Raw genomic sequence first — 113,879 nt, 5'->3', positions numbered from 1 at the left:
CCGCCGCAGCCGCTCGAACATCTCGTACGGCACGCCGCGCGCGTACGTGGACGGCAGAAAGACGCTCTCCACACCCATGAGCCCAGCGTGCATGATGTCCCCGTGACACCTGAAGACGGCGACGCGATTCTCCGGGACTACTTCGCCCCCTGGATCCAGGACCTCGGGCTGCGCGTGGAGGAGGTGGGCGAACGCCACGCGGTGGTCCGCCTGCCCTGGTCCGAGGCGCTGACCAGGGCGGGCGGCGGGCTGTGCGGGCAGGCCATGATGGCCGCCGCCGACACCGCGACCGTCGTGGCCGTCTCCTCGGCCAGGGGCGGATTCGTGCCCATGACCACGGTCCAGCAGTCCACCACCTTCCAGCGGCCGGTGACGGGCAAGGATCTGCTCGTCCACGTCCGCATCACCAAGCTGGGCAAGACGCTGGCGTTCTCGGAGATCACCCTGACACCGGACGGCGCCACCGACCCGGCGGCGCAGGCGAGCACGGTGTACGCGATCCTCGGTTAGCCGACGGCGGCGCGGGTGAGGGCGATGGCCACGCCGTACGCCAGGCCCATGACGGCCACCTCGGCCGTCGCCCACAGGACCACCGAGGTGGCACGGCGGGCGGCGACGCCGGGCAGCAGGCGGCGGCGGATGTGCGCGGCCAGAGGCACGAGCAGCGCGGTCAGGGCCACCTTGGTCACGACCAGCAGGCCGTATTCGGTGGTGAGGATCGCGCCCGGCAGTTCCACGCCCGGGGTCAGGGCCAGGGTGCCCAGCCCGCTGACCAGGCCGGAGGCCGACACCAGCAGCAGCGCCACCGTGGCCAGCCGGGAGAAGCGGGGCAGCGCCGTCGCCAGCAGGTCGCGGTGGGGTGCCAGGAACACCATGCTCGCCAGCAATCCGCCGGTCCACGCGGCGGCGCCGAGCACGTGCAGTTCCATCGAGATCATGATCGGGTCGTGCCAGACCGAGTCGACCGCGTGCCCGGTCACCGGGATCGGCAGCAGGCCGAACATCGCCACCACGATCCGCAGCTCCGCCGGCACCTTCTCCCCGAACCGCACCGCCATCAGCCCGATCCCCGCCGCGGCCAGCGCGCACGCGGCGCTGAACAGCAGCCCCTGACCGGTGCCCACGCCGTCCACGTAGCCGGCGATCATGCCCAGGGCCGGGACGCCGCCCGGGTTCAGTTCGGCGGTCTGGAAGACGATGGTCACCAGCGCGCAGATCGCCCACGCCCAGGCGGCGGTGACCGTCAGCGGGCGTACCCGGCGCAGCACCGGCTCCGTGGCCTCCGGGTCGTCGAAGCCGAGCAGTTTCGGCAGCAGGCTCAGCCCCACGGTGGCCACGGCGAAGACGTCCAGCAGCACCCGCGCCACCGGCAGCCCGAACGCCACCACCGGCCCCGGCAGCACGATCCCCGGCACCGCCTCCTGCGCGGTCACCGTACCGGCCACGACCGCGGAGGCGACGGCGGCCAGCACGAACACCCCTGCCACCCCGCGCGCCCCGGCCGCGCGCGTCGCCGTGCCGCTCATCCGCGGCGGTCCCCGCCGGTCCCGGACGCCGGGCCGCGGCGCAGGGCGATGACCGTGCCGACGGCCAGCAGCACCAGGGCGCCGCCGATCCAGAGCACCGCCATGCCCGCGCCGCCGTTGGCCGCCGCCTCGGCCGCCTGCGCGCTGAGGCCCCCCTGAGCCGCGTCCGCACCGGGCGGGGAGCCGGGCTGAGCGGTCGTGGAGCCCGCAGGGAGGTTCAGGGTGAAACGGACCTGCCCCGACACCGGATGCCCGTCGGCCGACAGGATCCGGTATCCGATCACATAGGCCCCGCTCCGCCCCGGCAGCTCGGCCAGGGACACGGTCACCCTCTCCTTGGCCACCGCCGCCTTGCGGGCGGGAATCGTCCCGGCAGGCCCGGTGAGCCCGATCTGCGCGTAGCCCTGCCGTACCGGCTGGTCGAAGACGAGCGTGAGGCGCCGCGGCGCGGCGGTGAGGGTCGTGCCGTCACCCGGATCGCTGGAGACCAGCACGTTGTGCGCCTGCGCTGGAGCGATCCAGCCGCCGACCGCCGCACAGGCGAGCAGCAGGACCGTGAGAAGCCGCCTCACCGATCTTGACCTTCCGTCGAACCCACTCAAACCCGTCTATGGTCCCACCTATGGATGACCTGTTCGGCGGAGCCGCCCCCTACTACGCCAAGCACCGCGCCGACCACGGCGCCGCGGCGATCGACCTGCTGGCCTCGGTGTTCGGCGCGGAGGCCACGGTCCTGGACCTGGGCTGCGGCCCCGGCACGCTGGCGATCCCGCTGTCGGCGCGGGTGAAACGGGTGCTGGCGGTGGATCCGGCGCCGGACATGCTGGCGGAGGGCGAACGGCTGGCGGCCGGCCGGACGAACATCCAGTGGCTGCGCGGCGACTCCGGGCACCTGCGGGACCTGCCGGTCTTCGACCACGTGGTGATGGGCCGCTCCTTTCACTGGATGGATCGCGAGGCGGTGCTGGCGGATCTGGACGACCTGCTGCCGCCCGGCGGGGTGGTGGCGCTGGTGGGCCCGACGCGGGACAAGGAGAACCTGGCCTGGGAGGCGGTGGCGGCCCGGGTGCGCAGGGAGTTCGGGATGGGCGGGCTGAGCGCGCCGGGCTCGTTCCAGGTCAGCGGCAGGCATCATGACGACGTGCTGGCGGATTCGCCGTTCCGAGTGGTGGAGCCGGTGCTGTTCACCGCGCGGCTGGAGCGGGATCTGGACGACGTGGTGGGGTTGCAGCTGTCCTATTCGTACTCGGCCCCGGCCAGGCTCGGCGATCGGCGTGAGGCGTACGTGCGGGCGATGCGGGAGGCGCTGCTGGCGGCGAACCCGTCGGGGCGCTGGGTCGAGGACATCAAGACCCAGGTGCTCCTCGCCCGCCGCCCGTGAGCGGACATGCTCTAAAGTACGGCGAAGCGAACCGCAATTGGCAAAGGACCGGTGGCGATGAAGGTGCTCAGCGGAGCCATGCACTACTTCAGGACGCTGCCTGAGCAGTGGCCGGACCGGCTGGGCAAGCTCCGGGCGATGGGCGTGGACACGGTCGAGACCTACGTGCCGTGGAACCTGCACGAGCCGCACCCGGGCACGTTCGTCTTCACCGGCCTGGCCGACATGGAGGGCTTCTTCCGCGCCGCCGGCGAGGCCGGGCTCCAGGTGATCGTGCGGCCGGGGCCGTACATCTGCGCGGAGTGGGAGAACGGCGGCCTGCCGGCGTGGCTGCCCGGGCCGTTGCGCTGCCACGACCCGCGCTTCCTGGAGCCGGTGGACCGCTTCTTTGACGAGGTGATCCCGCGCATCGCCGCCCATCAGGCGACCAGGGGCGGCAACGTGGTGATGGTGCAGGTGGAGAACGAGTACGGCTCCTACGGCACCGACCCCGTCTACCTGCGGCACCTGGCCGACGGGCTGGTGCGCCGGGGCATCGAGGTGCCGTTGTTCACCTCCGACGGCGCCACCGACCTCATGCTGACCGGCGGCACCCTGCCCGGCGTCCTGGCCACGGCGAACTTCGGCAGCGGCGCCGAGCGGCAGTTCGGCGTGCTGGCCCGGCACCGGCCGCAGGACGAGCCGTTCTGCATGGAGTTCTGGAACGGCTGGTTCGACCACTTCGGCGAGCCGCACCACACCCGCGATCCGCAGGACGCCGCGCGGGCGCTGGAGGAGATCCTGGAGCGCGGCTCGGTCAACTTCTACATGGGGGTCGGCGGCACCAGTTTCGGCTTCTTCGCCGGCGCGAACACGGACGACGAGGGCGTCTACCAGCCGACGGTGACCTCCTACGACTACGACGCGCCGATTTCGGAGAGCGGGGAGCTGACGCCGAAGTTCTGGGCCTACCGCGAGGTGCTCGGCCGCTATGCCGAGTTGCCGCCGGTGCCGGAGAGCACCACCACAAGGCTCCCCGAGCAGCGGGTCGAGCTGGGCGGGCGGCTGGCGTTGCTCGACTGCCTGGACGTGCTGTCCACCGGGACCGTGCGCGCCGCGGCCACCCGGACCTTCGAGGAACTGGGCCAGGACTACGGCCTGGCCGTCTACCGCACCCGGATCCCGGGCCCGCGCGAGGACGCGCTCGAGGTGAGCGTGCGCGGCCTGCGCGACCGGGCGAACGTGCTGGTCGACGGTGTCGTGGCCGGGGTGCTGGAGCGCGACGGCGCGAGCGGGGTCGCGGTGAAGACCCCGGCCGGGGGCGCCGAGCTGACGCTGGTGGTGGAGGCGATGGGCCGGGTCAACTACGGCCCGCTGACCGGCGAGCGCAAGGGCATCCTGGACGGCGTCCGGCACGAGCGGCAGTACCTGTTTGGCTGGGAGATCGACCCGGTGCCGCTGGCGGACGTCTCCTGCCTGCCCTGGGACCGCGCGACGACCGCGCAGGGCCCCGCCTTCTACCGCGGCACCCTCCACGTGGTACGGCCGGCGGACGGCTTCCTGGCGTTGCCCGGCTGGGTCAAGGGGCACGTGTGGGTCAACGGCTTCCATCTCGGCCGTTACTGGGACAAGGGCCCGCAGGTGACGTTGTACGTGCCGTGGCCGTTGCTGCGCGAGGGCGCCAACGAGATCGTCGTGCTGGAGATGGACGGCGCTCCCGCGCACGCCTCGGTGGAGTTGCGCGGCGAGCCGCAGCTGTAGGCCGGTGTAGTCCGGCGCACCGGTCCCGGGCCGGGGCCCCGGGACCGGCTTCGCGCATGCACCCGCTCGTCCTGGTGGACCGGACCGGGGGCCTGTGGGACCGGCCGGCGGCCCGGTGAGCCGGAGGCGCCCCCAAGGTGGGCGGTGGGGGCGCCCCGGCATTTCCCTAGGTGGCGGCCTAGGGTGTCCGTGTCAGCCCTTGTTGGTGCCGCCGCGCTGGGCGCGGCGCAGGGGGAGCGACTGCCTGGCCAGCCTGCGCGAGAGCGCGCCGCCGGCGGCGGTGCGCTCGGTGGTGCCCCGCGCGGCCTCCCTGACCTTGGCGTACGGTTTCGGGGTCGCGGTGGGCGCGCTTTCGTCGCGTTTGCCGTCGTGTTGTTCGCGTGTCTGCCGGGATTTGGAACTCACCAGACCACCTTCCCCGGTTCACGTGTCCCAATATATTGCTATTTATCCGATTTGTCCGGACCCGAAACCCGCAACCTCCGAACCGCCAGCGTCGCCACCCGCACCGCGGCAGCCGGGGACAGCCGCATCCCCCGCCAGGCCGCCCGCCCCGACGCCGGAGCCACGATCAGCGCCCGGTTGCGCGCCACCCCGCGCAGCACGTCCCTGGCCAGCGCCTCCACCGGGTACAACCGGCCCTGGGCGCGCACCGCCGCCTCCCGCGCCCGGTTGCCGAGCGCGGTCTCCGGCAGCCCCGGGTTGGCGTGGTCGAGCAGCGGCGTGTCGGTGAACCCCGGGCACACCACGCTCACCCGCACGCCCCGCGCGGCCGCCTCGGCCCGCAGCGCCAGCGACAGCCCCACCACCGCGTGCTTGGTCGTCGTGTACGGCAGCATGAACGGGGCCGGCACCAGCCCGGCCAGCGACGCCGTGTTGACGATGTGCCCCGATCCCTGCTCCAGCATGATCGGATAGGCCGCGTGCACCCCGTGGACCACGCCGCGCAGGTTCACGTCGACGGCCTTCTCCCAGTGCGCGAGCGTGAGTTCCTCCGCGGCGCCGCCGATCGCGATGCCGGCGTTGTTGAAGACGAAGTCCAGCCGCCCGTGCTCCCGCTTCACCCGTCCGTAGAGCTGTGCCACCGCCGCGGCGTCGCACACGTCCAGCGGCGCGAAGGCGAGGCCGCACTCGGCCGCGACCTGCTTGCCCGCCGTCTCGTCCAGGTCGGCGACCGTGACCGCGACCCCGCGCAGGGACAGCTCGCGGGCCAGGGCGCGGCCGATGCCGGAGGCGCCACCGGTGATGACGGCCGTCTTCACGAGCGGGGTTCCCAGATGCCCATGACCTTCCAGATCCGCCGGGTGAGCGGGTTGATCAGGCCGACCTCGGAGCACAGCTCGCGGGTCTTGCCGACCGAGTCGCGGATCTCCGCCGAGGCGGCCGGGTTGCGCAGGTAGACCTCGCGCACCACGTGCGGCGGGATACCGAAGCGCCGGATCATCGGACCGGGCGGGGCCAGCATGATGCGGGCCATGATGCCCAGGATGATCGGGGAGATGACGCCCAGCAGCAGCCTGCGGTGGCGGGGCATGCGCGGCACCCGGTTGCGCAGGTAGTGGCGGGCGAAGGAGATGTGCCTGGCCTCCTCCGCGATGTGGATGCGCATGATGGTCTCTTCCAGCGGGTGGTGCTTCCTGTCGTCCTTGAGCACCTTGCGCTGCACGTGGTCGATGGGGTCCTCGCCGCCGAGCACGAAGACGAAGAACAGCTCGGTGGAGATCAGCGGGATCCAGGGCGCCACCTGGGCGATGAGGCTGAGCGGCCCCGGCATCCCGCGGACCGGCATCTTCGTGCGGTTGACGAACTCCTGGAACATCATCCCGTGATGTCCCTCTTCGATGGTCTCGTGGTAGACGTAGCGGAACTCGGGGGCGCCGTTCGGCAGGCGGTAGGCGTAGTTCAGCAGACCCCGTTTGAGCAGGTTCTCGAACTGCAGCCCGATCTTCATCGCGGTGGCCACCCGGAACAACCCGATCCTGGCCCGGACCTCGGGCGGCCGGGCCTGGTACCACGGATGCGCCCCGAGCTTGTCGACCGCGGGCAACTCCCAGCGGGGGTCGTCCTGGTCGATCAGGAACTCGGGGTCGTCCCAGGGGATGTCCTTGTAGGGCTCCCAATGCTTGTCGACCGACGCCTTGGAGAGGCGGTGGATGACCGCCTCGTAGGCGCTTCGGTCGGCGACCGTCTCGTCGCGTTCCCGGTCGGCGGTAGAGCTCGGTGCGGCTGTCATGGCAGGCACTCCTCTCCTCGCCTGGTAATTGTACGAACCATCCAATAGCGAGGGAAGAGTGACCCGGCTCACAAGGTGTCGAGGGTGAGTCCCACCTCCATCGCGGCAGCCGTACGGACCAGCAGGGTCACCTTGCGGCGGGAGATGAGCTTGTGGTGCACGTGCAGTTGCACGGCGAGGCCGTCGATCAGCGCGAAGATCCGCCAGCTCGACGCCTCGGGATCCACGCAGGCGAACTCGCCGCAGGCCACTCCGGACGCGATGATGTCCTTGAGCACGTTCCTGCCGTGCACGTCCATGCGGCGGGTGGTCGCTTCCAGCTCGGGGTTGCGCATCGACTCCGACCAGGCGTCGATCCAGATCCGCCAGCCCGCCGGCGAGGAGCCGGGGGAGCAGAGCCGGATCAGCGCGCGCAGCCGCTCCACGGGCGTCTGCGGGGAGCGCTCGATCTTGCCGATGGCGTCCAGGTGCTGCCGGGCGGCGTAGGCGAAAGCCTCCGCGATCAGCTGTTCCTTCGTCTCGAAGTGGTAGAACAGCAATGCCTGGCTGACACCCGCCGCTCTGGCGATGTCGACGGTCCTGGTATTGCCAAATCCTTGTGTCGCAATCACCTCACAGGCGGTCTTAAGTAGATCCTCGCGTCGTAATCGGCTGAAACCCCGTGTCACAGCCGAGAACTCTATTACCCTCGGTAATCATCAGCGAGTGGGAGTCTGACGACAAAACGGGCGCCGCGGTCGGAATCTTCGATCTTGAGCGTGCCCTGGTGGCTGTCGGCGATCTCGCGGGCGATGGGCAGGCCGAGGCCGGTTCCCCCGGCGTCGCGGTTGCGTGAGGCGTCCAGGCGGGTGAAGCGGCGGAAGACCACCTCGCGCTGCTCGGGCGCGATGCCCTCCCCGTCATCCTGCACCTCCAGTACGGCCTGGCCGCCCTCGGCCCGGACGCGCACCGTCACCGCCTCCTCGGCGTGCCGCTCGGCGTTGTCGAGAAGGTTGGTCAGCAGGCGGGCCAGCCGCAGCCGGTCACCCATCACCCGCACGCCCGGCGCCAGCCAGGTGAGCACCGGCTTGGACCTGGGCCGGTCCGACTCCGCCGCCGCCAGCTCGCCCAGGTCCACCGGCTCCCGGCGGCCCGGCGCCCCCGCCTCCAGCCTGGCCAGCGTGAGCAGGTCGGTGACGATGTTCTGCAGCCGGTCCAGGCTGCCCAGCACCTCGCGGCCGGTGCTCGGCCAGTCGGCGCTGTCGGGGTAGAGCAGGGCCTCCTCGATCTGGGCGCGCATGGCGGTGATGGGGCTGCGCAGGTCGTGGGAGGCGTCCGAGGCGAACCTGCGCTGCTGCTCGACGGCGTCCTCCAGCCGGTCGAGCGTGTCGTTGACGGTCATGGCCAGCTCGTCCAGCTCGTCGCGGTGGGCCGAGCGCGGCACCCTCCTGCCCAGGTCGGTCGCGGTGATCTCGGCCAGCTCGGTCCTGATGCCGGCGACCGGGCGCAGCGCCCTGCCGAGCGCCGCCCAGGCCACCACCGCGGAGGGCACCGTCAGCATGAGCGCCCCGGCCAGCACGCCCACGGCGTACAACGGGCTGATGTACCACGGGATGTCGGGGCCGAAGGCGTAGGTCATCCAGTAGGTGCCGTTCACGCTGACCCGGAAGCCGACCGTGCTCAGGCAGGGGCGATCGGGCAGCAGCGCGGTGCACGTGGTGGTCTGCACGCGGCCGTCGTCCTCGGTGGGCTTCAGGGTGGTCAGCGGCGTCAGCCCGTAGAGCTTCCTGCTGGCCTGCCGTACCTTGCCCTCGTTGTCGACCACCTGGATCAGGTCGATCCGCTCCGTGGGGGTGACCGCCTTGAGCTCGCCGACCGGGGCGTAGCGCTCGACGTTGAACGCGACCCGGCGGGCCGCCTGCCCCACCAGGTCGGTCATGTAGTCGCGCAGCACCACGTGCACCAGCGGCGTGACGAGCACCGCGACCAGCAGGTTGAGCACCAGCGCGTTGCCCGCCGCGACGGCCGTGATCCGGCTTCTCACCGACCATGAGGTGAACATCGCTCACGGCTCCCTGAGCGGCAGCGACAGCACGAACCGGGCGCCGCGGTCGGAGTCCTCGATGCTGAGCGTGCCGTGGTGGCTCACCGCGATCTCGCGGGCGATGGGCAGGCCGAGGCCGGTTCCTCCGGCGTCGCGGTTGCGTGAGGCGTCCAGGCGGGTGAAGCGGCGGAAGACCACCTCGCGCTGCTCGGGCGCGATGCCGGCGCCGTCGTCCACGACCTCGAGTACGGCGCGGCCGTCCTGGCGGCGCACGGTGATGGTGATGGTGCGTTCGGCGTGCCGTTCGGCGTTGTCGATGAGGTTGACCAGCAGGCGCGACAGCCGCAGCCGGTCGCCGGTGACGACGACGTCCGGGTCCAGCGAGGTGACGATCTTCCTGACCCGGGTGCGCACGGTCTCGGCGACGACCAGGTCGGCCAGGTCCACCGCTTCCTTGGCCCCGGCCGCCCCGGCGTCGAGCTTGGCCAGCGTGAGCAGGTCGGTGACGATGGCCTGCAGCCGGTCCAGGCTGCCGACGATCGCCTCGGCGGTGCGCGGCCAGTTGGCCGAGTCGGGGTAGAGCAGGGCCTCCTCGACCTGGGCGCGCATGGCGGTGATGGGGCTGCGCAGGTCGTGGGAGGCGTCGGAGGCGAACCTGCGCTGCTGCTCGACGGCGTCCTGCAGCCGGTCGAGCGTCTGGTTGGCGGTCATGGCGAGGGCGTGGATCTCGTCGTGGGTGGCCGGGACCGGCACCCGCTGGCCGAGGTCGTTGGCGGTGATGTCGGCCAGCTTCGCGCGGATGGCGTCCACCGGCGCCAGCGTGTTGGCCACCACCTTCCAGGTGCCGAAGGCGACGAACATGACGAGCGCGATCGAGATGCCGATGAGGAAGGCCAGCACCGCCGGATGCACGTACCAGGGCACGATCGGGCCGACGGTGTAGACGTACCAGTCGCCGTCGGGCTCGTAGACGCGGAACGTCGAGACGATCATGCAGTCGGCCGGGTAGGTGGCCAGGTCGCACTCCACCTGGGTGTTGCCGGAGTTGTCGGCGCTGGGCGTGGTGTGGGAGATGCGGGGCTGCCCCTTGAGGTTGGGCGAGGCGGAGACGACCTGGCCGGCGCTGTTGATCACCTGGATGGCGCCGCCGGGCTCGGGGGCGATCGTGGAGGGGAGCGTGCCCCGTTTGATCAGGTGGACCACGCGCAGCGCCGCGGTGACGACCTCGTTGGCCCGGTACTCCTCGGCGGTCTGCCGCACCGCCACCAGGACGAACGTGTTCACCACGAGGCACAGCGCGGCGATGGTGATGCTCGCGAAGAGCGTCAACCTGCCACGTACGGAACCCCGGAACCGCGCTATCACGTCCTCCCCCGGTAATCAGGTGATCACACTAGGTGCCTCCAGCCCTAATCAACGGAGATTCATCGATAAATCCGGACAAAACGACAACAGAGCAATGCTCTATGAATGCGTCTTCCGGCTGGTTAGAGTAAGTGAGCACTGATGCCAGGAGGCGATGTGAACCTTGACGAGTATCGGCGCGCGGCCCGGGCCTGGCTGGCGGAGAACGTGCGGGAGAACGACGACCCGAGGGCCTTCATGGCCAGGCTCCACGACGCCGGATACTCCGGCATCACCTGGCCGCGCGAGTGGGGCGGCCAAGGGCTGACCCAGGCCGAGGAACGCGCCTTCGCCGCCGAGGCCCGCCACCACACGCTGCCCACCTACGTCTTCTCGATCGGCCTGGGCATGTGCGGCCCCACCATCCTCGACCGCGGCAGCGACGAGCAGCGCGCCCGCTTCCTGCGCCCGCTCCTGCGCGGCGAGGAGATCTGGTGCCAGCTGTTCTCCGAGCCCGGCGCAGGCAGCGACGTGGCCAGCCTCCAGACCAGGGCCGAGCGCGACGGCGAAGGCTGGGTGGTCAACGGCCAGAAGGTCTGGACCTCGGTCGCCCAGCACGCCGACTGGGGCCTGCTGCTGGCCAGGACCGACGTGGACGTGCCCAAGCACAAGGGCCTGACCATGTTCGCCGTCGACATGCACCACCCGGGCGTCACCGTCAGGCCGCTGAAGGACATGACCGGCCACGCGCGGTTCAACGAGGTCTTCTTCGACGACGTCGCCATCCCCGACGCCGGCCGCATCGGCGAGGTCGACGACGGCTGGAGCGTCGCCGTCACGACCCTCCTGCACGAGCGGCTGTCGATCTCCGCCGGCGTCGGCATGAGCGGCCGGCGCGACAACCCCGCCTCCTTCGAGGCCCTGCGCGCCCGCCTCGACACCGGCGACCCCTACGTCCGCGACCAGCTCGTCGAGCTGCACATCCGCTCGCGCGCCCTGTCGCTGTTCAACCAGCGCCTGGCCCAGGAGACCAAGGCCGGCATCTTCCCCGGCGCCCGCGGCAGCGCCGCCAAGCTCCTGCTCGCCGAGCTGACCATGTTCCAGGCCGACCTCGCCACCTCCCTGGCCGGGCCCGACGCCGTCACCGACCCGGAATACTCCCAGGCCATCGCCCTGGCACCCGCCCTGGCCCTCGGCGGCGGCACCAACGAGATCATGCGCAACATCGTCGGCGAACGCGTCCTCGGCCTGCCGCCGGAACCACGCGTGGACAAGACCGTGCCCTTCAAGGACCTGAAGGTGGGGACGCAATCGTGAAACTCGTGCTCACCCAGGAGCAGCAGGACCTGCGCGCCGCCGTACGCTCCTTCCTCGCCGCGCACGCGCCGCTCGCCCAGGTCCGCCGCGACCTGGACAGCCCCGCCGGCTTCTCCCGCGAGATCTACGCGCGCCTGTCCGGGGAACTCGGCCTCACCGGCCTCATCGTCCCCGAGGAGTACGGCGGAGCCGCCGCCGGCCACGCCGAGCTCGCGGTCGTCCTGGAGGAGACCGGCGCCGCCCTGCTGCCCGGCCCGTTCCTGGCCACGACGTTCGCCGCCATCGCCCTGACCCGCGCCGGGGACAAGGAACTGCTGCCCGGGATCGCCGACGGCAGCCTGCTGGCCACCTACGCCGCCGACCCCGGTCACGTGCCCAATGGCATGGAGGCCGACGTCATCCTCCTGGAGAGCGGCACCGGCCTGCTCGCCTTCGAGGCCGCCGAGGTCACCAGGGAACCGCTGGAGACGCTCGACCTCACCCGGCGCCAGGCCCGGGTCACCGCGACCGGCGGCCGGGTCGTGACCGACGATCCGGCGACGCTCGCCGTCATCCGCGACCTGCACGCCGTCGCCCTGGCCGCCGAGCAGCTCGGCGTCATCAGGGCCACGCTGGACGCCATCGTCGCCTACGCCAAGGTCCGCGTCGCCTTCGGCCGCTACATCGGCTCCTACCAGGGCGTCAAGCACAAGCTGGCCGACCTGCACACCACGCTCGAACAGGCCGAGTCCATCGTGCGCCACGCCGCCTGGGCCGCCGACGACTCGCCCGCAGACCTGCCCGAGGCCGCCGCCCTCGCCCAGGCGTACCTCGGCCGCGCCTGCTTCGCGGCGGCCCGCGACAGCCTGCTGCTGCACGGCGGCATAGGTTTCACCTGGGAACACGACGCGCATCTGTACTACAAGCGTGCCAAGGCCGACGAAGTACTGCTGGGCCCGCCACGCCGCCACCGTGCCCGCCTGGCCGAGCTGCTGGAGCTGTGATGGACATCAGCGAACTTCCCGGCTTCTACGCCATCGCCGCCGCCGACCCCGGCCGCGTCGCCGTCATCGACGTGGACGGCACCGCCGTCAGCTACGGCGACCTGCTGGCCCGCGTCAACCAGGTCTCCCACGGCCTGCGCGCCCGCGGCCTGAACACCGGCGACGTGGTCGCCGGCATCCTGCGCAACGGCGCCGACCCGCTCGTCATGCTGATGGCCACCGGCCAGATCGGGCTGTACTACGTGCCGGTCAACTGGCATCTGACCGAGCCGGAAACCGACTACATCCTGCGCGACTGCGAGGCCAAGGTCGTGGTCAGGGAGGCCGCCGACGTCGCGGCGCTGGCGGAGGGACAGCCGTCAGGCGAGCCGGAGGAGCGCACGTCCGGGGCGGTCATGTGGTACACCTCCGGCACCACCGGCTTCCCCAAGGGCGTGCAGCGCCCGCTGGCCGGGGCCGAGCCGGAGGCCGTCGTCCCGCTGTACACGTGGTTCCTGGGCGAGGTGTGCGACCTGCGGCCCGGGGCCGGCGTGCACCTGGTGACCTCGCCGATGTACCACTCCTCGCCGTGCGGCCACAGCCAGTTCGCCCTGCACCTCGGCCACACGGTCGTCATCACGCCGCGCTTCGAGCCCGAGCCGATCCTGGCCCTGGTCGAGCAGTACAAGGTCACCAACGCGATGATGGTCCCGACGATGTTCCACCGGATGCTGCAGCTTCCCGAGGACGTCAGGCGGAAGTACGACCTGTCGTCGCTGGCCCAGGTCGTCCACACCGCCGCCGCCTGCCCCGTGGCGGTCAAGCAGGCCATCATGGACTGGTGGGGCCCGGTGCTGTACGAGTACTACGGCTCGACCGAGTCCACCGTCGCCTTCTTCGTCAAGCCGCACGACTGGCTGGCCAGGCCGGGCACCGTGGGCCGCCCGGCACCCACCTTCGAGGCTGTGATCCTGGACGAGACGGGCGGCGAACTCCCGCCCGGCGAACCCGGCATGATCTACGTCAAGTCCGCCATCAACACCTTCGAGTACCGCAAGGACCCGGCCAAGACCGCGGCCAGCATGCGCGGCGAATGGTACGCCCCCGGCGACATCGGCTACCTCGACGAGGACGGCTTCCTGTTCCTGTGCGACCGCCGCACCGACCTCATCGTCTCCGGCGGCGTCAACATCTACCCCGCCGAGATCGAGGCCGCCATCCTGGAACACCCCGCCGTGGCCGACGTCGCCGTCATCGGCGTCCCGGACGAGGAGTGGGGTCACAACGTCGTGGCCCTCGTCCAGCCCGGCGGCCCCGTCACCGCCGAGGCGCTTCTCGACCATCTCGGCCCGCGCCTGGCCCGCTTCAAGCACCCCAAGGTGATCGAGTTCCGCGAGACGCTGCCCCGCACGCCCACGGGGAAGTTGTCGCGCGGCAAGGTCAGGGAGGACTACCTGGCCGGCCGCTGAGGTCGGCGGACACGCTGATGCGGGTCACCCTCGGCACGGACCGGCCCGACCGGGTGCAGGTCACCCACACCGTCACGATGCGGGCCGACGACCCGGTCGCCGCGGCGGTCATGGACGGCGACCTGCGCGCGAAAGACTGGGTGGAGCAGCTGCTGTTCCGGGGTCCCGACCCGGAGCTCACCTACACGGCTCCGACGATCACCCGCCGCCCGAACGCGCCGGAGATCGTTCTCCGCATCGACGGCGTGCTGCCGGAGGGGGCCGACCAGCGGCTCACGTTCGTCGGCCTCAACCCGCTGACCAGGCCATCCCTGAACCCGGCCACGCATCCGCTGACCAGCCAGACCTTCAGGATGGAGGTCGCGGGCGGCACGATCGGCAAAGTCTCCGGCCGCCGGCCGGACGAGCAAGGCCCGGCCGTCGCCGCCTTCTCCGGTGAGCCAGTCGGCAAGGACCTGCGGATCGACCTCGCCCGCGCCGGCGTGGAACCCGAACAGCCCTCCGCCGACGAGCCGCGTACCGTTCTGGACGAGCTCACCGTCACGTTGTTCTCGAGCGCCATGACCGTGCCCTGGATCCTTCTCCTCGCCGTCATCGTCGCGGTCCTGACCCTGACCAACCCGCTCCAGGAAACCTGGACGTCGCTCGCCACCGCGCTCGCCGCCTAGGCGGCCTTCGCCTGGGTGCTGCCCCGATCCCGGCTGGAGACGGGCGCCCGCCTGGCCGCCGCCCCCGGCAGGGCCGGGTGACGGTACGGCAGGCCGCCTTCGCCTCCGGCGGGGGCTTCACCGCGGCCGAGAACGGGCTGGCGGCGCCGGCGTTCGGCCTGGTCGTGATCCTTCCCTTCGCCGCCTACACGCTCTGGATCCACCAGCTCTACTTCACGGACGTCACGGTGGCCCGCCTCCTCATCCTGGTGTCCTGGTCGGCCGGGCCCGCCCTGTGCGCCTACGTGTACGGCTACTTCTACCCCCTCCTGCGCGGCACCGGCCCCGTGACCAAGGCCCTGACCCTGTTCGCCGCCTACTTCCGCCGCTTCAGGTCCAGGCTCACCCCGGCGGCGACCGTCCTGGCGGCCGCCGCCACCGCCGCGGCCACCGCCCTGGCCGGGGCCGCGATCTCCTCCCTGCTGGAACGCCCGGCACCGCAACCGCCGTCCGCCGAACCCTCCGGCACACCCCCGCGCCGCTGAACGCACCCCAGCCCGCCCCTGCCCGGCTGGGAGGTGCGCCGCCTGCGGCCTGTCAGGCTGCCGCCGCAGTGCTGAAGGCGCGCTCGGCGTGCCGTACCGCGGTGATCGCGCCGAAGGCGAGCAGCCGCACCAGGCTCTCATCGGTGTGCGGCCAGGCGGCCACGTCCGCCTTGGTGATCCGGTACGGCGCCAGCGCGGCCAGCAGAGCGAGCCGGGTCGGCGGCACGGCGTCCGGGTCCAGGCCGGTCAGGGCGTCGGCCGGCCAGGAGCCGCCCAGCGGCGGCTGCCGGCCGTCCCAGCGGGCCACGGCCGCGGTCACGCGCTCCGGGTCGGGCAGCAGGCCGGCGCCGCGCCCGGCGGCCTCGGTCAGGGCGGTGTAGGCGGGACCGACGGGAGAGCCCGCCGCCCAGGAGGGGCCGCTGGGGGAGCCGGCCGCCTGGGCGGACCCCTCACCGGATCCGCCGCCGAGCAGGAGAGGGAGGCTCGCGCCGGGGTCGAGGAGGCGCCGCGCGGGCTTGGACAGGGCGCGGCCGCCCACGCTGCGGCCCACGCGGGTGTTCTGCAGCCCGCCCGGCAGCACGTCGGGCGTGTGCAGGATGGAGATCATGCGGTTGATGAAGTGGAAGGTCAACGCCGTGCCCAGGAGCTCGGGGGCGTCGGGCGCGTCGCGGGTCTCACCCAGCGCCCAGGCGTAGAGCGCGGCCCGGCGGGCGTCGCGCGGGCGGCCGCCGGAGGCCAGGGACTCGGCCAGGTCGTGCTCGCCGATCGCGTGCAGGAACATGGTGTGCGCGCCCACGCAGTAGGCGCACTCGTTCGCCTTCGACACCCCGAGCGCGACGATCTCCCGGTCCGTCCTGGACACGGGCCCGGCCATCAGCGACTCCCGCAACATCGCCCACCCGGCGGCGAGCAGTCCGGGCGCGGGTGACAGGGCGATCAGGGCGGGCATGCGCGCCAGGCCGACGTCGGCCCGCTGCTGCCGGTAGACGGCGGCGTCCGCGCCGGTGGCGGCCTTCGGCTCGACGGGAGTGATGTGCAGGAATCCCATGACCTACTCCGTTTCGATCAGGTGGCTGGGGCGCAGGACGCCTTCGGGGTCCCACGCCTTCTTGAGCTCGCGCAGGCGGGCGTGGTTGGCGGGGGTGAAGGCGGAGGCGGTCCTGGCCGGGTCCGGCTGGAAGTTCAGGAACGTGCCCCCGGTGGTGTGCGGCAGCTCGACCGCGGTGGAGGCCATGACGGAGAACGGCGCGTCGCGGTGCCCGGCGGGGCCGCCGGGCGCGGCCATCGCGCCGCCCCAGCGGCGGATCTCGACGCCGTCCGCCTCGGCGTCCAGGATCGCGGTGATCAGCTCGCCGGGCAGATCGGCGGCGAACTCGAAGCTGTTGCGCAGCGCCATCGGCGGGTGCTCGGGGGCCAGCGCGCGGGCCGCCTGCTCGAAGGGCTGCTCGGCGTATTCGCCGGCCAGCGCGGGCCCGGCGGCGGCCAGCAGCGGGGCCAGTGCCTTCTCGTGCTCGCCGATCGCGACCACGCGCACGCCCAGCATCCGGCCGCCGTCGGGCGTCCGGGCCACGAAGACCGCGGTGTTGAGCGTGTCGGGCTGTTCCCAGTCGCGGAAGGCGGCCAGCGTGTCCGCCGCCCGCTCGAAGGCGTGCATGGTGACGCCGGCGACGATCCGCTCGACGGGGAACAGGCGGAACTCCAGCCGGGTGACCACGCCGAAGTTGCCGCTGCCGCCGCGCAACGCCCAGAACAGGTCGGCGTGGCGGTCGGCGTCGGCCTCCAGGATCCGGCCGTCGGCGGTCACGACCTGGGCGGCGAGCACGTTGTCGGCGGCCAGGCCGTACCTGCGCGACAGCCAGCCGGCCCCGCCGCCCAGCGTGTAGCCGGTGACGCCGACCGACGGCGCGCCCGCGAGCGGGGCCAGGCCGTGCGCCGCCGCGGCGGGCAGCACGTCGTCCCACAGCGCCCCGGGCTCCACGATCGCCACCCGGCGCACCGGGTCCACCTCGACCCCGGCCATCCGGGAGGTCTTGAGCAGGAGGCCGCCGTCGCGGGGGACGAGCGTGCCGTGCCCGGTGGACTGTACGGCCAGCGGCAGGCCGTGGTCACGGGCGGCGGCCAGGGCGGCACGCACGTCCTCGGGGCCCAGGGCCTCGGCGATGATCGCGGGGTGCTGGTCGACGGCCTGGTTCCAGGCCCACCGGCCGTCGTCGTAACCGGAGCCGCCGGGCAGGTGGACGGGGCCGGAGAAGTTGTCGATTCGCATGCCTTCGACGATGGCCGGGCGATCGCCGCAGGTCGTCGTACGGGCGAACGCACTTGTGTACTCCCCGCGAAGTAGCACCCCCGGACGACGCGCTCGCGCGTGTTGTGGCGTAGTTTTCCGCCATGAGCAGGCCCGATCTCCTGATGGCGCCCATCGTGGCGGCCGTGATGGTGTCCAACGCAGCGATCAACGCGAAGGCGGGGCCGATCGGCTACGCGCTCCTGCTGGCCTCGGCGGTGGCGCTGCACTATCACCGGCGGGCCCCCAGGCTCGTGCTGGCCGCCACGACCGGCCTCGGCCTCGCCTACATCCTGGCCGTCGAGCCGGAGATGGTGGCCACCACGCCCGCGCTGATCGCGCTGAGCAGCGTGGTCAGGATCGGGCAGCGGCCGGTGGCGGCCGTGTCCGCGCTGACGCTCATCGTCGGCATGGTCGCGGCCAACCTGCTGGCCGGGCAGTCCGCGCTGACGGCGGTCAAGGGCGGCTTCCTGGTCATGGGCTGGTACGTCGCCGCGATGGCCATGGGCGTGGCCCTCCAGCAGGCCGACGAGCGGGCCACGGAGGCCGAGCGCACCCGTGAGGAGGCCGCCCTGCGCCGGGCCGAGCAGGAGCGGCTGCACATCGCCAGGGAACTGCACGACACGCTCACCCATGCGATCTCGGTCATCAAGGTGCAGGCGGGCGTCGCCGTCCATCTGGCGAAGAAGCGCGGCGAGGAGGTGCCCGCCTCGCTGCTGACGATCCAGGAGGCCAGCGGCGATGCGATGCGGGAGCTGCGCGCGACGCTGGAGGCGCTGCGCGACGAGACGGTGGCGCTGGCCAGGCTGCCCGGGCTGGTCGAGCGGACCCGCGCGGGCGGCCAGGACGTCCGGCTGACCGTCGGCGGGAAGCCGCGGCCGCTGCCGGAGGAGGTCGAGCAGGCCGCCTACCGGATCGTTCAGGAGGCGCTCACCAACGTGACCAAGCACGCGGGCGGGCAGGCCGCCGCCGACGTGGTCGTCAGCTACGGCAGCGCCGGGCTGGTCCTGCAGGTGGACGACGACGGGCCCGGCAAGTCGGACACGGTGCCGGGGGTCGGGCTGACCGGCATGCGCGAGCGGGTGAGCGCGCTGGGCGGCACGCTGGCGGCGGGGCCGCGGCCCGGAGGCGGGTTCAGCGTGCGGGCGGAGCTGCCCGCATGATCCGCGTCCTGCTGGCCGACGACCAGAAGCTCATCCGGGCGGGCTTCCGCGCGCTGCTGGAGGCCGAGGAGAACATCGAGGTCGTCGGCGAGGCCGCCAACGGGGAGGAGGCCCTGGCGCTGGCCGTCGAGCTGCTGCCGGACGTGGTGCTGCTCGACATCCAGATGCCGGTGATGGACGGCATCGAGGCCACCTCCCGCATCGCCGCCGACCCCGGCCTCGCCGCCGTGCACGTGGTGATCCTCACCAACTTCGGCCTCGACGAGTACGTCTTCGCCGCGCTGCGCGCCGGAGCGGCCGGGTTCCTGCTCAAGGACACCGATCCGGCCGACCTCGTGCATGCCGTCGGCGTGGTCATGCGCGGCGATGCGCTGCTGTCGCCGGGCATCACCCGGCGGCTGATCAGCGAGTTCGTCACCCGCCCTCCGCTGGCGCTGCCGCCGGGCGAGGCCGAGCTGCTGACCGCCCGCGAGCGCGAGGCCGTGGCGCTGGTGGCGCGCGGGCTGACCAACGCCGAGATCGCGCAGAACATGGTGGTCAGCCCGTTCACCGCCAAGACCCACGTGAGCCGGGCCATGACCAAGCTGGGCGCCCGCGACCGCGCCCAGCTCGTGGTCTTCGCCTACGAGAGCGGGCTGGTCAGGCCGAGGGGCTGAAGACCAGCTCGGGGGAGTGGCCGCGGCCCTCGCCCAGGTAGAAGCGGGCGGTCATGGTCCGCGCGGCCGTGTCGAACTGGGTGCTCCACAGCGTCCGCATCATCGGGTCGCCCGCCTGCTCCACCTCCCGCAGGCTCGCCCGCAGGTCGCCGGCGCTCATGATCGCGCCCTTGCTGCGCTCGTGCAGCCTGCGCAGGCGGGAGAAGGAGGCGAAGGAGCCCGGGGTGTCCTCGGGCAACGCGGCCGGGTCGGGGTGGAGCCGCAGCGGGTGGTTGGTCACGCACAGCGGCCCGTCCCCTGCCTCGGCGACGTGGTCGGGCCCCTCCCACACGAACGCCTGCCCGCTCGCGTCGGCGATCAGGTAGTGCAGCGGCATGCCGAAGTCGTACTGCTCGGTCCGCAGCAGCGCCGCCTTGGCCTGCTCGGCGCTCTCGCAGGTGTCCAGGAGGAAGCGGGGCAGCTGCACCGAGTTCACGCCCGGCTGCGGGGAGAGGTCCTCCGGCGGGGCGGCGCTCTCGAAGTCGGCGATCAGCAGCACCACGGCCAGCCCGGCCTCGTTGATGCCGTCCATGCAGCCGTCGAACTCCGACATCGTCAGGACCGTGCTGGCCAGTCCGTCGTCCGGCCGGCTGGTGATGACGTGCGGCCGGGAGGCCATCGCCAGCTCGCCGGGGACCGGCGGGCCGCCCATGATCTCGCTGGTGGTGAGGGTGAAGAAGTCGTAGTTGCGGCCGATCCTGCCGTGGCCGTCGGCCGAGCCCGCCGGCGGCACCCACAGCGCCGAACACGCCTGGGGCAGCATGCTGAGCCCGTCGAGCGTGAGCTCGTCCTGCTCGGGGTCGAGGCCGAGCGCCAGCGCGGCCCCGGTCATGCGGGCGTGGTGCTGTGGCCAGTGGGCGGCGAACCACGACCTGCGGGCCCGGCCGATCTCCGGGTCGCCGGGTGCCGGTCGCCAGCCGAGCCGCCGCGCCTCCTCGGCGAGCTGCCCGCCGATCTCGGCCTGCGAGCCGGAGACCTCGATGTGCCGGACGAGCTGGAAGTCGTCCCTGCTGCCTGCGATCTGGGTGATGTCCATGCCGGGACGATGCCGGGACGCCCTGACCGGCGGCTTACCGGTCGCTGACCGCCCTGCCGTACCGCTCGGCCAGTGTCCTGACCGCCTCGGCCAGCTCCGGCGGGTCCAGCACCTCGAAGTCGACGCCGAGGAAGCCGATCCAGGCGGCGATCCCCTCGAGGTTGTCCCCGCCCAGCCGCATCAGGCAGGTGCCGGCGTCCACCTCCTCGATCTCCAGGCCGTAGCCCAGGTCGCGGATCCGCTCGGCGGGCGCGCGCAGCAACACCGTCCCCCGGTGCTCCCACATGGCGGTGCTGATGCCCCTCTCGACGTATTCGGCCACGTCGCCGGGCAGGTCGCGCGGCGTGAACCGGGCCCCGGTGGCCGGGACCTTGAGCGTGATCCGGTCCACCCGGAACGTGCGCCAATCGGCCCGCTCCACGTCCCAGGCCATCAGATACCAGCGTCCGCGCCGGTGCACCAGCCGGTACGGCTCGGCCTCGCGCCGGCTGCCCGCCCCCTTGTGCCCGGTGTAGTCGAAGCGCAGGCGCTCGTGGTCGCGGGCGGCGTTGGCGATCGTGGTCAGCGTCTCGGGCGGCACCGACGGCGCCTCGCCGGGGATGTGCACGGTGTGGGTGTTGAGCGCGTTCACCCGGCGCCGCAGCCGCGACGGCAGCACCTGCTCCAGCTTGGCCAGGGCGCGCACCGAGGTCTCCTCGATCCCGGCCACGCCGCCGCCCGCCGCGCGCCCGAGGCCGACGGCGACCGCCACGGCCTCCTCGTCGTCGAGCAGCAGCGGCGGCAGCGCGGCCCCGGCGCCGAGCCGGTAGCCGCCGGCGACGCCCGGCGTGGCGTGGACCGGGTAGCCGAGCGTGCGCAGGCGCTCGACGTCGTTCCTGATGGTCCTGGTCGAGACTCCGAGCCGGCCGGCCAGCTCGGGGCCCGACCACTCCTTGTGCGCCTGGAGCAGGGAGAGCAGCTTGAGCAGGCGGGCCGAGGTTTCCAGCATGCCGTCAGTCTGCCCGCTATCGCGGAACGCGTGCTTCCGCATTCACCACGATCTTGCCGAGGAGGTGGCCGTTCTCGCTGTGCCGGTGGGCCGCCGCGGCCTCCTCCAGGGGATACTCGGCGGCGATCGGGAGCCGCACCCGCCCGATGTGCCCGGAAATCTCGTGAAGAGGTGTGGGATCGTCGGACCCGCTGGTGAATCGCGCCCCATACCGCCCCGCGCCCGGATCGGCCACGCTGACCACCTTGCCCGGATCACCGGTCAGCCTGACCGACGCCTCCACGACCTCGCGCCCCGAGGCGTCCAGCACCAGATCGACCCGCTCCCCGATCCGCTCCTCCAGCCCGTCACCGTAGCCGACCGGCCGCACCCCCAGCCCGCGCAGGTAGTCATGGTTCGCCTCGCTCGCCGTCCCGATCACCCGCAGCCCCGCGCCGATCGCGAGCTGCGCCGCCGCCAGCCCCACCCCGCCCGCGGCCGCGTGGATGAGCAACGTCTGCCCCGCCACCGGCTCGAGCAGCCCGAGCGCCCGCCGCGCCGTCTCCACCGCCACCGGCAGCGCCGCCGCCTCCACGTGGGTCAGCCCCTCCGGCTTGGGCGCCAGGTCATCCGGTACGGCCAGCACATGGTCGGCCAGCGCCCCCGTACCCCGGCCGACCACCTCCTGCCCCGCCCGCACCCCCGAGACCCCGGCCCCGGCCGCCTCGACCACCCCCGAGAACTCGATCCCCGTCCCCGCCGGACCCTCCAGCGGCGCCCCGAACATCCCCGAGCGGATCTTCCAGTCCACCGCGTTGACCCCGGCCGCCCTGACCGCCACCCGCACCTGCCCGGGCCCGGGAACGGGGATCGGCACCTCGTCCACCCGGAGCACGTCCGCCGCGCCGTACTCGGAGTACCGCACCGCCCGCGAGGTCGTCAGCAGCACCGCCTTGCCCACCAGCGCACGCGCCTCCAGCGCCGCGTGCGCCAGGTGCGCCTGATCCAGCGGTACGGCCAGCCCGATCGAGGGCGTGATCCCGGCGCTCATCGTCGCGGTCGCCAGCCGGTGGAACTCCTCCTCCCCGAACTGCACCTGCTCGACCCCGACCAGCCGCACCCCGCGCCGCCCGGCCTCCTCCGGCGAAACGGCGGCGAAGCCGCCACTGGGCACCCCGTAGGCGAACACCACGCCACCCCGGCGGGCCAGCGCGAAGGCGTCCGCCCCGACCTGCCCGCCCACACCATCGAAAACCACATCGAACCCGTCGGGCAGCCGCGCGGTGCCGGTGGCGGCACCCACCGGCTCATCCACGGCAGCGGTGCGCGCGGAGTAACCCACGGCAGCGGTGGGCGCGGGGGAGTCCACGGCACCGGTGAGCGCGGTGTAGTCCACGGCAGAGGCCGCGCCCAGCTCCAGGGCCCGCTCGCGCTTGGCGGCCCCGTGCGCGGCGGCCACCACGTGGGCCCCCGCCCGGACGGCCAGCTCCACCAGCGCCAGCCCGAGCGCCCCACCGGCCCCGGTCACCAGCACCCGGCTACCCGGCTTGAGCTCGGCGGCCGCGACGAGGCTGAGCGCCGCCGGCCCCACCTGGACGAGCGCGGCGGCCTCGGCCAGCCCGAGTGAATCGGGCACCACGACGGTGGTGGCAAGCGGCGCCACGGCCCGCTCGGCATACCCGCCGCCACCGGGCAGGAAGGCGGCCACCCGGCGCCCCGCCCACGAGGCGTCCACACCCGCACCGGTGGCCAGCACGACCCCGGCGACCCCGGTGCCGGGCACGTAGGGCGGCTCGGTGCCGAACCACTCCCGCCCCCACCCGGTGCGGAGCTGGGCGTCCAGCGACATCACGTCCACGGCGGAGACGCCGATCACGACCTCCCCCGCGCCGTCGGACACCGGGGCCGCCTGCCGCACCTGCAAAACCTCGGGCCCACCGAATCGGGTCACTTCGACGATGTTCATGCCGAGGAGTCTGCAACCTGAACCAAAGTCGAGGTCAAGCCGGCGCCGTGACGGCGGGGACCACGTCCGACGTGAGAAGCGATCCCCCCGATCGGCGGCGGCCGGCGTCGGCGGGTGGCGTGGGGGCGGCCTGCCGTACTTCTGAAAGACCCGCACGCTCAGACTCGGGGAACCCGCAAGCGGTCAGAAGAGCTTCCCCGCCTGCTGGATGAGGGTGAGCACCGTGAGGGAGCCGAAGAACAGGACCGACCACACCAGGGCGGCCAGCCGGTACGAGCGGACCTTGATCGCCTCCGGCAGCGCCCGCCGGTTCAGGATGATGAGCAGGATCGAGTACACGAACATCATCACCGCCGCGAAGCTGGCCGAGAACACCAGCAGGATCAGCGGCTGGTCGAAGCCCAGCAGCAGGATCGCGATCCCGATGACCGTCATCGACCACACCGTGAGGAAGTACACGCGGTTGACCGAGATGCCACGCTCGCGGAGATAGACGGTCTTGATGACGTCCGAGGCCAGCCGCGAGGTGTAGTCCACGATGCCCATCGCCGAGGCGAACAGCGACAGCGCCCCGATCACCCAGAACAACACCCCGAACCACGGCCCGACCACGCTCTGCAGCGTCTCGCCCTCGACCTTGAGGAAGGTGATGCTGTTGGCCAGCCCGTCCTTCCCGAACACCGTCGAGTACGCCAGCATCGACATGAGCGCGATCGTCACGAACGACACCAGCGCGAACGTCGAGCCCTGCTCCACGTTGGCGAAGCGCCACCAGCGCCGCCAGCGGGCGAGGTTCTCCTTGGTCGGCGCGAACTGGAAGCCGGTCGAGGCGGCCGCCTCCTCGTGCCCGGTGACCGGGCTGACCAGGCGCGGCACGTAGGCGCCCATGCCGAAGCCCTTGTCGCGGATCCAGTTGCTCTGGCACAGGTTCTGCCCGCCGCCGGCTCCCGCGTAGGCGATGGCGCCCATGAGCACCGCGAACTCCAGCGGCGGCACCGGGAAGCGCGCCCCGGCCGTCAGGCCCTTGCCCAGTTCCACCCAGGCGTCGGCGTTGATCGCGAACAGGATCGCGACCACGATCAGCGTCAGCACGAGCGCGATCTTGACGAAGATGACGCGTTCGAGGACCGTGTAGATCACCGGCGCCATCGTCAGCGCGAGGGCGATGACCAGCAGCATGCCGATCGCGATGTAGCGCACGCTGCCCGCGCCGCCGCCGGTCAGGTAGGTCACCATCGTGGCCGAGGTGGTCACCCAGCCCGGCCACAGGTTGGAGCCGAGCGTCATCGCCACGAAGACGATGCCCCAGTGCTTCCACATGCGGCTGAATCCGGTCAGCGCGGTCTCGCCGGTGGCCAGGGTGTACCGCTCGATCTCCATGTTGAGGAACCACTGGGTGACGATGCCGACCAGCGCTCCCCAGAGGAAGACGAGGCCGACCTGGGAGGCGATGTAGGGCCAGAGGATGAACTCGCCCGAGGCCAGCCCGACGCCGGCGCCGACGAGCCCGGGGCCGATCACCCGCCAGGTGGAGCGCGGTGGTTCCGGCAGGTCCCGCACGGTGACCGGGGGCAGGACCCGGTGGGGGACGGTGGGGGTGAAGTCCGTCATGACGCGACGTTAACCGGGATGTCCGGAATGGGACCTATTTAGTACATAATTTCCATCAGCCGTGAAGCCCGTCACCCGGGCGCCCGCGCCCATCAGCCCGCCCAGCACCTCACGCAGCGCCAGCCGCCACGCCTTCGCCGCCGCGGGATCCTCGCGCCGCAGCGTCTCGATGTCCGGCGGCGTCGCCACCAGCACCACCGGGCCGTCCGCCGCCGTCACCACCGGCCGCCCGTCCCGCTCGGCCACCCCCGCCACCGCCCCCTCCAGCGTGTACGGCTCGGCCGCCCGGTCCAGCCGCCACACCGCCAGCAACCGGTCGGACTCGTCGCCCTCGTTGATGGCGTCGGCCATGACCCCGTAGAAGCTCTCCAGGTACTCCTCGGGCCGGGCGCCCAGCTTGACCAGGTTGAACCGGGCGTTGCGCCGGACCAGCGGGTCGAAGGTCCAGGTGATCCTGGTGATGCCCCGGCCCAGCGCCCACGCGCGCTGGTGCCGCTTCAGCTCCACCCCGATGCCCTGGCCGGGCCGCGCCCCGGTCACGTGGGAGTGCAGCGCCCGGTCGGCCGTCGGCAGGCCCACCGACCCGCCGACCAGCTCGCCGCCGCGAAAGGCGCCGGCCACGTAGCCGCCGACGTGAGAGATCACCTTCATGAGCTCGACGGTCACCGGCGGATTGCCCGGCTCGGGGTGCCAGATCTCGTCGAACAGGCGGAACAGCTCGGCATACTCCGGCAGGGTGCCGAGCTCGCGAATCTCCAGGCTGGTCACGGCATGGACCCTAAGCCCCTGCCAGCACCGCGTTCACCAAGGCGCGCAGGAGTTCCATGCGGCCCGGCATCTCCTCGACCAGCACGTGCTCGTGATCGGCGTGCGCGCCGCCGCCCACGCCGCCGAGGCCGTCGAGCGTCGGGCAGCCGAGCCCGGCGGTGAAGTTGCCGTCCGAGGCCCCGCCCACGTGCGCGGAGGTCAGCGGCCGCGGGCTGAGCTCCTGGGCCAGCGCGAACAGCCGCTCCGACATGGCCGCCTCCAGCGGCGGCCGGTTGGGGCCGCCGGTGACCTCGATCCGCGTTCCGGGCGTGAGCGGGGCGAGGGCCCGCATGGCCTCGTCCACCCGGGCCTGCGCGGCCAGCGTCGAGACCCGCACGTCCACCGCGACCCTGGCCTGGGCCGGGACGGTGTTCACCGTCGAACCGCCGGACAACACCGTCGGCGTGACCGTGGTGGCCGCGGACCGGGGGAGTTCGCCGCCGTCCACGCTCGCGGCCAGCCGGGAGACGGCCAGGATCTGGTGGGCCAGCTCGATGCCGGCGTTGGCGCCGTTCCACGGCTCCAGGCCGGCGTGGGCGGCCGTGCCGTACACCTCCACGCGGTAGTCGGAGGTGCCCTTGCGGGCGGTCTTCAGCGCGCCGCCGTCGGCGCTGGCCTCCAGCACGAACGTGGCGGCCAGCCCGCGGGCGCTCTCCTCGATCAGCGGCCGTGAGGTCCGCGAGCCGACCTCCTCGTCACCGGTGACCAGCACGCAGACCCCGTCCAGGCGCGGCAGCCCGGCCAGCGCGTGGAACGTCTGCACCAGCCCGGCCTTCATGTCGAAGACGCCGGGGCCGCGCGCCACGCCGTCCACGACCGACCAGGGGTGCGTGCGCAGGGTTCCGATGGGCCAGACGGTGTCGTGGTGGCCGAGCAGCAGCACGCGCGGCTCGCCGAACGTCCAGCGCAGGTGGGTGACGCCGTCCACCACCAGCACGTCCGGCTCGGCGCCCAGGTGACGGGCGCCCATCGCGGCCACGACCTTGGCGCTGCGCGCGACCGCCTCCAGGTCGCTGGAGAACGATTCGCAGGTGACCAGCTCTTCGAGATCCTCGATCATGCCCGCAGTTCCCCCAGGAGGCGGTGGACGTTGCCACCGACGATCTTGATGATGTCCTTTTCCTGAAGGCCGCGCCGGATCAGGCCCTCGGTGACCAGCGGCAGCCCCTCCGGCCCCTCCAGGCCGGGGAAGGGCGCCATCGCGTCGATGCCGCGCGGGCTGGCATCCTCGCAGCACGGCGGGGTGAGGTCGCGCATGACCTCGTGGATGAAGTCGGGCCCGAGGCCGACGTGGTCGATCCCGGCCACCTCCGCGACGTGCTCGATGTGGTCGAGCAGCCGGTCCACGCTCACCTGGCCGGTGTCCTCGACGAGGAAGGCGGCCAGGAAGTTCACGCAGACCACGCCGCCGGTGGCCGCCACGCCGCGCAGCTGCTCGTCGGTGAGGTTGCGGTGGTGGTCGCGCAGCGCGCGGGCGCTGGAGTGCGTGGCCATGACCGGCTTCGTGGCCAGCTCCAGCACGTGCGCGACGCCGGAGGCGCCCAGGTGGGAGATGTCGAAGACGATGCCCAGGCGTTCCATCTCCTTGAGCGCCGCCACGCCGTGGGAGGTCAGGCCGCTGCCGGTGGCGTCCTCGCCGCTGCCGTCGGCCAACGGGGTGCGGCCCCAGTGCGCGATCGAGGCGATCCGGACACCCAGCCGGTGCACGGTCGAGATCAGCTCCACGCTGGCGTCCAGGCCGGGCATGCTCTCCAGCGCCAGCACGAGCGCGATCTTCCCGTCCGCGAGCGCGCGGTCGATCTCGGCTCCGGTACGGCACAGCGCCACGGCGTCGGCGTTGCCCTCGGCGAGCACGTGCGCACACTCGATCATGCGCAGCGTCTGCCTGAGCGCGCCCTCGGGGCGGTACTGGTCGTCGATGAAGACGGGCAGCACCTGCAGGTTCACCCCGCCGGCCTGCAGCTGGGGCAGCCACTGGCGGCGGAAGAACGAGGCCCAGCTCTCCGCCGGCCGCGCTGATACCGCCATCAGCAGGTCGTTGTGCGTGTCGGCCACGACCGCACGCTGGTGGAGGGATGTCATGCCCTCGACCGTATCGCGGCGGGTGGCCGAGATCACTTGTGCCGCGGGACAAAAACCCCTGATGGGGATAGGCCGCGCCTACGAACCCCGCTGCCCGAAGCGGTAGGCGGGCAGCGGCGGCAGCGCCGTGAGCCGGCGATAGAGCATGGTCGGCCCCGGCCAGTTGTTGGTCACCCTGCCCTCGGCCGTCTTGTACCAGCTCCGGCAGCCGTTGCCCCACACCATCCGCGCCATCGCCCGGTCGAGCTGCCGGGTCCACGCGGCCATCGCCTCCGGCCTGACCTCCATCGGCCCCCGGGTGGAGAGGTACGGCAGGCAGTTCATGACATGGTTCACCTGGCATTCGAGCATGAAGATGATCGAATTGTGGCCCAGGTTGGTGTTGGGCCCGTAGAGCAGGAACAGGTTCGGGAAGTTCGGCGCCGAGATGCCCAGGTAGGCTTCGGCGCCCCGTTCCCACTGCTCGTCCAGCCGCCTGCCGCCGCGGCCGGTGATCGCGATCGGGGCGAGGAGCTCGGTGCTCCGGAACCCGGTGCCGTAGATGATGGTGTCGGCCTCGCGCAGGCCCTCGGTGGTCTCCACGCCCTTGGCCGTGACGCGGACGATCGGGTCGGTGACCACGTCCACGTTCGCGCGGGTGAGGGCCGGGTAGAAGCGGCTGTCGATCACGACCCGCTTGCAGCCGGGCGGGTAGTCCGGGGTGAGCCTGGCGCGCAGGTCCGGATCGGGCACCTGGGTCCTGAGGTGGTCCAGGGCGCGCTTCTTCAGCAGGCCCTCGCTCCAGCCTCTGGCCAGCGCCGGGTAGAGCGTGCCCTCGGCGTACCGGTAGATCCACTCGCGGTAGGCGCGCTGTAATCCGGGGACGAAGTGCAGGGCCAGGCGGGTCAGAGGGCCGAAGGCGGCGTCGGGCTTGGGGATGACCCAGTTGGGGGTGCGCTGGAAGACGTCCAGGTGCGCGGCGCGCTCGGCGACCGGGGGGATGAACTGGGCGGCCGAGGAGCCGTTGCCGATGACCGCGACCCGGCGGCCGGTGAGATCGTGCGCGTGGTTCCAGCGGGCGGAGTGGAAGGAGACGCCGCCGAACTCCTCCATGCCCGGTATATCGGGAAATTTCGGGCGGTTGAGTTGGCCGACGCCGGCGACCAGGACGTCGAACTCCTCCCGGTGCTGGGTGGTGCCGTCGTGGAAGGTGAGGCGCCACTGGTCGTGGTCGAAGGTGGCGTGGGTGACGTCTGCACCGAACCGGATTTTTCGCCTGACACCGTATTTATCGGTGCAGTAATCCATGTAGGCAAGGATTTCCGGTTGGTCGGGATAGCGGCGGCTCCACGAGGTGTACTTCTCGAAGGAGAACGAATACAGATGCGAGGGAATGTCGCATCCCGCCCCCGGATAGGTATTGTCCCGCCAGGTGCCGCCCACCCGGTCGGCCTTCTCGAAGACGGTGTATGTCGTGATGCCCGCGCGCTCGAGCTGGATCGCCATGCACAACCCGCCGAATCCGGCTCCGATGATCGCGATCCTTGGTGACATATTGTCCTCCGCGTCAGGATTCACTTACATTACGACGAACCCAGTTCGGACGACACCCCCGTGGACAAGACGCCTGCCTCCAGCGCCGGGGCCGGTAGTCTGCGCAGCGTGACGCTGGCAGATGTGATCGGAAAGCTCGAGGCGGCCTACCCGCCCGCCACCGCCGAATCCTGGGACGCCGTCGGTCTCGTGTGCGGCGACCCCGGCGGGGAGGTGCGCAAAGTCCTGTTCGCGGTGGACCCGGTGGCCGTGGTCGCGGACGAGGCCATCGCCTGGGGAGCCGACCTCATCGTCACCCATCACCCCCTATACCTGCGCGGCACCACTACCGTCGCCGCCACCACTCCCAAGGGACGCTTGGTCCATACCCTCATCAAGCACGACATAGCCCTTTACACCGCCCACACCAATGCCGACGTCGCCAACCCCGGCGTCTCCGACGCGCTGGCCAGGGCCGTCGGCCTCACCGGCGACCTCGTGCCGCTCCGCCCCCTCCCCGACGACCCCTGGCGCGGACTCGGCCGCATCGGCGCCCTGCCGTACCCCATGACGCTCGGCGACTTCGCCGAGCAGGCGGCCGGCGGCCTGCCCAAGACCTCCTGGGGCATCCGCGTCGCGGGCGACCTGACCCGCCGGGTCTCGCGCGTGGCCGTCAGCGGCGGCGCCGGCGACTCCCTCCTCGGTACGGCTCGCGCCGCCGGCCTCGACGTCTTCCTGACCGCCGACCTCCGCCACCACCCGGCCAGCGAGTTCATGGAGGCCGACGGCCCCGCGCTCATCGACGCCGCCCACTGGGCCACCGAATGGCCATGGCTGGACAGCGCCGCGTCCATCCTGCGCGCCACGGGCGTTAACGTTGAGACGCGCGTCTCCGCCACGGTCACCGATGCTTGGACAAGAGGATATTGATCATGAAAGCAGCCCCTGAAGCACAGAAGCGACTGCTCGACCTGGCAGAGCTCGACTCCACGGCCGACCGGCTCGCCCACCGCCGCCGCACCCTGCCCGAGCTGGCCGAGATCGACGAGCAGACCAAGCGCTTCGCCAAACTCGCCACCGAGGCGATCGAAGCCGAGACCGCCGCCGGCGACCTGGCCCGCGAGCAGGCCAAGGCCGAGGCCGACGTCGACACCGTGCGCACCCGGGCCGAGCGGGACCAGAAACGCCTCGACTCCGGCGCCGTGACCTCGCCCAAGGACCTCGCCAGCCTGCAGTCCGAGATCACCTCGCTGCACCGCCGCCAGGGCGACCTCGAAGAAGTGGTCCTGGAGATCATGGAGCGCAGGGAGGCCGCCGACGCCAAGGTCGTCGACCTGGTCGCCCAGCGCGACGCCGTCTCCGCCACCCGCGCCGCCGCCGAGGACCGCCGTGACGCCGCCGTCGCCGAGATCGACAAGGAGGCCGCCGGCGTCAAGGACCGCCGCACCGGCGTCGCCGGCGACATCCCCGCCGACCTGCTCACCCTCTACACCAAACTGCGCGACCAGTACGGCGTCGCCGCCGCCATGCTCTACCGGGGCCAGTGCCAGGGCTGCAAGGTGTCGCTGTCCATCGCCGAGATGAACCGCATCAAGGCCGCCCCCCACGACGACGTGATCCGCTGCGAGGAGTGCCGCCGCATCCTGGTACGCACCGCAGAGTCCGGCCTGTGACCTCCTACATCGTCGAGGCCGACGGCGGCTCCCGTGGCAACCCGGGTCCCGCCGGTTACGGCGCCGTCGTGCTCGACGCCGCCGACCGCCAGGTACTGGCCGAGACGGCCGAGGCGATCGGCATCACCACCAACAACGTCGCCGAATACCGCGGGCTCATCGCCGGGCTCACCGAAGTGCTGCGGCTTGCGGGCGACGGGGCCGCGGTGGCGGTCCGCATGGACTCCAAGCTCGTCATCGAGCAGATGGCCGGGCGCTGGAAAATCAAGAACGAGGGCCTGCGCCCGCTGGCCCTGGAGGCGAACCGCCTCGTGGCGCGCCTGCGGGTCACCGAATGGACCTGGATCCCCAGGGAACGCAACAAACACGCCGACCGCCTGGCCAACGAGGCCATGGACGCCGCCGCCAAGGGCCTGCGGTGGCAGCCCGGCGGCCCGTCGGAGGAGACCGCGACCGGACCGGGCCGAGAGGAACACGAAGCGGCCGGCCAGGACGGCTTCGGCCAGACCGACCTCTTCGGGACCAACCCCGAAACCGGAGACCCCGGGGGCGGACGCGGCGCAGGTGAAGGCCCCGCGAACGGGAGGGGCGCTTCCGGGGACGGCTCCGCAGCGGGATCCGGTGCCGGTGAGGACGACTCGGCAACGGGACGCGGCGCCGGTGGGGGCGGCTACGCCGTACCTGGTGTGACTGGGGGAGCCGGGGCGGCGCGCAGGACCGGGGGTGAGGTGTCGGCGCCGGCGGCGTCCGCCGCGGCCGAGCAGACGCGCGCCCAGGGGACCGGCTGGGGTGCGGCCACGCGGGTGGCCACCTCGCTGCTGTTGCTGCGGCACGGCGAGACCCCGCTCTCCGTCGAGCGCCGCTTCTCCGGCCTGGGCGACGCCGAGCTGACCGCCAACGGAAGGGCCCAGGCGGCCGCCGCCGCGGACCGGCTGGCGCGGAAGCCGTACCGGCTGGACGTGATCGTCAGTTCCCCGCTCAAGCGCGCCCGCCAGACCGCCGAGGCGGTCGCGGCCCGGACGAACCTCACCGTCGAGGTGGACGAAGACCTCAGAGAGGCCGATTTCGGCGCCTGGGAGGGGCACACGTTCACCGAGATCCAGCGCCGCTGGCCGGACGAACTGGCCGCCTGGCTGGCCGACCCGTCGGTGGCGCCGCCGGACGGCGAGAGCTTCGCCGAGGCCGGCCGCCGCGTGCACCGCGTCCGGGACCGGCTGGTCGAGCAGCACCTGGGCAAGACGGTCCTGGTCGTCTCGCACGTGACGCCGATCAAGATGCTGCTCAGGTTCGCGCTGATGGCCCCGCCGGCCGCGGTGTACCGGATGCACCTGGACCTGGCCTGCCTGAACCTCATCGACTACTACGCCGACGGCAACGCCGTGGTGAAGGCGTTCAACGACACCGCGCACCTGCGCTGAGCCTGGGCGGACGCGCCGGACGCCGCCAGAAACGCCCGGCCCGTCCACCCAATGCCACCGTCCCCCTCGGACGACGGCGTGATCATCCCACCCCGGGCGGCTTGTCGCCTGGTTGAGGTTTGATAATCTCGCTGCCAGACGAGCCGGCCGGGCGGCCGCGTCGGACCCGCGAGGGCCCGCCGAGGAAGGTCCGGGCTCCACAGGGCAGGGTGGTCGGTAACGCCGACCCGGGGTGACCCGCGGGACAGTGCCACAGAAAACAGACCGCCTCCACTCACGTGGAGGTAAGGGTGAAACGGTGGTGTAAGAGACCACCAGCGCCCACGGTGACGTGGGCGGCTCGGTAAACCCCACCTGGAGCAAGGTCAAGAAGGGCGCTTCGCGAGAGGCGCCCGCGTGCGGCGCCTGAGGGCTGCCCGCCCGAGCCGCACGGGTAGACCGCTGGAGGCCGCCGGCAACGGCGGTCCTAGATGGATGGTCGCCCCCTCACACGAGGGACAGAACCCGGCCTACAGGCCGGCTCGTCGCAAGAAGCGAGCCCTCCGGCAGGCGACCGCCTCGCCGGAGGGCCGCTGTGGCCGCACGTCACGGTGTTCGCTCGCGGCGGGGATAGGTCGCCGCTATGGCCATGAGAACGAACGACGGCACATAGAACATCCCTATCGAGGCCAGGCCGAGGACGCACCAGACACCCAGGAGCGCCGCCGCGACGATCGCGGGCGTCCTGATCCGGCTTCCCCTGAAGGCGAGCGGCGCCAGGGCGATGACGACGGGGAGCAGGAGCATCGCGATGCTCTGCCAGCCCGAGACGCTCCCGAGGCCGGTGCGCACGGTTCCTTCGGGACCGGCCGCCGTATACAGGGGGGCGGCGAATGCGATAATCGAGGCCGCCAGTGCCAGAATCGCCGACGCGATGACCCATCGTGCCTCTGCCCGCATCGCCCGTCACCCCAATGATCGGATCAGCTGAATTCGAGCTGGTGATGCCGTGTCAGCAGGAAGCTGCAGCCGCTATCGGCGTAGGAATCAGTGTAACCGCTCATCTCGCCGGTCCACCAGCCGCGGACATAATTGCGCGGATAATATACGTGGGCGGCCGGGACGGCGATACCGCAGAACGCTTGATTAGCATAGTGCGTGTAGGATTCCGACCGGTGATCCGTGCATCCGTAGAGGTTTTGGAAGTTCTCGCCGAGCAGCGCCCAGCCCGTTCCGGACAGCCACTCGTAGTTGTATGAGGCCCATCCGGGATTTACGCAGTTCTCGTTGTTCCAGTCCCAGGAGACGGTGTTCTTGGTGGAGTTGACCGTCAGCCCGATCGGATCCGTCCACCAGGTCCTGAAATAGCCAGTGGTCCTGGTCCACCCGGCAGTCGACTTCTGTGCCGGACGAAGCTGCGAAGGCGCCGGTTCCTCGATCTTCGTGGGTTTGGCGGAACGTCCCTCCTTCGTCGCGACATCCGGCGAGGGCTGCGTCACGGGCGTCTTCGGCACGGCGTCTCCGCGGCGGACCGCCACTTCCAGCTGACAGGTCCTGAGATTGATCCGGGTCTCGTCGGCGCGGACGACCCGGTCGGCGGGTGTCGCCTTGAGTTCGACGGGAATCACGCATCCGTCGGCCCCGGTCCTCTTACCCGAGAGGATGACGAGTTCCGCCCCCGCCGGGGCGGGTGTCTTGGTCAGCCAGCCGTCCGCGTCCACGGCCGGTGGAGTCGGGGGCGTCGTGCCGGCGTTGGCCGCGGGGACGAAGCCGAGCCCCAGGAAAAGCAGGGCGATGCCCAGCGCGGATAAAAGGCGATGTGCTCCTGAACGCATTTACCCCTCCATAGGTCGAGCTGTCACGCTTTCGAGTGCAGCCCATGGGAGCGGTTCCGGTCAAGGGGGAAATGACAAACGGAAAGCCTGCCGCGAGAAACGCCAAGAAATGACGGACGTATTTCTTGATTCTTCAGTATAGAAGCGCCGTCTATATTTCGTCTCAAGAGCCAGCTCGCCGGCGTTCCCGGCCCGGATCCACGAGGTGATTCCTGCTGAGCGTTTCTTGCGCAAACCCCTCGGGGGGAGACGGAATGACCTTGGGGGTTGACGGGAGTCACGGCGAGGTGGAGTGTCGGTGTGCACGTGTCACGATCAACAAGGAAAGGAGCAAGCACCATGGGTACCGAAACGCAGGACGTGTCCGCACGGATCAAGGAACTCGCGGAAGGCAACGAGATCATCATCTCCCTCACCGCGGAACAGGCAAGCGCGCTCCTTGAACAGTGGGACGACAAGGACCCGACGGCCCCGGCCAAGATCAGGTTCGCCGTCGATGAGCAGAACGTCGCGGAGATCCACGTGGCCGCGTACCGCTACCGCGGCTCCAGCTGCTGCGTATGAGTGAACCCGCTCCCGGCGACCTGCTGCGAAGGGCGGGTGCTCTGGCCGGTCGTTGGCAGGGTGACGGCTTCCACGTCGAGAACTACCTCAGCGGGCGATCCGCGAGGATGTCCGGCGCGGTGGTCGATCTGCTCGACATGCTGGAGCAACCCGTCGGCTTCGCCGATCTGTGTGACAAGCTGGCTCACGTACCCGGGGTGAAGTCGCTGATCGGCAAGCTCGTCGCCGCCGACATCGTGGTGGTGTGCGGCGGCGCGGCCGACGTTCTGGACCGGCAGGTCGCCACGGCGTGGGTGTGGGACCCCTCCGCCCGGCACTTTCACTTCCACACCTCGCGCACCCGGTTCACCGAGGACCTGGCGGCCGAGGACCTGGCGCTCAAGGAGCGGGCCAAGGCGCACCCGCCGCCGTCGCCGTTCCTGAGTCGCGAAGGGGAACGAGCCGAGCTGCCCGACGCCTTCTCCGGGCGGCAGGGGGAGTTCTGGGACGTTCTGCGCCGCCGCCGCACCCACCGGGTCTTCGGGCCAGGGGCGGTCGAGCTGGCGGACCTGGCGACCGTGCTCGGCGCGACCTGGGGCGCCACCTCGGTGGTGACGGATCCGGAGGTGGGCAGCCATCTGCTGAAGACCAGCCCGTCGGGCGGGGCGCGGCATCCCACCGAGGTGTATGTCGTCGCCCGGTCGATCGGCGGGCTGGCCCCGGGCGTGTATCACTACGGGCCCGGCGAGCACGCCCTCACCCTGGTACGGCAGGGCGACCACACCGAGGAGATCGTCGAGGTGTGCGGCAGACAGCCGTGGATCGGCCAGGCTGCGGCCGTGTTCGTCATGACGGCGGTGATGGGCCGGAGCTCGTGGAAGTACCCGCAGGCGCACGCCTACCGGGTGCTCATGATGGACGCTGGCCACCTGGGCCAGACCTTCCACCTGGTGGTGACGGCGCTCGGGCTGGCGCCGTTCACCTCCGCGGCCATCCACACCCGCGATGCCCAGGAGCTCCTGGGCATCGACGGGGTGACGGAGTTCCCTGTCTACACCGCCGCGCTGGGCTCGCTGCCGGATTGACGGCGGCGCTTGGCGAAGCGCAGGTACAACGGCGGCGTCACGAACAGGTTCAGCAGCGTCGAGGTGACCAGCCCGCCCAGCACGACCACGGCCAGCGGGTGCTCGATCTCGTGCCCGGGGATGTTGCCCATGATGACCAGGGGCAGCACCGCGAGCCCGGCGGCCAGCGCGGTCATGAGGATCGGGGAGAGCCGCTCACGGGCTCCCCGCAGCACCAGGGCCGGTCCGAACGGTTCCTTCTCGTGGTCCTCCAGGTGCTGGAAGTGGTTGATCATCAGGATGCCGTTCCTGGCCGCGATGCCCATGACCGTGAAGAACCCGACCAGCGCGCCCAGCGAGACGATCCCGTCGCCGAGGTAGGCGGCCAGCACCCCGCCGACCAGCGCGACCGGCAGCGTGATGAGGCTCAGTACGGCCAGCCGCCAGCTGCGGAAGGACAGGTTCAGCAGGATCAGCACGACGACCAGCGCGATCGCCGCGTACCCGAGCAGGCGGGTCGTGGCGGCCTGCCGCTCGGCGTACTCCCCGAGCACTTCGGCGTGGAAGCCGCGGGGGAAGGCGACGCCGGCCAGGGCCGCCTCGACGTCGCGGGCCACGGCGCCGAGGTCGCGGTCGCGCACGTTGGCGCCGACGTCGATGCGGCGGGAGCCGCCTTCGCGCTCGATGACGTTGGGCGTCGACTTGATCTGGACGGAGGCCACGTCGCCGAGCCGTACCTTCTCGCCGCTCGGCGTGTCGACGGGCAGGTCCTTGATCGCCTCGGGGTTGGACCGGGAGGCAGGGACGCTCCAGACGCGCACGTCGTAGACGCGGCCTTCCCAGTAGGTGTCGCTGACTTCCTCGGTGGCGACCAGGGCGCCGGTGGCCCGCCGTACGTCACCCGGTTTGAGACCGTGCTTGCGGGCGGCCTCGAGGTCGACCTGGACCTCGATCTGGGGGATGTCCTTCTGCAGGGAGGTCTTGGCCTCGACGATGCCGCCGATCTTGGCGATGCGGTCCTGGACCTTGGCCGCGGTCTCGCGCAGGGTGGCCAGGTCGTCGCCGTAGATGCGCACCACGATCGTCTCGCTGGCGCCGGTCAGCACCTCCTTGATGCGTTCCTTCAGGTAGGTCTGCACGTCGCGCTGGAGGCCGGGGTAGCCGTCGACAACCTCCTGGATGGCGGCGACGGTCTTGTCGTAGTCGGCGGAGGGGTCGACGCTGACCCAGTTCTCGCCGAAGTACATGCCGACGACCTCGTCGGCGTTGACGGCCTGGCCGATGTGCGCGCCGAAGTTGCGCACGCCGGGGATGGCCCGCAGTTCCTTGCTGGCCGCGGTGCTGATGCGGACCATCTCGGGGTGCGAGGTGCCCGGCGCGGTCAGCCAGTGCATGAGGAAGTCGCGCTCCTTGAAGGAGGGGAGCAGCGACTGCCCGAGGAACGGCAGGACGGCCAGCCCAGCGGCCATGACGGCGGCCACTGTAGCGTAGGCCCAGCCGGGCCGCCGGACGGTCCGGGTCAGCGCCCGCTGGTAGCCGTTCTGCAGCCAGACGACCAGGGGCGACTGCCGGCGTTCCACGGCGGCCTTGCCGAGCAGCATGAGCGCCATGGCCGGGGTCACGGTGAGCGCCACGAGCAGGGAGGCGCCGACCGCGAGTGCGTAGGAGACGGTCAGCGGGTTGAAGAAGGCGCCGGCGAGTCCGTCGAGGAAGAGGACGGGGACCGCCGCCGCGATGATGATGAGCGTGGCGTAGATGATCGGCGAGCGCACCTCCATGGAGGCGTCCAGGATCACCCGCGCGGTCGATCCGCCCGTGCCGGCGGCCCGGTGCAGGCGCAGGCGGCGCATGATGTTCTCGACGTCGATGATGGCGTCGTCCACGACGACGCCCAGGGCGATCACCAGCCCCGCGAGAATCATCGTGTTGACCGTGTCGCCGCGCCATTGCAGGACCAGGACGGCGGCCATGAGCGAGATCGGGATGGTGATCAGGCTGATCACCGCGGCCCGCCACTCGAAGAGGAACGCGCCGATGATCAGCACGACCAGGAGGAAGCCGAGCAGCAGCGAGAGGTTCAGGTTGCCGAGCGCTACCTCGACGAACGTGGCCGGCCGGAAGATGGTCGTGTCGATCGCCACGTCCGGCAGGCCCGGCTTGAGCTGGGCGATGGCCGCCTCGACGCCCTTGGTCACCTCGAGGGTGTTGCCCCATGGCAGCTTCTCGACGATGAGCATGAGCCCTTCGCCGTCGTTGATGACCGCGTCGCCGATCAGTGGCTGGTGGCCCTCGATGACGTCGGCCACGTCGCTGAGCGGCACCACTTTTCCGTCGTTGTTGGTGACCGGGATCTTGGTGATGTCCTGGCCGGTGGTGATCGGCAGCACGTGCCTGATGGGCAGGCGGCTCTCGGGTGTCTCCACCCAGCCGCCGGTGCCGACCATGGTGCCGTTGGTGTGCCTGAGCAGGCCGGCGTCCAGCGCGTCGCCGGAAGCGGTCATCACCTGGTCGAGGGTGACGTCCTTGGCCTTCATCCGCTCCGGGTCCACCTGGACGAGCGTCATCTGCTGGCGCTGGCCCCAGATCGCCACGTTGGCCACGCCCGGCACCTTCAGGAGCCGGTTGCGGATGGTCCAGAAGGAGATCATGGACAGCTGGATGACGGAGTGCTTCGGCGACGAGATGCCGATCTTCATGACCCGGCTGGTGGAGGAGAGCGGCTGCAGGATCGTGGGCGGGGACGCCCAGCTCGGGATCGTGGGCGTGATCGTGGCCAGCCGTTCCTGGACGAGCTGGCGGGCCTTGATGAGATCGGTGCCCGGTTTGAAGATCATGAGTACGGACGACAGCTGCGGCACCGACTTGGACCGGAGCACGTCCAGCCCCTCGATGCCGTTGAGCGTCTCCTCCAGCGGCACGGTGATGAGGCTCTCTACCTCGCCCGCGGTCAGGCCGATGCAGGCGGTCTGCACCTCGACCCGCGGCGGGGCGAATTCGGGGAAGACGTCCACCGGCATGTCCCGAAGCTGGCCGGCCCCGAACAGCATCATCCCGGCGGCCAGCGCGAGCACGATATAGCGGAACCGGAGGCTCGATCCGACGATCCAACGCATCATCTCGAGTCCGCCCTACTTCCCGATGCCCAGTTCGGCGCCGAACAACTCGGCGGCGCCGTCGGCCACGACCCGCGTGCCGGCGTCCGGCCCCGCCGTGAGGTGGGCGACGCCGCCCTTCAAGGACCCGACGATGACGCTCGCCCGCTGGAACACGCCCTCGGCCGAGCTGACGAACACCCACGCCTTGCCCTTGGTGTCATAGACCACCGCGGAGTACGGCACGGCCAGCATGTTCGCCGGCCCCGGCTGAGCGGGGACCAGCCGGATGCCGAGGCGCTCGACCGCCTTGTCCGTCAGGGTGAGCTTGCTCAGGTCGGAACCGTCCAGCTTCTCCACCTTCGCGGGCTCGACCTTGGGCCCGGCCAGCGCCTTCTCCGTGCCGGCGCATCCGGAGGCGGCCAGGCAGGCGGCCAGCAGTGTGGTGGTGAGCAAGCGCTTCATGCCCGCCCCACCTCCACGAGCTCCCGCAGATCGGCGTCGGGATCGGGCCGCGGTTGTCGTGGCGCCAGGCTGAGATACAGCCCGGGCAGCACCACCAGGCCCCACACCGCCGTGGTGACCAGGCCGCCGAGCACCCCGATCGCCAGCGGCCTGGCCGCCTCATGCCCCGGCACGCTGCCCAGGGCGATGAGCGGCAGCACGGCCACCGCGACCGCGGCCATCGTGGTGATCACCGGCAGCAGGCTCTCGCCCGCGCCGCGCAGCACGTGCTCGGCCGTGACGACCCCGCCGTTCCCGGCCGCCAGCCGCCGGAAGCCGGTGAACATCACCAGCGCCAGCCGTACCGCCAGCGCCAGGACGGCCGGCAGCGCGAGCACCACGCTCAGCGACAGCACGCCGTCGCCCAGGAGGGCGACGACCGCGGCGCCGGACAGCGCGGCCGGCAGGGTCAGCACGACGAGCGCGGCCATCCGCCAGCTCGACATCGCCGCCTGCAGCAGCAGCACGATCGCCACCAGCGCGGCCAGGCCGGGCCACAGGAGCGCCGCCCAGTTCACCTCGCCCTGGTCGCCGGCGTCGAGCACCTCGGCGTGGAACTCCATGGGGAAGGCCAGCCGGCGCACGACGTTCCCGACGTCCTGGATGACCGCGTCCCTGCCGCGTCCCGACAGCTCGGCGACCACGTCGTAGTAGCGTGCGGTCGCCTCGTGCTTGAAGACGTTCTGGTTGGCCTGGACCCGGACCTGGGCCACCTCGGACAGCGGGACCTGCTTGCCGTCCGGGGTGTCGATCCGGATCTGGCCGATGCTGCCGAGGCTCTGCCGGGTGCCCGGGGCGCCGACCACGATGACCTCGAAGACCTTCTGGTTCTCGAAGAGGCTGCCGACCTCGATGCCCTGCATCCAGGTGGCCGCGGCCCGCCGTACGTCGCCGGGTTTGAGGCCCTTCTGCTGCGCGGCGGCGATGTTCACCTCGACCTCGGCGGTGGGCTCCTTCGGCTGGAGTTGCACCCGCGGGCCGGTGACTCCGGGGACGGCGCCGATCGCCGCCTTCACCTTCTCGGCCTCGGCCTGGAGCAACGTGAGGTCCTGGCCGTAGACGCGCACGGCCACCTCGCCGCCGGAGGGGGCGCGCACGCCGACGACGCTCTCGTCGTGGTAGCTGCGCACCTGCCGGTCGAAGCCGGGGTGCCGGCTCACCACGTCGCCGATCGCGGCGACGGTTCTCTCGTACGGCGCGGCGGGGGTGAGCCCGACCCACAGGATGCCCGAGTTGATGCCCACCACCTGGTCGGAGGCGATGGCGCGGCCCACGTGCCCGGCCACGCCGCGCACGCCGGGGATGGCCCTGAGCTCGCTTCTGACCTGCTCTCCCGCCTTGACCATGGCCGGTTGGGAGGTGCCGGGCGGCGCCTCCCACCGGATGAGCAGGTCGCGGTCCTGGAAGACGGGCATCAGCGTGGCCCCCGCCCGCGGCGCGATCGCGAAGGCGGCGGTGCCCAGGCCGGCGAGCAGCAGGACACCGGCCACGGCGTAGGCGATGGCAGGCCGCGGAACGCTCCATCCGAGCACGCGCCGGTAGAGCCGGTGCGCCCGGTTCTCGCGCGGCACCGCCGTACGCCGGAGGAGCAGGGAGGCCAGCGCGGGCGTGACCGTGAGCGCCGTGAGCAGGGAGGCGGCGACGGCGAGCAGGTAGGACAGGGTCAGCGGCCCGAAGAAGCGCCCGGCGAGGCCGGGCACGAGCAACGCCGGCGCCGCGGCGGCCAGCGCGATGAGCGTCGCGTAGAGCAAGGGAGAGCGCAGCGCCAGCACCGCGTCGAGGACGGACTGACCTTCGGGGCGGTGCGTCACGTTGTGCACGCCGGTGACCGCGTCGTGCACGACCACGGCCAGTGCGACCACCAGCCCGGCGAGCACGAGCGTGTTGAGCGGCTCGCCGCGCCCTTGCAGCACCAGCAGGGCGGCGACCAGCGACACGGGCACGGTGATCAGCGTGATCAGGGCGGCCCGCCAGCTCAGCAGGGCCGCGCCGACGATGAGCACGAGCAGCCCGAGACCCACCGACAGCGACAGCGCGAGGTTGGCGCGGGCGGACTCCACGAAGGTGGCCGGGCGGTAGATGCCCGAGTCGAGCTTCATGCCGGAAAGGCCGGGGCCGAGCGCGGCCAGCGCCTCCTCGACGCCCTTGGTGACCTGCAGCGTGTCGGTGCCGGGGAACTTCTCCACCACGAGCATGAGCGTCTTGCCGTCACCGGCGAGGCTGTCGCCGATCAGCGGCTGGTGGTCCTCGACCACGGTGCCCACGTCGCCGAGCGTGACGTCGCGGACGGGCTCGTCGTCCTCGCCGGGTTCGACGGGTACCTTGGCCAGGTCCTGGGCGGTCTTGATGGGGGAGATGTGCTGGATGCCGAGCCGCTGCTGCGGGGTGTCGATGAAGCCGCCGGAGCCGGGGGTCGAGGCCTTGACGAAGCTCAGCGGCGAGGACCACAACGCGTTGCCCGTCGTGGAGATGACCTGGTTGAGCGTGACGCCGTGCCGGGCCAGCCGGTCGGGGTCCACCTGGACCTGCAGCTGGCGTTCGCGCTGTCCCCAGATGGCCACGTTGGCCACCCCGGGCACGCCCATCAGCCGGGGCTTGATGTTCCACCTGGCCAGGACGGACATCTCGATGAGGGAGAGGTTCGCGGCCGACAGGCCGACGATCGCCACCCGGTTGGCCGACGACAGTGGTTGCAGCATGGTGGGCGGCTTGGAGACGTTGGGCAGGATGCCCGCATGGCCGAGCCGTTCCTGGACCATCTGCCGGGCCTTCAGCAGGTCGGTGCCCGGCTCGAAGATCATCTCGATGGACGACAGGCCGGCGACCGAGTTCGAGCGGATCTCGTCCAGCCAGGCCACGCCGTTGAGCAGGTTCACCTCCAGCGGCACGGTGATGAGCTGCTCCACCTCGTAGGCGGACAGGCCCAGTGCCTCGGTCTGCACCTCGACGTAGACGGGCGAGAACTCGGGCAGCGCCTCGATCGAGGAATCGCGTAATTGCCCGGCCCCCACGACCAGCAGGGCCAGCGCGGCGATCACCACCAGGCCGCGAAACTTCATACTCAGGTTGACTAGCCAGCGCATCGCGGGATGCCCCCTTTTCCTGTGACGGGTTACCGCGGTATTTGACGCACTACGAAAAAAATCGCTCACCACATAAACCCGCACAGACCCCCTGTACGCCCCCTCACGGCTTGCAATCGCAATTCTGTGCGACCGCTATGCCGTGTCAAGTCCCCCGAAAAGGGGACACGAGATCTGGTCAAGCCATATCCTCGCGTGTGCGCCGCGTGCGAAGGACGCATACGGTCCGCGAACCCGGCACGTCAGAAACGGCCGGATAATGACATTTCTGAAACGTGTTTCAGGAATGGGTGCGGTATCGCCGTCCGAATCGCCCGCGCCGCCCAGCCGGAATGTGGCCGCATCCGGACTCCGGCTACCCTGAGGCGCATGATTCGACCCGCGACACCCGGCGACGTCCCCGAGATCCTGGCCATGGTCCGCGAACTCGCCGACTACGAGAACGCCCCCCAGGAAGTACGCAGCACCGAGGCGCAACTGCACCAGGCGCTCTTCGGCGAACGGCCGGCGGCCTTCGCGCACGTGGCCGAGCACGACGGGCGGGCGGCCGGGTTCGCGTTGTGGTTCCTGAACTTCTCCACCTGGCGGGGGAAGCACGGCATCTACCTGGAAGACCTCTTCGTCCGTCCGCGCTACCGCGGCGAGGGGTACGGCAGGGCGCTGCTGGCCGAGCTGGCGGCGATCTGCGTGGAGCGGGGCTACCAGCGCCTGGAGTGGTCGGTGCTGGACTGGAACGAGCCGGCCATCGGCTTCTACAAGAGCCTCGGCGCCATCCCCATGGACGAGTGGACGGTGTACCGGCTGACCGACGAGCCCCTGCGGGCCCTGGCCGGGCGGTAGGAACGAGGGGCGGGGGCATCGGCAACCCCGCCCCTCCGAGTCCCTGGGAGTCGGGACGCCCTCACGCTAGGACCGCGGGACGACCCCCGTCTGCGGAGGATTACGCAGAACGGGCCTCCCACGCGGCGAGCAACTCGCGCTCCCGCTCCGGTGCCATGCCGTGCACCATCTTGGTCCCGTAGACGCGCTGGTCCTCGGGGATCTGCCGCAGCCACTCCCACGTGTCGCGCACGGTCTCCGCGATCGGCCGCGCGCGCAGGCCGGCGGCCTCGGCCCGGCCCGTGGGGGCGGTCCAGAAGCTGCCCATGCTCGCCGGCAGCCACAGCGGCAACTCGACGAACAGGCCGGCCTCGCGCTCGGTCAGGAAGTCGTCGGCCACCCACACGAACTCGGCGTCGGAGCCGGTGGCCTCCTTGCACCAGCCGAGCAGCTCACCATAGGTGGCGTTGCCCGCGGGCCCGGTCACCACGAACCGGTCGGCGACGCCCTTCTCGGCCTGGTCGAAGCTGAAGGTGACCACGTCGCGGACGTCGACGAGCTGCATGGGCATGCCGGGATCGCCGGGGGCGAGCACCCGGCCGCCCCGCGAGATCCGGGTCAGCCACCAGGGCAGCCGTGCCACGTTCTCGTGCGGGCCCAGGAGCAGCCCCGCCTGGATGATCAGCACGGTGCCGTCGAAACCCTGCTCGACTGCGCGCTCACAGCCGGCCTTCAGCGTGCCGTAGTCGCCGTCCTCCGGCTCGGCGTCGGGGGCGCAGTCCCACAACTCGGGGCTTTCCTCGTTGATCGGCTCGTCCGGGAAACCCTTGAGTGCGGAGATCGTGGAGACGAACACATAGGTCGGCGCATGCCCGGACACGACGCGCGCCGACTCGCCCACCACGCGCGGCACGTAGCCGGAGGTGTCGATCACGATGTCCCACGTGCGGCCCTCGACCAGGCGCTCCAGGTCGGCGCGGACCTCGCGGTCGCCGCGGATCGCCTCGACCCCGGGCACGTCCGTGCCCGATCGGCCTCTGTTGAAGGTGGTGACCTGGTAGCCCCTCTCCATGGCCTCCTTCACATAGGTGCGGCCAAGGAACCCGGAACCTCCGATGACAAGTATCTTCATACCGTTCATTTCTTGCATACAGCGTGCGCATATGGCTAGGTTTTCACCGAAAGCGTAGATGGCAGGCGGTGCACCCGCGCGGTCCCGATGTCGAAGTACAACCCGACCAGCTCCAGCTCCCCGGCCAGCACCTGCTCGTCCACCCGCCGGTAGGTCCGCAGGTTGAGCAACTGCTGCTGCACGTTGACCCGGCACAGCCGATCCAGCGGACCGCTGTCGGTGCCGTCGCTCTCGCCGTCGATGAACCGGGCCAGGCTGTGGTTGCCGTGCCGCAGCCAGCGGCGCAACCCCGGCAGGCTGCCCGCGTTCACCCCGCCGCTGAGCAATCCGGCCATCGCCCCGCAGCCCGAGTGCCCGCACACCGTGATCGTCCGCACCCCCAGCACCTGCGTGGCGTACTCGATCGCGGCCACCACCGAGTCGTCGTTCGGCTCGCAGCCGCGCCGCGGGACCAGGTTGCCGATGTTGCGCACGGTGAACAGGTCACCCGGGCCGCTGGCGGTGATCAAGCTCGGCACGACCCGCGAATCGGCGCAGGTGATGAACAGGTGCGAGGGCTGCTGCCTGCGGGCCAGCTCGGTGAAGATGGGCTGCACCAGCGGAGCCGTACGCCGGTGGAACTCACGCGCGCCCGCCGTCAGCTGGCACTCGACCCCGGACGGCCCGCCCTGCGGCGGCACCACCGGCCGGGGAGCGCGCCGGCGGCGGTGCGCCCACGGCAGCCACCACCGGTCCGGCGCCCGCAGCGGCGTCTTGGCGGGGAACATGCGCGAACCCGAGGCCGCCATCGCATACCACTCGTCGTGGATGTCGTCGATGTCCACCGTGCCGCCGAGCCGTTCGTGATCCACCCGCCACGAGTGGATCGCCTCGAACGCGGCGTTGTCCATGAAGTCGATGTTGAGATCCAGGTCCACGCCCGCGCCCGCCGGGATCTGGCGCAGCTCGTGCGTGAGCCGGGGCACGCCCAGGAACGTCAGCGACCCGGAGATCGTCGCGTGGTAGTGCCCGTCCTCCTCCTGCCGGACGTTGATCGTCACCCAGGTCAGCCGGCGCAGCGCCAGCAGCGCGGCCAGCGCGAGGCCCAGCAGCACGCCCTCGGCCAGCCCGAGCACGATCACCCCGCCCATGGTCAGGATGTACACCGGCACCTCGCCGTGGCCGTGCACCTTCCTGACGTGGCCCAGGTTGACCATCTGCACGCCGAGGAAGACCAGCAGCGCGGCCAGCGCCTCCATCGGGATGAGCTGAATCGACCAGCCGAAACCCAGCGCGAACACCAGCACCCAGCACCCGTGCAGCACCGACGCCCAGCGGGTCCGCCCGCCGGAGCGCACGCTGGCGGTGCTGCGCACGATCCCCCCGGCCACCGGCAGGCCGCCCAGCGCGCCGCTCACCATGTTGGCCACGCCCTGCCCGGTCAGCTCGGTGTCCAGGTCGGCCCGCGGGCCCTCGTGCATGCCGTCGGTCGTCACCGAGCACATCAGCGACTCCACACCGGCCAGCAACGCGACGAGCAGCACCGCGCCCACGATCCGATGCCAGTCACCGTGCGGCAGCACCGGGAAGGCCCACTGGGTGAAGCTGTCCGACAGGTCCACCCGGGTGACGTCCCAGCCGAACGCCCACGCGGCCAGCGCCGCCACCAGCAGGGCGGCCAGCGGCGCCGGCACCGTCCTGATCATCCGGGGCAGCTTCGACCAGATCGCCAGCACCGCGATCGTCAGCACCCCGACCGCGACCGCGTGGCTGTGCTTGGCGGCGATCTGCGCCGGCAGCTCGATGAGGTTGGCGACGGCCGAGCTCTGCGGGCTGCCGCCCAGCACGATGTGCAGCTGCGACAGCGCGATCACCACGCCGACCCCGGCCAGCGTGCCGTGCACGACCGCCGGTGACACCGCCAGCGCGGCCCGCGCCACCCGGAAGACGCCCAGCACGATCTGGGCCGCCCCGGCCAGCAACGTGATCATGCAGGTGGCCCGCCAGCCGTACGTCTGCACGAGATCCGCGACGATGAGCGTCAGCCCCGTCGCCGGCCCGCTCACCTGTACGGCGGAGCCGCCCAGTGCGCCCGCGACGATGCCGCCGACGACGGCGGCGATCAGCCCGGCGGCCAGCGGAGCTCCGGAGGCCATCGCGATGCCCAGGGACAGAGGCACCGCGACGAGGAAGACGACCAGTGAAGCGGGCACGTCATGACGGAGAGTACCGACCACGCTACTCTGAGTGTCCCTGATCATGCGAGAGACTCTAATGCCTCGCTGACCGGGAGTTATGCCTTACGAAAGGCTTTTAACGATCACCGGTAATAGTCGGGATAGTCCTGCTGCTCGGGCGCCCGGCGGCGTCCACCCTGGCGGGCGGGCTGCTGCTGCTCGGTCCCATACACCTCGCTGTAGCCCGGCCAGCTGCCGTTGCCCGCGGGCGGCTCCGGCCAGGCGGCGCCACCGGTGGAGGGAGCGTAGTCGCCCGTCTCGTAGGCGGGATAGGGAGCGGGCTGCGGCGGCGCGGCCGGGACCGCCGGAGCCGGGGCCGAGAGGACGTCGTCATACGCCTCGAACGCCGAGACCGCGCGGCTGGGCGTCGTCGGCGTGCCGGTGGCCGGCGTCGGGCCGGTCACCTCGCTGTCGTCGGCCACCGCCCACCCGGCGCGGACCTCGTAGGAGGCCGGGTAGTCGTTGCCCCGCGGCGTGTAAGCGGCCTCGAAAGCGGGCCAGGAGCCCGACGAGGTGCCCGGGGCCGGGTCGTCCAGCACGTCGCGGACCGGGGTGGCGGGCCAGGAGCCCGAGACCGGGCTCTGCCAGGTCTCGGCGTTGTTCACGTAGGCGGGGAAGGGGTCACTGGTGGGGGCGCCGTGAATGGCGCCATTCGGCACGGCGGGGAAGGCGCCGCTGTTCGTGCCGGCCGGGTGGGCGTGCGCCTGGCTCTGCGCCCGGCTGTTCGACGGGGTGAACGAGGGCGACGGCGGCAGCTGGCCCGAGGGCGTCGCGGGGTAGGCGCCGCTGGTGGCCGCGGGCGCGGGCGTTGCCGTGGTCGTGGGAGAGGAGGGGGGCGTAGGGGGGGCTACCTGCTGGGCGCCCGGGCCCAGGATGCTCATCACGTCCGGCGTCGGGGCGGCGAAGGCCATGGTGCGCTGCTCGGCCACATCGGCGGCGGACGGCGCGGGAGCGGGAGTGGGGGCGGGCGTGGGGGCGGACTTGGCCCGGCGCGAGGAGCGGCTGGGCGGCGCGGGCGCCTCGGCGGGGACGGCGTCCATGCGCTGCGTCGACTCGACCAGATCCGCGAGGTTCGCCTTGGCGGCGGGGGCGCGCTGCGGGAGCGCCTGCTGGACGGTGGTGGCGTTCGGGTCGGCGGCGCTGACGGGCGCCTCCTGCTCGACCGGGCGAGGCGCGCCCATGGGGCGCTCGGCTCCGGCGGGCCGCTGGGCACCGACCGGGCGCTCGGCTCCGGCGGGACGTTCGGCACCCACGGGACGTTCGGCGCCGAGGGGGCGCTCGGCGCCCATGGGACGGTCGGCGCCAACCGGCCGGGACGCTCCCTTGCGCGCCGCGACCGTGCCGCCGGCGCCGAAGCCGCCCTCCTCCGCATCGCTGCGGATGTTGGCCCAGAACTCCTCGTCCTCGTCATCCGAGCTCGGGTTGCCCCACTCGTCGACGCCACGCTTGCCGCGCTGGCCGGTACGCACCGGCCTGGGCTGTTTGACCTCGTCGATCGGGCTGAAATCGGGGCTGAAGTTCGTCATCCGGGGCTCATGCGCCGCGAACTCGTCCGTTGAACGGGCCTGCTTCATCTCTTCCCGGTCGACCAGATCCTTCAGCCGCTCCGGCGGCAGGGAACTCTCCCTGCGGTTCATCGAACGCATGCCCAGTGCCACGACGACGAGCACGAGGAGCACAACAGCGACCAAGCTGACTACGACCGCGGTCATTGCACCACCCTCAAAGCCATGGCCTCCCAGTGGCGCCGGTGAGATCGCGCGGCCATCGACGCGACCTGCCCCCTATGATCACCGACGTCTAACAATTGGATCTGATTCTGTCGGACCACTATGAGCGTTGTCACACCCTAAGTGAAGAATTGGTAACCACTACTACCAGCAGTGCTCGATCTCTCACTCGATGTTGACCACCGTCAGGCGACCGCGCGCGATGGTCCGATCCGCGATGCTCTTCAGTACCTCGGGGAGAGGGGCGCCCCCCGAGACCGACACCCGCTCGTCCAGCGCATACACGCTGAACCGATAGGTGCCCTTGTCATCGCACGGCGGCTCGTAACCCACCTTGCCGCTCGTCACTTTGGCCTGGCCGGTGTCCTCGTCCGGCAGCGCCTCGGCGGCGTTCGGCCCAAGCTCGGTCCAGTCGGGCGGAATGTTGTACACAACCCAGTTGACCGCGGCATTCGAACCGGTATGAGTGTCCAGCACGATCGCGATCGACTTGGCCTCCAGCAACGACTCACCCGACCAGCGCAGTGGCGGACTGCCCTGGTTGCCCTTGCAGGAGTACTCGCGAGGCAGCGGCTTGTCCTCGCGCAACTCGGGACTGGTCACGTTGAGCTGACCGATGTCCCTGGCCAGCGACCGGCCAGGCAACAGCGCGCACCCGGTCATCGCGAGCGACATCGCGACCGCCGTCAGACAGACGGCGGCCCGCCGCACGCGTGATGCCGTGAAACGCAGCCCCATGCCGGATGATGCTACGCGGCTCCCGGCGGTGCGCCGACCGTTTCGCGAGGGTCGGTGACGGAGGAAGCGCGGGAAATCATCCGCAAACGAAGCAGGCCCGGGGTGAGCTTCGACACAAGCATGACCTTCCCCATTCTCGGCCCTCCGCGCCACCCTCGTCATGAAGATCGCAGGTCAGCGGCTACGAACCCATCGTGGCCTGCCCCTTCCCGCCACCCGGCCGCGCGCCCCGCCACCCGCCTCCGGACAGTTCGCCCATCCGGCTCGATCGCCCACGCCTTTCAGCCACCCGTTTCCCGGCTCCGGGCGGCTTCCGGCAAAAACCCGGTGCGCCAGCTCAAGAACGCGGAACCAGCCGGATACCGGCTCAATACACCACCCTCCACACCGAGCCCCACCGGGGCGCAGGGAGGCCGTTGCACCTGGGCACGGCCTGGGTCGGGCCGGTGATGTTGCTCACACCCGCGTCCGCGTCACCAGCCCTCCACCCCCGGACCGGCCGGCCGCCCGGAACACCCGGATCGGCCGACGGCGCGATCCCTCGAACGGCCGGCGGCGACAACACCCGAGCGGCCGACGGCACGACCTGCACCGCCAACCCGGATGACCAGCGGTGCGCACACCCCACCGGCTCGACCGCCCAAGCCGGAGACACCAACGCCCGTCACTTGCCCCACCGGCCACCGCCCCCGAGCTCATCCACGCGACGCACCGCCACCACACCCGAACCCGAACCCGCCGCACCCGCACCCGCCGCACCCGAACCCGCACTCGCACCCGAACCCGCCGCGGCCGCCGGCGCCCGCCCGCCGGACACCTTCGCCACCTCGCCCGTCAACTCGAGCGGCCGTGCCTGCGGCACCCGGACACCGGCGCCGCCCTTCAGCCGCCCTGGCGGCGCCACTCGGTCGGCGTCCAGCCCCTCGGCCTCGAGCGCGTATCGCATGGACCAACTCTGGACTACGGCACTGACATTTCCCTGACCCCCGACGAGGGCCGCTGACGTCCCACTGACGCTCACCCCGCCTAAGCTGAGCGGTGTGACTGAAACCGAGCCCCGAGCGGCGACGCTGCGCGACCCGGCGCACCGCGTCTCGCCCAAGGCCAGGCAGCTGTGGATGCTGGAGTCGCTGATCGGCTTCGTGTTCCTGGTGGGCGGGGCCGTCGTCGTCTCCCGCTTCCTGGACGGCATCGACTGGGCGTGGGTGCCCCGATGGCTCGCCGCCGACTCGTGGGTGCTGCCGGTGGTGGTGGGCCTGGTGGCCACGCCGCTCCTGGTCGCCGAGCCGTTCGTCCGCTACGCCGTACACCGGTGGGAGCTGTCCGGGGACGTGGTCTACGCCCGTTCCGGGTTCCTGACCAGGGAATGGGTGTTCGTGCCCGTGAGCCGGATCCAGACCGTGGACAAGGCGCAGGGGTGGCTGGAGCGCCTGTTCGGGCTGGCCACGCTGGAGATCAGAACCGCCTCTCACGCCGGGTCCTCGACCATCAAGGGTCTCGAGTACGGCGTCGCCGCCGGCCTGGCCGAGCAGCTGGCCCATCGTGCCGAGCAGCTCCGGGACGACGCCACATGACCGGCGAACCCCGGCACTCCACCGACCCGGCCCCACCCCCGCCCAGCACCGCGCCCACCCCACCCCCCGCGCCCACTCCGCTCTCCGCGCCCACTCCGCTCTCCGGGCCCGTCCCGAACTCCGGGCCTCAGGCTCCCGCGTACCCTCCGCAGGAAGCCCACGCGCACCCGGACCAGCCACCGGGGGAGGCGCACCAGTGGCCAGGTCAGCCACCACAGCAGCCCGAGTCGCCACAGCCTGAGCCATCGCAACCCTCGCCGCAGCCGCCGCCCCTGCGCCTCAGCCCCAAGGTGCTGCTGATCGACCCGGTCCGTATGCTGCCCAGCCTCGTCCTGCCCCTGGTCGGTGTGCTGTTCTTCGGCGGGTTCTCGTCGCGTTCCTTCCTGTGGGCCGCGCTCGGCGTGCTCGGGACCGTGGTGTTCGCCGTCGTGCGCTGGGCGACGTTCAGCTACCTCATCGCCGGCGACCGCATGGAGATCAAACGCTCCCTGATCAGCCGCTCCATCCGCACCATCCCCCTGGAGCGCATCCGGGGCGTCGACATCTCCACCCCGCCGATGCACCGCCTGCTCGGCCTCGCCGTACTCAAACTCGACACCGGAGCCAGCGGCGGCGACGAGCAGGAGGGCGAGCTCGACGGCGTCACCCTCGCCGAGGCGGAACGCCTCAAGGCGGTCTTGCTCCGCAACCGCGCCACCGCCGCCCGCCCGGCCGCGGCGCCGGATGCCGCCGAAGAGGGCGCCCCGCGGCAGGACGCCGAGCGGGTGATCATCCGGGTGCCGCGCCGCTGGCTGCTGTACGGGCCGCTGTCGGGGGCGTACCTGCTGACGCCGTTCGCGCTGGCGGGCGGTGCCATCGGCCTCGCCTTCCAGTGGGGCGAACAGCTCGGCCTCGGCCGCGACGCCGCCTGGAGCGCCGGCCAGTGGCTCTGGGGCCACCCCTGGCTGCTGCTGATCGCCGCCGTCGTCCTGGTGGTCGCGATGCCGCTGGTCGGCGGCGTCATGTACACGGTGTTCAACTGGGACTTCACCCTCAGGGAACGCGACGGCTACCTCGTCGCCGAACGCGGGCTGATCAACCGCAGAAGCGTCTCCCTGGAAGCCGGGCGCGTACGCGGCTACGAGATCGCCGACGCCCTCGCCGAACGCTGGGCCGGCGTCGTCCGCGTCTGGGCCATCGTGACCGGCCTCGGCGACTCGCAGACCCGCGGACAGCTCCTGCCCGACGTCCCCCGCGGCGTCGCCACCCAGGTCACCGACGCCGCCATCGGCCCCTTCACCACCCCGCTGCGCCCCCACCCGCCCGCGGCGCGCGAGCGGCGCCTGTTCCGCGCCATCGCCCCCTGGGCGGGTGTGGCGCTGGCGTCCTCCGTCGCCGCGGTGACGATCGGCTCGGGGGTGTGGTGGACGCTGGCCGTGATCGCGCTCCTGCTCGCCGGAGCGGGGGTGCCGCTGGGGCTCGACCGGTACCGCTCGCTGGGGCACGCCTACGACGGGGTGCGGCTGTCGGTGCGCTCGGGGTCGCTGCGGCGCTCGCAGGCGGTGTTCGAGCGGCGGGCCGTGGTGGGGTGGCGGATCCGCCAGACGTGGTTCCAGCGCCGCGCGGGCGTGGTGACGCTCGTGGCGGGCGTGGGCGCGGGCGAGGGCGGCTACTCGGCCCTGGACGTCTCCAACGCCCAGGCGGTCGCCTTCCCGGCCGAGGTGACACCCGACTGGATCGCGCCCTTCCTGTCCCCCAGCGCGGAGCGCCCGCCCGTCCTCTGAGCGCCCGCCTGTTCTCTGGGCCCCGCCCGTTCTCTGGGCGCCCGCCCGTCCTCTGAGAGGCCGCCCGTTCTCTGAGCGGGCGCCTTCTGAGCGGGCCGCCGCGAGGCGTGTGCGGGCCGCTTTGCGTGGCTCTTCGGGCGGGGTTGCGCGGGCGTCGCCGGGCTCAGCTCCGGTGCTGGGTGGTTTCTTTACGGCGGGGCCGAGTGGGCGCCTCCCGCCGTCGTGCGCCGGGGCCGGTCCGCGGGCGCCCGACAGTCGGACACACAGCCCGCCGACACGACGCACGGCCGGCCGATTCCGTGGCCGGCCGTGCGTATGCGGCGTCAGTCCTGCTTGCGGGCGCCGAACATTATCTCGTCCCAGGTCGGGACCGAGGCGCGGCGTCCCCTCGAACCCTTCTTCGCCTGCCGCGCCGCGGGGGCCGGAGGCGGTGACGGGACGGGTACCGGCGGCTGCTCCTTCGGCTTGGGCTTGGGGACGGGCCCCTCCTTGCCATCCCTGGCCGGCGGCACCGGGCGCTCCTCAGGCTTGGCCTCCTCGGCCGCCTGAGCCTCGGCTTCCGGTGCCTCGGCCTTGGCTTCGGCTTCTGGCGCCTCGGTCTTCGCCACAGGGGAAGCGTCGGCCTTCGGGGCTTCTGCCGTCTCGGCCTTGGGCACATCGGCGGTCGCGGCCTTCTCGGGCCGGCCCTGGGTGGCGTCAGTGGGCTGGCTCTGTGCGGCCTCAGCCCTGGGCGGCTGGCTCTGTGCGGCCTCTGCCTTGGGTGCCTGGCTCTGGGTTGCTTCAGCCTTGGGTGCCTGGCTTTGGGGAGCCTCTGCCTTGGGTGCCGGGGCCTCCGCTGCCGTGGCTTGGGGCTCCTTGGTCTCCGGGACCGGGGTGTTCTGGGCCGGGGTGGAGTCCGCCTCGGGCGCCTTGACCGTGGGCGCATCGGCCTTGGGCAGGCCGGGCGCCTCAGCGGACGCGGAGGGCTCCGCCGTCGCGGCCTGCGCCACGGGCGGGCTCTCCTGCTGGGCCTTCTGCGGTGACTCGGAGACCTCAGCCTGATCCGCGGCCGGAACCTGGGCCTGATCCGCGGCCGGAGCCTGGGCCGGAGCGGCTGCGGGAGCCTCGGTCTGAGTGGCCACGGCCACGGGCGCCTGGTCCGGGGCCGTCTCGGCCGCCTCGGGTGCGGCCACCTCGGAGACCTCGGTGGCCGTGGAGACCTCGGCGACGGCCTCCGCCTGCTGCATGGCAGCCTGCGGGATCTCGGCCTTGGGGACCTCCACCTGAGTCACGTTGGATTCCGCGGCCTCTGACGCGGCCGGCTGGGCCTCGGCGGTCGCCACGGCGGGTTCCGGTCGCGTTTGTGCGGGCTGGGCAGGGGCGGCCTGCGGGGCGCTGACGGCCACCTGCGGGGCGCCGGCCTCCGCAGGCTGGGCGGCCACCGGCGCTTCTGCGGACACGACGGGTTCCGGCACCGCACGCTCCGCCTCCACAGCGGGCGCCTCCACAGCGGGCGCCTGCGCAGGGGCAAGGGCCTCCTGCGGGGGCGCCGGAGCAGGCTCAGGTTGCGCCGTGGGCGCGGGGGCCGAGGCCGCAGGAGCGGGCTGTGCCAGGGGTGCCGGAGCGGGCTGAGCCGGAGGTGCCGGAGCGGGCTGTGCCGCGGGTACCGGAGCGGGCTGAACTGGAGGTGCCGAGGCGGGCTGAACCGAGGCCGCAGGGGCGGGCTGTGCCGGGGGTGCCGGGGTGGGCTCGGCAGGGGCCGGGGCGTAGATGGCGTCGGCGTCCCGCACCGGCGACCGGTCGGGCCGGGGGGTGGAGAAGTCCGGGTGCCAGTTGGCAGGGGTCCGGGTGAGGGGCTCCTCGCCGCGCGTGTCGGCCGGGATGGGCGGACGCTCCCCTGACACGGTCCCGTCGGGCGCATACCCGCGGTTCAGCGAGGTGGCGTCGGGAGGATACGCGAGCGCGTCGGACGGGCGGCCGAGGCCGCTCTCTCCCCGGTTGGCGGGCAGGCCGTCGCGTCCGGCGGGTGAGCCGGTTGCCGGGAAGTCCCGGCCCGGAGGAGCGGGGAAGTCCCGGCTGCCGGGGAAGGCGTCCCGGGCCGGCGGGATGCTGTCGCGGCCGGGCGGGAAGTGGTCGCGGACCGGCGGGAAGGCGTCCCGGGCGGCCGGGTGGGCGCCGCGTCCCGGCGGGAAGCCCTCGCGGGCCCCCGGGTAGTCGGCGGGCCGGACCACGGTAGGGGGCTCGTGCCGTACCACGGAAGGCAGGGGCGGCACGGGCTGCAGTTTGGCGGTGCGCGGCGTGAACGGGGTGACCGTGGTGTCCTCGGCCGGCGGGTTCGGGTCGAAGTCGGCCGCCGACAGCCGCATGGACTCGTCGTCGTGCGGGGTCACGTGCCGCTTGCGCGGGTCGAACAGCCACTCGGCGTGGCGGGTGTGACCGTTCCAGACGTAGCCGAGCTTGACCCGCCACAGGCCGTCGTCGCGCTTGGCGGAGTCCCAGTCGATCTCGTCGGTGGGCACGCCGCGGCGGGTGAGGCGTTCGGCGACGAGGTCACCGAGTGTCGGACCTGGCGCGGATTCTCCAGGCATGCGTACGGCGACGCGCTGCGCCTGCTGGGCGACGTACTCCCGCTCCTGGAGCACGGGGCCCTCGAACCAGCGGACGCGCTCGACCGGGATACCCGCGGTCGCGGCGATCTCCTCCGCGGTCTCTCCGGCGCGAATGCGAGCCTGGATCTCCTTGGGGCGCAACGGACTCTCCACTTCGATCTCGTACTGGCCGAGACGGGAGAAGTTTCCGCGGACGGCAGCGCGGAGCCGGTCGTCCACGGGGAGCGTGAACCGCGTGCCCCGCCCGGCAGTCGCCAGGACGAGGTAGGTGCCGTCCTCACTCACCGCGACGAGTCGGAGCTCCTGCATGCGAGTCCCTTCGTCAGCGCGCTCATTCTTCCCCCGGACCCTTGAGTCTCTCGCGTGTGCCGGTTGCCTGCCAGCACCGTACCCGGCATGTCCGAACATCGCCTGCCTGGGATACTCCCCAAGCGTTGTGACGCCGGTCACATTTGTCGAATCCATCCTTAAAGCCCGCCTGCGTGCAGCAGGAGGTTAGGGGTCCTCGTCGGATTCTGACGAATCGCGCCGCGCGTCGCGGTGGACTTGAGCCAAGACGCGAGAGATGACGGGCTGGAGTCGCGATGGGACTCCAGGTAAAGGGCGGCCACTCCGGCCACGTGGGGGGCGGCGAGTGAGGTGCCGCTCTTCTTGCGCGTCCTTTCGTCGGGCCAGGCGGACAGCACGTCGACGCCCGGCGCGTACAGGTCGACGCAGGGGCCGTGGCCGGAGAACGACGCCCGCCGGTCCTCGTCGTCGGTGGCGGCCACGGCGAAGGCCCTGCGGGCGGGGGAGAGGGAGCAGGCGCTCTCGCCGGAGTTGCCGGCCGCCGCGACGACCAGGACGCCGGCCCGGGTGAGGTTGCGCACGGCGGTGTCCAGGGCGGGGGAGGGCCGGCCGGCGATCGACATGTTGGCCACCGCGGGGCCGCGGGCGTGGCCGCGCACCCAGTCGATCCCGGCGATCACGTCCGACATCGCGCCGGAGTCGCAGCCGAGCACCTTCACCGAGGCGATCCTGGCCTGCGGCGCCACGCCGTACGTGCGGCCCGCGACGATGCCGGCCACGTGGGTGCCGTGGCCGCTGCAGTCGGCGCCGCGGCCGCCGGTGGCGTCGAAGGCGCGCCAGGCTCGGTCCCCGAACTCGCGGTGGGTGACGTCGACGCCGCTGTCGAGCACGTAGACCGTGGTGCCGCGGCCGGTGGCCGAGGTGCGGAAGCGGCCGCCGTCCATGGGGAGTTCGCGCTCGTCGAGACGGTCGAGGCCCCAGCGGTCCATGGGCTGGACGTGCCGGTCGGGTTCGAGGGAGCGCACGCGGGGGTCGGCGCGGAGTTCGGCGGCCTCGCGGTCGCTCAGCCATGCCGCGAAGCCGGGCAGGGCGGCGGTGTAGTAGCGGCGGACCCGCCAGCGCGCTTGACTGACCAGGTCGCGCACGTCGCCGCGGCTGCGCGCGGTCACGATGTAGGGCCGTGTGGGCTCGGTCACCGGGGGCCGGGCGGAGAGGCCGGAGGCGGGCTGGGTGACGGCCAGCGGAGCGACGGTCGTGACGGCCGTGGCCACGGCCGCGGCGGCATAAACGGAGGGCAGTCCGAATCGGCGGGGCACGACCCTTGAGCCTTCCTGTCGCGCACGTCACAGGAACAACGGGACACGCACTCGCGTCTATTCACGAAGAAGCTCTTTACCTGGCGCATGACAAGAGGCGCATGACGAGAAGGGACTGATCCGGAGGATGAGCGGCGAGCAGCGGAGGTTCGAGCTGAGCGTGCCGCAGGTCCTCGGCGGAGCCCTGGCCGCGGTGACGGCGGCGGTGGCCGCCTCGTACCTCGGGGTGGCGGGGACGGTGATCGGCGCGGCCGTGGCCAGCGTGGCCAGCACGGTCGGCAGCGCGATCTACACGCACTACCTGAAGCGGACCGGCGAGAAGGTCAAGGAACACGCGGTCCTGGCCTTCGGCGACAACCAGACGGGCGGAGAGGTGCCGCCGCACCGCGACGGCGAGGGCGAACTGGCCACCGCGGCGCACGCCACCGTCCGCGACGACCCGCCGCCCGAGCTCACGAGCCGGTACGGCGCGGCTGCCACGGAGGACACCGAGGTGCTCGACCTGACAGCCGTGCGCGAGGCGGTGAAGGAGGACGGTGGCACCCGTCCGATGGCGGCCGTGGGGGCGGGGAGTGGCACGTTCCAGAGCGGGCCGCTCCCGGAGCCGGAGGGGCGCAAGCCGCTGCCCTGGCTGAAGCTGGGGTTCGCCGCCTCCCTGATCTTCGCGATCAGCATGGGCGCGATCCTCGTCTACCAGGCGGTCAGCGGCTCGTCGATCCCGGACCAGCTGCCCGGCAAGAAGCCCGCCTCCGTTCAGGAGGACAAGGCTCCGGCGAAGGAGGACGGGCCCGAGAGGGAGGAGGAGCCCCCCGCGACGCGGCACGAGGAGCACCCGACCGGCACGCCGGCGCCCACGCCGACACCCACCCCCACGCCGAAGCCGAGCAAGACGGCGACGCCGAAGCCCACGCCGACGTGGACGAACACGGCGACGGACGAGCCGACGGAGGACCCCACCTCGACGCCGCCGGAGGAGCAGACGGGCCCGCCCGCGGAGGCCACGCCGCCTCCGGACGACCCGGCCGGCGACCAGGAGCGCGCCACGATCCCGGGCGGTTAGCCGAGGACGGTCTCCAGGTAGCCGTTGGTGAAGATCCGCTGGGGGTCCAGCCGATCCCTCAGCTCCACAAAATCCCGAAATTTCGGATAAACCGTAGAAAAGTAGGACGCGTCCTGGGTGTGCATCTTCCCCCAATGAGGACGTCCCCCGAGGCGCGTCATGATCTCCTCCACGCCCGCGAAGTAGCCGGGATTGGGCGTGTCCCGGTAGATGTGGCAGGCGACGTACGCCGACGCCCGGCCGTACGCCGTGGACAGCCACGCGGTGCTGGGGGGCGTCACCCGCACCTCGACCGGGAACGTGATCCGCCAGCCCATCCGCTCGACGAGGTCACGGGTCTCGCGCAGCGCCTGCCCGAGGTGCTCCCGGGGAACGGCGTACTCCATCTCCAGGAACCGCACGTCCCGCTGAGCCGTGAAGATCTTGTAAGAGGTGTCCACCGACTCCGAGTCCCCGAGCGCCGCGGCGGTGAGCGCGTTGATCCGCGGGATGAGCGCGGGTACCCGGGCCCCGAGCGCGCAGGCGGCGCCGAAGACGGTGTTCTCCAGGAACACCGCGTCCAGCCAGTGCTTGAACGGGCTCGGCGGCCGGGCCGGCCCGGGGTTGCGGTTGTTGGTCTTGACCAGGCAGGCGTCGGTGTGGGGCACCCAGAAGAAGTCGAGGTGCTCGTTGGCCGAGGTCATGGTGTCCAGTGAGGACAGGATGCCGGTCAGCGACATGCGGCGGCGCCGGTTGTGCAGGAGGAAGGCGGGCTCGACGCGCAGGGTGACCGCGGTCAGGATGCCGAGCGCGCCCAGTCCGACCCGGGCGGCGTCGAAGAGGTCCTCGCCCGGCTTGACGGTGGTGACCGAGCCGTCGGCCAGCACCAGTTCGAACTCGGTGACCTGGTCGGCCAGGCCGCCGCTGTCGCGGCCGGTGCCGTGGGTGCCGGTCTGGATGGCTCCGGCGACGGTCTGCTCGGTGATGTCGCCCATGTTGGCCAGGGCGAGGCCGCGCTGGTCGAGCATCTCGTTGAGGTGCTTGAGCCGGGTTCCCGCCAGGACGGTCACCCGGTCGGGGTCCCAGGTCCTGATGCCGGACAGGCCGGTGGGGCGCAGCATGATGCCGTCGGTGAGGGCCACCCCGGTGAAGGAGTGGCCCGTTCCGACCATGCGGACGTGCCGTCCGGTGCGGGCGGCGTCGTGCACGGCGCGCACCACGTCCTCGACGGAGGAGGGGGTGCGCACCTCGGCGGGGGTGCTCGTCTGGTTTCCGGCCCAGTTGGTGAAGACCATGTCGCCCCCCGCTAGAGGATCGTTCCGTTAAACGTGAACGATACTCACTTTTCCCAGCCCTCCGGAAGGGGGTAGACGTCGCCGGGCTGCAGGTTCTGACTCTTCAGGAGCGTCGAGACGGTCACCAGCGTGTAGCCGCGGCTCTGGAGCAACTGGACGAGCGAGGGCATCACGTCGACCGTCTGCTTGACCCAGTCGTGCATCAGGATGATGCCGTCGCGCTGGGCGACCGCCAGGGTCTGCTTCTTGATCTCCGCCTCGTTCTTGGTGGCCCAGTCGCGCGAGCCGGCCGTCCACAGCACGATCGGCATCTCGAACTCGGCCGCGATGTCGGAGACCTGGATGTCGGCCATGCCGTACGGCGGGCGGAGGAGCTTGGGCGTGACCCCGGCCGACTTGTAGATGATGTCCTGGGTCTTCTTGATCTCGTTCCGGATGGCCCCCGGTTCGAGGTCGATGAAGTTCGGGTGCTTGTAGCTGTGGTTGCCGATCTCGTGGCCCTCCTTGGCCATGCGCTTGGCGAAGGAGGGGCGCTGCTTGACGTACTGGCCCTCGAGGAAGAACGTCGCCTTCGCGTTGTGCTTCTTCAGCGTGTCGAGGAGTTTGTCAGCGTACTTGCCGGGCCCGTCGTCGAAGGTCAGCGCGAGGCACTTGACCTGCGTGCAGTCCACCTCGGGGGCGGCGGACGCGGGCGCTGGGGCCAGAGGGATGGTTACTGCCGCGATAGCTAGAAGTGAAAGGATTTGTCGGGACATTATGGAGCTTTCATGAGTTATGGGTGTTGCTTGAGGGATCTCCCGACCGTAGCGGATCAGCTCTTCGCGGGTGAAGGAGCTTCGGGAATCCTCAGCAAACCCGAACCTGCGACCCCGACGACGGCCGCCAGCAGCGCGCACGCCAGCGAGAAGCCATAGGCGTTGGAGGCGCCGAACGACTCGGTGAGCCGCCCGCCCGCCCACGCGCCGAGCGCCACGCCGAACCCGATCGAGGTCGAGATCCAGGCCATGCCCTCGGTCAGCAGCGAGGCCGGCACCAGCCGCTCGGTCAGCGAGAAGCCGGTGATGAGCGTCGGCGAGATGGCCAGGCCGGCGATGAACAACGCGATCGCCATGACCCGCGCGTCGCCCACGAACATGATCGGCAGCAGCCCCACCACGAACACCCCGAGCGCCCGCACGAAGCGCCCGCGCAGCGAGATCCGCCAGTGCCGCGAGCCGAACCACAGTCCCGACACCATCGAGCCGCCCGCGAACGCGGCCAGCAGGAACCCCGAGGCGCTCTTCACCCCGTGCTCCTCGGCGAAGGCCACGGTGATCAGGTCCACCGAGCCGAACACCGCGCCCAGCGCCAGATAGACGGCCGACAACAACGCCACGCCCGGGATGAGGATCGGCGTGCCGCCGCCGGAGCGCACCGGCACCACCGGCGGCTGGGTGCGCCGCTGCGCGGCCAGCGCCAGCGAGCCGGCCAGCATCGCCGCCAGCGCCACCACCAGGCCCGCATACGGGTTCACGTAGGTGGCCAGCAGGGTCACCGCGGCCGGTCCTGTCACGAAGATGACCTCGTCGGCCACGGACTCGAAGGCGAAGGCGGTGTGCAGCCCGGCCGAGCCGCCCAGCCGCATGGACCATCGGGCACGCACCATCGAGCCCAGCGACAGCGAGGTGGCGCCCACGAGCAGCCCGGAGGCGTACAACGCCCACTCCGGCAGCTCGAGCCCGGCGCTCAGCAGGAGGGCGGTCAGCGCCAGCGCGTTGACGACCGCGAAGGGGACGATCACCCGGCTCTGGCCGAAACGGTCGGCGAGCCGGCCCGAAAGGGGGGCGGCGATCGCGTAGGCGAGGCTCACGACGGCGGCGACGGCACCGGCCGTGGCGTAGGAGCCGGTCAGCGCCGAGATCAGCAGGACGATCCCGATTCCCAGCATCGACGTGGGAAAACGACCCACGAAGCCGGCCAGGACGAAACCTTTCACGCCGGGCTCGCTGAACAACTCCCGATACGGCCCGACCACAAGATCCCCCATTCGCCGCATGTAACCCTTATGTAGAGCTAACGGAACCGCAACTGATTTTGGGTAACGTGTCCCGGGTGTCCGCTCTTCCCTCGATCCGCTCCGCGGTGCTGCTCGTGGCCGCAGTCGCCGTCGTCACCGTGGCGAGCGGGGTCGTGGTGATGCTCGTCCAGGACGCCGACCCCTTCGCCGGTACGGCACAGCCCGCCCAGACCCGTCGCGCCCCGGAGGCGCAGGTCCGCCCGGAGCCCCTGGAGAGCATGGTCCCCGAGCAGGTGAAGGACTTCGGCAGGGGCGGCCCGGGCGTCACCCCCACCCCGCCCAGGATCCTGGCCATCGCCCGCGCCACGGTGCCCACCGAGGCCCGGCACGCGCTGGCCCGGCTCAAGCACGTGCAGAAGGTGACGGTCGTGGACGCCGGCGCCATCAAGATCGCCGGAACCGGGCTCAACCTGCTCGCGGTCAACCCCGTCGACTTCCGCTCCTGGACCCCGAAGGCGGTCGCCGACGAGCCCGCCGTCTGGAGCGCGCTGACCCGCGGCGAACTGGTCGCCGAGGCCGCCTCCGCCCGCCGCCTCGGCATGGTGCTCGGCGCCGGCTACCAGGTGGACGGCGGGCCCGAACTGCGCCTGGCCGCCTCCGCCGGGCTCGGGCTGAAGGGCATCGACGGCATCGTCAGCGCCGAGACCGGCCGGCTGCTCGGCGCCGCGCAGGGCGTCGCGGTGCTGCTTCACGGTAAGGAAGGCAAGGTGGGCGCCGGCGGCGTGGCCAAGCTCCTCGGCTCAGGCACCCAGGTCGTCGCCCTGCGCGGCAGCCGTACCGCCGCGCCCGTCCAGCAGCAGCCGCCTCAGCAGCAGGAGCAGAAGGTGGCCACGGTCGGGCGCCCCGGCAGCTACCTGGAGCTGTACAAGCAGTCGGCCACCCGCTGCCCGGGCCTGTCGTGGACGGTGCTGGCCGCGATCGGCCAGGTGGAGAGCGGGCACGGGCGCAACAACGGGCCGTCCAGCGCGGGCGCGCTCGGGCCGATGCAGTTCATGCCCGCCACCTGGAAGGCCTACGGCGTGGACGGGGACGGCGACGGCAAGAAGGACATCTGGAGCCCCTACGACGCGGTGCCCGGAGCGGCCAACTACCTGTGCGCCAACGGCGCCGGCAAGGGCGGTGAGAAACTGCGCAAGGCCATCTGGTTCTACAACCACTCCTGGTCCTACGTGAACAAGGTCATGGGCTACGCCGAGGCGTACGCCCGTGCCTACACCTGAGGACAGGTCTCCAGGGAGCACGGCACCGGCTCCGGGCCCGCCATCAGGTCGGCGACCACGCGCACGAACGCCGGGTGCGTGCCCACGGTGCCCGCCCGCGCCATCGGCAGCCCGAGTTCCCCGGCCACCTGCACAGCCTCGGTGTCGAGGTCGTAGACGACTTCCATGTGGTCGGAGACGAACCCGATCGGCGCCAGCACGACGCTGCCCGCCTTCACCTCGCGCAGGTGGTCCAGGACGTCCGGCTCCAGCCACGGCACCTGCGGCGGGCCGCTGCGCGACTGCCACACGAGATCCCAGTCGCCGGTACGGCCCAGCGCCGCGTCGACCAGCTCGGCGCTGCGGCGCAGCTCGCTCTCGTAGGCGCTCCTGGCGTGGGCCAGCGGGATGCTGTGCGCGGTGAAGATCAGGCGGGCGTCGTCGCGGCCGAGCCCGGCCAGCGCCTCGCGCACCCGGTCGGCCATGGCCGTGACGAAGCCCGGGTGGTCGCCGTAGTGGGGGAGCTTCACCAGCTCGGGGCCGTCGGGCAGGGAGATGCGCGCGATGTCCTCGTAGTACTGGCGGCAGCTCGAATACCCGGCGAAGGCGGAGGTGGCGAAGACCGCCGCCCGGCGGACGCCGTCCTCCTTCATCTGCCGCACCGTGTCCTCGCCGAAGGGCGCCCAGTTGCGGTTGCCCCAGTACACCGGCACGTCCAGGGTGGGCCGCACGGCCTCGATCAGGTCGCGGTTCTGCCGGTTGATCGGGCTGACCCCGCCGAAGTGGTGGTAGTGCTCGGCTACCTCCTCCAGCCGGGCGCGGGGCACGTTACGGCCGCGCACGACGTTCTCGAGGAAGGGCATGACGTCCTCGGGACCTTCCGGGCCGCCGAAGGACAGGATCAGCAGTGCGTCGTAGTTTCCCACGTGGTCAAGCCTAGGGGGCCCTGAGGTAGGTTCGATCAGGTGAGCGCATTCAACGACATTCGTGACTATGTGGCCATCCCGCGGGTTCTCTCGCTCAAACTCTCACCCGACGGCTCGCGGCTGGTCTCCGTGGTCCAGTCGCTGAACCCCGACGGCAAATCCTTCGGCACCGCGCTCTGGGCGATCCCCGTGGACGGCGAGCCGTACCGCCTGACCCGATCGGCCAAGGGGGAGAGCTCGGCCGACTTCACCGCCGCCGGCGACGTGCTGTTCACCTCCGCCAGGCCCGACCCGACCGTCAAGGACGGAGAGGACGAGACGTCCGCGCTCTGGCTGCTGCCCCGCGCCGGCGGTGAGGCCCGCCAGATCGCCACCCGCCCCGGCGGCATCGGCGCCTTCAAGACCGCCGGCGACGTGGTCGTCTTCTCCGCCGACGTGCTCAGCGGCGAGGAGTCCACCGAGGAGGAGCGGCGCAAGGCCCGCAAGGACGCCGGCGTCAGCGCGGTCCTCCACGAGGGCTACCCGGTGCGCTACTGGGACCACGACCTCGGCCCCGGCCACCCGCGCCTGTTCGCCGGGCGGCTGAGCGGCGACCGCCTGGCCGAGATGCGCGACCTGACCCCGGACGCCGGGCGGGCCCTGGTCAACGCCTCCTTCGACCTCACCCCCGACGGCTCGGCCGTGGTCAGCAGCTGGACCACGTACCTGCCGGGCGGGGAGCAGCGCATCGACCTGGTCGCCATCGACGTGGCCACCGGCGAACGGCGCACGGTCGTCAGCGAGCAGGGCTTCGACTTCACCGGCCCGCTGGCCGTCTCGCCCGACGGGACCAAGATCGCCGCCGCCCGTGACCGGGAGACCTCGGTCGAGGTCTCGGCCCGTACCGACCTGTGGATCGGCGACCTGGCCACCGGCGAGGGCGCCGTGCACGCCCCCGACCTGTTCCCCGCGGACGTGGCCTGGGCGCCCGACTCCACCGCCGTCTACATCGCCGCCGACCACCAGGGCCGCCGCCCCGTCTTCCGCGTCCCGGTCGGAGCCGAGGCCGATGAGGTGGTACGCCTGACCAGGGACGACGACGCCTACCTCGCGCTCAACGTCACCGCCGACGGCGCCTCGCTCTACGCGCTGCACAGCTCCGTCGCCTTCCCCGCCGGGCCCGCCCGCATCGACGCCGCCGGCGGCCAGGTCGCCGACCTGCCCTCGCCCGCCGCGCGGCCGGGGACGCGGGGCACGCTCACCGAGATCTCCGCCACCACCGACGACGGCGCCACCGTGCGCGGCTGGCTGGTGCTGCCGGAGGGCGCCTCCGCCGACGACCCCGCCCCGTTCCTGCTGTGGATCCACGGCGGCCCGGTCGCCTCCTGGAACGACTGGCAGTGGCGCTGGAACCCGTGGATCATGGCCGAGCACGGCTACGCCGTCCTGCTGCCCGACCCGTGCATGTCCACCGGGTACGGCCAGCACATGATCGACCGCGGCTGGGGCGACTGGGGCCCGCGCACGCTGGCCGACCTCGACGCGATCGTGGACGTCGCCCTGGCCAGGCCCGACGTCGACGACGAGCGCGTCGCCGCTATGGGCGGCTCCTTCGGCGGCTACATGGCCAACTGGGTCGCCGGCCACAGCGACCGCTACAAGGCGATCGTCACCCACGCCTCCCTGTGGCACCTCGACCAGTTCGCCGGCACCACCGACGCGGCCATGTACTGGCAGCGCGAGTTCGGCGCCCCCGGCAGCGAGCGCTACGCCACGCTCTCCCCGCACCTCGCCCTCGACGACATCCGCACCCCGATGCTCGTCATCCACGGCGACAAGGACTACCGGGTCCCGATCGGCGAGGCCCTGCGCCTGTGGTGGGACCTGCAGCGCAAGAACGTCGAGTCGAAGTTCCTGTACTTCCCCGACGAGAACCACTGGATCCTCAAGCCCGGCAACGCCGTCGCCTGGTACGAGACCGTCCTGGCCTTCCTGGGCCAGCACGTGCTCGGCCAGGAGTGGAAGCGCCCGGACTCGGTGGCATGAGCGAACTGCGGAAACTGGCCGAGGACGTCGCCCGCGAGGCCGGCGCCATGCTGCTGGCCGAGCGGCCCTCGATGTCGGCGTCCGTGGAGACCAAGTCCAGCCCCACCGACGTCGTCACCGCGCTGGACAAAGCCTCCGAGGAACTCATCAGAGCCCGCATCCTGGCCGCCCGCCCCGACGACATGATCCTCGGCGAGGAGGGCGGCGACACCCCGGGCACCAGCGGCGTGCGCTGGGTCGTGGACCCCATCGACGGCACCGTCAACTTCCTGTACGGCCTGGCCGACTGGGCCGTGTCCATCGCGGTCGAGGTCGACGGGCAGATCGTGGCCGGCGTCGTCAACGTGGTGCCTCGGGAGGAGCTGTTCACCGCCGCGCTCGGCGAGGGCGCCTGGCTGAACGGCTCGCGGCTGCGCTGCAACCGGGACGTGCCGCTGGAGCAGGCGCTGGTCGCCACCGGGTTCGGCTACTCGCACGCGCGGCGGGCCGTACAAGGCGAGGTGGTGGCGGCGGTGCTGCCCCGGGTGCGCGACATCCGGCGGGGCGGCTCGTGCGCGACCGACCTGTGCTCGGTGGCCGCCGGGCGGGTGGACGCCTACTACGAGCGCGGCATCAACTACTGGGACTACGCGGCGGCCGGACTCGTCGCCGCCGAGTCGGGAGCCAGGATCGGCGGCCTGCACGGCAAGGGGCCGAACACGGAGCTGACGCTCTGCGCGGCGCCCGGCCTGTTCGAGGAACTGCACGACCTGCTCGAGCCCCTCGATCCGGAGCGCGACTCCTGACCCGAGAAAGAACGGCCGGCGCCCCCTTCCGAGCGCCGGCCGTTCTCATGCGTGCAGATGGTCAGCGAGGCAACGGCACCCCGTGGTCGTCCGCCAGACGGCGCAGGTCCTCGATCTCGGCGTTGAGGGTGTCGGCGAGGTAGTCGTCGCCGGCGCACTTGGCCTCCTTCAGACCGCGGTAGGCCTGGTCGAGGCGGCGTTCGATCGTAGTGGTGAACTCGCCCATCTCACCTTCTCTCTCACTGATGTTCGGGTCAGGGGTTCTTTGAGCGCGTGACATCCCGCGAGCACACGTCAGCGGGTGTCCCGACGGTGTACCCCGCACCTTCCGCCCCCGAAACATGGATTTGGCCGTAGCTTGCGGGGCCGGGTACCCGCACATGCCTTACCGTGCGCTTATCGTCGTGTGCGGAGAATGTGGACTCAGGATCAGAGAGAGGTGTGCACACCGTGCGAGTGCTGGTGGTCGAGGATGAGCGGGTGCTCGCCGACGCGATCGCGACCGGGCTGCGCCGCGAGGCGATGGCCGTGGACGTGGCCTACGACGGAGGCGGCGCCCTGGAGCGCACCTCCTACATCGACTACGACGTGATCGTGCTCGACCGCGACCTGCCGGTCGTCCACGGTGACGAGGTCTGCCGGCGTCTGGTGGAGCAGCGCACCGCCTCGCGCATCCTCATGCTGACCGCCTCGGGGGAGGTGGACGACAAGGTAGAGGGTCTCGGCCTGGGCGCCGACGACTACCTGGCCAAGCCGTTCGTCTTCGTCGAACTGGTGGCGCGCGTGCGCGCCCTGGGCCGCCGCTCGGCCCCCGCACTGCCGCCGATCCTGGAGCGTTCTGGCATCCGCCTGGACCCGGGCAAGCGGCTGGTGGAGCGCGACGGCAAGGAGGTCGTGCTCACCAAGAAGGAGTTCGCCGTCCTGGAGGAGCTGATGCGCGCCGAGGGCGCCGTCGTCTCCCAGGAGGACCTCCTGGACAAGGCGTGGGACGAGAACATCGACCCCTTCACCAACGTCGTGCGGGTGACCATGATGACCCTGCGGAAGAAGCTGGGAGAGCCGCAGGTGATCGAGACCGTACCCGGAGTGGGATACAAGCTGTGAGCGAACCGGTACCGACCCACCCGATGATCAGCCCTCACTCCGACCGGGCTGCGGGCAAGCAGGCGCCACCGCCGAGCGGGCCGCCTGTGTGGGACGGGCCGCCGCCTCCTGCGGACAGCAGGCGGGAGACTTCTCCCATGGGAAGGATCCTGGAGCTGCCCGGCAAGGTGAGCGTGCGCTGGCGACTCACGATTTCCTACGGCGCCATGGTTTTCACGAGCGCGGCCATCCTGCTGGTGCTGCTCTACATCATCGTCGGCAACTCGATCGACGGGGCGTGGATCCCCTTGGACACCAGCCGGGTCGACCCTTACGACGCGGCCATCATCGAGGCCAAATGGCAGGCCGCGCGAGAGCTCACCGTGTCGAGTGCCCGCGAGGCCCTGCTGCAGAGCTCCATCATGTCGCTCGTGGGCGTGGGCATCTTCTCCCTGATCATCGGTTACTTCGTGGCCGACCGGGCGCTGCGCCCCGTCGCCAAGATGACCGCCACGGCGCGCAAGCTGTCCGAGAGCACGCTCGCCCACCAGCGCATCGACCTTCAGGGCCCCAACGACGAGCTGAAGGAGCTGGCCGACACCTTCGACGACATGCTGACCAGGCTCAACGTGGCCTTCGACACCCAGCGGCGCTTCGTGGCCAACGCCTCGCACGAGCTGCGCACGCCGCTGACCATCAACAGGACGGTCCTGGAGATCGCCCTGGGCGACCCGGTCGCTTCGGAGGATCTGAAGACGCTGGGCCGTACCCTCCTCGAAGTCAACGCGCGCAACGAGAAACTCATCGAGGGCCTGCTGCTGCTCGCCAGGAGCGAACGCGAACTGGCGGTGCGCAAGCCGATCGACATCAGGGACGTCGCCCAGACCGCTGTGGAACAGGTGACGCCTTTCGCCGATGAACACGGTGTGACCATCACCACCGAGCTCAAATCCGCCGGCACCGTGGGTGATCCCGTGTTGCTGGAGCGGTGTGTGAGCAACCTCCTCGAGAACGCGGTCAAGTACAACCTTCCCGATAACGGAAAAGTCTGGATCCGGACGGGAATGGTAGACGGGGCCTTGGTTGTTCAGGTGGCCAACACCGGGCAACATGTCCCGGCGTACGAGGTGAACAGCCTGTTCGAACCGTTCAGGAGGCTCCATGCGGACCGTGTGGAATCGGCGAAGGGGGCGGGACTCGGGCTGTCCATCGTCCGTGCCGTGGTTCAGGCGCATGGCGGAAACGTCGCCGCCGTTCCACGGGACGGTGGGGGACTTGTCGTGACCATTCGGCTTCCTGGTCGTTGATCCGGCGTGTTGATCTACCGGCGGCGTCTCGTTCACGCCCCACATGTGGTTGGATGTGCCGTCGAACACGGTGGTGCAAGTCGCCAGGGCTGTGGGTTTCGCCATATTTGGCTAACCATTGCCCTTGGCAACAGGCCATGACGTGTTGGGAGGTTCGTCGACCACTTCCCGCGGGTATCCGTTGCAAAATTCCCCGCGCGGAACGGGCACAAGACGAACGTCCCGGACGTTGGAAGACGCGCGACAAGCACGAAGACATATAGATGAGGGGGATGGAGTAAGCACAATGGCTACCGACTACGACAGCCCGCGCAAGACCGACGACGACCTGGGGGAGGACAGCCTCCAGGAACTCCAGGCGCGGCGCACGGACAAGTCGTCCGGCAGCATCGACATCGACGAGACCGACCTCGCCGAGTCGCTCGAACTGCCCGGTGCCGACCTGTCCAACGAGGAGCTCTCGCTGCGCGTGATCCCGCGGCAGGCCGACGAGTTCACGTGTTCACGCTGCTTCCTGGTGCACCACCGTAGCCAGCTGGCCTCCGAGCGGAACGGCCAGCAGGTCTGCCGGGAGTGCGCCGCCTAGTAGGGAGGCACCGTGGCTGCACCTGATAAGGAGAACGCCGAACCCGACAGGGAAGTCGGCGAGATCGTGGGCAAGCTCACCGCACCCGGTGAGCTCGAGCCGGCCGAGCGGCGCAAGCTGCTCGGCCGACTAGCCCAGTCTCTCGCGGCCGGCGCGAGGAAGGCCCGCAAGAGCGGCGGGAGCCGGGGTCGCTGGCTCGCCGACGTGTTCCTCAACATCGCGCCCCGCATCCCCATCAGGGACCTGCAGACTCTGTCCGAGCACCACCACGGCCTCACCGGCGAGCAACTCGCCGACGACCTCGTCCGGACGGCGCAGAAGGCCACCATGACCGTCGGCGCCATCGGCGGGGCACTGGCCGCCGCCGAGTTCGCCGCCCCACCCCTCCTTCTTTCCGCGCCGGCCCAGCTCGTCGCCGAGACGATCGTCGTGGCCGCCATCGAGGTCAAGCTCCTGGCCGAGCTGCACGAGGTCTACGGCGTCCGCGTCGAGGGCACCGGAACCCAGCGTGCCGTCGCCTTCACCACGGCGTGGGCCAGACAGCGTGGCATCGACCCCCTCGCGCCCGCGACCGTCACGCTCGCGCTCGGCGCCGCCACGAAGACCGCGCTGCGCAACCGCCTGCTCAAGGTCCTCGGCCGCCACCTGACCACCCTCGGCCCCTTCCTCACCGGCGCCGTCGCCGGAGGCGCGCTCAACCGCGCGGCCACCAAGAGGCTGGGCGAGGCCATCAGGAACGACCTGCGCGTCAAAGGCCCCCTGCCCGCGTCGGAGACCGACGCGCTGGACCCCGATCCCGGCCAACCCGGCCTTCCGGGTCCCTCGGGTCCTCCTGGTCCGAAATCCCTCGACCCCTGAGGCTCAGACGCGCAGACCGTCGAAGGTCATCTTCAGCAGCGCGTCGGCCAGGTCGTCCGCCGAGCCGCGGGCCGGCTGATACCACTCGGTGATCGAGTTCACGGTGCCGAACAACAGCCGCGTCACCAGCGCCGGATCCAGGTCGGGCCGGATCTCGCCGTCCGCGGCCGCCTCCTTCACCAGGTGGGCGATGAACCGGTCGAACTCGCGCCGCCGGTCCAGCGCCTGCTGCTCGGTCGGGCTGTTGCCGCGCACGCGCAGCAGCAAGGTCACGTACGGCAGGCGGTCGATCAGGATGCGGACGCTCTGCCGTACCACCCAGGCGAGGCGTTCGATCGCCGGGCCGGTGGTGGCGCAGGGGTCGGCCACCACCTCGAACAGCCCGTCGAGCGCCCGGTCCAGCGCCCGCGCGAGCAGTTGCTCCTTGCCCGGCACGTGGTAGTAGATCGCCGACTTGGTAACGCCGAGGGCGCGGGCGAGGTCTTCCATGCTGGTCCCGTCATAGCCGCGCTCGTTGAACACGCCCACGGCGATGGACAGCACGGACTCGGGGTCGTGCCCGCGCTTCCGCTGACGGGATGTTGTCGCCATATGACTCATTATTCCCGTCTGTCGATGACCCGCTTGAGCTTGCCCACCGAGCGCTCCAGCGTCTCCGGGTCCACGACCTCCACCTCGACGCTCACGCCGACGGTGTCCTTGACCGTCCGGGCCAGGGCGGCCGCGGCCGCGTCGCGGTCCTCGGCGCCGGGGCGGGCCTCGACCCGGACGGTCATCACGTCCAGCCGCTCCGGCCGGGTCAGGTGGAGCTGGAAGTGCGGGGACAGGCCGGGGGTGCGCAGCACGATCTCCTCGATCTGCGTCGGGAAGACGTTCACGCCGCGCAGGATGATCATGTCGTCGGTGCGCCCGGTCACCTTCTCCATCCGCCGGAACGCCGGGCGCGCGGTGCCCGGCAGCAGCCGGGTCAGGTCGCGGGTGCGGTAGCGGATGATCGGCAGCGCCTCCTTGGTCAGCGAGGTGAAGACCAGCTCGCCCGACTCGGCCGGCGCGCCCGTGAACGGGTCGACGGTCTCGGGGTAGAAGTGGTCCTCCCAGACGTGCAGGCCGTCCTTGGTCTCCACGCACTCCTGGGCGACGCCGGGGCCCATCACCTCCGACAGGCCGTAGATGTCGACGGCGTGCAGGTCGAAGCGCTCCTCGATCTCGCGGCGCATCTCCTCGGTCCACGGCTCGGCGCCGAAGATGCCCACCTCGAGCGAGCTGGCGCGCGGGTCGAGCCCCTGCGCCTCGAACTCGTCGAGAAGGGCCAGCATGTACGACGGGGTCACCATGATGACCGCGGGCCGGAAGTCGGTGATGAGCTGGATCTGCCGGGGCGTCATGCCGCCGGAGACCGGCACCACCGTGCAGCCGAGCCGCTCGGCGCCGTAGTGGGCGCCCAGGCCGCCGGTGAACAGGCCGTAGCCGTAGGCCACGTGCACGATCTGACCGGGACGCCCGCCGGCGGCGCGGATCGAACGGGCCATGACGTCCGACCAGATCTCGATGTCGCGCCGGGTGTAGCCGACGACGGTGGGCTTGCCGGTGGTGCCGCTGGAGGCGTGGACGCGGGCGACCTCCTCGCGGGGCACGGCGAACATGCCGAAGGGGTAGTTGTCGCGCAGGTCCTGCTTGGTGGTGAAGGGGAAGCGGGGGAGGTCGTCCAGTTCCTTGCAGTCGTTCGGGTGAATCCCGATTGCGTCGAACTTAGCGCGATAAAACGGCACGTTCTGGTAGGCGTGGTGGAGCGTCCACTGCAGCCGCTCCAACTGGAGCGCGGCCAGCTCGTCGCGCGAGACGCGCTCGACCGGATCGAGCGTCTGCGGCGCCGGAGGTTCACCGTGTCTCATGGGGATCCCGTCCCATTCTTGAGTTCTCTGCTCCGGCCGCGGAACTCCGCGACCACCCGGCCGTCGGCGGCCCTCACGGTGATGTCGTAGATACCGCTGCGGCCGTAACGGGTGCGTTCCCCCGCCTCGGCGGTCAGCACGTCGCCGGCGCGGGCCGGGGCCACGAAGGTGATCTCGGCGCCGGCCGCCACCGTCACCGGGCCGTAGGTGTTGCACGCGCAGGCGAAGGCGGTGTCGGCCAGCAGGAAGACGTACCCGCCGTGACACAGGCCGTGCCCGTTGACCATCTGCCCGGTCACCGCCATCCGGCAGACGGCCCGCCCTTCGGCCAGGTCGAGCAGCTCGATGCCGAGCGCGGTGGAGGCGGTGTCGGAGGCGAGCATGCGACGCGCGCTTTCCAACGGAAGTCTCCCTTGTCAACTGACCGAATGTTCGGTAAACACTTCACCGTCCGGCGGATCCCTGTCAAGAGAGGGACATCATGTTCGAGCAGAACCGCGAGACCCTGGACCAGGCGCTCTCCGCGATCTCGGAGCGCGGCTACTGGAGCGCCTACCCCGAGTCGCCGAGCCCCCGCGTCTACGGAGAGGGCGCCGCCGAGCGGGGCAAGGAAGCCTTCGAGGCATATCTCGGTCAACCTTTCCCCACCGACCAGCCGTCATCCGGTGACCGGGTCGGCGCGGAACGCTCGCCGTACGGCATCGACCTGGGCGTCACCTACCCGCGGCCGGACGTCGCCACACTGGTCGCCGCCGCGAAGGCGGCACTGCCCGCCTGGCGCGACGCCGGGCCCGCCGCGCGCGCCCTGGCCTGCGTGGAAATCGTCAACCGGATCAACAAGCGCTCCTTCGAGATCGCCAACGCCGTCCAGCACACGAGCGGGCAGGCGTTCGTCATGGCCTTCCAGGCCGGCGGCCCGCACGCCCAGGACCGCGCGCTCGAGGCCATCGCGTACGGCTACGCCGCCATGAACGTCTCCGGGCAGGCGGCGCGCTGGGAGAAGCCGGCCAAGGGCGACCCGCTGGTCATGGAGAAGACGTTCACCGTGGTGCCCCGCGGCGTCGGCCTGGTGATCGGCTGCAACACCTTCCCCACCTGGAACTCCTACCCGGGGCTGTTCGCCTCGCTGGTCACCGGCAACCCGGTCATCGTCAAGCCGCACGAGCGGGCCGTCCTGCCGCTGGCCATCACGGTCCAGATCGCCCGCGAGGTGCTGGCCGAGGCCGGGTACGACGCCAACCTGGTGCAGCTCGCCGTGGAGGAGGGCAGGGGCCTGGCCACCGAGCTGGCCACGCATCCGGACGTGCGCATCGTCGACTTCACCGGCTCCACCGCCTACGGCGACTGGCTGGAGGCCAACGCCCGCCAGGCGCTCGTCCACACCGAGAAGGCCGGGCTCAACACCGTCGTCATCGACTCCACGGACTCCTACAAGGGCATGCTCGGCAACCTCGCCTTCTCCCTGGCCCTCTACAGCGGCCAGATGTGCACCGCGCCGCAGAACATCCTCGTCCCGGCCGGCGGCATCGACACCGACGAGGGGCACAAGAGCGTCGACGAGGTGGCCGCCGGGCTCGCCGGGGCCGTCGGCAGGCTGCTCGGCGACGAGTCCCGGGCGGTCGAACTGACCGGGGCGCTGGCCAACCCCGACGTGCTGGCCCGCGTGGAGGCCGCGCCCGGGCTGGGCGAGGTCGTGCTGGAGTCCCGGGCGATCAAGCACCCCTCCTTCCCCGAGGCGACCGTGCGCACTCCCGTCATCGTCCGGGTGGACCCCGCCCGCGCCGACGTCTACACCAAGGAGCACTTCGGCCCGATCTCCCTGATCATCCCCGTGGAGTCCACCGAGGCCGCGCTCGACCTGCTGCGCGAGACCGTCTCGGCCCACGGCGCGCTGACCGCCTCCGTCTACTCCACGTCGGAGGACGTGCTGGCGCGGGCCGGGAAGGCGGCTCTGGACGCGGGGGTGAACCTGTCGTGCAACCTCACCGGCGGCGTGTTCGTCAACCAGTCGGCCGCCTTCAGCGACTTCCACGGCTCAGGCGCCAACCCGGCCGCCACCGCCTCCCTGACCGACCCCGGCTACGTGGCCGGGCGCTTCCACGTCGTCCAGTCCCGCAGGCACGCCTGACCTTCCGCCTGGCGGAATGCCGGTGATGACCGTTTTGGGGGCTTGAAGGTAGAGGTGTCGGCGGCGAAAGGAGAAAGATGAACGAGGTCTTCCTGGTCGGCGGGGCACGCACGCCCATGGGCCGCTACGGCGGCGTTCTCGCGGGCGTGCGCCCCGACGACCTGGCCGCCCTGGTCGTCGCCGAGGCGGTACGGCGCGGCGGCCTCGACCCCGCGGCCGTGGACGAGGTCATCCTGGGCGCCGCCAACCAGGCGGGCGAGGACAACCGGAACGTGGCCAGGATGGCCGTCCTGCTGTCCGGGCTGCCCTCCACCGTGCCCGGGTACACCGTCAACCGGCTGTGCGCCTCCGGGCTGACGGCCGTGATCTCGGCGGCGCAAGCCGTACGGGCCGGGGAGGCCGACCTGGTGGTGGCCGGTGGGGTCGAGTCGATGACGCGGGCCCCGTGGGTGATGGCCAAGCCCGGCACCCCGTGGGCCAAGCCCGGTGAGGTGGCCGACACCTCGCTGGGCTGGCGGCTGGTCAACCCGCGTTTCTCCCGGCCGGCGACCCTGTCGATGGGGCAGACGGCCGAGGAGGTGGCGGCGCTGGACGGGATCACCCGGGAGGAGTCGGACGCCTGGGCCCTGCGCTCGCACGAACGGGCGGTGGCGGCCACCAAGGACGGCCGCTTCGCCCCGGAAATCGTCGGAGTCCCGGTAAGCGGCAAACGCAAACCCACCGGAAACCCCGCCCCCGCCACCCCCACCGGCCTTTCCACGACCGGGGATCGGGCCTCCGCAACCGGCTCGGGTACCTCCGCAACCGAGTCCGGCACCTCTGCAACCGGCTCCGGGACCTCCGTAACCGGCTCCGGTACGCCCGTAACCGGCTCCGGGGCCCCCTTTGCCGTCTCCCCCGGGGTTTCCCCTGCCTCCCCCGGTGCCGAGGAGGCCGTCGTCCTGGACGAGGGGCCGCGGGCGGACACGACGTTGGAGCGGCTGGGGCGACTTAAGACGATATTTCGGGATCAGGGCATCGTGACCGCCGGGTCCTCGTCGCCCCTGTCCGATGGTGCCGCGGCCGTGGTGGTGGCCAGTGCGGCGGCCGTCGAGAGGTACGGGCTGACGCCGCGGGCCAGGATCGTCACCGGCGCCTCCGCCGGGGTGGAGCCGCACCTCATGGGGCTCGGGCCGGTTCCGGCCACCCAGAAGGCGCTCGCCAGGGCCGGGTGGACGGGGGTGGACACCGTGGAGATCAACGAGGCGTTCGCGCCCCAGGTGCTGGCCTGCGTGCGGCGGCTCGGGCTCGACCCGGAGACGGTCAACGCCGACGGCGGGGCCATCGCCCTGGGGCATCCGCTGGGGTGTTCCGGCGCGCGGCTGGTGGTGACGCTGCTGGGCCGCATGGAGCGCGAGGGCACCGGGCGCGGGCTGGCCGCGTTGTGCGTGGGCGTCGGCCAGGGGGTCGCGATGCTGGTGGAGCGCCTGTGAACACGCTCCTGGTCGAGGAGAAGCCGGACCGGGTCGTGGTGCGCCTGCACCGGCCCGAGGCGCGCAACGCGATCGACGCCGAGATGGTCGGCGACCTGCACGCGGTCTGCGGGCTGCTGGAACGCGACCCCAGGCCGTTGCTGCTGACCGGCGGCGACGGCGTCTTCGCGGCCGGCGCGGACATCGGCGAGCTGCTGCGGCGCGGGCGGGAGCAGGCGCTGCAGGGGATCAACAGCACGGTGTTCGAGCGGATCCGGAGGCTGCCGATGCCGACCGTGGCCGCCGTGGACGGGCACGCGCTCGGCGGCGGCGCCGAGCTGGCCTACGCCTGTGACATCCGGCTGGCCAGCACCCGGGCGCGGTTCGGCAACCCGGAGCCCCACCTGGGGATCATCGCCGGGGCCGGGGCGTGCTGGCGGCTGCGCGAGCTGGTCGGGGAGCCGCTGGCCAAGCTGGTCCTGCTGGCGGGGCACACGATCGAGGCGCCGGAGGCGCTGGCCTCCCGGCTGGTGGCGGCGCTGCACGAGCCGGGGGAACTGGAGGCGGCGGCCCACCGGCTGATCGACCGGATGGCCGCGGTCTCCCCGGTGGCGCTCCGGCTGACGAAGCTCGTGCTGGACGCGCCGCCGTCCGCGCATCCCGTGGCCGATCACCTGGCGCAGGCGGTGCTGTTCGAGGACTCCGACAAAGAAGCCCGGATGCGGAAATTTCTGGATCGTAAGAGGAAGGACACCCCGTGACGCACCCACCCGCGGTCGCGGTCGTCGGCGGCGGCCGCATGGGCTCCGGCATCGCCCAGGTCTTCCTCCTGGCCGGCGCCGAGGTCACCGTACAGGAGCCCGAGGCGCAGGCCGCGCACGCCCGCATCGCCAAGGGGCTGGCCGTCGCCGAGGCCAAGGCGCGCGAGCCCGGCCTGGCCGCGCGGGCGCTGGAGCGGCTGACCATGGCGCCGGTGCCCGCAGGGGTGGACCTGGTCGTGGAGGCCGTGCCCGAGGACCCCAAGCTCAAGGTCGAGGTGCTGGCCGAGGCCGAAGAAAGGGCGGGGGAGCGGGCGGTGATCGCCAGCAACACGAGCTCGTTGTCGATCACCGAGCTCTCGGCGGGGCTGGCCCGGCCGGAGCGCCTGGTCGGGCTGCACTTCTTCAACCCCGTGCCCGTGCAGGAACTGGTCGAGATCGTCGTCACCCCGGCCACGCCGGATGCGGTGCTGGAGACGGCCAAGGGCTGGGTGGAGCTGATCGGCAAGACGGGCGTGGTGGTCAACGACTCGCCCGGGTTCGCCTCCAGCCGCCTGGGGGTGCTGCTCGGGCTGGAGGCCATGCGGATGGTCGAGGAGGGCGTCGCCTCGCCCGAGGACATCGACACCGCCATGGAGCTCGGCTACCGGCACCCGATGGGGCCGATCAAGCTGGGCGACCTCGTGGGCCTCGACGTGCGGCTGGCCATCGCCGAATACCTGCACGGCAAGCTCGGCGACCGGTTCGCGCCGCCCCGGATCCTGCGGGAGAAGGTGGCCGCCGGAGAACTCGGCCGCAAGACGGGGAAAGGGTTCTATACATGGGAGGAGGCACCATGAGCGCGACATTTGACGACATCATCGATGCCGACGAGCGGATCGAGCCCCGCGACGACATGCCCGACGCCTACCGCAGGACGCTGATCCGCCAGATCGCCCAGCACGCGCACTCCGAGATCATCGGCATGCAGCCGGAAGGCAGCTGGATCACCCGGGCGCCCTCCCTCAAGCGCAAGGCGATCCTGCTGGCCAAGGTGCAGGACGAGGCGGGACACGGCCTCTATCTGTACGGCGCCGCCGAAACGCTCGGCGTCAGCCGGGACGAGCTGCTGGACGCGCTGCACGAGGGCCGCCAGCGCTACTCCTCCATCTTCAACTACCCCACGCCCACCTGGGCCGACATGGGCGCGATCGGCTGGCTGGTGGACGGCGCCGCCATCGTCAACCAGGTGCCGCTGTGCCGGTGCTCCTACGGCCCGTACGCGCGGGCGATGGTCCGGATCTGCAAGGAGGAGAGCTTCCACCAGCGCCAGGGCTACGAGCTGCTGTACACGCTGGCCCACGGCACCCCGGCGCAGAAGCGGATGGCGCAGGAGGCGGTGGACCGGTGGTGGTGGCCCTCCCTGATGATGTTCGGCCCGCCCGACGGCGAGTCGACGCACTCGGCGCAGTCGATGGCCTGGAAGATCAAGCGGCACTCCAACGACGAGCTGCGCCAGCGCTTCATCGACATGGCGGTGCCGCAGGCGGAGATCCTCGGCCTCACCCTTCCCGATCCGGATCTGCGCTGGAACCCCGGGCGCGGGCACTACGACCACGGGGAGATCGACTGGAGCGAGTTCAAGCGGGTCCTGGCCGGGGACGGCCCGATGAACGCCCAGCGCATGGCCCATCGGCGCCGGGCCCACGAGGACGGCGCCTGGGTCCGGGAGGCCGCCTCCGCGTACGCCGCCCGTGAGGAGGTGGCGTGATGTTGTGGGAGGTGTTCGTCCGGCCCAGGAGGGGCCTGTCGCACGTGCACGCGGGCAGCCTGCACGCCGAGGACGCCGAGCTGGCGTTGCGGCACGCCAGGGACCTCTACACCCGCAGGCAGGAGGGCGTCAGCATCTGGGTGGTCCCGGCCGCCGAGATCACGGCGTCGTCGCCGGACGAGAAGGACGCGTTCTTCGACCCGGCGGGCGGCAAGCCGTACCGGCATCCGACCTTCTACGAGCTGCCCGAGGGGGTGAAGCACCTGTGAACCCCCTGGAGATCGGCGACGACTGCCTCGTGCTGGCCCAGCGGCTGGCCGAATGGGTGACCAGGGCCCCCACGCTGGAGGAGGACGTCGCCCTGGCCAACCTCTCGCTCGACCTGCTCGGCCAGGCCAGGGCGCTGCTGTCCAGGGCCGGGAACGAGGACGAGCTGGCCTACCTGCGCGAGCCCGGGCAGTTCCGCAACTGCCTGCTGACCGAGCAGCCCAACGGCGACTTCGCCCGCACGATCGTGCGCCACCTGTTCTACGCGGGCTTCCTGTACGAGATGTACCGCGCGCACCCCGAGGACGAGGTGGCCGCCAAGGGCGTGAAGGAGATCGCCTACCACCGTGACTACGCCGCCCTCTGGACCCGGCGCCTGGGCCTGGGCACCGAGGAGAGCCACCGCCGCATGACCGCCGCCCTGGACGCGCTCTGGCCGTTCACCGGCGAGCTGTTCGCCGCCGACCCCGGGCTCAGGGAGCCCTGGTCGGCGTTCGTGGAGACGACGCTGGCCGAGTCCGGCCTCGCCGTACCCCGGGAGGCGCGGCAGCGCGACGGCGGGCGCAGGGGCGAGCACACCCCGCACCTGAGCGAGCTGCTGGCCGAGATGCAGGCGCTGCACCGTGAGCACGCGGGCGCCACGTGGTGAGCCTGGAGGAGGCCAGGGCGCTGGCGGCGGCGGTGCCCGACCCCGAGCTGCCCGTGCTGACGCTGGGCGACCTGGGCATCGTGCGCGAGGTCAGGCGGGACGCCGGCGGCGGCCTCGAAGTGGTGATCACCCCCACGTACTCGGGCTGCCCGGCGATGGACGCCATCCGCGAGGACATCGGGAAGGCGCTGCCCGGCGCCAGGGTCGTCACCGTGCTCGCGCCGCCGTGGAGCACCGACTGGATCACCGATGAAGGCCGCCGCAAGCTCCGCGAGCACGGGCTCTCGCCGCCGCGCCGCACGGACGGCCCGGTCGCCCTCACGCTGGGCGTGCGCTGCCCGCGCTGCGGCTCGCCGCGCACGCGCCTGGTCAGCAGGTACGGCTCGACCGCCTGCAAGGCCATGTACGCCTGCCAGGAGTGCCTGGAGCCCTTCGACCACTTCAAGGAGATCTGACGTGAGCCGTTTCCGGCCGCTGACGGTCGCGGCCGTGGACCGGCTCACCGACGACGCCGTGGCCGTGACGTTCGCGCAGCGCCTGCCGTTCGTGCAGGGCCAGCACCTGACCGTGCGGATCTTCCTCGACGGTCTGGAGGTACGGCGCAGCTACTCGATCTGCTCCCCGGCCGGAGGCCCGCTGCGGATCGGGGTCAAGCGGCTGCCCGGCGGGGTGTTCTCCGAGTGGGCGACCTCCATGCTGAAGCCCGGCGACGTGGTGGAGGCGATGGCGCCCCTGGGCCGCTTCACCACCGCCCTGGACCCGGAGCGCGCCCGCCACCACCTGGCCGTCGCCGCCGGTTCCGGCATCACGCCCGTGCTGTCGCTGCTGGCCACCACGCTGGCGGTCGAGCCGCGCAGCCGCTTCACGCTCGTGTACGGCAATCGCACGGCCAGGGAGGTGATGTTCGCCGAGGAGCTGGCCGACCTCAAGGACTGCTACGGCGAGCGGCTGAACCTCCTGCACGTGCTCAGCCAGGAGCCCCAGGAGGCGCCCATCGCCAGCGGCCGCATCGACGCGGCCAAGCTGCGCACGCTGCTGCCCCTGCTGGGCGAGGCGGACGAGTACTACCTGTGCGGCCCGCTCGGGCTGGTCGAGACGGCCAGGGGGCTGCTGGAGGGGCGGCGGGTCCACTACGAGCTGTTTTACGCCGGTGAGCCGGTCTCGCGGCCGCATGCCGTACCGGATGGGGCGGTTTTCGACTTCACGCTGGACGGCCGCACCACGCGCGTGACGCTGGGCGCGGACGAGAGCCTGCTCGGCGCGGCGCTGCGGGTGCGAGCCGACGCGCCTTACGCGTGCCGGGGCGGCGTCTGCGGCACCTGCCGGGTGCGGGTGAGCCACGGGGAGGTGGTCATGGACCAGAACTACGCCCTGGAACCCGAGGAACTGGCGGCCGGATACCGGCTGGCCTGCCAGAGCCATCCGGTCACCGCGAACGTCACCGCGGACTTCGACGCCTGAGGTGAGCCGCGGGGCGGATCCGTTTTGCCCGCCCCGGTGGGGGACAGGTACCAGGCATGGCCAAGCCGTTCGCCTCCTCCGCCGATCTCGGCGAGAAGCAGCAGACCCTGGAAGTGCTGGCAGAGGGCGTCTACGCGCTCACGGCGGAGGGCGATCCGAACATCGGCGCCGTCGAGGGCGAGGACTTCCTGGTGTGCTTCGAGGCGCTGGCCACCCCGGTGGCCGCCCGCGAGTGGCTGGCCAGGCTGCGCGAGCACACCGCCAAGCCCGTGCGCTACCTGGTGCTCTCGCACTACCACGCGGTGCGGGTGCTGGGCGCCTCCGCCTTCGGCGCCGAGGTGATCGTGGCGCACGAGAAGACCCGCGAGCTCATCGCCGAGCGGGGCGAGCAGGACTGGGCCAGCGAGTACGGCAGGATGCCCCGGCTGTTCAAGGAGCCCGGCTCGATCCCGGGTCTGACCTGGCCGACGGCCACCTTCAGCGAGCGCTTCACCATCGACCTCGGCGGCGGCCGCGGCGATCTGGTGCTGGAGTACTGCGGGCGCGGCCACACCGAGGGCGACCTGGTCGCCTGGCTGCCCCAGCAGAAGATCATGTTCGCCGGTGACCTCGTCGAGTCGCAGGCCGCCCTGTACACCGGCGACGCCTTCCACCGCGACTGGTCCACCGGCACGCTCGACCGGGTCGCCGCCTTCGGCGCCGAGACGCTGGTGGGCGGCAGGGGCGCGGTGGCCAGGGGCAAGGAAGCGGTCGAGGCGGCCATCGCCCAGACCCGCGACTTCCTCGACGTGATGATCAGAGAGGTGAGCGGAGCGAGCACGCTCAAGGAGGCGTTCGAGCGCACCCACGCCGCGCTCGCGCCCGCCTACGGCCGCTGGCCGATCTTCGAGCACTGCCTGCCGTTCGACGTCTCGCGGCTGTGGGACGAACTGCACGGCATCGAGCGCCCGGTCATCTGGACCGCGGAGAGGGACCGTGACGTATGGGCAGCCCTGCAGTCATAGTCATCGGCGCCGGCCCGGTCGGCCAGACGGCGGCGCTGCTGCTGGCGCGCTGGGGCCTGCGGGTGCTGGTGCTCGACCAGCGTCCCCGGCGCGACGCGGAGGGGTCCAGGTCCATCTGCCAGCAGCGCGACGTGCTCGACCTGTGGTCGGCACTGGGCGTGCCCGAGGCGGCCGAGGAGGGCCTGACCTGGACCACCGCACGCACCTACTACCGCGACCGCGAGTTGTTCTCCTGGAGCTTCGACCTGCGCGGGCCGCTGCCGCCGTTCGTCAACCTCTCGCAGTCGCGCACCGAGGAACTGCTCGACGCCGCCATCGCCGCCCAGCCGCGCATCGAGGTGCGGTGGAACCACGAGGTCACCGACCTGGAGCAGGACGCCGGCGGGGTGACGGTGCGCTGTGGCGAGCGGGTGCTGCGCGCCCCCTACGTGCTGGCCTGCGCGGGCGGGCGCGCCTCCGGTGTACGGCGGGCGCTGGGCGTCACCTTCGACGGGCACTCCTTCGACGACCTGTTCCTCATCTGCGACATCCGGGCCGATCTGCCGGGGTGGGAGAACGTGCGCCGCTTCCACTTCGACCCGGAGTGGAACCCGGGGCGGCAGGTGCTCATCCATCCGTGCCCGGACTCGACGTACCGGATCGACTGGCAGGTCCCGCCCGACTATGACGCGACTTCAGATGATATTTCGCGAAAAATAAGGCAAATAGTCGGTGACCGGGAGTACACACTCGTGTGGCAGTCGGTCTACCGCTTCCACTCCCGGATCGCCTCCCGGATGCGGGTGGGCCGGGTGCTGCTGGCCGGTGACTGCGCCCACCTCGTCGCCCCGTTCGGCGCCCGCGGGCTCAACTCCGGCGTGCCCGACGCCGAGAACGCCGCCTGGAAACTGGCCGCCGTTCTGCACGGCTGGGCGCCCGAGGAGCTCCTGGAGACCTACCACGACGAACGTCACGCCGCCGCGCTGGAAAACCTGCAGGTCACCGGGGCGACCATGCGTTTCCTGGTGCCCGGCACCCCGGCCGGGCGGGCCCACCGGCGCGACGTGCTGGAGCGGGGCGCGGTGGAGGAGATCGACTCCGGGCGCTTCGCCGAGCCGTACTGGTACGTGGACTCCCCGCTCACCACGCCCGGCCGCCCCTTCGCCGGACGGCCGCCGAAGGGACAGAGCCCGCCTCCGGCGCCGGGGGTGATCCTGCCCGACTGCGGCATTCCGGGCGGACGGCTGCGAGAGTTGTGCCGCGCCGGTTTCCTGCTACTCCTGGGTGAAATGTGTGATTCAAGTTTGTTTGCCCGGATCTTGGGGAAGGTGACTACGGCGCCGCTCGCCGTTCGCGAGCTCGCGGAGATCGATGGGACCGGAGCCCTGACCGAAACGCTCGGTGCGGCGCCGGACGAGGCATGGCTCATCAGGCCTGACGCCCACATCGCCGCGATCATCCCCCACGCGGGGCCGGACGACGTGGCGGCCGCGCTGAGCCGCGCCCTGCGGCTCCGCGTACAGTGAGGCGTAGTGGGAGGGAATCCTTGGTGACCAGCCGTAGTTCGTTCCTGATCGTGGCGAACCGCCTGCCGGTGGACCGCACGGTAGGGCCTGACGGCGCGGCTGCGTGGCGGAGGAGCCCCGGCGGCCTGGTCACCGCCATCGCGCCCGTCATGCAACGCCGCCGCGGCGCCTGGCTCGGCTGGCACGGCGCCGCGGACGAGCTCCTCGAGCCCTTCCGCGACGACGGCATGAACCTCATCCCCGTCCCGCTCACCTCCGACGAGGTCGAGCTCTACTACGAGGGCTTCTCCAACTCCACCCTCTGGCCGCTCTACCACGACGTCGTCGTGCCGCCCATGATCGAGCGCGAGACGTGGGAGTCCTACCGGACCGTCAACGAGCGCTTCGCCGAGGCCGCCGCCGAAGTGGCGGAGAAGGGCGCGGTCGTCTGGGTGCAGGACTACCAGCTCCAGCTCGTGCCCGCCATGCTCCGCGCGCTGCGGCCGGACCTGCGCATCGGCTTCTTCCTGCACATCCCCTTCCCGCCCATAGAGCTGTTCTGGCGGCTGCCCTGGCGGCGCGAGCTGGTCGAAGGGCTGCTCGGGGCCGACCTGGTCGGCTTCCAATTGCCCGGCGGGGCGGCCAACTTCCGCATGCTGTGCAAGCGGCTGCTCGGCCTGCCGTACAAGAGCAACGAGATCTTCCTGGAGGACCGGGTCGTCACCACCCAGTCCTTCCCGATCTCCGTGGACTTCGCCGAGTTCGACACGCTCGTGCGCGAGCCGCACATCGTGCACCGGGCCAAGGAGATCAGGGTCGAGCTGGGCGACCCCGAGCACGTGCTGCTCGGCGTGGACCGCCTCGACTACACCAAGGGCATCGGCCAGCGGCTCGAAGCCTTCGGCGAGCTGCTGCGCGACGGCAGCGTCGCGCCGGGCGAGGCCGTCTTCGTGCAGATCGCCACGCCCAGCAGGGAACGCGTGGAGGAGTACCGGCGGCTGCGCGACGACATCGAGCTGCAGGTGGGGCGGATCAACGGCCAGTACTCCGTGCTGGGCGCGCAGCCGATCCAGTACTTCCACCAGTCCTACGACCGCGAGGAACTGGCCGCCCTCTACCTGGCCGCCGACATCATGATGGTGACGCCGCTGCGCGACGGGATGAACCTGGTGGCCAAGGAGTACGTCTCGTGTCACCACGACCTGCAGGGGGCGCTGGTGCTCAGCGAGTTCGCCGGAGCCGCCGCCGAGCTGCGCTCGGCCTTCCTGGTCAACCCCTACGACGTGGAGGGGGTCAAACGGCAGATGCTGGCCGCCATGGAGGCATCGCCCCACGAGGTGGCCCGGCGGATGCGCACCATGCGCCGCCGGGTGGCCACCTACGACGTGGACCGCTGGGCCAGCGAGTTTCTCACTGCATTGGAGTCTTGAGCGCCTTCCAGGCGTCATAACGCTTCTTCGCGGTCTTGTTGACCACGATCTGCGCCACGGACATGCCCACGCCCATCACCACCGCGTAGCCGATGGCCTCACCCATGCTGACCTCGGGGGACTCCGAGTCGAGCGGGGGCTCCTTGCCCGTCGCCTTGACCCAGACGAGCCCGAGCAGCTTCCTGGCCGCCCACGCCGTCACGAGCCCGATCAGGCCACCGATGATCCGCCACGCGACATCCGGCTTCTCGTCCGCCATGTTGATCACTCCTTCGCCTATGTAACGAACACTAGTCTCTAGCGTCTGCGAGCCGTGCGAAGCCGTACCATAAGGAGGCATGACTCAACAGCGACTACGCCATGCCGCCATGCCGGAGAAACCGACTCTCGACGGCCTGGAGCAGGTATGGGTAGCCCGCTGGGAGGACGAGGGCGTCTACCGCTTCGACCGCACCCGCGAGCGGTCGCAGATCTACTCGATCGACACCCCGCCGCCGACCGTCTCCGGCTCCCTGCACGTCGGTCACGTCTTCTCCTACACGCACACCGACATCATGGCCCGCTACAAGCGCATGACGGGCTACGAGGTGTTCTACCCGATCGGCTGGGACGACAACGGCCTGCCCACCGAGCGGCGCGTGCAGAACGTCTACGGCGTCCGCGGTGACGCCTCCCTGCCCTACGATCCGGACTTCGTTCCTCCGGACAAGCCGGGCAAGCGGGAGATCCCGGTCTCGCGGCGCAACTTCATCGAGCTGTGCCACAAGCTGACCGCGATCGACGAGCAGGCGTTCGAGGAGGTCTGGCGGCGCGTGGGCATGTCCTACGACTGGTCGCTGCTCTACACCACGATCGGCGACGCGTCCCGGACCGTCTCGCAGCGCGCCTTCCTGCGCAACCTCGCGCGGGGCGAGGCATACCTGGCCGAGGCGCCGACGCTGTGGGACGTCACCTTCCGCACCGCCGTGGCCCAGGCCGAGCTGGAGGACCGCGAGTGGCCGGGCGCCTTCCACCGCATCTCCTTCTACGGCGACCATGGGCCGGTCCACATCGAGACCACCCGGCCCGAGCTGATCCCGGCCTGCGTGGCGCTGGTGGCCCACCCCGACGACGAGCGCTACAAGCCGTTGTTCGGCACGAGCGTGCTCACGCCGCTGTTCGGCGTCGAGGTGCCGATCCTCGCCCACCACCTGGCCGAGATGGACAAGGGCTCCGGCATCGCGATGATCTGCACCTTCGGCGACGTCACCGACGTCACCTGGTGGCGCGAGCTCAACCTGCCCACCCGCTCGGTCATCGGCTGGGACGGTCGGCTGCTGCCCGAGCCGCCGGAGGGCGTGGAGGCCGAGCCGTACAAAGAGCTGGCGGGAAAGACGGTCCACAGCGCCCGCGAGCGGATCGTGGAGATGCTGCGCGAGTCCGGCGACCTCGACGGCGAGCCCAAACCGGTGCAGCGCACGGTCAAGTTCTACGAGCGCGGCGACAAGCCGCTGGAGATCGTCACCACCCGCCAGTGGTACATCAGGAACGGCGGGCGCGACCAGGCCCTGCGCGAGCGGCTGCTGGCGCGGGGGCGCGAGCTCACCTGGCATCCGCCGCACATGCGGGTGCGCTACGACAACTGGGTCGAAGGGCTCAACGGCGACTGGCTCATCTCCCGGCAGCGCTTCTACGGCGTGTCGTTCCCCGTCTGGTACAAACTCGACGGCACCGGCAACCGGCTGCACGACGAGCTGATCCTGCCCACCGAGGACATGCTGCCCGTGGACCCGTCCTCGGACGTGCCGCCCGGCTACACCGAGGACCAGCGCGGCGTGCCCGGCGGCTTCGCCGGTGACTCCGACATCATGGACACCTGGGCCACCTCCTCGCTCACGCCGCAGATCGCCGGCCGCTGGGGCAGCGACGACGACCTGTTCGAGCGCGTGTTCCCGATGGACCTGCGCGCGCAGTCCCACGAGATCATCCGCACCTGGTTGTTCGCCACGGTCACCCGCTCGCACCTGGAGTCCGGCGGCCTGCCATGGCGTGACACGGCCATCTCGGGGTGGATCCTCGACCCCGACCGCAAGAAGATGTCCAAGTCCAAGGGGAACGTCCTCACCCCGATGGACCTGCTGGAGCAGTACGGCTCCGACGCCGTGCGCTACTGGGCGGCCAACGGGCGCTACGGCGTGGACACCGCCTTCGACCCCGGCCAGCTCAAGGTGGGCAGGCGGCTGGCGATCAAGATCCTCAACGCGTCGAAGTTCGTGCTGTCCTTCGGCGCGACCGAGGGGACGGTCACCGAGCCGCTCGACCTCGGCATGCTGGCCGCGCTCGACGACGCGGTCCGCGAGGCCGGGCAGGCGCTCGAGGGCTACGACCACACCCGGGCGATCGAGGTCGCCGAACGCTTCTTCTGGACGTTCTGCGACGACTACCTGGAGCTGGTCAAGGCCCGCGCCTACGAGGGCGACGCCTCGGCCGTCGCGGCGCTGCGGCAGGCGCTGGAGACGCAGGTGCGGCTGTTCGCGCCCTTCCTGCCGTTCGTCACCGAAGAGGTGTGGTCGTGGTGGCGCGAGGGCTCGGTCCACCGCGCCCCCTGGCCCCGGCCCGGCTCCGCCACCGGCGACCCGGCCGTGCTGACCGTGGCCTCCGAGATCCTGGGCCGGGTCCGCAAGGCCAAGTCCGAGGCCAAGCTCTCGATGCGCGCCGAGGTCGCCCGCCTGACCGTCTCCGGCCCCGAGGCCGACCTGGTACGGCTGGCCCAGGACGACCTCTGCGGCGCGGGAAACGTCGAGGAGTTCGTCCTGGGGCCCGGTGCGGAGCTGACCGTCGAGGTCACGCTGGAGGGCTCACCGCAGTAGCTGGAGGGCTAGTAGGCGCACACCCCCGTCGGGAACACCGCCTCCAGGCGGGCGCGCTCGGCGGGGGACGGCTGCCAGCCGCCGTACAAGCCGCGGGCGATCGCCTTCTCCACCGGCTGCAGGCGGCACGTGAACACGCCGCCCTCGATCGGGCCTCCGGCCACGATCCGGCTGGTGGAGTAGAGCGGGAACGCCTTGGTGCAGGCGCCCTGGGGACGCCGGTCCAGAATGCCGTCCCACACGCCCCGGCCCGCGGCGATCTGGGCGCCGCCGGTGGTGAAGCAGCGGTCCACGGCCAGCGGCGGCTTGTTGCCCGCCACACCGCGCCACGGGCGCTGCCGGATGTTGGCCATCCACTCGTCGACGACCTGCAGCGCCTCGGGGGTCTGGTCGAAGCGGGGCCCGTCCGGGCGCGCGTCGGTGAACCAGATGACCTGGTTGGCGGCGTCGCCGTCGTGGTCGAGCATGCGCTTGCGGACGGCGAAGGACTGGTGGCTGTTGTGCATGTCGAGCTGGTCTTCGAGGTAGTGCCGCCAGTCGATCACCGGGATGTCGATCGCGCCTCTGAAGACCAGGCCGCTGCGCTCGACGTTGCGGATCGCGATCGGGTCGCCGGTCCGGCGGCCCTGGCGGATGTTGCGGGCGCTCCACGGGTCCCAGTCGGCGGGGCAGGCGGCCGGGACGAACGGGCAGCCTTCCTGGACCATGTCCGCGGACTCCTTCCAGGTGCCCGCCTTCTCGTTGACGTCCAGGAACTCTTCCGGAGTGATCGTCCCGTTTTGCAGGGATTTAAGGCCATATTGCACGCCGACGTTGTCCCAGGGAGAGCGGGCATAGCCGTCGGGGCCGACGCCGTAGACGTTCTTCAGGTCCTCCCAGTGCGTCCAGTGCACGGTGTCCTTGACGCCCGGCGGGTCCATCCTCGCCCACTCCGGGTCGTTGTCGTCGGTCCACTTCGGGTTCATGGCCAGCGGGGTCAGGCCGCGCCAGCCGATCACGCACTCGCTCGCGCCGGGCTTGCGGGTGTAGGGGTTGGCGACCGTGTCGCTGGCGTTCATGCCGATCAGGGCGCTCCTGGAGTCCCAGCCGGCCCAGCGGGGATTGGCGTCCATGTACCGTTCGAGCAGCTCGCAGTCGCCCACGTGGATGGTCTGGGTGACCATGTCGGGATAGGAGTACTGCGGGATCGCCGCGTCGATGATCCGGTCGCCCTCGTTCTGCGTGTAGACGTACTGCTGGATCGCGCCGCCGGAACCACCCACGCCCACCGTGTAGAGCGGCCTGCCGTACAGCTCGATGAAGCGTTCCTTGACCATGAGCGCGGTCTCGGCGCCCAGGATCAGGTTGTAGTGGGTGGAGGTGCGCGTGCCCGAGGAGTGCAGGATCGCGTAGCCCCGGCCCAGGCCGTACGGGTCCAGGGCGCTGCCGCCGAGGTTGCCCTGGTTGTGGCCGATGCCGACGCCGCCGTCGAAGCGGTACATCGCCCGCTGGTTCCAGCCGCCCTCCACGACCGCGATCGAGTACAGGAAGCGGTTGATCACCCCGCGCTCGCGGCGGACCACGAAGTCGACCGTCCGGCCGTCCATGAGCGTGGTCGTGGCCATGTCGGCCGGGCGCTCGGCGGGCATCGGCTTCCACTGGCCGCCGGTCGAACGGTAGACGCGGTCGGTCACCGAGGGGGCGAAGCAGTCCTTGCTCCAGCCGCCCTCGACCCGATAGCCCTGGCCCGCCTGGTTGTCGGCGACCGGCGGGCCGAGGCCGGTGCGCTCGGTCTTGCAGACGAACGGATACTGCTGCGGGCCGGAGAAGATCGGGCCGGAGATCGGGTGGTTGCGCAGTCTCAGCGTGTCCCTGAGGTGGCGGGCGGTCGCCGTGACCAGGTTCTCGCCCGGTCGCAGGCCCGCGACCAGGCCGGTCGCCGTCTTTCCGCCGGGGTCGGGGGTGAAGGCCGTGGTCACGTCCTCGCCGTTACGCAGGACGCGTAATCGCGGGGCCAGCCGTACTCTCAGAAGGGCGTCACCGCCGCTCACCCGGTCGGCGCGGCTGGAGAGCACCTCCAAGGACAGGCCGGCTGCGGCCTGGGCGGGCGGCGCGACGAGGGCGGAGGAGGCGACGAGGAGCGCTGCGAGAACCGGGGCTGCCTTCATGCGTCGAACGTGACATGGCCCGATGCCGTTGCACAGGCCCGAATATGTGCGCGCATCTGCCCGCCTGACGTGCCAGTCTTGAACACGTGTTCTCCGACCGACTGACGAAACTCGTGCCGTCCACGCTCGCTCGATTGGCCGCGTGGAGCGCCTGCCTGATCCTCGTTGGCGCGGTCGTCTACGTCATCGCCCAGGTGATCGCCCGGCTGAGCTTCGTGGCGCTGCCGGTGGCGATCGCGGTGCTTCTGGCCGCGCTGCTCTATCCGCTGACCAGGGTCTTCCGCAACGCCGGCATGCGGCCCATCTACGCCACCTGGCTGACCATGCTCGTGGCGCTGGCCGTGCTGGGCGGCACCGGCTGGCTGGTGGGCGCCCGGGCCAGCGAGGAGTTCCCCGAGCTGACCAGGCAGATCACCGTCACCGTCAACAACCTGCGCGACTGGCTGCTCATCGGGCCGCTGCACCTCAGCGAGAACGACCTGACCAACTGGACCAAGCAGATCACCGACTGGATATCGCTGCAACAGGCCGCGCTGACCACCACCGCGCTGGCCGCCGGGCAGGTCGTGGTGGAGTTCCTGGCCTCGCTCGTGCTGCTGCTGTTCGTCACGTTCTTCCTGCTCAAGGATGGCGAGCGGATCTGGTCGTGGTTCCTCAAGGCGTTCGGCTCGTTGGCGCCGCGGGTCGACCGGGCGGGCAGCGCCGCCTGGATCACGATCTCCCACTACGTCCAGGGCACGGTCGCGGTCGCCGCGGTCCACGGCGTGATCATGGGCATCGTGCTGGCCGGGCTGGGCGTGCCGCTCTGGGCCGCGCTGGCGGTGCTCATCTTCCTGGCCAGCTTCATCCCGATCGTCGGCATCTTCTTCGCCGGGACCGTCGCCACGCTGGTCACGCTCGGCTCCGTCGCGCCGTGGAAGGCGCTGGTCTTCGTCATCGTGCTCATCGTCGAGCAGCAGCTCGAGAACCACGTGCTGCAGCCGCTGATCGTGGGCAGGGCGCTCAACTTCCACCCGCTGGCGATCATCCTGGTGCTGGCCGTCGGCGGCATCATGGGCGGCATCGCGGGCGCCGCCGTGGCGGTCCCGGTGGCCGCCGTCATCTACCGGGCACTTCCGGCACTGCTCCACGACCCGCCCATCGAACTGCCGCCCGCCGCTCCGGCGGACGCGGAAGAGGCGGATGACCAGGCCAAGGACGTGCCGGCTCCGCCTAAGGAGTAACCTCGTCACCCGTGACACGCTCCACCCTGACCACGCCCCCCGAAGGCGCGGACCAGCCCAAGGCACACCTCAACGCGCCGCCGCCCGGCTCGGTGCTCGGCTCCCACTACAGCCAGTGCTTCGGCTGCGGCGCCGACCACCCGACCGGCCTGCACCTGACCGCCAGCACCCCCGGCGGCGCCACGGTCGAGGCCGAGTTCACGGTCGGCACGGCCCATCAGGGAGCCCCCGGCCTGGCGCACGGCGGCGTCCTGGCCGCCGCGATGGACGAGATCATCGGAATGTCCATCTGGCTGTTCCGCAAGCCCTATGTCACGGCCCGGCTGGAGACCGACTACCTTCGCCCGGTTCCCGTGGGCACGACACTCCACCTGCGGGCCTGGTGCACCGGTATCTCCGGCAGGAAGGCGTACCTTGAGGCTGAGGGGCGCGTCGGCGCCCCCGACGGCCCGGTCGCCGTCCGCGCGGCGGCGCTGTTCCTCGAGGTGAGCATGGAGCACTTCGCCGAGCACGGTGACGCCGCGGCCATCGCCGCCGAGCACCATGACTACGAGGTGAACCCCTGATGAGGCCAGAGGTCCTGATCCAGCGGCTCGATCCCGGGCTGCCGCTGCCGTCCTACGCCCACCCGGGCGACGCCGGCGCCGACCTCTACGCCGTCGAGGACGCCGAGCTGCTGCCCGGCGAGCGTGCCGTGGTCGGCACCGGCGTGGCGATCGCGCTGCCCGACGGCTACGCCGCCTTCGTGCACCCGCGCTCGGGCCTGGCCGCCAAGCACGGCGTGACCCTCGTCAACGCCCCCGGCACCGTCGATGCCGGATACCGTGGCGAGATCAAGGTGACGCTGATCAACACCGACACCAAGGACGCCTTCCGCCTGCGCCGCGGCGACCGGATCGCCCAGCTGGTCATCCAGCGCGTGGAGCGGGCCGGCTTCGCCGAGGTCGAGAGCCTGCCCGGTTCTGCGCGCGGCAACGGCGGCTTCGGTTCCACAGGACGCTGAAGGAGTGAGGAACGTGTTCCGACGCAAGCGCCGCGAGCAGGCGGAGCAGGTCGTCGAGGCGGCGGCCGAGCCGTCGCGCGAGTCGGGTCCCTGGGACGCCGACGAGGGCCACCCCGAGACCGACCGCATCGACCTGGGCGGCCTGAGGGTTCCGCATCACCCGGCCTTCGACATCCGCCTGGCCGCGCTGGGCGACCAGCACGTCAGCGTGATCGCCCTGTACGAGGAGAGCACGCTGCAGGTGCAGGCGGTGGCCGCGCCCAAGTCCGCCGGGCTGTGGGAGGAGGTCCGCACCAAGATCACCTCCACGTCGAGCGGCCTGTCCGAGCAGGACGGCCCGCTGGGCGTCGAACTGTCCGGCGAGGTCGAGTCCGAGGACGGGCGGCGACAGATCCGTTACCTCGGCGTCGACGGCCCCCGCTGGCTGCTGCTGGCCATCATCAGCGGCCGGGCCGCCGTCGACGAGAAGGTCGGCGCCGAGTTCGTCGAGTTCGTCAAGGACATCGTCGTCGTGCGCGGCACCGACCCGATGGCCAGGGAGGAGCCGATCCCGCTGCGCCGTCCCAACGAGGCGACGCCCCAGCAGGAGGCGGGTGCGCCCAGCCTCGATCCCTTCAAGCGAGGGCCGGAAATCAGTGAGATTCGCTGAGGTCCTCCATCACATAAGCTGAGTCATCATGACGAGTACGGCAGAGCCCCACAAACGCGGGGGATTGCGCGGCTTCTTCAATCGGCTTGCCTCCCCCCAGTCCGAGATCGAAGCTCAGGAGCTGCGGGAGGACGCCGACCAGGCCGGCGCCACACCCATCGTCAGGTGCGGCGGCCGACGCCGCTTCTGCGTAGCCGGTACGCTACGTACCGTGACGCTGCGTCCCCGGGGCGGTGCCCCGGCGCTGGAGGCCGAGCTCTACGACGGGTCCGACGTGATCGACCTCGTCTGGCTCGGCCGCCGCCGCATCGCGGGCATCGAACCCGGCCGCATCGTCAAGGCCGAGGGCTTGGTCAGCATGCAGGACGGGCGCAAGGTGATGTTCAATCCACGATACGAACTGCGTCCAGGGAGCTGATCACGTGAGTGCCGAGGCCGAAGAGCACGCCCACGAGACCGTCGAGTCGGCGGTGCGCGCGCAGCTCAGCAAAGCGCTGGGCGGCGTGCGCGGCATGATCGAGGCCGCGGTGCCGACGATCGCGTTCACGATCACGTGGATCGCCAGGGAGGACCTGAGGCTCTCGCTCATCGTCAGCATCTCGCTGGCCGTGCTGCTCCTGCTGGTCCGCCTGGTTCAGCGCTCGACGCCCCAGTTCGTCATCAACAGCCTCATCGGCATCGCGATCGGCGCCTTCTTCGCCAGCCGCTCCGGCGACGCCAGGGCCTACTTCCTGCCCGGCATCCTGTGGAATGCCGGGTACGCGGTGGCGATGTTCATCTCGATCGTGTCCCGGTGGCCGGTCGTGGGCTTCCTCATCGGCTCCGTCACCGGCGATCCCACGGCCTGGCACAAGGACGCGGGCATCGTGCGGCTGTGCACCCGGCTGACCTGGCTGCTCATGATCCCGTGCATCGTCCGGGTGGCCGTGCAACTGCCGGTCTACCTGTACGGCGGCGACGAGGCGGTGGCGGCGCTGGGCATCACCAAGATCCTGATGGGCTGGCCGCTGCAGGTCGCGGCGCTGGGGGCCATGGTGTGGGTCCTCGGGCGGGGCCGTACGCCGATCAAGCCCTCGGTGGCCTAACCCGCGATCAGCAGGGCCACGCACTCCACGTGGTGGGTCTGCGGGAAGCAGTCGAACGCCCGCAGGTCCGCCAGCCGGTAGCCGCGCTCGTCCAGCCAGGCCAGGTCCCGCGCGAGGGTGGCCGGGTCGCAGGAGACGTACACGATCCTGGCGGCCTCCAGGGCGGCGATCCGGTCCACGACGTCACGGCCGAGGCCGGAGCGCGGCGGATCCACGACGACCAGGTCGGCGCGTTCGATCTGGAAGCGGTCCAGGGCCTCCTCCACCCGCCCCCGCTCCACCCGGGCCTGGGGCAGGTCACGCAGGTTGGCACGGGCGTCGCGGACGGCGGCGGCCTCGGACTCCAGCCCGAACACGGCGCCTTCCTCACCCACCCGCTCGGCCAGCGCGGCGGCGAACAACCCGACCCCGCAGTACAGGTCGAGCGCCCACTCGCCCGGCTCCGGCTGGGCGTAGGTCAGAACCGCGTCCAGCAGGGTCTCGGCGGCGCCGGGGTGCACCTGCCAGAACCCGCTGCCCGACACCCGGAACTCCCGGTCGCCCGCCCGCTCGTGCAGAACCCCCGAGCCGTGCCGCGGGTCGGTGCGTCCCTTGCCCTGGTTGACGAGGATGTCGGCGGGCACGTCCAGGTCGGGCACGGCCACGGTACGGCGCGGCCGCGGCGCGATGACCACGGCCCGGTCGCCGAGCTCGGAGGCGATGACCTCCACCCCGGCGGCGCCCTTCCAGCCCCGGGCCTCGGCGCCGACGGCCTCCACCTCGGGATGGGCGATGAGGCAGGCGTCGACGACCTCGATGGCGTGCGAGCGGTGCCGCCGGAAGCCGAGCTCGCCGGCGGGTGTGGCGGCGAACTGCACCCGCGTCCGCCACCCCAGGCCGCCGGGCGCCCCGGGCACCTCCTCGACGAGCACCTTCCGCTCGATCCCGGCCAGGCGGCGCAGCTGCTCGGCGACCACCTGGGCCTTCAGCTCACGCTGCGCCTCCAGCGTGGCGTGCTGCCAGTCGCACCCGCCGCAGCGCCCCGGCCCGGCGAACGGGCAGGGCGGCACGACCCGGTCGGGCGAGGGCTCAAGGATCTCGACGGCGTCGGCGCGCAGGAACCGGGCGGTCTCCTCGGTCACCTGGGCGCGCACCCGCTCCCCGGGCAGCGCGTGGCGGACGAACACCACCCGTCCGTCGTGGCGTGCGACGCACCAGCCGCCGTGGGCGACCGGGCCTACCGTCAGTTCCAGCGTTGCCTGTTCCACAGGAGGACAGCCTAAGCCCTCACCCGGGCGACTCCGTCAAGTGCATGCTTCATTACGCTATGTGGTCATGCGGGAAGAGCGGGTGGTGCGACGGCGGCTCGGATTCGGCGGCACGCTGGTCGCCACGCTGTTCTTCTGCGCCTCGCTGACGCCGACGCTGCTGCCCCGGCCGTGGATCATGCAGGGCGTGGTGGGCGCGATCACCGGCATCCTGGGGTACGCCGTGGGCGCGAGCGCGGGCGCGGCCGGGCGGGCGCTGATCCGCTACCGGCTGCCGGAACGGCGCCGCGTCCTGGCCTGGCGGACGCTGATCGCGGGCTGCGCGCTGCTGACGGCCCTCACGCTGTGGTACAGCCTGGACTGGCAGGACGACCTGCGCGCGCTCATGGGCATGACCACGCGGATCAGCTGGTTCCCGCCGGTGATCCTGGCCGCGAGCGTGGTGCTGTTCGCGCTGTTCCTGCTCCTCGCCCGGTCGGTACGGCTGGGCGGCCGCAAGCTGATCACCTGGCTGGACCGCTACGTCCCGGCGCGCATCGCCCAGGCGACCGGCATCGTGATCGTGGCCGGCGTGGTCGGGGTGCTGGCCAACGACGTGTTGTTCCAGGGGTTCGTCAACGCCGTCAACGACGCCTCCGCGGTCGCCAACCGCAGCACCGACCCGGGTGTGCGGCGGCCGGGCTCGGCCATGGTCTCCGGCGGGGCGGGCTCGCTGGTGCCGTGGGAGTCGCTGGGGCGCGAGGGACGCAACTTCGCCGGGACCGTCACACCGGCCGCGCGGCTGCGCGCCTTCTCCGGGTCGGCCCCCGCCGAGCCGATCCGGGTCTACGTCGGGCTCCAGTCGGCGTCCACTCCGGCGGAGCAGGCGGCGCTGGCCGTACGCGAGCTGGAAAGGACGGGCGGGTTCGAGCGGCCGGTGCTCGCGGTGCTCGGCACGACCGGCACCGGCTGGGTGGACGGGCACATCTCCGGCACCTTGGAGTTCATGTACAACGGCGACTGCGCGATGGTCGCCCTCCAGTACTCCTACCTGCCGAGCTGGGTCTCCTTCCTGGTGGACCGCGGCAAGGCGGCGCGGGCGGGCCAGGCGCTGGTCGACGCGGTCCGGGCGCGCTGGGAGCGGCTGCCGGCCGGGCGGCGGCCCCTGCTGGTGGTCTCCGGGGAGAGCCTGGGCAGTTACGAGCTGGAGGGCGCCTTCCGCGATCTGCCGCAGCTGCTGAGCCGGGCCGGCGGGGCGTTGTTCGTGGGGCCGCCGCAGGCCAATCCGATCTGGGGCACGATCACCGAGGACCGCGAGCCGTACAGCCCGGTGTGGCGGCCGGTCTACCAGCAGGGCAGGACCGTGCGGTTCGGGCAGTACCCCGCGGATCTGGCGCGGCCGCCGGGGCCCTGGGCCCGGCCGCGCGTGGTCTACCTGCAGAACGCCTCCGACCCAGTGGTGTGGTGGACGCCCGAGCTGATCTACGCCAGGCCGCAGTGGCTGCGGGCGCCGCGGGGGCCGGACGTCAACCCGCAGATGAACTGGTTCCCGCTGGTGACGTTCTGGCAGGTGCTGGGCGACATGGTGGTGGCGCAGGACGTGCCGTCGGGGCACGGCCACGTCTACGGCGCGAACGTCGCGGAGGGCTGGGCGGCCATCGCCGCGCCGGAGGGCTGGAGTGCGGGCGACACCGCCCGCCTGCAGGCGCTGATCAGCGCTCCTTCTGCCCCGTGAAGTGCTGCTCGTCCTTGATGACCTGATGCCAGGGGCGGCGCACCGAACCCGGCGCGAACGGCTCCGGCCGTCCCAGCAGCCGGTCGGAGGAGTGCAGCTGCCACGGCACGCTCGTGACCATGACGCCCGGCTTGAACAGCAGCCGCGCCTTCAGCCGCAGCGCGCTCTGGTTGTGCAGCAGGTGCTCCCACCAGCGGCCCACGACGTACTCGGGGATGAACACGGTGATGACGTCGCGCGGCGAGCGGCGGCGCAGCGTCTTGACGTAGTCCAGGACCGGCTGGGTGATCTCCCGGTAGGGCGAGTCGAGCATCTTCAGCGGCACCGGGATGCCCAGCCGTTCCCACTCCTCCTGCAGGCGGCGGGCCTCGTCGCCCTCGACGCCGACGGTGACCGCCTCCAGCGTGGACGGCCGGGTGGCACGGGCGTAGGCCAGGGCGCGCATGGTCGGCTTGTGCACCTTGGAGACGAGCACGATCGCGTGGTTGCGGGCCGGGAGCATCGTCGGGTCGTAGTCCTCGCCGATCTCCAGCTCGGCGGCCACCTTGTCGTAGTGGCGGCGGATGCCCTTCATCATCAGGAACAGGATCGGCATCGCGATGCACACGATCCAGGCGCCGACCAGGAACTTCGTCAGCAGCACCACGATGAGCACGAGCCCGGTCATGATGCCGCCGAAGAAGTTGATCACCCGGGAGCGGTGCATCTGGTGGCGCGCGCGCGGGTCGGTCTCGGTCTTCAGCAGGCGCGTCCAATGGATGACCATGCCGGTCTGGCTGAGCGTGAAGGAGACGAAGACGCCCACGATGTAGAGGTTGAGCAGGCGGCTCACATCCGCCTGGAAGCCCCACAGCAGCAGGCAGGCGCCCAGCGCCAGGATGACGATGCCGTTGGAGAAGGCCAGCCGGTCGCCGCGGGTGTGCAGCTGGCGGGGCAGGTAGCGGTCCTGGGCCAGGATCGAGCCGAGCACCGGGAAGCCGTTGAAGGCGGTGTTGGCGGCCAGGAACAGGATCAGCGCGGTCACCGCCGCGATCAGCACGAACAGCACCGAGCCGCTGCCGAAGACGGCGTCGGCCACCTGGGCGATGATCGGCTGCTGGTAGTAGTCCTCGCCGGCGGCCTTGCCGTTGATGAGAATGTCCAGCGCCGGGTGCTCGGAGACCTTCACGCCCGAGACCAGCCCGAGCGCGATGATGCCGCCGAACATCGTGATGGCCACCAGGCCCATCATGAGCAGCGTGGTCGCCGCGTTCTTGCTCTTGGGCTTGCGGAAGGCGGGCACGCCGTTGCTGATCGCCTCGACACCGGTCAGCGCGGCACAGCCGGAGGAGAAGGCGCGCAGGATGAGGAAGGCGGCGGCGAAGGAGGTGAGGTTCGTCTGCTCGGCCACGATCCCGTAGTCGGCGGTTGGCGCCTTGAGCTCGTCGCCCAGAATCAGCAGCCGGATGAGGCCCCAGGCGATCATCCCCACGACGGCGATCATGAAGGCGTAGGTCGGGATGGCGAAGGCGACCCCCGACTCCCTGATGCCGCGCAGGTTCACGACGGTGAGCAGGACGACGATGCCGATGGCGACGGCCGGCTTGTGCTCGGCCACGAACGGAACCGTCGCGCCCACGTAGTCCACGCCGTTGGCGACCGAGACCGCCACGGTGAGCACGTAGTCCACCATGAGCGCGCTGGCCACGGTCAGCCCGGCGTTCTTGCCGAGGTTCGTGGTGGCCACCTCGTAGTCGCCGCCGCCGCTGGGATAGGCGTGGACGTTCTGCCGGTAGGAGGCGACCACCGTGAGCATCACGACGATGACGGCGATCGCGACCCAGGGGCTGTAGTGGTAGAAGGACACCCCGGCCAGGGACAGGATGACCAGAATCTCCTGCGGAGCGTACGCGACCGACGACAGCGCGTCACTGGCGAAGACGGGCAGCGCGATGCGTTTGGGAAGCAGCTGTTCATGCAGCTGACCGCTGCGTAGCGCCCTGCCCACGAGGACGCGTTTCAGGAGATCCGTAACCTTCGCCACGGAAACCGATGCTAGCCCGCAACCCGCCTCCTCCAGTTACGGCGCTCCCTTATCAGGCCATACTGATAGGCGAACCTGCCAAACCGCGGACGGCGGAGAGTATGCATATAGTGATCATGGGCTGTGGCCGCGTCGGGTCGACCATCGCCCACATCCTCGAGGACAACGGCCACTCGGTCGCGATCATCGACCGGGACCCGCAGGCGTTTCGCCGCCTGCGCGCCGGCTTCCGCGGCCGCCGTGTCACCGGCATCGGCTTCGACCGTGACGTGCTGATCGAGGCCGGCATCGAATCGGCCTCCGCGTACGTGGCCGTCTCCAGCGGAGACAACTCCAACATCATCTCCGCCCGCGTGGCCCGCGAGACCTTCGGCGTCGACAACGTCGTGGCCCGCATCTACGACTCCCGCCGCGCCGAGATCTACCAGCGGCTCGGCATCCCCACGGTGGCCACCGTGCGCTGGACCGCCGACCAGATCCTGCGCCGCATCCTGCCCGAGGGCGCCGAGCCCCTGTGGCGCGACCCGACCGGCACGGTCGTCCTCGCCGAGGTCACGGTCAACCCCGCCTGGATCGGCACCCGGGTCGTCGACGTCGAAGACCGGGCCGGCGCCAGGATGGCCTTCATCAACCGCATGGGCGAGGCGGTCGTCATCAAGAACGAGACCATGGTGCAAGAAGGCGACATCCTGCACGTCATCGCCGCCGAGAACGACATGGACCGGATCAACAAGGTGCTCGCCGCGGCGCCGGAACAGGACCACTGATGCGCGTCGCCATCGCCGGCGCCGGGGCCGTCGGCCGCTCCATCGCCGCCGAGCTCCTGGAGAACGGCCACGAGGTCCTGCTCATCGACATCGACCCCAAGGCCATCAAGATCGACACCGTGCCCCGGGCCGAATGGCTGCTCGCCGACGCCTGCGAGATCTCCTCGCTGGACGAGGCCGGGCTCAACAACTGCCACGTCGTCGTCGCCTCCTCCGGTGACGACAAGGTCAACCTCGTGGTCTCGCTGCTGGCCAAGACCGAGTACGGCGTGCCGCGCGTCGTGGCCCGCATCAACCACCCCTCCAACGAGTGGCTGTTCAACGAGTCCTGGGGCGTCGACGTGGCAGTCTCCACCCCCCGCCTGCTGTCGGCCCTGGTCGAGGAGGCCGTCAGCGTCGGCGACCTGGTCCGCCTGATGACCTTCCGCCAGGGGCAGGCCAACCTGGTCGAGCTCACCCTCGCCGACGACGCCCCGGTGGTCGGCCAGCGCGCTGGCTCCGTGCCCTGGCCCACGGACGCCGCCCTGGTCGCCATCCTGCGCGAGGGCCGCGTGCTGGTGCCCACCGCCGACGACCCGCTGGAGGCCGGGGACGAACTGCTGTTCGTGGCCAACCAGGAGGTCGAGCAGGAGCTGGCCCACCTGCTCTCGTCACACTAGAGCCAGCCCATGCGCTGGGCCGTACGGATGGCCTCCAGGCGGTTCTGGGCGTTGAGCTTGGTCATCGCGCTGGACAGGTAGTTGCGGACGGTGCCCTCCGTCAGATGGAGCTCGGTGGCGATCTTCGAGATGGGAGCGCCGTCACCGGCCAGGCGGAGGGCGTCGCGCTCGCGTTCGGTCAGCGGACTGTCGCCGGCGGCCATCGCGGCGGCGGCCAGCTCGGCGTCCAGGTAGCGGCCGCCGGCCATCACCTTGCGGATGGCCATCGCCAGTTCCTCGGCCGAGGCGTCCTTGCCGAGGAACCCGCTCACCCCCGCGGCCATCGCCCGGCGCAGGTACCCGGGGCGGCCGAGGCTGGTCAAGATGACGATCTTGCACTGGGAGCTGATCCGCTCGGCGGCGCTGAGGCCGTCCATGCCGGGCATCTCGATGTCGAGCACGGCCACGTCCGGCCGATGCTCGGCGACCGCGGCCACGACCTCGTCGCCCCGCCCGACCTGGGCGACGACCTCGATGCCGTCCTCGAGATCGAGCAGGGCGGCCAGCGCGCCGCGGATGAGGTGCTCGTCGTCGGCGAGCAGCACGCGCGTGCTCATACGGCGGCCCGCAGCAGGTAGACGCCGTCGGCGGCGCCGGCGCTCAGCGAGCCGCCCGCCGCGCTCAGCCGCTGCGCCAGGCCACGCAGGCCGCCGGGCTCCCCGGCGTCCGGCGAGATCCCGTCGTTGGACATCTCCAGCACCCCATTCCTGATCGTGATCGTGCACCGCTGGGCGGCGCTGTGCTTGAGGACGTTGGTGGCACCCTCGCGCACCACCGCGGCCAGCAGCGTGCGCGCCTCGGCGGGCAGGTCGCCGCCGTCGTCCTCGATCGTGCACTGCACGTCCGCGGCCTCCAGCACGGCGCGCACGCTGGCCAGCACCTCGCCGAGGTCGAGCGCGCGATAGTTCTGTACGGCGGTGCGGACCTCGCGCAACGCGCCCCTGGCCAGGTCGCGCACCTCGAACATCTCGGCCGAGGCCAGCTCCGCGTCGGCGGCCAGCGTGGTTTCGGCCCGGCCCGCCTTGGCGGCGATGTCGGTGAGGCTCTGGCCGAGCAGGTCGTTGAGGTCGCGGGCGAAGCGCAGCCGCTCCTCCGAGACCGCCAGCCGCGCCTTGGCCTCCTGCCCTTCGTGCGCCTCCAGGGCGATCCGCCAGATCCACATGTTGGCCACCGTGGCGCCGGTGACGAACCCCGTGAGCACCAGCAGGACGGCCACCGCGGGCCAGCCGCCCGCGAAGCCCAGGTAGACGGCGGCCACGCCGGTGATCCCGGCCGCCACCGGCCAGAAGACGCGCCTGCTGAGGAACGGCGACACCAGGCCCAGCCACACCGGCAGCAGCCAGATCATGGTGAGCGCGGCGAAGCCGAGCGCGAGCGCGCCGGTGACCGCCAGCAGCACGGTCGGCCGGGCCCCGCCCCTGGTGGCGATCCGGTAGGGCCGGGTGGACAGGCCGTAGAAGACGACGATCAGGACGCCGGCGGCGACGATGACGGCGACGGGCAGGCTGTTCGTCTCCCACTCGAGCGCGAGCTGGATGAAGCCGAGGAACGCCAGCGCGTTCATGATGTCGGAGGAGTAGACGACCATCCAGCGGATGCGGTCGAGCTTGCTGGCGCGGAAGACGCGGGCCAGGCCGATCACGCGGGCACCGCCGCGCGCAGCAGGAACTCGCCCGACTCGGTGGCCTGGGCGGAGAACGACCCGCCGGCGGTGGTCAGGCGCTCGGCCAGGCCGCGCAGGCCGCTGCCGGAGCCGCCGCGAGGGCCGGTGACGCCGTCGTTGCGCATTTCGAGGACGCCTCCGTCGATGGTGATCGCGCAGCGCGTGGCCGTACTGTGCTTGAGGATATTCGTGGCGCCCTCGCGCACCACCCAGGCGAGCAGCGCGCGGGCGGAGGGCGACAGATCGTCGGCGCTGACCGCGATCTCGCAGCGGGCGCCCGCGGCCTCGAGCGCGGCCCGCACGCCGAGCAGCTCCTGCTGCAGGTCGAGCGAGCGGTAGCCCTCGACGGCGGCTTGCACCTCGATGAGGGCGTCACCGGCCAGCTCGCGTATCTGGCTCATCTCACCGGCCGCCCGGCCGGCGTCCTTGGCGGCGAGCTTGGCCGCCAGCTCGCTCTTGAGGCTGATCACCGACAGGCTGTGGCCGAGCAGATCGTGCAGGTCGCGGGCGAAGCGCAGCCGCTCCTCGGCGACGGCCAGGCGCGTCTTGGCCTCCTGGCTCTCGTGCGCCTCCCTGATCGTGTGCCAGAGCCACACCCAGCACCACATGGCCAGTGGCGTCAGGATGAGGGTGAGCACCTCGTTGACGATGGCCCAGGGCAGCGACATGCCGGCGACCCGATGGCTGACCGTGATGGTGCACAGGCCCACGACGGTGCCGATGCCGACCGACACCCGCCAGGGGACGTTGACCGCCACCCCGGACAGCCAGATGCCGCCGACGATCTCCCACGTGCTGCTCCCGGTGCCCGGCGGGATGAAGGGGAGCGAGGCCGCCATGAAGACCCCGGAGACCACCAGCAGCACCGTCGGCCTGGGCTTGTCGTCGTAGGCGGCGCGCAGGATCAGCGGGAAGACGGAGAGCTGCCCCAGCAGCAGCACGGCGACGATGACGGCGGAGGTGCCCGCGAGCCGGCCTGTGTCCCACAGGCCCAGCAGCATGAACAGGTAGATGAGCCCGAGGACGACGACCATCGCGTCCATCCAGTAGAGGAGCACCTTCCTGGCGACCTCCGCCCCGGACGCCTTCACACACTCCTCCTATGACAAAAACCCCCTTGACCGCAAAATCCTATAGTTCACGCACGAGTGCGCCAGAGGATTTGGGAGACCGCCGGCCGCGGAGCGGCGCCGCGAAGCGAGAGCCAGGCGAGTTCGTAGCGGGTCGCGAAGGTCGTCAGCTTGCGGGCGTCGATCTCGCCGAGGTCGTCAGGGCTGATGAGCACCGTGGTGAGCGCCATCCGCCGCCACGTCTGCCCGGCGTCGGTCAGTCCGTGCGCGTGGGCGATCTGGGCGTGCGCGGCGCGTACGGCCGCCGCCACCCGTCGCAGCCGCCCCTCGGGCGCGGCACGGGGCTCGAGCGCGGCCAGCAGGTTGACCACCGAGACCCGCGCCCCGGCGTCGTGGGTCAGCTTGAGCAGGGCGGCGTCCCCGGCCGACAGCCCTTTCGGCCCCAGCGGGAAGGTGTAGGTGACGTGGAGCGGGCGCTCCCGCTGGAGGGTACGCAACGCACCGGCCCGGCGCGATCCCGCGGCGGTGTCGGCGTTGTCGCGGATCTCGAAGTCGGCGAACCTGGCGCCGAAGGCGGCGATCATCCTGCGATAGGCGGCGGTCAGCGCGTCCTGGTCGGTGCACGCGCCCGCCAGCTCCCTGCCCGCCGGGCCGCCGAAGGACAGGCCCGCGTCCGCGCCGCCCGCCCGCAGGCGGCCGATGCGGTTGGCCACCGGGTTCGCGCCGGGCTCGAGCTTGCCGCCCCACCTCGGCGCGCAGTCGTCACCGGCCACCACGTGCCCCAGGGCGTACCAGCGCAGGCCGGTGCGGCGGCTGTGATCGGCCAGGTTGAAGCCGGGCTCGCGGGCGGTGTCGACGAAGGCGAGGAAGGCCGAGGGGCCGTCGGCCGGCAGGAGCGGCTCCTGCGCCGGCGGCTGGGCCATGGGGCTCAGCGTCGGGGACGCCGCCTTGACGGGCGCCTCCGGCGTGGCCCGCGCGGGCAGGAGCCAGACCGCGACCGCGGTGCCGCCGGCGAGGGCGAGCGCGGCGAGGACGACCATGGATCGCGGGGGAGTGCCCGGCTCCCGCTTGCGCCGTCTCTTGTTCGGCATGGGCAACCCTTCGTGGCGGGATGGCTACCGAAAGTGAAATTTAGCAAGGGTGTGCGGAGCCGCGCGGCCAATCTCCAGATAATGGGCCATATGAAGTTGAGGATCTTCACCGAGCCGCAGGAAGGCGCGACCTACGACGACCTGCTCGCCGTCGCGCAGGCAGCCGAGCGGCTGGGTTTCGACGCGTTCTTCCGCTCCGACCACTACCAGCGCATCGGACCGGGCGAGCCGGGCCCGGGCTCCACCGACGCCTGGATCACCCTCGCCGGCCTGGCCAGGGACACCTCCCGCCTGCGCCTGGGGACGCTGGTCACCCCCGCGACCTTCCGCCTGCCCGGCCCGCTGGCGATCAGCGTCGCCCAGGTGGACCGGATGAGCGGCGGCCGGATCGAACTCGGCTTCGGAACCGGCTGGTACGAGACCGAGCACGCCTCCTACGGCATCCCCTTCCCGCCGATCGGCGAGCGCTTCGACCGCTTCGAGGAGCAGCTCCAGATCATCACCGGCCTCTGGAGCGCCGACGCCCCGTTCTCCTACGACGGCACCCACTACCAGCTGAAGGACTCACCCGCCCTCCCCAAACCGCTCCAGCGCCCCCGCCCGCCGATCATCATCGGCGGCTTCGGCGCCAAGCGCACCCCGCGCCTGGCCGCCCGCTACGCCGACGAGTTCAACGTCCCCTTCCGCACCGTGGACGAGACCGGGACGTTCTTCGACACGGTACGGCAGGCCGCCGCCGAGGCCGGCCGTACGGTCCTGATGTCGGCCGCCCAGACGACCTGTGTGGCCACCGGCCAGGCCGAACTGGACCGCCGCGCCGCCGCCATCGGCTCCGACCTGTCGTCCCTGCGCGGCAACGGCCTGGCCGGGACGCCGTCGGAGGTGCTGGGCAAGCTGGAGCAGTTCGCGGCGCTGGGGGCCGAGCATGTGTATCTGCAGCTGATGGACCTGTCCGACCTGGACCACCTGGAGCTGATCGCGGCGGAGATCCTGCCCCACGTATAAGGTTTCCCACCCCGCCGGCCGTTCGGCTACGGCACGGTCACGGAGCGTGGATTACCTTCGCTTTGTGGCCGTGACGGATTCCCCCTACGCCATGTGGCTCAGAGGCGACCTGGCCGAGTACCTCAAGGTTCGCGACGGCACGCGAGTCGAGATCATTGGAGGTCGGGTCGTCGTGTCGCCCATGCCATCCCTGGGGCACAACTGGATCATTCACGGCATTCGCCGTGCCTTCGTCACCGCTGAGCTCCAGGACGACACGTTCCCTTGGCAAACCGTCGAGGTCGCCGACCTGAATCTGTCCACAGCGGATGGCTATGTGCCCGATGTCCTCGTCATGGATGCCGATGTCTATGACGACGCGGCGCAGAAGGACCTCCAGTGGTTAGCCGGGTACCAGGTCAACCTGGTGGTGGAGGTGACGTCCAGCGACACCGCCGGCCATGATCGTGAGCCTGCTTCCCCGGGAGGCGGCGCCACGAAGTGGGCCGGCTACTCGCGGGCCGGGATCCCCTTCTTCCTCCTGGTCGACCGTGACCCGGCCGTCTCGATGACCGCTCTGTTCGCCGGCCCCGATCGCGAACGCGGCGTCTACGCGTCCGTGCGTTCCTGGTCCTTCGGCGAGACCGTGGACCTGCCCGACCCCTTCAAGGTGACCATTCCGACGGACGACTGGCGGCCCTGGGCCTGAATTGGTTCGCGATCTTGATACGGGATAAGCCAGACTTTCCGCGTGCTACTCACGATCACGACCACCGCCACGCCGGCCACTGACCTGGGCTTCCTGCTGCACAAGCATCCCGACCGGGTGCAGGAGTTCCGGCAATCCTTCGGGACGGCGACGGTGTTCTATCCAGAGGCGAGCGAGGACCGGTGCACGGTCGCGCTGCTTCTGGAAGTGGATCCGGTGGCGCTGGTCAGGTCCAGTGGGAAGAACTCGCCCGACTTCAGCCTGTCGCAGTACGTCAACGACCGGCCGTACGCGGCCTCGTCGCTGATGGCGGTGACGCTGGCCGACGTGTTCAGGACGGCCCGCGCCGGGCGGTGCAACGCGAAGCCCGAGCTGCCCGGGACGCCGCTGCCGCTGGTGATCACGCTGGTGTGCCGGGGCGGGGCGGATCTGGCCCGCGGGGTGTTCGAGCCGCTCGGGTGGGACGTCGAGGCGGAAGCCGTACCTCTGGATGAGAGCTTCCCGGAATGGGGTGAGTCGCGATATGTGCGGCTTACGCTGCGGGGGACCTTGCGGCTGTCCGAGGCGTTGAATCAGCTTTACGTGCTGCTGCCGGTGCTGGATGACGCCAAGCACTACTGGGTCGCGCCGGACGAAGTGGACAAGTTGCTTCGGGCCGGTGAGGGGTGGCTGCGGGAGCACCCCATGCGCGGGGTGATCGCGCGGCGTTATCTCGGGCGGCGCTGGGCGCTGGCGCGATCGGCGCTGGCCCGGCTGGCCGAGCTCGGGGACGAGACCGAGGAGCAGCTCGAGCCCGCGGTCGCCGAGGAGGCGGCGCCGGACGAGACCGCGGCCGACGAGGCGGTGGCGGCCGAGACCGAGGAGGCGCTGGCCGCCGAGGAGGCTTCCGCGGCTCCGGTCAAGGCTCGGCCGCTCAACGTGCTGCGGCGCGAGGCGGTGCTGGCGACGCTGGAGGAGCTCGGCGCGTCCAGCGTGATCGACCTGGGGTGCGGTCAGGGCGAGCTGGTCGGCGCGCTGCTGGCCAAGCCGCGGTACACCCAGGTGACCGGGGTTGACGTCTCGCCGCTGGCGTTGACGATCGCCGCCCGGAAGTTGCGGCTGGAGCGCATGCCGGACAGCAAGCGTGCCCGGCTCACGTTGTTCCAGGGGGCGCTGACCTACACCGACAAGCGCTTCGCCGGGTACGACGCCGCGGTGCTCATGGAGGTGATCGAGCACGTGGACCCGCCACGCCTGCCCGCGCTGGAGCGCGTGGTCTTCGGTACGGCCAGGCCGCAGCACGTGCTCGTGACCACGCCGAACGTCGAGTACAACGTGCGCTACGAGTTCCTGACCGGGATGCGGCACCGTGATCACCGCTTCGAGTGGACGCGGGCGGAGTTCGCCGCGTGGTGCGCCAGGGTGTGCGAGCAGTACGGCTACAGCGTCGCGGTCAAGGCGGTCGGCGAAGAGGATCCAGAAGTGGGTCCTTCGACTCAGATGGGGGTTTTCACGCGTGATTAGCGTTCCCGAACTGTCCCTCGTGGTGCTGGTGGGGGTCTCGGGCAGCGGGAAGTCGACGTTCGCCGCCAAGCACTTCAAGCGCACGCAGGTGATCTCCTCCGACTTCTGCCGCGGCCTGGTCTCCGACGACGAGAACGACCAGAGCGCCACCCCTGCCGCGTTCGACCTGCTCCACCACATCGTGGGCGTACGGCTGAGCCGCGGCCTGTTCACCGTGGTCGACGCCACCAACGTGCAGTATCAGGCCCGCAAGAGCCTCATCGAGCTGGCCAGGCAGCACGACGTGCTGGCCGACGCGATCGTCCTCGACGTACCCGAGGAGACGGCGATCGCGCGCAACGAGACCAGGCCCGACCGCGACTTCGGGGCCGGTGTCGTCATCCGGCAGCGCAAGGACCTGCGCCGTTCCCTCGGCAAGATCAACCGGGACGGCTTCAGGAAGGTGCACGTGCTGCGCGGCCTCGACGAGATCGACGCCGCGACGATCACCTACGAGAAGGCGTGGAGCGACCTGCGCCACCTGCACGGCCCGTTCGACATCATCGGCGACGTGCACGGCTGCCGCGCCGAGCTGGAGACGCTGCTGGGCGAGCTCGGCTGGCAGGGCGTCCACCACCCGGAGGGCCGCACCGCCGTCTTCGTCGGCGACCTCGTCGACCGCGGCCCCGACACGCCCGGCGTGCTGCGCATCGTCATGGACATGGTCGAGGCCGGCACCGCCATCTGCGTGGCCGGCAACCACGAGCAGAAGCTCGTGCGCGCGCTCAACGGCCGAAAGGTGCGGGTCGCGCACGGCCTGCAGGAGTCGCTCGACCAGCTCGCGGCCGGCGACCCGGCCTTCGCCGAGCGGGCCCGCGTGTTCATGGACGGCCTGCTCAGCCACTACGTGCTCGACGACGGCAAGCTCGTGGTCGCGCACGCCGGCCTCAAGGAGGCATACCACGGGCGCGCCTCCGGCCGGGTGCGCGCCTTCGCGCTCTACGGCGACACCACCGGGGAGACCGACGAGTACGGCCTGCCGGTGCGTTACCCGTGGGCGGAGGAGTACCGCGGCCGGGCCATGGTCGTCTACGGGCACACCCCGACCATCCGGCCGGAGTGGGTCAACAACACCATCTGCCTCGACACCGGAGTGGTGTTCGGCGGAAAGTTGACGGCGTTGCGCTACCCGTCGCGCGAGATCGTCTCCGTGCCGGCCGAGAAGGTCTGGTACGAGTCGGTCAAGCCGCTCGGCGGCCACACCCGCGAGCCCGGCCAGCTGGACATCAACGACGTCCAGGGCACCCGCTACGTCGAGACCCGCTTCGGCCCGCGGGTGAAGGTGTTCGACACCAACGCCGCTGCCGCGCTGGAGGTCATGAGCCGCTTCGCCGCCGACCCGCGCTGGCTGGTCTACCTGCCGCCGACCATGGCGCCGCCGGAGACCTCCCAGCTCGACGGGTACCTGGAGCACCCGGCCCAGGCGTTCGAGGAGTTCGCCGCCGCCGGGGTCACCGAGGTGGTGTGCGAGGAGAAGCACATGGGTTCGCGGGCGGTAGCCGTACTCGCGAAGACCCCCGAGGCGGCCGCGGCGCGCTTCGGCGTGACGGACGGCAGCGCGGGCGAGATCTACACGCGCACCGGCCGCCGCTTCTTCGACGACACCGCGCCGCTGGTGGAGCGGCTGCGCGCGGCCGTCGCCCCGCTGTGGGACGAGCTCGGCGCCGACTGGCTCATGCTCGACTGCGAGCTGCTGCCCTGGTCGGCCAAGGCGGGCGAGCTGATCAAGACGCAGTACGCGGCCGTCGGCGCCGCGGCGGGCAGCGCGCTTCCGCTGGCCACGGCGGCCCTGGAGACGGCGGCCGGGCGCGGCCTGGATGTGGGCGGACTGCTGGCGCGCACCCGACGCCGCCAGGACAACGCTGCCCGATTCCGCGCGGCGTATGCGCGCTACTGCTGGCCCGTCGACGGCCTCGACGGCGTACGGCTGGCGCCGTTCCAGATCCTGGCCTGCGGGAACGCGCAGACCGGGCGCAACACCGCGCTCGAGCCGCACGCCTGGCACCTGTCCCTGCTGGGCGGGCTGGAGTCGGAGCTGATCACGCCCACGCGGCACGTCTTCGTCCCGCTGGACTCGGCGGCCGCGCGCGAGGAGGCCACGGCCTGGTGGGAGGCGATGACGGCGCAGGGCGGCGAGGGCATGGTGGTCAAGCCCGCCGCGCACGTGCCGGGCCGGGTCCAGCCCGGGGTCAAGGTGCGCGGGCAGGAGTACCTGCGCATCATCTACGGGCCCGACTACACCGAGTCGCTGGAGGTGCTGCGCCGCCGCTTCCTCGGCAAGAAGCGCTCGCTGGCGCTGCGGGAGCACTCGCTGGGGCTGGAGGCGCTGGCCCGGCTGGCCGAGGGCGAGGCGATGTGGCGGGTGCACGAGCCCGTCTTCGCCGTGCTGGCCATGGAGACCGAGCCGGTCGACCCCCGGCTCTGAGATATGCAACCTCCGGTCACCAGTCCGCAACTTTCGCGGGTGCCGGTGACCGGTGCGCGTTGCGTAGTTTGGCGATCCCGTGAATCGAAAAGGAGTAGGTCATGGGATCGTCGCTGCTCGCGATGCTGCTCGTGCTGGGCTCGATGACCGTGCCCGGGGCCCCCGTGGTCGAGCTGCGGTGGAGGGACCCCGTCCGGGTGGAGCCCTGGCCGGGGGGCCGACGCCACCGAGCCCGGCGAGAGCTGCACGCAACTGGCGGCCGGCAAGCAGATCGGCGCGGAAGACTGCCTGTTCGTCAACGTCACCGTCCCGGCCAGGCACACCGGCAGGGCGCTGCCGGTCATGGTCTGGCTGCACGGCGGCGGCTACACCACCGGCTGGGGCAGCGCCTACGACCCGCGCCGCCTGGTCGCCAAGGGCGAGGTCATCGTGGTCACGGTCAACTACCGGCTCGGCGCCTTCGGCTACCTCGGGCTGCCCGGCCTGGCCGGATCGGGCACCTTCGGCCTGGCCGACCAGCTCGAAGCCCTGCGCTGGACCAAGCGCAACGCCGCGGCCTTCGGCGGCGACCCGGGCAACGTCACCGTGTTCGGGGAGTCGGCCGGGGGCATGAGCACCTGCGCCCTGCTGACCTCGCCCGCCGCGCGGGGCCTGATCCACAAGGCGATCATCCAATCCGGCTCGTGCATGCTCGAATGGGTCAGCGGAGCACGCCGAGACGGTCCTGCGGGCGTACCCGCTGCCGGACTACCGCTCCCCGGCCCTCGCCTGGGCGACCGTGGCCGACGACCGCGCCTGGGCCTGCCCGACCGTGTGGGCCGATCGCGCGATGGCCCGCCGTACCCCGGTCTACGCCTTCGAGCTCGCCGACGAGAAGGCGCCCAACCTGGCCCGCATCCCCGCCGGCTTCCCGCCGGGGGCACAACACGCCAGCGACCTGCCGTACCTCTTCGACCTGCACGGCCGGCCATGGGACGACTTCACCCCCGCGCAGTGGCGCCTGGCCGACCGGATGATCGGCTTCTGGACCTCCTTCGCCCGCACCGGCGAGCCCGCCGGATGGCCCGCCTTCGACCCGCGCTCCGGCACGGCCATCAGCCTCAAACCGGCCGACCAGGGCGGCATCAAGCCAGTCGACCTGGGCAGCGAACACCGCTGCGGGTTCTGGAGCAAGGTGTCCGGGTGAGGCGGTGTGACAGACTCGGAAGGCGTGATCAGGGTGCTGCTCGTCGATGACGACCCGATGGTCCGCAGGCACCTGCGCACTATCCTCACCTCCAGCCCGGAGATCGACATCGTGGGGGAGGCCCGCGACGGCGCCGAGGCCGTTGAGGAGGTGCTGCGCGGCCGCCCCGACGTGGTCCTCATGGACCTGCGCATGCCCGGCGTGGACGGCGTCACGGCCACCAGGGAGATCGCCGCCCTGGCCGCCCCGCCCACCGTGATCGCGCTGACCACCTTCGACGACGACACCCACGTCCGCGCCGCCCTGGCCGCCGGAGCCGGAGGCTTCCTGGTCAAGACCACGCCCGCGGAAGACCTGCTCAACCTCATCCGGGTCGCCGCCGACGGCCACGTGGTCATGTCCCCGATCGCCGCCCACCGGCTGCTCAGCGGTTCGAGCGAGGACGACGACCAGCGGGCCGAGGCCCGGGCCCGCATCGGCGACCTGACCGAGCGCGAACGCGAGATCCTCACCTGCCTGGGCGAGGGACTCACCAACCCGCAGATCGTCGGGCGGCTGTTCCTGTCGGAGACCACGGTGAAGAGCTACGTCTCCCGCCTCCTGGTCAAACTCGGCCTCACCCACCGCACCCAGGCCGCCCTCCTCGCCCAACGCGCCGGCCTGACGGACACCGGCCCACGATGACGGACCGGAGTTCAGGGGACCAGGGCCGGAGTCCAGAGGGTGGGGGTTGGTCTGGTTCGGCGGGCTGGGGTTCAGGGGGTGGGGGGCGGTTTGTTGCGGCGGGTCGGGCTGTAGGGGAGGGGGCTGGTCTGTGGTGACGGGTCAGGCCGCGGGGGAGCGTCGCAAGGTCCTGGGCGCCGCCTGTGCCGCCGGACTGCTGTACGCCGCCGCGCAGGTGGCCCTTCAGCTGCCCGGCGACGGGTTCACCGCCAACCTGGTCCTGAACCTCCTGGTGGATCTGGCTCTGCTGGCCGTGGTTCGGTTCCCGCGAGTGGTGGGGGTGCTGACCGTTCTGGCCACGGCCGCCCTGACCCTGACCACCGATGCGGTGGCCACCCCGCTGGCCGCGCCCTTGGTGGTGTCCTTCCTGGTGTACACGCTGCCCTGGCGCCAGGCCCTCGCGTACGCGGGCGCGCTCGCTGTGCTGGCCATCCCGATCTGGTCGCCCACCTTGGCCTCGCTGTCCCTCGCCCTGTCCGCCACCGCCCTGCCCGCCCTTCCCAGTGGGCGGGGCGGATCATCGGGCCGGCTTGCCAGGGGCTTCAGGGGAAGGGGCGGCCCTGGAGGAGGCGGCGGTTTCGGGGGTTTCCGGGCAAGGGGCGGGTTCGGAGGGCTTGAGGGAGGCAGCGGCTCACGCGGATTCCGTGGGGTGGCGCCCGTCCGGGTGGGACTCCCGGGCCTCGGCGGAAGGATCCGAAGGACACCGGTGGGGTCGTCCTGACCGGGATACCGGCGGTGACCTGCTTGAGCTTGCGACCGGAGACGGGGTGACGCTGCGGATCACGGGTGATCCCGGGACGGTTCCGGCGGTCGTGGCGCGGACCGTCTATCGGGTGGTTCAGGAATCACGGACCAACGCCCGGAAGCACGCCCCGGGGGCTTCCCTTGCCGTGTCCATCGCCTACCCAGGGGATCGGGCCGACATCGAGGTCCACAACCCGAACCCTCGAGACCGACCTGGCCGACGCCGGCTCGGGCATGGGACTGGTCGGCCTCCATCGGCGGGTCATCTTGCTGGGGGGCAGGTTCTCGGCGGGTTCCGACGAGGAGGGCGGTTTCACGGTCACCGCCAGCATCCCGGCAGCCCGTCCGTCTTAGGACGGTGCCCCTCGTTACCGGTCGCCCGCGTGGTTGGTCGTCCGCGTGGTTGGTCGGCTACGTGCTTGGGCGGTTGCGGCTGGGGGCCCGTAGCTCTGCTGGGTGGCCGTGGCTGGTGGCCGGGCGGCTACCGGGGCGGCGTGGTGCGAGGGCGCCGGGACCGACGTGGCGGGGGTTGCAGGGGTGGGTGGGTTTTGGGTGGTGCGATTGTCGGTGGCGGCTGACACACTCGGTCGGCATGAGTGGTGATGTGCGGCTGCGGGCCGTGGAAGATGCCGATCTCGAGGTGTTCTTCGAGCAGGAGCAGGACGAAGTGGCCTCCGAGAGGGCGAACTTCCCGTCCCGGCCGCGGGAGCGGTTCATGAAGCACTGGCGGACCAAAGTGGTGGGCGATCCGGGTGTGCTGGTGCGGACTGTCCTGGCGGATGGCGACGTGGCGGGCAACATCGTTTCCTGGACGGAGACCGATGGCAGGCGGTTCATCGGCTATTGGCTGGGGCGTGACCACTGGGGCAAGGGGGTCGGCACGCGGGCGTTGACGCAGTTCCTGGCTGAGGAGGCGGTTCGGCCGCTTTACGCGGATCCGCACCACGGCAACACGGCCTCCGTCCGGCTTCTGGAGAAGGTGGGGTTCCGGCGTTCCGGGTCGGTGTTCCATGGGGGCGAGGAGCATCTTCTGCTGGTCCTCGGGTGAACGTTCGTCCGTTTACCCGGACGGCCTTTCCTCACGAAGCGGGAACGGGGTGGCGGGTGCGTTGGGCGAGCCGTACGGCTGGGGCCATGGCGAGGCCGGCGGCGAGGAAGAGGGCGCCGAGGGTGAGCCAGCCGGCCGTTCCCCATTCCAGGAGGAGCGTGGTCATCAGGACGGGGCCGAGCATGCGGGCGATCTGCGGGCCCATGCCGAAGAAACCCTGGTACTGGCCTTGCTTGTCGGCCGGGGCCAGGGAGAAGCCGAGTTCCCAGGCGGCGGCGCCCTGCATCATCTCGCCGAACACCTGGATGACGGCGGCGGCGACCAGGATGGCCACGGCGGCCCAGGCGCCGAGGTGGGCGCCGGAGGCGGCGTAGACGAGGCAGGCGGCGAGGAAGATCCAACCGGCCCGGCCGGTGACCTTCGCGGCGCCGGGTAGGTCGGTGACCTGGCGGGCCACCCGTACCTGGAAGACGACCACGGAGAGCATGTTGACGACCAGGAGGGCGGCGGCGACGGGCTTCGGGGCGTCGGTGTGCTGGACGATCCAGAGGGGGAGGCCGAGGCTGAGCAGCGGCATGTTGAGGTACATGATCGCGTTGAGGAACGTGATCAGCGCGTAAGGACGGTCGCGGAGTACGGCCAGGCGGCGGGTCTTCCCGGCGGCGACGGGCGCCGGGGGGACCTCCGGCAGGCGGCGCAGGACCACGGCGGCCAGGAGGAAGGCGATGGCGTCCACGGCGAAGACGGCCAGGTAGGCGGGCGGGGCGTCGAAGGAGAGGGCCAGGCCGCCGAGACCGGCGCCCACGGCCAGGCCGGCGTTGGAGGTCGACTGGAGGTGGGCGCGGACGGTGGTGCGCGACTCCGCGGGTACCAGCCCGGCCAGGAGCGCCTGCCTGGCGGAGGTGAGGCCCGCCTGGCAGCAGGTGTAGAGGCAGGCGACCAGGATGAACAGCGGATAGGCGCGCACGACCAGGAAGGCGCTGAGCGCGGCGGCGGTGACGACGGCGAGGGCGACGGCGGTACGGCGGGGCCCCCAGCGATCGGCCACGTGGCCGAGGGGGACGCCGGCGAGCATGCCCATGGCCCAGGCGAGCGTGAGTGCCACGCCGACCTGTGCGGCGGAGAGCCCGACGACCCGGGTGAAGAAGAGCGCGGACGTGGCGTAGAAGGCGCCGTCGCCGATGGAGTTGG

At 71.4% G+C, this 113,879-nt stretch carries 104 protein-coding genes, 1 other RNA gene and 1 pseudogene (2 of these 106 only partly in view); 58 read left to right on the top strand and 48 right to left on the bottom strand.

Annotation, left to right across the window (positions count from 1 at the left end):
- Positions 1 to 78 carry the start of a cytochrome P450 gene (locus FVE25_RS56225; protein WP_157246156.1) on the bottom strand. Its footprint begins 1,188 nt before the window's first position, so the window shows 78 of its 1,266 coding nt (coding positions 1–78); the start codon lies at positions 76 to 78; its stop codon lies off the left edge, out of view.
- A gap of 24 nt (positions 79 to 102) precedes the next feature.
- Here FVE25_RS56225 and FVE25_RS10165 point away from each other — a divergent pair, with 24 nt between their 5' ends.
- The gene (locus FVE25_RS10165) at positions 103 to 510 is read left to right on the top strand and encodes a PaaI family thioesterase (RefSeq protein WP_219825412.1); all 408 of its coding nucleotides are present in this window, start codon (positions 103 to 105) and stop codon (positions 508 to 510) included.
- Here FVE25_RS10165 and FVE25_RS10160 read toward each other — a convergent pair.
- Positions 507 to 1,526: a copper resistance D family protein gene (locus FVE25_RS10160; protein ID WP_157246154.1), complete on the bottom strand. Its 1,020-nt coding sequence runs from the start codon at positions 1,524 to 1,526 to the stop codon at positions 507 to 509. The two genes, FVE25_RS10165 and FVE25_RS10160, sit on opposite strands and share 4 nt — an antisense overlap.
- Positions 1,523 to 2,098 carry a copper resistance CopC family protein gene (locus FVE25_RS10155; protein WP_157246153.1) on the bottom strand — a complete coding sequence of 192 codons (576 nt, stop codon included), beginning with the start codon at positions 2,096 to 2,098 and terminating at the stop codon, positions 1,523 to 1,525. Before FVE25_RS10155 ends, FVE25_RS10160 begins: the two co-directional genes overlap by 4 nt.
- A gap of 50 nt (positions 2,099 to 2,148) precedes the next feature.
- Here FVE25_RS10155 and FVE25_RS10150 point away from each other — a divergent pair, with 50 nt between their 5' ends.
- Both FVE25_RS10150 and FVE25_RS10145 read left to right on the top strand, forming a co-directional pair.
- Entirely contained in the window at positions 2,149 to 2,907 is a 759-nt protein-coding gene (locus tag FVE25_RS10150; RefSeq protein ID WP_181019518.1) for a class I SAM-dependent methyltransferase, read from the top strand.
- A 57-nt stretch (positions 2,908 to 2,964) separates the two neighbouring features.
- The gene (locus tag FVE25_RS10145; RefSeq protein WP_157246151.1) at positions 2,965 to 4,647 is read left to right on the top strand and encodes a glycoside hydrolase family 35 protein; all 1,683 of its coding nucleotides are present in this window, start codon (positions 2,965 to 2,967) and stop codon (positions 4,645 to 4,647) included.
- 192 nt (positions 4,648 to 4,839) lie between these two features.
- Here FVE25_RS10145 and FVE25_RS10140 read toward each other — a convergent pair whose 3' ends face one another.
- From FVE25_RS10140 to FVE25_RS10115, 6 genes are all read right to left on the bottom strand, one after another.
- Positions 4,840 to 5,052, bottom strand: a complete 213-nt coding sequence (locus FVE25_RS10140) for a hypothetical protein (protein WP_157246150.1) — start codon at positions 5,050 to 5,052, stop codon at positions 4,840 to 4,842.
- 38 nt (positions 5,053 to 5,090) lie between these two features.
- The gene (locus FVE25_RS10135) at positions 5,091 to 5,909 is read right to left on the bottom strand and encodes an SDR family NAD(P)-dependent oxidoreductase (protein WP_157246149.1); all 819 of its coding nucleotides are present in this window, start codon (positions 5,907 to 5,909) and stop codon (positions 5,091 to 5,093) included.
- Complete coding sequence (locus FVE25_RS10130; protein ID WP_157246148.1) at positions 5,906 to 6,880, bottom strand: AurF N-oxygenase family protein; 975 nt, start codon at positions 6,878 to 6,880, stop codon at positions 5,906 to 5,908. The genes FVE25_RS10135 and FVE25_RS10130 overlap by 4 nt, the downstream gene beginning before the upstream one ends.
- 68 nt (positions 6,881 to 6,948) lie before the next feature.
- A complete protein-coding gene (locus FVE25_RS10125; RefSeq protein WP_157246147.1) occupies positions 6,949 to 7,548 on the bottom strand; it encodes a TetR/AcrR family transcriptional regulator in 600 nt (199 codons plus the stop codon).
- A 14-nt stretch (positions 7,549 to 7,562) separates the two neighbouring features.
- A complete protein-coding gene (locus FVE25_RS10120; RefSeq protein ID WP_157246146.1) occupies positions 7,563 to 8,921 on the bottom strand; it encodes a sensor histidine kinase in 1,359 nt (452 codons plus the stop codon).
- A 3-nt stretch (positions 8,922 to 8,924) separates the two neighbouring features.
- Positions 8,925 to 10,232 carry a sensor histidine kinase gene (locus FVE25_RS10115; protein ID WP_157246145.1) on the bottom strand — a complete coding sequence of 436 codons (1,308 nt, stop codon included), beginning with the start codon at positions 10,230 to 10,232 and terminating at the stop codon, positions 8,925 to 8,927.
- A 192-nt stretch (positions 10,233 to 10,424) separates the two neighbouring features.
- Between FVE25_RS10115 and FVE25_RS10110 the strand changes: the two genes are divergently transcribed.
- The 5 genes from FVE25_RS10110 to FVE25_RS10090 all read left to right on the top strand — a co-directional run bounded on the left by FVE25_RS10110 (position 10,425) and on the right by FVE25_RS10090 (position 15,187).
- Complete coding sequence (locus tag FVE25_RS10110; protein WP_246266875.1) at positions 10,425 to 11,564, top strand: acyl-CoA dehydrogenase family protein; 1,140 nt, start codon at positions 10,425 to 10,427, stop codon at positions 11,562 to 11,564.
- A complete protein-coding gene (locus tag FVE25_RS10105) occupies positions 11,561 to 12,547 on the top strand; it encodes an acyl-CoA dehydrogenase family protein (RefSeq protein WP_157246143.1) in 987 nt (328 codons plus the stop codon). Before FVE25_RS10110 ends, FVE25_RS10105 begins: the two co-directional genes overlap by 4 nt.
- Complete coding sequence (locus FVE25_RS10100; RefSeq protein WP_157246142.1) at positions 12,547 to 13,995, top strand: AMP-binding protein; 1,449 nt, start codon at positions 12,547 to 12,549, stop codon at positions 13,993 to 13,995. Before FVE25_RS10105 ends, FVE25_RS10100 begins: the two co-directional genes overlap by 1 nt.
- Positions 13,996 to 14,012: 17 nt before the next feature.
- Positions 14,013 to 14,663 (top strand): hypothetical protein, encoded by a 651-nt coding sequence (locus FVE25_RS10095; RefSeq protein WP_157246141.1) that lies wholly within the window; start codon positions 14,013 to 14,015, stop codon positions 14,661 to 14,663.
- 77 nt (positions 14,664 to 14,740) lie between these two features.
- Positions 14,741 to 15,187, top strand: a complete 447-nt coding sequence (locus FVE25_RS10090; RefSeq protein ID WP_157246140.1) for a hypothetical protein — start codon at positions 14,741 to 14,743, stop codon at positions 15,185 to 15,187.
- A gap of 52 nt (positions 15,188 to 15,239) precedes the next feature.
- Here the strand turns inward: FVE25_RS10090 and FVE25_RS10085 are convergent, their stop codons facing one another.
- Together FVE25_RS10085 and FVE25_RS10080 are read right to left on the bottom strand one after the other, a co-directional pair.
- Positions 15,240 to 16,235, bottom strand: coding sequence for a carboxymuconolactone decarboxylase family protein (locus FVE25_RS10085; protein ID WP_157246139.1), 996 nt, complete (start codon positions 16,233 to 16,235; stop codon positions 15,240 to 15,242).
- A 3-nt stretch (positions 16,236 to 16,238) separates the two neighbouring features.
- A complete protein-coding gene (locus tag FVE25_RS10080) occupies positions 16,239 to 17,453 on the bottom strand; it encodes an FAD-binding oxidoreductase (protein ID WP_157246138.1) in 1,215 nt (404 codons plus the stop codon).
- Between the two features lie 122 nt (positions 17,454 to 17,575).
- Between FVE25_RS10080 and FVE25_RS10075 the strand changes: the two genes are divergently transcribed.
- The gene (locus FVE25_RS10075) at positions 17,576 to 18,634 is read left to right on the top strand and encodes a sensor histidine kinase (RefSeq protein WP_157246137.1); all 1,059 of its coding nucleotides are present in this window, start codon (positions 17,576 to 17,578) and stop codon (positions 18,632 to 18,634) included.
- On the top strand, positions 18,631 to 19,290 hold the full coding sequence (locus tag FVE25_RS10070) for a response regulator transcription factor (RefSeq protein ID WP_157246136.1): 660 nt from the start codon (positions 18,631 to 18,633) through the stop codon (positions 19,288 to 19,290). Before FVE25_RS10075 ends, FVE25_RS10070 begins: the two co-directional genes overlap by 4 nt.
- On the opposite strand, the gene FVE25_RS10065 is transcribed toward FVE25_RS10070, so the two are convergent.
- The 8 genes from FVE25_RS10065 to FVE25_RS10030 form a co-directional block, all read right to left on the bottom strand.
- Positions 19,274 to 20,365 (bottom strand): C45 family autoproteolytic acyltransferase/hydrolase, encoded by a 1,092-nt coding sequence (locus FVE25_RS10065; protein WP_157246135.1) that lies wholly within the window; start codon positions 20,363 to 20,365, stop codon positions 19,274 to 19,276. The genes FVE25_RS10070 and FVE25_RS10065 overlap by 17 nt on opposite strands.
- Before the next feature lie 34 nt (positions 20,366 to 20,399).
- Positions 20,400 to 21,353: a helix-turn-helix transcriptional regulator gene (locus tag FVE25_RS10060; RefSeq protein WP_157246134.1), complete on the bottom strand. Its 954-nt coding sequence runs from the start codon at positions 21,351 to 21,353 to the stop codon at positions 20,400 to 20,402.
- 16 nt (positions 21,354 to 21,369) lie between these two features.
- On the bottom strand, positions 21,370 to 23,298 hold the full coding sequence (locus FVE25_RS10055; RefSeq protein ID WP_181019517.1) for a zinc-binding dehydrogenase: 1,929 nt from the start codon (positions 23,296 to 23,298) through the stop codon (positions 21,370 to 21,372).
- 183 nt (positions 23,299 to 23,481) lie between these two features.
- Positions 23,482 to 24,909: an Nramp family divalent metal transporter gene (locus FVE25_RS10050; protein ID WP_157246133.1), complete on the bottom strand. Its 1,428-nt coding sequence runs from the start codon at positions 24,907 to 24,909 to the stop codon at positions 23,482 to 23,484.
- A gap of 9 nt (positions 24,910 to 24,918) precedes the next feature.
- On the bottom strand, positions 24,919 to 25,677 hold the full coding sequence (locus FVE25_RS10045; RefSeq protein ID WP_157246132.1) for a GNAT family N-acetyltransferase: 759 nt from the start codon (positions 25,675 to 25,677) through the stop codon (positions 24,919 to 24,921).
- 10 nt (positions 25,678 to 25,687) lie between these two features.
- Complete coding sequence (locus FVE25_RS10040) at positions 25,688 to 26,776, bottom strand: M20 family metallopeptidase (protein WP_157246131.1); 1,089 nt, start codon at positions 26,774 to 26,776, stop codon at positions 25,688 to 25,690.
- Entirely contained in the window at positions 26,773 to 27,798 is a 1,026-nt protein-coding gene (locus FVE25_RS10035) for a dipeptidase (RefSeq protein WP_157246130.1), read from the bottom strand. Before FVE25_RS10035 ends, FVE25_RS10040 begins: the two co-directional genes overlap by 4 nt.
- Before the next feature lie 78 nt (positions 27,799 to 27,876).
- A complete protein-coding gene (locus tag FVE25_RS10030; protein ID WP_157246129.1) occupies positions 27,877 to 29,331 on the bottom strand; it encodes a flavin-containing monooxygenase in 1,455 nt (484 codons plus the stop codon).
- Positions 29,332 to 29,439: 108 nt separating this feature from the next.
- On the opposite strand from FVE25_RS10030, the gene FVE25_RS10025 reads away from it, so the two are divergent.
- From FVE25_RS10025 to rnpB, 4 genes are all read left to right on the top strand, one after another.
- Positions 29,440 to 30,240: a Nif3-like dinuclear metal center hexameric protein gene (locus tag FVE25_RS10025; protein WP_157246128.1), complete on the top strand. Its 801-nt coding sequence runs from the start codon at positions 29,440 to 29,442 to the stop codon at positions 30,238 to 30,240.
- 2 nt (positions 30,241 to 30,242) lie between these two features.
- Positions 30,243 to 30,983 (top strand): zinc ribbon domain-containing protein, encoded by a 741-nt coding sequence (locus tag FVE25_RS10020; protein ID WP_157246127.1) that lies wholly within the window; start codon positions 30,243 to 30,245, stop codon positions 30,981 to 30,983.
- Positions 30,980 to 32,401: a histidine phosphatase family protein gene (locus FVE25_RS10015; RefSeq protein WP_157246126.1), complete on the top strand. Its 1,422-nt coding sequence runs from the start codon at positions 30,980 to 30,982 to the stop codon at positions 32,399 to 32,401. The genes FVE25_RS10020 and FVE25_RS10015 overlap by 4 nt, the downstream gene beginning before the upstream one ends.
- Positions 32,402 to 32,540: 139 nt before the next feature.
- Positions 32,541 to 32,929, top strand: an RNA gene (gene rnpB, locus FVE25_RS10010) — RNase P RNA component class A.
- Between the two features lie 57 nt (positions 32,930 to 32,986).
- On the opposite strand, the gene FVE25_RS10005 is transcribed toward rnpB, so the two are convergent.
- Positions 32,987 to 33,232, bottom strand: a complete 246-nt coding sequence (locus FVE25_RS10005; protein WP_157246125.1) for a hypothetical protein — start codon at positions 33,230 to 33,232, stop codon at positions 32,987 to 32,989.
- Positions 33,233 to 33,363: 131 nt separating this feature from the next.
- Positions 33,364 to 34,215 (bottom strand): hypothetical protein, encoded by an 852-nt coding sequence (locus tag FVE25_RS10000; RefSeq protein WP_157246124.1) that lies wholly within the window; start codon positions 34,213 to 34,215, stop codon positions 33,364 to 33,366.
- Between the two features lie 339 nt (positions 34,216 to 34,554).
- Between FVE25_RS10000 and FVE25_RS09995 the strand changes: the two genes are divergently transcribed.
- Together FVE25_RS09995 and FVE25_RS09990 are read left to right on the top strand one after the other, a co-directional pair.
- A complete protein-coding gene (locus FVE25_RS09995) occupies positions 34,555 to 34,779 on the top strand; it encodes a hypothetical protein (RefSeq protein ID WP_157246123.1) in 225 nt (74 codons plus the stop codon).
- Positions 34,776 to 35,843, top strand: coding sequence for a SagB/ThcOx family dehydrogenase (locus FVE25_RS09990; protein ID WP_157246122.1), 1,068 nt, complete (start codon positions 34,776 to 34,778; stop codon positions 35,841 to 35,843). Before FVE25_RS09995 ends, FVE25_RS09990 begins: the two co-directional genes overlap by 4 nt.
- On the opposite strand, the gene FVE25_RS09985 is transcribed toward FVE25_RS09990, so the two are convergent.
- From FVE25_RS09985 to FVE25_RS09975, 3 genes are read right to left on the bottom strand one after another with little or no spacing between them, the layout of a single operon-like run.
- Positions 35,810 to 38,938 carry an efflux RND transporter permease subunit gene (locus tag FVE25_RS09985; RefSeq protein WP_157246121.1) on the bottom strand — a complete coding sequence of 1,043 codons (3,129 nt, stop codon included), beginning with the start codon at positions 38,936 to 38,938 and terminating at the stop codon, positions 35,810 to 35,812. The two genes, FVE25_RS09990 and FVE25_RS09985, sit on opposite strands and share 34 nt — an antisense overlap.
- 12 nt (positions 38,939 to 38,950) lie before the next feature.
- On the bottom strand, positions 38,951 to 39,379 hold the full coding sequence (locus FVE25_RS09980; protein ID WP_157246120.1) for an efflux RND transporter periplasmic adaptor subunit: 429 nt from the start codon (positions 39,377 to 39,379) through the stop codon (positions 38,951 to 38,953).
- On the bottom strand, positions 39,376 to 42,477 hold the full coding sequence (locus tag FVE25_RS09975; protein ID WP_157246119.1) for an efflux RND transporter permease subunit: 3,102 nt from the start codon (positions 42,475 to 42,477) through the stop codon (positions 39,376 to 39,378). The genes FVE25_RS09980 and FVE25_RS09975 overlap by 4 nt, the downstream gene beginning before the upstream one ends.
- Before the next feature lie 393 nt (positions 42,478 to 42,870).
- Between FVE25_RS09975 and FVE25_RS09970 the strand changes: the two genes are divergently transcribed.
- The gene (locus FVE25_RS09970) at positions 42,871 to 43,341 is read left to right on the top strand and encodes a GNAT family N-acetyltransferase (protein ID WP_157246118.1); all 471 of its coding nucleotides are present in this window, start codon (positions 42,871 to 42,873) and stop codon (positions 43,339 to 43,341) included.
- Between the two features lie 100 nt (positions 43,342 to 43,441).
- Here FVE25_RS09970 and FVE25_RS09965 read toward each other — a convergent pair whose 3' ends face one another.
- The 5 genes from FVE25_RS09965 to FVE25_RS09945 form a co-directional block, all read right to left on the bottom strand.
- Positions 43,442 to 44,452 carry an NAD-dependent epimerase/dehydratase family protein gene (locus FVE25_RS09965; RefSeq protein ID WP_157246117.1) on the bottom strand — a complete coding sequence of 337 codons (1,011 nt, stop codon included), beginning with the start codon at positions 44,450 to 44,452 and terminating at the stop codon, positions 43,442 to 43,444.
- Between the two features lie 35 nt (positions 44,453 to 44,487).
- Positions 44,488 to 46,644 carry a SulP family inorganic anion transporter gene (locus FVE25_RS09960; protein WP_246266873.1) on the bottom strand — a complete coding sequence of 719 codons (2,157 nt, stop codon included), beginning with the start codon at positions 46,642 to 46,644 and terminating at the stop codon, positions 44,488 to 44,490.
- Positions 46,645 to 46,751: 107 nt separating this feature from the next.
- The gene (locus FVE25_RS09955; RefSeq protein ID WP_157246115.1) at positions 46,752 to 48,380 is read right to left on the bottom strand and encodes a hypothetical protein; all 1,629 of its coding nucleotides are present in this window, start codon (positions 48,378 to 48,380) and stop codon (positions 46,752 to 46,754) included.
- 183 nt (positions 48,381 to 48,563) lie between these two features.
- Positions 48,564 to 49,136, bottom strand: a complete 573-nt coding sequence (locus tag FVE25_RS09950; RefSeq protein WP_246266871.1) for a YbhB/YbcL family Raf kinase inhibitor-like protein — start codon at positions 49,134 to 49,136, stop codon at positions 48,564 to 48,566.
- Positions 49,137 to 49,800: 664 nt separating this feature from the next.
- A complete protein-coding gene (locus tag FVE25_RS09945) occupies positions 49,801 to 50,082 on the bottom strand; it encodes a hypothetical protein (RefSeq protein WP_157246114.1) in 282 nt (93 codons plus the stop codon).
- A 94-nt stretch (positions 50,083 to 50,176) separates the two neighbouring features.
- On the opposite strand from FVE25_RS09945, the gene FVE25_RS09940 reads away from it, so the two are divergent.
- The gene (locus FVE25_RS09940) at positions 50,177 to 50,710 is read left to right on the top strand and encodes a PH domain-containing protein (protein ID WP_246266870.1); all 534 of its coding nucleotides are present in this window, start codon (positions 50,177 to 50,179) and stop codon (positions 50,708 to 50,710) included.
- A 290-nt stretch (positions 50,711 to 51,000) separates the two neighbouring features.
- Complete coding sequence (locus FVE25_RS56220) at positions 51,001 to 52,473, top strand: PH domain-containing protein (protein WP_157246113.1); 1,473 nt, start codon at positions 51,001 to 51,003, stop codon at positions 52,471 to 52,473.
- A 323-nt stretch (positions 52,474 to 52,796) separates the two neighbouring features.
- Here FVE25_RS56220 and sepH read toward each other — a convergent pair whose 3' ends face one another.
- Together sepH and FVE25_RS09925 are read right to left on the bottom strand one after the other, a co-directional pair.
- Positions 52,797 to 55,370 carry a septation protein SepH gene (sepH, locus tag FVE25_RS55045; RefSeq protein WP_246266868.1) on the bottom strand — a complete coding sequence of 858 codons (2,574 nt, stop codon included), beginning with the start codon at positions 55,368 to 55,370 and terminating at the stop codon, positions 52,797 to 52,799.
- A 158-nt stretch (positions 55,371 to 55,528) separates the two neighbouring features.
- Positions 55,529 to 56,665, bottom strand: a complete 1,137-nt coding sequence (locus FVE25_RS09925) for a S8 family peptidase (protein WP_157246112.1) — start codon at positions 56,663 to 56,665, stop codon at positions 55,529 to 55,531.
- Positions 56,666 to 56,792: 127 nt separating this feature from the next.
- Between FVE25_RS09925 and FVE25_RS09920 the strand changes: the two genes are divergently transcribed.
- Positions 56,793 to 57,725 (top strand): hypothetical protein, encoded by a 933-nt coding sequence (locus FVE25_RS09920; RefSeq protein WP_157246111.1) that lies wholly within the window; start codon positions 56,793 to 56,795, stop codon positions 57,723 to 57,725.
- On the opposite strand, the gene FVE25_RS09915 is transcribed toward FVE25_RS09920, so the two are convergent.
- The 3 genes from FVE25_RS09915 to FVE25_RS09905 form a co-directional block, all read right to left on the bottom strand.
- Positions 57,722 to 58,999, bottom strand: coding sequence for a D-arabinono-1,4-lactone oxidase (locus tag FVE25_RS09915; RefSeq protein ID WP_157246110.1), 1,278 nt, complete (start codon positions 58,997 to 58,999; stop codon positions 57,722 to 57,724). The genes FVE25_RS09920 and FVE25_RS09915 overlap by 4 nt on opposite strands.
- Positions 59,000 to 59,043: 44 nt before the next feature.
- A complete protein-coding gene (locus FVE25_RS09910) occupies positions 59,044 to 59,670 on the bottom strand; it encodes a polysaccharide deacetylase family protein (protein WP_246266866.1) in 627 nt (208 codons plus the stop codon).
- 140 nt (positions 59,671 to 59,810) lie between these two features.
- Positions 59,811 to 61,025 (bottom strand): MFS transporter, encoded by a 1,215-nt coding sequence (locus FVE25_RS09905; RefSeq protein WP_246266864.1) that lies wholly within the window; start codon positions 61,023 to 61,025, stop codon positions 59,811 to 59,813.
- Between the two features lie 65 nt (positions 61,026 to 61,090).
- Between FVE25_RS09905 and FVE25_RS09900 the strand changes: the two genes are divergently transcribed.
- Positions 61,091 to 62,275 carry a lytic transglycosylase domain-containing protein gene (locus FVE25_RS09900; protein WP_157246108.1) on the top strand — a complete coding sequence of 395 codons (1,185 nt, stop codon included), beginning with the start codon at positions 61,091 to 61,093 and terminating at the stop codon, positions 62,273 to 62,275.
- Here the strand turns inward: FVE25_RS09900 and FVE25_RS09895 are convergent.
- A complete protein-coding gene (locus FVE25_RS09895) occupies positions 62,266 to 63,180 on the bottom strand; it encodes a ferrochelatase (protein ID WP_157246107.1) in 915 nt (304 codons plus the stop codon). The genes FVE25_RS09900 and FVE25_RS09895 overlap by 10 nt on opposite strands.
- Positions 63,181 to 63,219: 39 nt before the next feature.
- On the opposite strand from FVE25_RS09895, the gene FVE25_RS09890 reads away from it, so the two are divergent.
- Both FVE25_RS09890 and FVE25_RS09885 read left to right on the top strand, forming a co-directional pair.
- The gene (locus FVE25_RS09890) at positions 63,220 to 65,205 is read left to right on the top strand and encodes a S9 family peptidase (RefSeq protein ID WP_246266862.1); all 1,986 of its coding nucleotides are present in this window, start codon (positions 63,220 to 63,222) and stop codon (positions 65,203 to 65,205) included.
- Complete coding sequence (locus FVE25_RS09885; protein WP_157246106.1) at positions 65,202 to 65,990, top strand: inositol monophosphatase family protein; 789 nt, start codon at positions 65,202 to 65,204, stop codon at positions 65,988 to 65,990. The genes FVE25_RS09890 and FVE25_RS09885 overlap by 4 nt, the downstream gene beginning before the upstream one ends.
- 61 nt (positions 65,991 to 66,051) lie before the next feature.
- Here the strand turns inward: FVE25_RS09885 and FVE25_RS53765 are convergent, their stop codons facing one another.
- Positions 66,052 to 66,216 (bottom strand): hypothetical protein, encoded by a 165-nt coding sequence (locus FVE25_RS53765; RefSeq protein ID WP_181019516.1) that lies wholly within the window; start codon positions 66,214 to 66,216, stop codon positions 66,052 to 66,054.
- A gap of 224 nt (positions 66,217 to 66,440) precedes the next feature.
- On the opposite strand from FVE25_RS53765, the gene FVE25_RS09880 reads away from it, so the two are divergent.
- The 4 genes from FVE25_RS09880 (at position 66,441) to FVE25_RS09865 (ending at position 69,824) form a co-directional block, all read left to right on the top strand.
- On the top strand, positions 66,441 to 67,094 hold the full coding sequence (locus tag FVE25_RS09880; protein WP_157246105.1) for a response regulator transcription factor: 654 nt from the start codon (positions 66,441 to 66,443) through the stop codon (positions 67,092 to 67,094).
- A gap of 173 nt (positions 67,095 to 67,267) precedes the next feature.
- The gene (locus FVE25_RS09875; protein WP_246266860.1) at positions 67,268 to 68,380 is read left to right on the top strand and encodes a sensor histidine kinase; all 1,113 of its coding nucleotides are present in this window, start codon (positions 67,268 to 67,270) and stop codon (positions 68,378 to 68,380) included.
- Positions 68,381 to 68,666: 286 nt separating this feature from the next.
- Positions 68,667 to 68,966, top strand: coding sequence for a DUF4193 domain-containing protein (locus tag FVE25_RS09870; RefSeq protein WP_090929286.1), 300 nt, complete (start codon positions 68,667 to 68,669; stop codon positions 68,964 to 68,966).
- Between the two features lie 12 nt (positions 68,967 to 68,978).
- Positions 68,979 to 69,824: a hypothetical protein gene (locus tag FVE25_RS09865; protein WP_246266858.1), complete on the top strand. Its 846-nt coding sequence runs from the start codon at positions 68,979 to 68,981 to the stop codon at positions 69,822 to 69,824.
- A gap of 3 nt (positions 69,825 to 69,827) precedes the next feature.
- Here the strand turns inward: FVE25_RS09865 and FVE25_RS09860 are convergent, their stop codons facing one another.
- The 3 genes from FVE25_RS09860 to paaI are packed head-to-tail and all read right to left on the bottom strand — an operon-like array spanning position 69,828 to position 72,099.
- Positions 69,828 to 70,415, bottom strand: coding sequence for a TetR/AcrR family transcriptional regulator (locus tag FVE25_RS09860; RefSeq protein WP_157246104.1), 588 nt, complete (start codon positions 70,413 to 70,415; stop codon positions 69,828 to 69,830).
- An 8-nt stretch (positions 70,416 to 70,423) separates the two neighbouring features.
- Entirely contained in the window at positions 70,424 to 71,716 is a 1,293-nt protein-coding gene (gene paaK, locus FVE25_RS09855) for a phenylacetate--CoA ligase PaaK (protein ID WP_157246103.1), read from the bottom strand.
- Positions 71,713 to 72,099, bottom strand: a complete 387-nt coding sequence (paaI, locus tag FVE25_RS09850; RefSeq protein WP_157246615.1) for a hydroxyphenylacetyl-CoA thioesterase PaaI — start codon at positions 72,097 to 72,099, stop codon at positions 71,713 to 71,715. The genes paaK and paaI overlap by 4 nt, the downstream gene beginning before the upstream one ends.
- 98 nt (positions 72,100 to 72,197) lie before the next feature.
- Here paaI and paaN point away from each other — a divergent pair, with 98 nt between their 5' ends.
- The 12 genes from paaN to FVE25_RS09790 all read left to right on the top strand — a co-directional run bounded on the left by paaN (position 72,198) and on the right by FVE25_RS09790 (position 84,098).
- Positions 72,198 to 73,844: a phenylacetic acid degradation protein PaaN gene (gene paaN / locus FVE25_RS09845; protein WP_157246102.1), complete on the top strand. Its 1,647-nt coding sequence runs from the start codon at positions 72,198 to 72,200 to the stop codon at positions 73,842 to 73,844.
- A 77-nt stretch (positions 73,845 to 73,921) separates the two neighbouring features.
- Positions 73,922 to 75,316 carry a thiolase family protein gene (locus FVE25_RS09840; protein WP_157246101.1) on the top strand — a complete coding sequence of 465 codons (1,395 nt, stop codon included), beginning with the start codon at positions 73,922 to 73,924 and terminating at the stop codon, positions 75,314 to 75,316.
- Complete coding sequence (locus FVE25_RS09835; RefSeq protein ID WP_219825411.1) at positions 75,313 to 76,056, top strand: enoyl-CoA hydratase/isomerase family protein; 744 nt, start codon at positions 75,313 to 75,315, stop codon at positions 76,054 to 76,056. Before FVE25_RS09840 ends, FVE25_RS09835 begins: the two co-directional genes overlap by 4 nt.
- Positions 76,053 to 76,892, top strand: coding sequence for a 3-hydroxyacyl-CoA dehydrogenase family protein (locus tag FVE25_RS09830; protein WP_281367836.1), 840 nt, complete (start codon positions 76,053 to 76,055; stop codon positions 76,890 to 76,892). Before FVE25_RS09835 ends, FVE25_RS09830 begins: the two co-directional genes overlap by 4 nt.
- The gene (gene paaA, locus FVE25_RS09825) at positions 76,889 to 77,803 is read left to right on the top strand and encodes a 1,2-phenylacetyl-CoA epoxidase subunit PaaA (protein WP_246266856.1); all 915 of its coding nucleotides are present in this window, start codon (positions 76,889 to 76,891) and stop codon (positions 77,801 to 77,803) included. Before FVE25_RS09830 ends, paaA begins: the two co-directional genes overlap by 4 nt.
- Positions 77,803 to 78,072, top strand: a complete 270-nt coding sequence (gene paaB, locus FVE25_RS09820) for a 1,2-phenylacetyl-CoA epoxidase subunit PaaB (protein WP_157246613.1) — start codon at positions 77,803 to 77,805, stop codon at positions 78,070 to 78,072. Before paaA ends, paaB begins: the two co-directional genes overlap by 1 nt.
- Entirely contained in the window at positions 78,069 to 78,719 is a 651-nt protein-coding gene (gene paaC / locus FVE25_RS09815) for a 1,2-phenylacetyl-CoA epoxidase subunit PaaC (protein WP_157246098.1), read from the top strand. The genes paaB and paaC overlap by 4 nt, the downstream gene beginning before the upstream one ends.
- Positions 78,713 to 79,174 (top strand): 1,2-phenylacetyl-CoA epoxidase subunit PaaD, encoded by a 462-nt coding sequence (paaD, locus tag FVE25_RS09810; RefSeq protein WP_157246097.1) that lies wholly within the window; start codon positions 78,713 to 78,715, stop codon positions 79,172 to 79,174. Before paaC ends, paaD begins: the two co-directional genes overlap by 7 nt.
- Before the next feature lies 1 nt (position 79,175).
- Complete coding sequence (locus tag FVE25_RS09805) at positions 79,176 to 80,180, top strand: 2Fe-2S iron-sulfur cluster-binding protein (RefSeq protein ID WP_157246096.1); 1,005 nt, start codon at positions 79,176 to 79,178, stop codon at positions 80,178 to 80,180.
- Between the two features lie 56 nt (positions 80,181 to 80,236).
- Positions 80,237 to 81,184, top strand: a complete 948-nt coding sequence (locus tag FVE25_RS09800) for an MBL fold metallo-hydrolase (RefSeq protein ID WP_157246095.1) — start codon at positions 80,237 to 80,239, stop codon at positions 81,182 to 81,184.
- Positions 81,163 to 82,689, top strand: a complete 1,527-nt coding sequence (locus tag FVE25_RS09795; protein ID WP_157246094.1) for an FAD-dependent monooxygenase — start codon at positions 81,163 to 81,165, stop codon at positions 82,687 to 82,689. The genes FVE25_RS09800 and FVE25_RS09795 overlap by 22 nt, the downstream gene beginning before the upstream one ends.
- 23 nt (positions 82,690 to 82,712) lie before the next feature.
- Positions 82,713 to 84,098 carry an alpha,alpha-trehalose-phosphate synthase (UDP-forming) gene (locus FVE25_RS09790; protein WP_181019515.1) on the top strand — a complete coding sequence of 462 codons (1,386 nt, stop codon included), beginning with the start codon at positions 82,713 to 82,715 and terminating at the stop codon, positions 84,096 to 84,098.
- Here the strand turns inward: FVE25_RS09790 and FVE25_RS09785 are convergent.
- A complete protein-coding gene (locus tag FVE25_RS09785) occupies positions 84,079 to 84,357 on the bottom strand; it encodes a DUF4235 domain-containing protein (protein WP_157246092.1) in 279 nt (92 codons plus the stop codon). The two genes, FVE25_RS09790 and FVE25_RS09785, sit on opposite strands and share 20 nt — an antisense overlap.
- Positions 84,358 to 84,436: 79 nt before the next feature.
- On the opposite strand from FVE25_RS09785, the gene valS reads away from it, so the two are divergent.
- On the top strand, positions 84,437 to 86,947 hold the full coding sequence (gene valS, locus FVE25_RS09780; protein WP_246266853.1) for a valine--tRNA ligase: 2,511 nt from the start codon (positions 84,437 to 84,439) through the stop codon (positions 86,945 to 86,947).
- 8 nt (positions 86,948 to 86,955) lie between these two features.
- Here the strand turns inward: valS and FVE25_RS09775 are convergent, their stop codons facing one another.
- On the bottom strand, positions 86,956 to 89,094 hold the full coding sequence (locus FVE25_RS09775) for a DUF6351 family protein (RefSeq protein WP_157246091.1): 2,139 nt from the start codon (positions 89,092 to 89,094) through the stop codon (positions 86,956 to 86,958).
- Positions 89,095 to 89,180: 86 nt separating this feature from the next.
- Between FVE25_RS09775 and FVE25_RS09770 the strand changes: the two genes are divergently transcribed.
- From FVE25_RS09770 to FVE25_RS09745, 6 genes are all read left to right on the top strand, one after another.
- A complete protein-coding gene (locus tag FVE25_RS09770; protein WP_157246090.1) occupies positions 89,181 to 90,317 on the top strand; it encodes an AI-2E family transporter in 1,137 nt (378 codons plus the stop codon).
- A gap of 11 nt (positions 90,318 to 90,328) precedes the next feature.
- Positions 90,329 to 90,883 (top strand): PaaI family thioesterase, encoded by a 555-nt coding sequence (locus tag FVE25_RS09765; protein ID WP_157246089.1) that lies wholly within the window; start codon positions 90,329 to 90,331, stop codon positions 90,881 to 90,883.
- Positions 90,883 to 91,320 carry a dUTP diphosphatase gene (gene dut / locus FVE25_RS09760; RefSeq protein ID WP_157246088.1) on the top strand — a complete coding sequence of 146 codons (438 nt, stop codon included), beginning with the start codon at positions 90,883 to 90,885 and terminating at the stop codon, positions 91,318 to 91,320. Before FVE25_RS09765 ends, dut begins: the two co-directional genes overlap by 1 nt.
- 13 nt (positions 91,321 to 91,333) lie before the next feature.
- Complete coding sequence (locus tag FVE25_RS09755; protein WP_157246087.1) at positions 91,334 to 91,969, top strand: DUF3710 domain-containing protein; 636 nt, start codon at positions 91,334 to 91,336, stop codon at positions 91,967 to 91,969.
- 211 nt (positions 91,970 to 92,180) lie between these two features.
- A complete protein-coding gene (locus FVE25_RS56975; protein ID WP_246266851.1) occupies positions 92,181 to 92,387 on the top strand; it encodes an OB-fold nucleic acid binding domain-containing protein in 207 nt (68 codons plus the stop codon).
- 4 nt (positions 92,388 to 92,391) lie between these two features.
- Positions 92,392 to 93,054 carry a DUF3159 domain-containing protein gene (locus tag FVE25_RS09745; protein ID WP_246266850.1) on the top strand — a complete coding sequence of 221 codons (663 nt, stop codon included), beginning with the start codon at positions 92,392 to 92,394 and terminating at the stop codon, positions 93,052 to 93,054.
- Here FVE25_RS09745 and FVE25_RS09740 read toward each other — a convergent pair.
- Complete coding sequence (locus FVE25_RS09740) at positions 93,051 to 94,301, bottom strand: class I SAM-dependent RNA methyltransferase (protein ID WP_157246085.1); 1,251 nt, start codon at positions 94,299 to 94,301, stop codon at positions 93,051 to 93,053. The two genes, FVE25_RS09745 and FVE25_RS09740, sit on opposite strands and share 4 nt — an antisense overlap.
- 67 nt (positions 94,302 to 94,368) lie before the next feature.
- On the opposite strand from FVE25_RS09740, the gene FVE25_RS09735 reads away from it, so the two are divergent.
- Complete coding sequence (locus FVE25_RS09735; RefSeq protein WP_157246084.1) at positions 94,369 to 96,015, top strand: alpha/beta hydrolase; 1,647 nt, start codon at positions 94,369 to 94,371, stop codon at positions 96,013 to 96,015.
- Here FVE25_RS09735 and FVE25_RS09730 read toward each other — a convergent pair.
- Positions 95,993 to 98,038 carry an APC family permease gene (locus FVE25_RS09730; protein ID WP_157246083.1) on the bottom strand — a complete coding sequence of 682 codons (2,046 nt, stop codon included), beginning with the start codon at positions 98,036 to 98,038 and terminating at the stop codon, positions 95,993 to 95,995. The two genes, FVE25_RS09735 and FVE25_RS09730, sit on opposite strands and share 23 nt — an antisense overlap.
- Positions 98,039 to 98,139: 101 nt before the next feature.
- Between FVE25_RS09730 and FVE25_RS09725 the strand changes: the two genes are divergently transcribed.
- Positions 98,140 to 98,805 (top strand): potassium channel family protein, encoded by a 666-nt coding sequence (locus FVE25_RS09725; protein WP_157246082.1) that lies wholly within the window; start codon positions 98,140 to 98,142, stop codon positions 98,803 to 98,805.
- On the top strand, positions 98,805 to 99,464 hold the full coding sequence (locus FVE25_RS09720) for a potassium channel family protein (protein ID WP_157246081.1): 660 nt from the start codon (positions 98,805 to 98,807) through the stop codon (positions 99,462 to 99,464). Before FVE25_RS09725 ends, FVE25_RS09720 begins: the two co-directional genes overlap by 1 nt.
- Here FVE25_RS09720 and FVE25_RS09715 read toward each other — a convergent pair.
- Genes FVE25_RS09715 through FVE25_RS09700 form a run of 4 tightly spaced genes read right to left on the bottom strand, consistent with a single transcriptional unit; the run spans position 99,461 to position 103,327 of the window.
- The gene (locus tag FVE25_RS09715) at positions 99,461 to 100,060 is read right to left on the bottom strand and encodes a response regulator transcription factor (RefSeq protein ID WP_157246080.1); all 600 of its coding nucleotides are present in this window, start codon (positions 100,058 to 100,060) and stop codon (positions 99,461 to 99,463) included. The genes FVE25_RS09720 and FVE25_RS09715 overlap by 4 nt on opposite strands.
- Positions 100,057 to 101,145, bottom strand: a complete 1,089-nt coding sequence (locus tag FVE25_RS09710) for a sensor histidine kinase (protein WP_157246079.1) — start codon at positions 101,143 to 101,145, stop codon at positions 100,057 to 100,059. Before FVE25_RS09710 ends, FVE25_RS09715 begins: the two co-directional genes overlap by 4 nt.
- Positions 101,142 to 102,257 (bottom strand): sensor histidine kinase, encoded by a 1,116-nt coding sequence (locus tag FVE25_RS09705; protein WP_157246078.1) that lies wholly within the window; start codon positions 102,255 to 102,257, stop codon positions 101,142 to 101,144. Before FVE25_RS09705 ends, FVE25_RS09710 begins: the two co-directional genes overlap by 4 nt.
- Positions 102,258 to 102,304: 47 nt before the next feature.
- On the bottom strand, positions 102,305 to 103,327 hold the full coding sequence (locus FVE25_RS09700) for a glycoside hydrolase family 18 protein (protein ID WP_157246077.1): 1,023 nt from the start codon (positions 103,325 to 103,327) through the stop codon (positions 102,305 to 102,307).
- A gap of 90 nt (positions 103,328 to 103,417) precedes the next feature.
- Between FVE25_RS09700 and FVE25_RS09695 the strand changes: the two genes are divergently transcribed.
- The 9 genes and pseudogenes from FVE25_RS09695 (at position 103,418) to FVE25_RS09660 (ending at position 112,688) form a co-directional block, all read left to right on the top strand.
- Entirely contained in the window at positions 103,418 to 104,332 is a 915-nt protein-coding gene (locus FVE25_RS09695; protein WP_157246076.1) for an LLM class F420-dependent oxidoreductase, read from the top strand.
- 64 nt (positions 104,333 to 104,396) lie between these two features.
- Positions 104,397 to 105,020 carry a Uma2 family endonuclease gene (locus tag FVE25_RS09690; protein ID WP_157246075.1) on the top strand — a complete coding sequence of 208 codons (624 nt, stop codon included), beginning with the start codon at positions 104,397 to 104,399 and terminating at the stop codon, positions 105,018 to 105,020.
- A gap of 42 nt (positions 105,021 to 105,062) precedes the next feature.
- A complete protein-coding gene (locus FVE25_RS09685; protein WP_157246074.1) occupies positions 105,063 to 106,523 on the top strand; it encodes a 3' terminal RNA ribose 2'-O-methyltransferase Hen1 in 1,461 nt (486 codons plus the stop codon).
- Complete coding sequence (locus FVE25_RS09680) at positions 106,516 to 108,987, top strand: polynucleotide kinase-phosphatase (protein WP_157246073.1); 2,472 nt, start codon at positions 106,516 to 106,518, stop codon at positions 108,985 to 108,987. Before FVE25_RS09685 ends, FVE25_RS09680 begins: the two co-directional genes overlap by 8 nt.
- Positions 108,988 to 109,239: 252 nt before the next feature.
- Positions 109,240 to 109,635 (top strand): annotated as a pseudogene (locus tag FVE25_RS56970) (carboxylesterase family protein); the annotation flags it as partial.
- A 130-nt stretch (positions 109,636 to 109,765) separates the two neighbouring features.
- Positions 109,766 to 110,173: a carboxylesterase family protein gene (locus FVE25_RS54350; protein ID WP_219825410.1), complete on the top strand. Its 408-nt coding sequence runs from the start codon at positions 109,766 to 109,768 to the stop codon at positions 110,171 to 110,173.
- Positions 110,174 to 110,179: 6 nt separating this feature from the next.
- Positions 110,180 to 110,857 (top strand): response regulator transcription factor, encoded by a 678-nt coding sequence (locus FVE25_RS09670; RefSeq protein WP_246266848.1) that lies wholly within the window; start codon positions 110,180 to 110,182, stop codon positions 110,855 to 110,857.
- 133 nt (positions 110,858 to 110,990) lie between these two features.
- Complete coding sequence (locus FVE25_RS53760) at positions 110,991 to 111,617, top strand: hypothetical protein (RefSeq protein ID WP_219825409.1); 627 nt, start codon at positions 110,991 to 110,993, stop codon at positions 111,615 to 111,617.
- 615 nt (positions 111,618 to 112,232) lie between these two features.
- On the top strand, positions 112,233 to 112,688 hold the full coding sequence (locus FVE25_RS09660) for a GNAT family N-acetyltransferase (protein ID WP_157246072.1): 456 nt from the start codon (positions 112,233 to 112,235) through the stop codon (positions 112,686 to 112,688).
- A gap of 31 nt (positions 112,689 to 112,719) precedes the next feature.
- Here FVE25_RS09660 and FVE25_RS09655 read toward each other — a convergent pair whose 3' ends face one another.
- Positions 112,720 to 113,879, bottom strand: the 3' portion of a protein-coding gene (locus FVE25_RS09655) for an MFS transporter (RefSeq protein WP_157246071.1). 58 nt of this gene lie beyond the right edge of the window; the window shows 1,160 of its 1,218 coding nt (coding positions 59–1,218); the start codon falls outside the window, past its right edge; its stop codon occupies positions 112,720 to 112,722.

This window comes from Nonomuraea typhae (assembly GCF_009760925.1).
GTDB classification, from domain to species: domain Bacteria; phylum Actinomycetota; class Actinomycetes; order Streptosporangiales; family Streptosporangiaceae; genus Nonomuraea; species Nonomuraea typhae.
The sequence above is the reverse complement of the archived record's forward strand: the minus strand, read 5'-3'. Positions and strand labels throughout refer to the sequence as shown.

Excerpts from the sequence above, each read along its gene's own strand:
- FVE25_RS10160 (WP_157246154.1), bottom strand. The coding sequence starts at position 1,526 with ATGAGCGGCACGGCGACGCGCGCGGCCGGGGCGCGCGGGGTGGCAGGG.
- FVE25_RS10150 (WP_181019518.1), top strand. The coding sequence starts at position 2,149 with ATGGATGACCTGTTCGGCGGAGCCGCCCCCTACTACGCCAAGCACCGC.
- FVE25_RS10145 (WP_157246151.1), top strand. The coding sequence starts at position 2,965 with ATGAAGGTGCTCAGCGGAGCCATGCACTACTTCAGGACGCTGCCTGAG.
- FVE25_RS10130 (WP_157246148.1), bottom strand. The coding sequence starts at position 6,880 with ATGACAGCCGCACCGAGCTCTACCGCCGACCGGGAACGCGACGAGACG.
- FVE25_RS10120 (WP_157246146.1), bottom strand. The coding sequence starts at position 8,921 with ATGTTCACCTCATGGTCGGTGAGAAGCCGGATCACGGCCGTCGCGGCG.
- FVE25_RS10100 (WP_157246142.1), top strand. The coding sequence starts at position 12,547 with ATGGACATCAGCGAACTTCCCGGCTTCTACGCCATCGCCGCCGCCGAC.
- FVE25_RS10095 (WP_157246141.1), top strand. The coding sequence starts at position 14,013 with ATGCGGGTCACCCTCGGCACGGACCGGCCCGACCGGGTGCAGGTCACC.
- FVE25_RS10085 (WP_157246139.1), bottom strand. The coding sequence starts at position 16,235 with ATGGGATTCCTGCACATCACTCCCGTCGAGCCGAAGGCCGCCACCGGC.
- FVE25_RS10080 (WP_157246138.1), bottom strand. The coding sequence starts at position 17,453 with ATGCGAATCGACAACTTCTCCGGCCCCGTCCACCTGCCCGGCGGCTCC.
- FVE25_RS10075 (WP_157246137.1), top strand. The coding sequence starts at position 17,576 with ATGAGCAGGCCCGATCTCCTGATGGCGCCCATCGTGGCGGCCGTGATG.
- FVE25_RS10070 (WP_157246136.1), top strand. The coding sequence starts at position 18,631 with ATGATCCGCGTCCTGCTGGCCGACGACCAGAAGCTCATCCGGGCGGGC.
- FVE25_RS10065 (WP_157246135.1), bottom strand. The coding sequence starts at position 20,365 with ATGGACATCACCCAGATCGCAGGCAGCAGGGACGACTTCCAGCTCGTC.
- FVE25_RS10060 (WP_157246134.1), bottom strand. The coding sequence starts at position 21,353 with ATGCTGGAAACCTCGGCCCGCCTGCTCAAGCTGCTCTCCCTGCTCCAG.
- FVE25_RS10055 (WP_181019517.1), bottom strand. The coding sequence starts at position 23,298 with ATGAACATCGTCGAAGTGACCCGATTCGGTGGGCCCGAGGTTTTGCAG.
- FVE25_RS10050 (WP_157246133.1), bottom strand. The coding sequence starts at position 24,909 with ATGACGGACTTCACCCCCACCGTCCCCCACCGGGTCCTGCCCCCGGTC.
- FVE25_RS10040 (WP_157246131.1), bottom strand. The coding sequence starts at position 26,776 with ATGATCGAGGATCTCGAAGAGCTGGTCACCTGCGAATCGTTCTCCAGC.
- FVE25_RS10035 (WP_157246130.1), bottom strand. The coding sequence starts at position 27,798 with ATGACATCCCTCCACCAGCGTGCGGTCGTGGCCGACACGCACAACGAC.
- FVE25_RS10030 (WP_157246129.1), bottom strand. The coding sequence starts at position 29,331 with ATGTCACCAAGGATCGCGATCATCGGAGCCGGATTCGGCGGGTTGTGC.
- FVE25_RS10020 (WP_157246127.1), top strand. The coding sequence starts at position 30,243 with ATGAAAGCAGCCCCTGAAGCACAGAAGCGACTGCTCGACCTGGCAGAG.
- FVE25_RS10000 (WP_157246124.1), bottom strand. The coding sequence starts at position 34,215 with ATGCGTTCAGGAGCACATCGCCTTTTATCCGCGCTGGGCATCGCCCTG.
- FVE25_RS09995 (WP_157246123.1), top strand. The coding sequence starts at position 34,555 with ATGGGTACCGAAACGCAGGACGTGTCCGCACGGATCAAGGAACTCGCG.
- FVE25_RS09990 (WP_157246122.1), top strand. The coding sequence starts at position 34,776 with ATGAGTGAACCCGCTCCCGGCGACCTGCTGCGAAGGGCGGGTGCTCTG.
- FVE25_RS09985 (WP_157246121.1), bottom strand. The coding sequence starts at position 38,938 with ATGATGCGTTGGATCGTCGGATCGAGCCTCCGGTTCCGCTATATCGTG.
- FVE25_RS09980 (WP_157246120.1), bottom strand. The coding sequence starts at position 39,379 with ATGAAGCGCTTGCTCACCACCACACTGCTGGCCGCCTGCCTGGCCGCC.
- FVE25_RS09975 (WP_157246119.1), bottom strand. The coding sequence starts at position 42,477 with ATGAAGTTTCGCGGCCTGGTGGTGATCGCCGCGCTGGCCCTGCTGGTC.
- FVE25_RS09970 (WP_157246118.1), top strand. The coding sequence starts at position 42,871 with ATGATTCGACCCGCGACACCCGGCGACGTCCCCGAGATCCTGGCCATG.
- FVE25_RS09965 (WP_157246117.1), bottom strand. The coding sequence starts at position 44,452 with ATGAAGATACTTGTCATCGGAGGTTCCGGGTTCCTTGGCCGCACCTAT.
- FVE25_RS09955 (WP_157246115.1), bottom strand. The coding sequence starts at position 48,380 with ATGACCGCGGTCGTAGTCAGCTTGGTCGCTGTTGTGCTCCTCGTGCTC.
- FVE25_RS09950 (WP_246266871.1), bottom strand. The coding sequence starts at position 49,136 with ATGGGGCTGCGTTTCACGGCATCACGCGTGCGGCGGGCCGCCGTCTGT.
- FVE25_RS09945 (WP_157246114.1), bottom strand. The coding sequence starts at position 50,082 with ATGCGATACGCGCTCGAGGCCGAGGGGCTGGACGCCGACCGAGTGGCG.
- sepH (WP_246266868.1), bottom strand. The coding sequence starts at position 55,370 with ATGCAGGAGCTCCGACTCGTCGCGGTGAGTGAGGACGGCACCTACCTC.
- FVE25_RS09920 (WP_157246111.1), top strand. The coding sequence starts at position 56,793 with ATGAGCGGCGAGCAGCGGAGGTTCGAGCTGAGCGTGCCGCAGGTCCTC.
- FVE25_RS09915 (WP_157246110.1), bottom strand. The coding sequence starts at position 58,999 with ATGGTCTTCACCAACTGGGCCGGAAACCAGACGAGCACCCCCGCCGAG.
- FVE25_RS09905 (WP_246266864.1), bottom strand. The coding sequence starts at position 61,025 with ATGGGGGATCTTGTGGTCGGGCCGTATCGGGAGTTGTTCAGCGAGCCC.
- FVE25_RS09885 (WP_157246106.1), top strand. The coding sequence starts at position 65,202 with ATGAGCGAACTGCGGAAACTGGCCGAGGACGTCGCCCGCGAGGCCGGC.
- FVE25_RS53765 (WP_181019516.1), bottom strand. The coding sequence starts at position 66,216 with ATGGGCGAGTTCACCACTACGATCGAACGCCGCCTCGACCAGGCCTAC.
- FVE25_RS09870 (WP_090929286.1), top strand. The coding sequence starts at position 68,667 with ATGGCTACCGACTACGACAGCCCGCGCAAGACCGACGACGACCTGGGG.
- FVE25_RS09860 (WP_157246104.1), bottom strand. The coding sequence starts at position 70,415 with ATGGCGACAACATCCCGTCAGCGGAAGCGCGGGCACGACCCCGAGTCC.
- paaK (WP_157246103.1), bottom strand. The coding sequence starts at position 71,716 with ATGAGACACGGTGAACCTCCGGCGCCGCAGACGCTCGATCCGGTCGAG.
- paaI (WP_157246615.1), bottom strand. The coding sequence starts at position 72,099 with ATGCTCGCCTCCGACACCGCCTCCACCGCGCTCGGCATCGAGCTGCTC.
- paaN (WP_157246102.1), top strand. The coding sequence starts at position 72,198 with ATGTTCGAGCAGAACCGCGAGACCCTGGACCAGGCGCTCTCCGCGATC.
- FVE25_RS09840 (WP_157246101.1), top strand. The coding sequence starts at position 73,922 with ATGAACGAGGTCTTCCTGGTCGGCGGGGCACGCACGCCCATGGGCCGC.
- paaA (WP_246266856.1), top strand. The coding sequence starts at position 76,889 with ATGAGCGCGACATTTGACGACATCATCGATGCCGACGAGCGGATCGAG.
- paaB (WP_157246613.1), top strand. The coding sequence starts at position 77,803 with ATGTTGTGGGAGGTGTTCGTCCGGCCCAGGAGGGGCCTGTCGCACGTG.
- FVE25_RS09800 (WP_157246095.1), top strand. The coding sequence starts at position 80,237 with ATGGCCAAGCCGTTCGCCTCCTCCGCCGATCTCGGCGAGAAGCAGCAG.
- FVE25_RS09795 (WP_157246094.1), top strand. The coding sequence starts at position 81,163 with ATGGGCAGCCCTGCAGTCATAGTCATCGGCGCCGGCCCGGTCGGCCAG.
- FVE25_RS09785 (WP_157246092.1), bottom strand. The coding sequence starts at position 84,357 with ATGGCGGACGAGAAGCCGGATGTCGCGTGGCGGATCATCGGTGGCCTG.
- valS (WP_246266853.1), top strand. The coding sequence starts at position 84,437 with ATGACTCAACAGCGACTACGCCATGCCGCCATGCCGGAGAAACCGACT.
- FVE25_RS09775 (WP_157246091.1), bottom strand. The coding sequence starts at position 89,094 with ATGAAGGCAGCCCCGGTTCTCGCAGCGCTCCTCGTCGCCTCCTCCGCC.
- dut (WP_157246088.1), top strand. The coding sequence starts at position 90,883 with ATGAGGCCAGAGGTCCTGATCCAGCGGCTCGATCCCGGGCTGCCGCTG.
- FVE25_RS09735 (WP_157246084.1), top strand. The coding sequence starts at position 94,369 with ATGCGGGAAGAGCGGGTGGTGCGACGGCGGCTCGGATTCGGCGGCACG.
- FVE25_RS09725 (WP_157246082.1), top strand. The coding sequence starts at position 98,140 with ATGCATATAGTGATCATGGGCTGTGGCCGCGTCGGGTCGACCATCGCC.
- FVE25_RS09720 (WP_157246081.1), top strand. The coding sequence starts at position 98,805 with ATGCGCGTCGCCATCGCCGGCGCCGGGGCCGTCGGCCGCTCCATCGCC.
- FVE25_RS09715 (WP_157246080.1), bottom strand. The coding sequence starts at position 100,060 with ATGAGCACGCGCGTGCTGCTCGCCGACGACGAGCACCTCATCCGCGGC.
- FVE25_RS09700 (WP_157246077.1), bottom strand. The coding sequence starts at position 103,327 with ATGCCGAACAAGAGACGGCGCAAGCGGGAGCCGGGCACTCCCCCGCGA.
- FVE25_RS09695 (WP_157246076.1), top strand. The coding sequence starts at position 103,418 with ATGAAGTTGAGGATCTTCACCGAGCCGCAGGAAGGCGCGACCTACGAC.
- FVE25_RS09660 (WP_157246072.1), top strand. The coding sequence starts at position 112,233 with ATGAGTGGTGATGTGCGGCTGCGGGCCGTGGAAGATGCCGATCTCGAG.